The organism is Rhizobium sp. YAF28, assembly GCF_052113285.1.
GTDB lineage: Bacteria > Pseudomonadota > Alphaproteobacteria > Rhizobiales > Rhizobiaceae > Rhizobium.
Genome location: NZ_JBFRCX010000005.1, coordinates 335,916 through 442,499 on the forward strand (window position 1 = coordinate 335,916; position 106,584 = coordinate 442,499).

The 106,584-nt window shown below is 59.9% G+C and carries 111 protein-coding genes and 1 tRNA gene (1 of these 112 cut by a window edge); 30 read left to right on the top strand and 82 right to left on the bottom strand.

Features of this window, described 5'->3' with window-relative positions; genetic code table 11:
- From AB4Z13_RS14015 to AB4Z13_RS14025, 3 genes are all read right to left on the bottom strand, one after another.
- Positions 1-504: the beginning of a metalloregulator ArsR/SmtB family transcription factor gene (locus tag AB4Z13_RS14015; protein WP_113181102.1), read on the bottom strand. Its footprint begins 522 nt before the window's first position; only the first 504 of its 1,026 coding nucleotides appear in the window; the start codon lies at positions 502-504; its stop codon lies beyond the left edge, outside the window.
- Between the two features lie 158 nt (positions 505-662).
- On the bottom strand, positions 663-2,312 hold the full coding sequence (ettA, locus tag AB4Z13_RS14020; protein WP_442206188.1) for an energy-dependent translational throttle protein EttA: 1,650 nt from the start codon (positions 2,310-2,312) through the stop codon (positions 663-665).
- Positions 2,313-2,420: 108 nt separating this feature from the next.
- Positions 2,421-3,158, bottom strand: coding sequence for a ribonuclease T2 family protein (locus AB4Z13_RS14025; RefSeq protein ID WP_439015949.1), 738 nt, complete (start codon positions 3,156-3,158; stop codon positions 2,421-2,423).
- Positions 3,159-3,328: 170 nt separating this feature from the next.
- On the opposite strand from AB4Z13_RS14025, the gene AB4Z13_RS14030 reads away from it, so the two are divergent.
- Genes AB4Z13_RS14030 through AB4Z13_RS14045 form a run of 4 tightly spaced genes read left to right on the top strand, consistent with a single transcriptional unit; the run spans position 3,329 to position 8,145 of the window.
- On the top strand, positions 3,329-4,276 hold the full coding sequence (locus tag AB4Z13_RS14030; RefSeq protein ID WP_439015950.1) for an alpha/beta fold hydrolase: 948 nt from the start codon (positions 3,329-3,331) through the stop codon (positions 4,274-4,276).
- A complete protein-coding gene (locus AB4Z13_RS14035) occupies positions 4,273-5,229 on the top strand; it encodes a DMT family transporter (protein ID WP_113325781.1) in 957 nt (318 codons plus the stop codon). The genes AB4Z13_RS14030 and AB4Z13_RS14035 overlap by 4 nt, the downstream gene beginning before the upstream one ends.
- Positions 5,230-5,273: 44 nt before the next feature.
- Positions 5,274-6,473, top strand: a complete 1,200-nt coding sequence (locus AB4Z13_RS14040) for a CaiB/BaiF CoA transferase family protein (protein WP_439015951.1) — start codon at positions 5,274-5,276, stop codon at positions 6,471-6,473.
- A 13-nt stretch (positions 6,474-6,486) separates the two neighbouring features.
- Positions 6,487-8,145: a thiamine pyrophosphate-binding protein gene (locus AB4Z13_RS14045; RefSeq protein WP_439015952.1), complete on the top strand. Its 1,659-nt coding sequence runs from the start codon at positions 6,487-6,489 to the stop codon at positions 8,143-8,145.
- Positions 8,146-8,204: 59 nt separating this feature from the next.
- Here the strand turns inward: AB4Z13_RS14045 and AB4Z13_RS14050 are convergent, their stop codons facing one another.
- The 3 genes from AB4Z13_RS14050 to AB4Z13_RS14060 form a co-directional block, all read right to left on the bottom strand.
- Positions 8,205-8,549, bottom strand: coding sequence for a RidA family protein (locus AB4Z13_RS14050; RefSeq protein WP_113324538.1), 345 nt, complete (start codon positions 8,547-8,549; stop codon positions 8,205-8,207).
- A gap of 75 nt (positions 8,550-8,624) precedes the next feature.
- Entirely contained in the window at positions 8,625-8,963 is a 339-nt protein-coding gene (locus tag AB4Z13_RS14055) for a TIGR01244 family sulfur transferase (RefSeq protein ID WP_113324539.1), read from the bottom strand.
- An 86-nt stretch (positions 8,964-9,049) separates the two neighbouring features.
- Positions 9,050-9,886, bottom strand: coding sequence for a DUF4432 family protein (locus tag AB4Z13_RS14060; protein ID WP_439015953.1), 837 nt, complete (start codon positions 9,884-9,886; stop codon positions 9,050-9,052).
- Between the two features lie 255 nt (positions 9,887-10,141).
- On the opposite strand from AB4Z13_RS14060, the gene AB4Z13_RS14065 reads away from it, so the two are divergent.
- Positions 10,142-11,527, top strand: coding sequence for a L,D-transpeptidase family protein (locus AB4Z13_RS14065; RefSeq protein ID WP_439015954.1), 1,386 nt, complete (start codon positions 10,142-10,144; stop codon positions 11,525-11,527).
- 6 nt (positions 11,528-11,533) lie between these two features.
- On the opposite strand, the gene AB4Z13_RS14070 is transcribed toward AB4Z13_RS14065, so the two are convergent.
- From AB4Z13_RS14070 to AB4Z13_RS14100, 7 genes are all read right to left on the bottom strand, one after another.
- Entirely contained in the window at positions 11,534-12,649 is a 1,116-nt protein-coding gene (locus tag AB4Z13_RS14070) for a helix-turn-helix transcriptional regulator (RefSeq protein ID WP_439015955.1), read from the bottom strand.
- A 129-nt stretch (positions 12,650-12,778) separates the two neighbouring features.
- Positions 12,779-13,489, bottom strand: a complete 711-nt coding sequence (locus AB4Z13_RS14075; RefSeq protein ID WP_007824085.1) for a ParA family protein — start codon at positions 13,487-13,489, stop codon at positions 12,779-12,781.
- A gap of 236 nt (positions 13,490-13,725) precedes the next feature.
- Positions 13,726-14,880: an iron-containing alcohol dehydrogenase gene (locus AB4Z13_RS14080; protein ID WP_439015956.1), complete on the bottom strand. Its 1,155-nt coding sequence runs from the start codon at positions 14,878-14,880 to the stop codon at positions 13,726-13,728.
- Positions 14,877-16,262, bottom strand: coding sequence for an aldehyde dehydrogenase family protein (locus tag AB4Z13_RS14085; protein WP_439015957.1), 1,386 nt, complete (start codon positions 16,260-16,262; stop codon positions 14,877-14,879). Before AB4Z13_RS14085 ends, AB4Z13_RS14080 begins: the two co-directional genes overlap by 4 nt.
- Positions 16,263-16,358: 96 nt before the next feature.
- On the bottom strand, positions 16,359-17,723 hold the full coding sequence (locus AB4Z13_RS14090; RefSeq protein WP_439015958.1) for a glutamine synthetase family protein: 1,365 nt from the start codon (positions 17,721-17,723) through the stop codon (positions 16,359-16,361).
- A 146-nt stretch (positions 17,724-17,869) separates the two neighbouring features.
- Entirely contained in the window at positions 17,870-19,417 is a 1,548-nt protein-coding gene (locus AB4Z13_RS14095) for an amino acid permease (protein WP_310389261.1), read from the bottom strand.
- A gap of 121 nt (positions 19,418-19,538) precedes the next feature.
- Positions 19,539-20,309: an N-formylglutamate amidohydrolase gene (locus AB4Z13_RS14100; RefSeq protein ID WP_439015959.1), complete on the bottom strand. Its 771-nt coding sequence runs from the start codon at positions 20,307-20,309 to the stop codon at positions 19,539-19,541.
- Between the two features lie 176 nt (positions 20,310-20,485).
- Here AB4Z13_RS14100 and AB4Z13_RS14105 point away from each other — a divergent pair, with 176 nt between their 5' ends.
- The 7 genes from AB4Z13_RS14105 (at position 20,486) to AB4Z13_RS14135 (ending at position 27,070) form a co-directional block, all read left to right on the top strand.
- Positions 20,486-21,358, top strand: coding sequence for a MurR/RpiR family transcriptional regulator (locus tag AB4Z13_RS14105; protein ID WP_113324548.1), 873 nt, complete (start codon positions 20,486-20,488; stop codon positions 21,356-21,358).
- A gap of 188 nt (positions 21,359-21,546) precedes the next feature.
- Positions 21,547-22,650: an ABC transporter substrate-binding protein gene (locus AB4Z13_RS14110; protein WP_439015960.1), complete on the top strand. Its 1,104-nt coding sequence runs from the start codon at positions 21,547-21,549 to the stop codon at positions 22,648-22,650.
- A gap of 74 nt (positions 22,651-22,724) precedes the next feature.
- Entirely contained in the window at positions 22,725-23,618 is an 894-nt protein-coding gene (locus AB4Z13_RS14115) for an ABC transporter permease (protein WP_310389255.1), read from the top strand.
- Positions 23,615-24,403, top strand: coding sequence for an ABC transporter permease (locus tag AB4Z13_RS14120; RefSeq protein ID WP_113324551.1), 789 nt, complete (start codon positions 23,615-23,617; stop codon positions 24,401-24,403). The genes AB4Z13_RS14115 and AB4Z13_RS14120 overlap by 4 nt, the downstream gene beginning before the upstream one ends.
- A 12-nt stretch (positions 24,404-24,415) precedes the next feature.
- The gene (locus AB4Z13_RS14125) at positions 24,416-25,477 is read left to right on the top strand and encodes an ABC transporter ATP-binding protein (protein ID WP_439015961.1); all 1,062 of its coding nucleotides are present in this window, start codon (positions 24,416-24,418) and stop codon (positions 25,475-25,477) included.
- Positions 25,478-25,701: 224 nt separating this feature from the next.
- On the top strand, positions 25,702-26,007 hold the full coding sequence (locus tag AB4Z13_RS14130; RefSeq protein WP_439015962.1) for an NIPSNAP family protein: 306 nt from the start codon (positions 25,702-25,704) through the stop codon (positions 26,005-26,007).
- 184 nt (positions 26,008-26,191) lie between these two features.
- On the top strand, positions 26,192-27,070 hold the full coding sequence (locus tag AB4Z13_RS14135) for a DMT family transporter (protein ID WP_439015963.1): 879 nt from the start codon (positions 26,192-26,194) through the stop codon (positions 27,068-27,070).
- Between the two features lie 66 nt (positions 27,071-27,136).
- Here AB4Z13_RS14135 and AB4Z13_RS14140 read toward each other — a convergent pair whose 3' ends face one another.
- From AB4Z13_RS14140 to AB4Z13_RS14160, 5 genes are all read right to left on the bottom strand, one after another.
- The gene (locus tag AB4Z13_RS14140; protein WP_113324553.1) at positions 27,137-28,138 is read right to left on the bottom strand and encodes an ABC transporter ATP-binding protein; all 1,002 of its coding nucleotides are present in this window, start codon (positions 28,136-28,138) and stop codon (positions 27,137-27,139) included.
- A gap of 10 nt (positions 28,139-28,148) precedes the next feature.
- Positions 28,149-29,216: a Gfo/Idh/MocA family protein gene (locus AB4Z13_RS14145; protein ID WP_439015964.1), complete on the bottom strand. Its 1,068-nt coding sequence runs from the start codon at positions 29,214-29,216 to the stop codon at positions 28,149-28,151.
- Complete coding sequence (locus AB4Z13_RS14150) at positions 29,213-30,055, bottom strand: carbohydrate ABC transporter permease (RefSeq protein WP_439015965.1); 843 nt, start codon at positions 30,053-30,055, stop codon at positions 29,213-29,215. Before AB4Z13_RS14150 ends, AB4Z13_RS14145 begins: the two co-directional genes overlap by 4 nt.
- Before the next feature lie 14 nt (positions 30,056-30,069).
- Positions 30,070-31,014 (bottom strand): carbohydrate ABC transporter permease, encoded by a 945-nt coding sequence (locus AB4Z13_RS14155; RefSeq protein ID WP_439015966.1) that lies wholly within the window; start codon positions 31,012-31,014, stop codon positions 30,070-30,072.
- 201 nt (positions 31,015-31,215) lie between these two features.
- The gene (locus AB4Z13_RS14160) at positions 31,216-32,475 is read right to left on the bottom strand and encodes an ABC transporter substrate-binding protein (RefSeq protein WP_439015967.1); all 1,260 of its coding nucleotides are present in this window, start codon (positions 32,473-32,475) and stop codon (positions 31,216-31,218) included.
- Between the two features lie 532 nt (positions 32,476-33,007).
- Here AB4Z13_RS14160 and AB4Z13_RS14165 point away from each other — a divergent pair.
- Both AB4Z13_RS14165 and AB4Z13_RS14170 read left to right on the top strand, forming a co-directional pair.
- Entirely contained in the window at positions 33,008-33,892 is an 885-nt protein-coding gene (locus AB4Z13_RS14165; protein ID WP_439015968.1) for a BadF/BadG/BcrA/BcrD ATPase family protein, read from the top strand.
- On the top strand, positions 33,889-34,653 hold the full coding sequence (locus AB4Z13_RS14170) for a GntR family transcriptional regulator (protein ID WP_439015969.1): 765 nt from the start codon (positions 33,889-33,891) through the stop codon (positions 34,651-34,653). Before AB4Z13_RS14165 ends, AB4Z13_RS14170 begins: the two co-directional genes overlap by 4 nt.
- 3 nt (positions 34,654-34,656) lie before the next feature.
- Here AB4Z13_RS14170 and AB4Z13_RS14175 read toward each other — a convergent pair whose 3' ends face one another.
- The 3 genes from AB4Z13_RS14175 to metH form a co-directional block, all read right to left on the bottom strand.
- Positions 34,657-35,058: a type II toxin-antitoxin system VapC family toxin gene (locus AB4Z13_RS14175; protein ID WP_439015970.1), complete on the bottom strand. Its 402-nt coding sequence runs from the start codon at positions 35,056-35,058 to the stop codon at positions 34,657-34,659.
- Complete coding sequence (locus AB4Z13_RS14180; RefSeq protein ID WP_439015971.1) at positions 35,055-35,288, bottom strand: type II toxin-antitoxin system Phd/YefM family antitoxin; 234 nt, start codon at positions 35,286-35,288, stop codon at positions 35,055-35,057. Before AB4Z13_RS14180 ends, AB4Z13_RS14175 begins: the two co-directional genes overlap by 4 nt.
- A 198-nt stretch (positions 35,289-35,486) precedes the next feature.
- On the bottom strand, positions 35,487-39,260 hold the full coding sequence (gene metH / locus AB4Z13_RS14185) for a methionine synthase (protein ID WP_439015972.1): 3,774 nt from the start codon (positions 39,258-39,260) through the stop codon (positions 35,487-35,489).
- A gap of 181 nt (positions 39,261-39,441) precedes the next feature.
- Between metH and AB4Z13_RS14190 the strand changes: the two genes are divergently transcribed.
- A complete protein-coding gene (locus AB4Z13_RS14190) occupies positions 39,442-40,686 on the top strand; it encodes an AGE family epimerase/isomerase (protein WP_439015973.1) in 1,245 nt (414 codons plus the stop codon).
- Positions 40,687-40,696: 10 nt separating this feature from the next.
- Here the strand turns inward: AB4Z13_RS14190 and AB4Z13_RS14195 are convergent, their stop codons facing one another.
- From AB4Z13_RS14195 to AB4Z13_RS14225, 7 genes are all read right to left on the bottom strand, one after another.
- On the bottom strand, positions 40,697-41,320 hold the full coding sequence (locus tag AB4Z13_RS14195) for a DUF2799 domain-containing protein (RefSeq protein ID WP_007824115.1): 624 nt from the start codon (positions 41,318-41,320) through the stop codon (positions 40,697-40,699).
- Between the two features lie 123 nt (positions 41,321-41,443).
- Positions 41,444-41,932, bottom strand: a complete 489-nt coding sequence (locus tag AB4Z13_RS14200) for a heme-degrading domain-containing protein (protein WP_007824116.1) — start codon at positions 41,930-41,932, stop codon at positions 41,444-41,446.
- A gap of 110 nt (positions 41,933-42,042) precedes the next feature.
- A complete protein-coding gene (locus tag AB4Z13_RS14205; protein ID WP_442206189.1) occupies positions 42,043-42,786 on the bottom strand; it encodes an aspartate/glutamate racemase family protein in 744 nt (247 codons plus the stop codon).
- Between the two features lies 1 nt (position 42,787).
- On the bottom strand, positions 42,788-43,609 hold the full coding sequence (locus AB4Z13_RS14210) for an ABC transporter permease (protein ID WP_113324565.1): 822 nt from the start codon (positions 43,607-43,609) through the stop codon (positions 42,788-42,790).
- Position 43,610: 1 nt separating this feature from the next.
- On the bottom strand, positions 43,611-44,522 hold the full coding sequence (locus tag AB4Z13_RS14215) for an ABC transporter permease (protein ID WP_113324566.1): 912 nt from the start codon (positions 44,520-44,522) through the stop codon (positions 43,611-43,613).
- Between the two features lie 154 nt (positions 44,523-44,676).
- Positions 44,677-45,975 (bottom strand): ABC transporter substrate-binding protein, encoded by a 1,299-nt coding sequence (locus AB4Z13_RS14220; RefSeq protein WP_442206190.1) that lies wholly within the window; start codon positions 45,973-45,975, stop codon positions 44,677-44,679.
- 29 nt (positions 45,976-46,004) lie between these two features.
- Positions 46,005-47,093, bottom strand: a complete 1,089-nt coding sequence (locus AB4Z13_RS14225; RefSeq protein WP_113324528.1) for an ABC transporter ATP-binding protein — start codon at positions 47,091-47,093, stop codon at positions 46,005-46,007.
- 267 nt (positions 47,094-47,360) lie between these two features.
- On the opposite strand from AB4Z13_RS14225, the gene AB4Z13_RS14230 reads away from it, so the two are divergent.
- Positions 47,361-48,071: a GntR family transcriptional regulator gene (locus AB4Z13_RS14230; protein WP_007824129.1), complete on the top strand. Its 711-nt coding sequence runs from the start codon at positions 47,361-47,363 to the stop codon at positions 48,069-48,071.
- Positions 48,072-48,075: 4 nt separating this feature from the next.
- On the opposite strand, the gene AB4Z13_RS14235 is transcribed toward AB4Z13_RS14230, so the two are convergent.
- Entirely contained in the window at positions 48,076-48,483 is a 408-nt protein-coding gene (locus AB4Z13_RS14235; protein ID WP_113324532.1) for a DUF4174 domain-containing protein, read from the bottom strand.
- A 95-nt stretch (positions 48,484-48,578) separates the two neighbouring features.
- Positions 48,579-48,962: a hypothetical protein gene (locus AB4Z13_RS14240; protein WP_007824133.1), complete on the bottom strand. Its 384-nt coding sequence runs from the start codon at positions 48,960-48,962 to the stop codon at positions 48,579-48,581.
- 321 nt (positions 48,963-49,283) lie between these two features.
- Here AB4Z13_RS14240 and AB4Z13_RS14245 point away from each other — a divergent pair, with 321 nt between their 5' ends.
- Positions 49,284-49,490 carry a hypothetical protein gene (locus tag AB4Z13_RS14245; RefSeq protein ID WP_007824135.1) on the top strand — a complete coding sequence of 69 codons (207 nt, stop codon included), beginning with the start codon at positions 49,284-49,286 and terminating at the stop codon, positions 49,488-49,490.
- Positions 49,491-49,728: 238 nt separating this feature from the next.
- Complete coding sequence (locus AB4Z13_RS14250) at positions 49,729-49,974, top strand: DUF2934 domain-containing protein (RefSeq protein ID WP_113324527.1); 246 nt, start codon at positions 49,729-49,731, stop codon at positions 49,972-49,974.
- On the opposite strand, the gene AB4Z13_RS14255 is transcribed toward AB4Z13_RS14250, so the two are convergent.
- Positions 49,971-51,899, bottom strand: a complete 1,929-nt coding sequence (locus AB4Z13_RS14255; protein ID WP_007824142.1) for a DUF5054 domain-containing protein — start codon at positions 51,897-51,899, stop codon at positions 49,971-49,973. The two genes, AB4Z13_RS14250 and AB4Z13_RS14255, sit on opposite strands and share 4 nt — an antisense overlap.
- Before the next feature lie 376 nt (positions 51,900-52,275).
- On the opposite strand from AB4Z13_RS14255, the gene AB4Z13_RS14260 reads away from it, so the two are divergent.
- Entirely contained in the window at positions 52,276-52,482 is a 207-nt protein-coding gene (locus tag AB4Z13_RS14260; RefSeq protein WP_007824144.1) for a hypothetical protein, read from the top strand.
- Between the two features lie 19 nt (positions 52,483-52,501).
- Here the strand turns inward: AB4Z13_RS14260 and AB4Z13_RS14265 are convergent, their stop codons facing one another.
- Positions 52,502-52,687 (bottom strand): hypothetical protein, encoded by a 186-nt coding sequence (locus tag AB4Z13_RS14265; protein WP_007824145.1) that lies wholly within the window; start codon positions 52,685-52,687, stop codon positions 52,502-52,504.
- Between the two features lie 126 nt (positions 52,688-52,813).
- Between AB4Z13_RS14265 and AB4Z13_RS14270 the strand changes: the two genes are divergently transcribed.
- From AB4Z13_RS14270 to AB4Z13_RS14285, 4 genes are all read left to right on the top strand, one after another.
- On the top strand, positions 52,814-53,539 hold the full coding sequence (locus AB4Z13_RS14270; RefSeq protein WP_007824148.1) for a LuxR family transcriptional regulator: 726 nt from the start codon (positions 52,814-52,816) through the stop codon (positions 53,537-53,539).
- Positions 53,540-53,757: 218 nt separating this feature from the next.
- On the top strand, positions 53,758-54,423 hold the full coding sequence (locus AB4Z13_RS14275) for an acyl-homoserine-lactone synthase (protein ID WP_113324525.1): 666 nt from the start codon (positions 53,758-53,760) through the stop codon (positions 54,421-54,423).
- Positions 54,420-54,611: a hypothetical protein gene (locus AB4Z13_RS14280; RefSeq protein WP_007824152.1), complete on the top strand. Its 192-nt coding sequence runs from the start codon at positions 54,420-54,422 to the stop codon at positions 54,609-54,611. Before AB4Z13_RS14275 ends, AB4Z13_RS14280 begins: the two co-directional genes overlap by 4 nt.
- A gap of 142 nt (positions 54,612-54,753) precedes the next feature.
- Positions 54,754-54,984: a DUF2934 domain-containing protein gene (locus AB4Z13_RS14285; RefSeq protein ID WP_162748101.1), complete on the top strand. Its 231-nt coding sequence runs from the start codon at positions 54,754-54,756 to the stop codon at positions 54,982-54,984.
- Positions 54,985-54,999: 15 nt separating this feature from the next.
- On the opposite strand, the gene AB4Z13_RS14290 is transcribed toward AB4Z13_RS14285, so the two are convergent.
- Entirely contained in the window at positions 55,000-55,368 is a 369-nt protein-coding gene (locus AB4Z13_RS14290) for a response regulator (RefSeq protein ID WP_113324523.1), read from the bottom strand.
- A gap of 192 nt (positions 55,369-55,560) precedes the next feature.
- On the opposite strand from AB4Z13_RS14290, the gene AB4Z13_RS14295 reads away from it, so the two are divergent.
- Positions 55,561-55,636, top strand: a tRNA-Ile gene (locus AB4Z13_RS14295).
- Positions 55,637-56,191: 555 nt separating this feature from the next.
- On the opposite strand, the gene AB4Z13_RS14300 is transcribed toward AB4Z13_RS14295, so the two are convergent.
- From AB4Z13_RS14300 to AB4Z13_RS14470, 35 genes are all read right to left on the bottom strand, one after another.
- The gene (locus AB4Z13_RS14300) at positions 56,192-57,049 is read right to left on the bottom strand and encodes a hypothetical protein (protein ID WP_442206191.1); all 858 of its coding nucleotides are present in this window, start codon (positions 57,047-57,049) and stop codon (positions 56,192-56,194) included.
- 184 nt (positions 57,050-57,233) lie between these two features.
- Positions 57,234-57,701: a hypothetical protein gene (locus tag AB4Z13_RS14305; RefSeq protein WP_442206192.1), complete on the bottom strand. Its 468-nt coding sequence runs from the start codon at positions 57,699-57,701 to the stop codon at positions 57,234-57,236.
- Between the two features lie 375 nt (positions 57,702-58,076).
- Positions 58,077-58,880, bottom strand: a complete 804-nt coding sequence (locus AB4Z13_RS14310; protein ID WP_442206193.1) for a DNA adenine methylase — start codon at positions 58,878-58,880, stop codon at positions 58,077-58,079.
- Positions 58,881-59,221: 341 nt separating this feature from the next.
- Positions 59,222-60,664 (bottom strand): SGNH/GDSL hydrolase family protein, encoded by a 1,443-nt coding sequence (locus AB4Z13_RS14315; RefSeq protein ID WP_442206194.1) that lies wholly within the window; start codon positions 60,662-60,664, stop codon positions 59,222-59,224.
- On the bottom strand, positions 60,664-60,936 hold the full coding sequence (locus AB4Z13_RS14320; RefSeq protein ID WP_442206195.1) for a hypothetical protein: 273 nt from the start codon (positions 60,934-60,936) through the stop codon (positions 60,664-60,666). Before AB4Z13_RS14320 ends, AB4Z13_RS14315 begins: the two co-directional genes overlap by 1 nt.
- 20 nt (positions 60,937-60,956) lie before the next feature.
- Positions 60,957-61,817: a hypothetical protein gene (locus tag AB4Z13_RS14325; RefSeq protein WP_442206196.1), complete on the bottom strand. Its 861-nt coding sequence runs from the start codon at positions 61,815-61,817 to the stop codon at positions 60,957-60,959.
- A 9-nt stretch (positions 61,818-61,826) separates the two neighbouring features.
- On the bottom strand, positions 61,827-63,560 hold the full coding sequence (locus AB4Z13_RS14330) for an SGNH/GDSL hydrolase family protein (RefSeq protein WP_442206197.1): 1,734 nt from the start codon (positions 63,558-63,560) through the stop codon (positions 61,827-61,829).
- Positions 63,557-66,925, bottom strand: a complete 3,369-nt coding sequence (gene gpJ / locus AB4Z13_RS14335) for a TipJ family phage tail tip protein (protein WP_442206198.1) — start codon at positions 66,923-66,925, stop codon at positions 63,557-63,559. Before gpJ ends, AB4Z13_RS14330 begins: the two co-directional genes overlap by 4 nt.
- Positions 66,925-67,341, bottom strand: coding sequence for a C40 family peptidase (locus tag AB4Z13_RS14340; protein WP_442206199.1), 417 nt, complete (start codon positions 67,339-67,341; stop codon positions 66,925-66,927). The genes gpJ and AB4Z13_RS14340 overlap by 1 nt, the downstream gene beginning before the upstream one ends.
- Complete coding sequence (locus AB4Z13_RS14345) at positions 67,338-67,862, bottom strand: DUF1833 family protein (protein ID WP_442206200.1); 525 nt, start codon at positions 67,860-67,862, stop codon at positions 67,338-67,340. Before AB4Z13_RS14345 ends, AB4Z13_RS14340 begins: the two co-directional genes overlap by 4 nt.
- Positions 67,859-68,281 carry a hypothetical protein gene (locus AB4Z13_RS14350; RefSeq protein ID WP_442206201.1) on the bottom strand — a complete coding sequence of 141 codons (423 nt, stop codon included), beginning with the start codon at positions 68,279-68,281 and terminating at the stop codon, positions 67,859-67,861. Before AB4Z13_RS14350 ends, AB4Z13_RS14345 begins: the two co-directional genes overlap by 4 nt.
- Positions 68,278-71,628, bottom strand: coding sequence for a phage tail length tape measure family protein (locus AB4Z13_RS14355; protein WP_442206202.1), 3,351 nt, complete (start codon positions 71,626-71,628; stop codon positions 68,278-68,280). The genes AB4Z13_RS14350 and AB4Z13_RS14355 overlap by 4 nt, the downstream gene beginning before the upstream one ends.
- Complete coding sequence (locus AB4Z13_RS14360) at positions 71,628-71,849, bottom strand: DUF1799 domain-containing protein (RefSeq protein ID WP_442206203.1); 222 nt, start codon at positions 71,847-71,849, stop codon at positions 71,628-71,630. The genes AB4Z13_RS14355 and AB4Z13_RS14360 overlap by 1 nt, the downstream gene beginning before the upstream one ends.
- A 146-nt stretch (positions 71,850-71,995) precedes the next feature.
- The gene (locus AB4Z13_RS14365; protein WP_442206204.1) at positions 71,996-72,409 is read right to left on the bottom strand and encodes a hypothetical protein; all 414 of its coding nucleotides are present in this window, start codon (positions 72,407-72,409) and stop codon (positions 71,996-71,998) included.
- A gap of 35 nt (positions 72,410-72,444) precedes the next feature.
- The gene (locus AB4Z13_RS14370) at positions 72,445-73,377 is read right to left on the bottom strand and encodes a phage tail tube protein (RefSeq protein ID WP_442206205.1); all 933 of its coding nucleotides are present in this window, start codon (positions 73,375-73,377) and stop codon (positions 72,445-72,447) included.
- Positions 73,378-73,551 (bottom strand): hypothetical protein, encoded by a 174-nt coding sequence (locus AB4Z13_RS14375; protein ID WP_442206206.1) that lies wholly within the window; start codon positions 73,549-73,551, stop codon positions 73,378-73,380.
- Complete coding sequence (locus AB4Z13_RS14380; protein ID WP_442206207.1) at positions 73,551-73,970, bottom strand: phage tail terminator protein; 420 nt, start codon at positions 73,968-73,970, stop codon at positions 73,551-73,553. The genes AB4Z13_RS14375 and AB4Z13_RS14380 overlap by 1 nt, the downstream gene beginning before the upstream one ends.
- Positions 73,967-74,536, bottom strand: a complete 570-nt coding sequence (locus AB4Z13_RS14385) for a phage virion morphogenesis protein (RefSeq protein ID WP_442206208.1) — start codon at positions 74,534-74,536, stop codon at positions 73,967-73,969. The genes AB4Z13_RS14380 and AB4Z13_RS14385 overlap by 4 nt, the downstream gene beginning before the upstream one ends.
- Positions 74,536-74,967, bottom strand: coding sequence for a gp436 family protein (locus AB4Z13_RS14390; protein WP_442206209.1), 432 nt, complete (start codon positions 74,965-74,967; stop codon positions 74,536-74,538). The genes AB4Z13_RS14385 and AB4Z13_RS14390 overlap by 1 nt, the downstream gene beginning before the upstream one ends.
- Positions 74,967-75,611, bottom strand: a complete 645-nt coding sequence (locus AB4Z13_RS14395; RefSeq protein WP_442206210.1) for a hypothetical protein — start codon at positions 75,609-75,611, stop codon at positions 74,967-74,969. Before AB4Z13_RS14395 ends, AB4Z13_RS14390 begins: the two co-directional genes overlap by 1 nt.
- Positions 75,612-75,711: 100 nt before the next feature.
- Positions 75,712-76,608, bottom strand: coding sequence for a Mu-like prophage major head subunit gpT family protein (locus tag AB4Z13_RS14400; RefSeq protein WP_442206211.1), 897 nt, complete (start codon positions 76,606-76,608; stop codon positions 75,712-75,714).
- Positions 76,609-76,620: 12 nt separating this feature from the next.
- Complete coding sequence (locus AB4Z13_RS14405; RefSeq protein WP_442206212.1) at positions 76,621-77,031, bottom strand: hypothetical protein; 411 nt, start codon at positions 77,029-77,031, stop codon at positions 76,621-76,623.
- The gene (locus AB4Z13_RS14410) at positions 77,028-78,179 is read right to left on the bottom strand and encodes a phage protease (RefSeq protein WP_442206213.1); all 1,152 of its coding nucleotides are present in this window, start codon (positions 78,177-78,179) and stop codon (positions 77,028-77,030) included. Before AB4Z13_RS14410 ends, AB4Z13_RS14405 begins: the two co-directional genes overlap by 4 nt.
- 355 nt (positions 78,180-78,534) lie before the next feature.
- A complete protein-coding gene (locus tag AB4Z13_RS14415; RefSeq protein ID WP_442206214.1) occupies positions 78,535-79,752 on the bottom strand; it encodes a phage head morphogenesis protein in 1,218 nt (405 codons plus the stop codon).
- Positions 79,753-79,754: 2 nt separating this feature from the next.
- Complete coding sequence (locus AB4Z13_RS14420; RefSeq protein WP_442206215.1) at positions 79,755-81,350, bottom strand: DUF935 domain-containing protein; 1,596 nt, start codon at positions 81,348-81,350, stop codon at positions 79,755-79,757.
- Entirely contained in the window at positions 81,350-83,002 is a 1,653-nt protein-coding gene (locus tag AB4Z13_RS14425) for a terminase large subunit domain-containing protein (protein ID WP_442206216.1), read from the bottom strand. The genes AB4Z13_RS14420 and AB4Z13_RS14425 overlap by 1 nt, the downstream gene beginning before the upstream one ends.
- Positions 82,999-83,580 carry a DUF3486 family protein gene (locus AB4Z13_RS14430; protein ID WP_442206217.1) on the bottom strand — a complete coding sequence of 194 codons (582 nt, stop codon included), beginning with the start codon at positions 83,578-83,580 and terminating at the stop codon, positions 82,999-83,001. The genes AB4Z13_RS14425 and AB4Z13_RS14430 overlap by 4 nt, the downstream gene beginning before the upstream one ends.
- Before the next feature lies 1 nt (position 83,581).
- Entirely contained in the window at positions 83,582-83,881 is a 300-nt protein-coding gene (locus tag AB4Z13_RS14435; protein WP_442206218.1) for a VpaChn25_0724 family phage protein, read from the bottom strand.
- A complete protein-coding gene (locus AB4Z13_RS14440) occupies positions 83,881-84,225 on the bottom strand; it encodes a DUF2730 family protein (RefSeq protein ID WP_442206219.1) in 345 nt (114 codons plus the stop codon). Before AB4Z13_RS14440 ends, AB4Z13_RS14435 begins: the two co-directional genes overlap by 1 nt.
- Before the next feature lie 237 nt (positions 84,226-84,462).
- Positions 84,463-84,825, bottom strand: coding sequence for a hypothetical protein (locus AB4Z13_RS14445; protein WP_442206220.1), 363 nt, complete (start codon positions 84,823-84,825; stop codon positions 84,463-84,465).
- On the bottom strand, positions 84,822-85,127 hold the full coding sequence (locus tag AB4Z13_RS14450; protein ID WP_442206221.1) for an NAD(P)+ transhydrogenase beta chain: 306 nt from the start codon (positions 85,125-85,127) through the stop codon (positions 84,822-84,824). The genes AB4Z13_RS14445 and AB4Z13_RS14450 overlap by 4 nt, the downstream gene beginning before the upstream one ends.
- Entirely contained in the window at positions 85,117-85,842 is a 726-nt protein-coding gene (locus AB4Z13_RS14455) for a TIGR02594 family protein (protein WP_442206222.1), read from the bottom strand. The genes AB4Z13_RS14450 and AB4Z13_RS14455 overlap by 11 nt, the downstream gene beginning before the upstream one ends.
- Before the next feature lie 76 nt (positions 85,843-85,918).
- Positions 85,919-86,275 (bottom strand): hypothetical protein, encoded by a 357-nt coding sequence (locus AB4Z13_RS14460; protein WP_442206223.1) that lies wholly within the window; start codon positions 86,273-86,275, stop codon positions 85,919-85,921.
- Between the two features lie 4 nt (positions 86,276-86,279).
- A complete protein-coding gene (locus AB4Z13_RS14465) occupies positions 86,280-86,483 on the bottom strand; it encodes a hypothetical protein (RefSeq protein ID WP_442206224.1) in 204 nt (67 codons plus the stop codon).
- A complete protein-coding gene (locus AB4Z13_RS14470) occupies positions 86,483-87,136 on the bottom strand; it encodes a regulatory protein GemA (RefSeq protein WP_442206249.1) in 654 nt (217 codons plus the stop codon). Before AB4Z13_RS14470 ends, AB4Z13_RS14465 begins: the two co-directional genes overlap by 1 nt.
- Positions 87,137-87,209: 73 nt before the next feature.
- Here AB4Z13_RS14470 and AB4Z13_RS14475 point away from each other — a divergent pair, with 73 nt between their 5' ends.
- Entirely contained in the window at positions 87,210-88,073 is an 864-nt protein-coding gene (locus tag AB4Z13_RS14475) for a hypothetical protein (RefSeq protein WP_442206225.1), read from the top strand.
- Here the strand turns inward: AB4Z13_RS14475 and AB4Z13_RS14480 are convergent.
- The 9 genes from AB4Z13_RS14480 to AB4Z13_RS14520 all read right to left on the bottom strand — a co-directional run bounded on the left by AB4Z13_RS14480 (position 88,048) and on the right by AB4Z13_RS14520 (position 94,543).
- The gene (locus tag AB4Z13_RS14480) at positions 88,048-88,713 is read right to left on the bottom strand and encodes a DUF3164 family protein (protein WP_442206226.1); all 666 of its coding nucleotides are present in this window, start codon (positions 88,711-88,713) and stop codon (positions 88,048-88,050) included. The two genes, AB4Z13_RS14475 and AB4Z13_RS14480, sit on opposite strands and share 26 nt — an antisense overlap.
- Before the next feature lie 47 nt (positions 88,714-88,760).
- A complete protein-coding gene (locus AB4Z13_RS14485; RefSeq protein WP_442206227.1) occupies positions 88,761-89,033 on the bottom strand; it encodes a hypothetical protein in 273 nt (90 codons plus the stop codon).
- The gene (locus AB4Z13_RS14490; protein ID WP_442206228.1) at positions 89,030-89,323 is read right to left on the bottom strand and encodes a hypothetical protein; all 294 of its coding nucleotides are present in this window, start codon (positions 89,321-89,323) and stop codon (positions 89,030-89,032) included. The genes AB4Z13_RS14485 and AB4Z13_RS14490 overlap by 4 nt, the downstream gene beginning before the upstream one ends.
- Positions 89,320-90,339, bottom strand: coding sequence for an AAA family ATPase (locus AB4Z13_RS14495; protein WP_442206229.1), 1,020 nt, complete (start codon positions 90,337-90,339; stop codon positions 89,320-89,322). The genes AB4Z13_RS14490 and AB4Z13_RS14495 overlap by 4 nt, the downstream gene beginning before the upstream one ends.
- A 121-nt stretch (positions 90,340-90,460) precedes the next feature.
- A complete protein-coding gene (locus tag AB4Z13_RS14500; protein ID WP_442206230.1) occupies positions 90,461-92,419 on the bottom strand; it encodes a transposase domain-containing protein in 1,959 nt (652 codons plus the stop codon).
- Positions 92,420-92,421: 2 nt separating this feature from the next.
- Positions 92,422-92,880: a hypothetical protein gene (locus tag AB4Z13_RS14505; RefSeq protein ID WP_442206231.1), complete on the bottom strand. Its 459-nt coding sequence runs from the start codon at positions 92,878-92,880 to the stop codon at positions 92,422-92,424.
- Complete coding sequence (locus AB4Z13_RS14510; protein ID WP_442206232.1) at positions 92,873-93,721, bottom strand: ParB N-terminal domain-containing protein; 849 nt, start codon at positions 93,719-93,721, stop codon at positions 92,873-92,875. Before AB4Z13_RS14510 ends, AB4Z13_RS14505 begins: the two co-directional genes overlap by 8 nt.
- Positions 93,721-94,083 carry a hypothetical protein gene (locus tag AB4Z13_RS14515; protein WP_183825583.1) on the bottom strand — a complete coding sequence of 121 codons (363 nt, stop codon included), beginning with the start codon at positions 94,081-94,083 and terminating at the stop codon, positions 93,721-93,723. Before AB4Z13_RS14515 ends, AB4Z13_RS14510 begins: the two co-directional genes overlap by 1 nt.
- A gap of 127 nt (positions 94,084-94,210) precedes the next feature.
- The gene (locus AB4Z13_RS14520; RefSeq protein WP_442206233.1) at positions 94,211-94,543 is read right to left on the bottom strand and encodes a helix-turn-helix domain-containing protein; all 333 of its coding nucleotides are present in this window, start codon (positions 94,541-94,543) and stop codon (positions 94,211-94,213) included.
- Positions 94,544-94,686: 143 nt separating this feature from the next.
- On the opposite strand from AB4Z13_RS14520, the gene AB4Z13_RS14525 reads away from it, so the two are divergent.
- The 3 genes from AB4Z13_RS14525 to AB4Z13_RS14535 all read left to right on the top strand — a co-directional run bounded on the left by AB4Z13_RS14525 (position 94,687) and on the right by AB4Z13_RS14535 (position 98,595).
- Complete coding sequence (locus AB4Z13_RS14525) at positions 94,687-95,364, top strand: XRE family transcriptional regulator (RefSeq protein ID WP_442206234.1); 678 nt, start codon at positions 94,687-94,689, stop codon at positions 95,362-95,364.
- A gap of 165 nt (positions 95,365-95,529) precedes the next feature.
- A complete protein-coding gene (locus AB4Z13_RS14530; protein ID WP_442206250.1) occupies positions 95,530-95,766 on the top strand; it encodes a hypothetical protein in 237 nt (78 codons plus the stop codon).
- Positions 95,767-96,207: 441 nt separating this feature from the next.
- Positions 96,208-98,595 (top strand): hypothetical protein, encoded by a 2,388-nt coding sequence (locus tag AB4Z13_RS14535; RefSeq protein WP_442206235.1) that lies wholly within the window; start codon positions 96,208-96,210, stop codon positions 98,593-98,595.
- 489 nt (positions 98,596-99,084) lie between these two features.
- Here the strand turns inward: AB4Z13_RS14535 and AB4Z13_RS14540 are convergent, their stop codons facing one another.
- Positions 99,085-100,344 (bottom strand): adenylate/guanylate cyclase domain-containing protein, encoded by a 1,260-nt coding sequence (locus AB4Z13_RS14540; RefSeq protein WP_442206236.1) that lies wholly within the window; start codon positions 100,342-100,344, stop codon positions 99,085-99,087.
- A gap of 8 nt (positions 100,345-100,352) precedes the next feature.
- Complete coding sequence (locus tag AB4Z13_RS14545) at positions 100,353-101,126, bottom strand: polysaccharide lyase (protein ID WP_442206237.1); 774 nt, start codon at positions 101,124-101,126, stop codon at positions 100,353-100,355.
- 537 nt (positions 101,127-101,663) lie between these two features.
- Here AB4Z13_RS14545 and AB4Z13_RS14550 point away from each other — a divergent pair.
- Entirely contained in the window at positions 101,664-102,254 is a 591-nt protein-coding gene (locus AB4Z13_RS14550; protein WP_442206238.1) for an ankyrin repeat domain-containing protein, read from the top strand.
- Between the two features lie 30 nt (positions 102,255-102,284).
- Positions 102,285-102,797, top strand: coding sequence for a YHS domain-containing (seleno)protein (locus tag AB4Z13_RS14555; RefSeq protein ID WP_439015985.1), 513 nt, complete (start codon positions 102,285-102,287; stop codon positions 102,795-102,797).
- Between the two features lie 7 nt (positions 102,798-102,804).
- Here AB4Z13_RS14555 and AB4Z13_RS14560 read toward each other — a convergent pair whose 3' ends face one another.
- The 3 genes from AB4Z13_RS14560 to AB4Z13_RS14570 all read right to left on the bottom strand — a co-directional run.
- Entirely contained in the window at positions 102,805-105,027 is a 2,223-nt protein-coding gene (locus AB4Z13_RS14560) for an adenylate/guanylate cyclase domain-containing protein (protein WP_442206239.1), read from the bottom strand.
- 199 nt (positions 105,028-105,226) lie between these two features.
- The gene (locus AB4Z13_RS14565; RefSeq protein ID WP_162748099.1) at positions 105,227-105,406 is read right to left on the bottom strand and encodes a hypothetical protein; all 180 of its coding nucleotides are present in this window, start codon (positions 105,404-105,406) and stop codon (positions 105,227-105,229) included.
- Between the two features lie 62 nt (positions 105,407-105,468).
- Positions 105,469-106,584, bottom strand: a 1,116-nt coding sequence (locus AB4Z13_RS14570; RefSeq protein WP_442206240.1) for an O-antigen ligase family protein, incomplete at its 5' end; no start/stop codon positions are given.

Sequence of the window (106,584 nt, forward strand, 5' to 3'; positions counted from 1 at the left end):
GCCGGTGCCGGTGCCGAGGTCGAGCAGGGAATCGATCGGATTGGCCCCGAGCAGCTTGATGACGGCCGCATCCACCTCCTCGTCAGCAGCATGCAGACGGCGAAGCTCGTCCCATTCGGCGGCGTTGCGGCTGAAATAGGCCTGCGCCCGCTCGGCACGCTGGCGCTTGACGGACGCCAGACGCTCGCCGTCACGCTGGACGACAGGATCGTTTTCGGAGACATGCTTCAGCAAGGCCCGTACCAGGGCAGCGGCCTTGCCCTCCTGCGCCAGCCGGAAATAGGCCCAGGCGCCTTCCTGATAGCGGTCTATCAATTCCGCTTCGCCAAGCAGCTTCAGGTGCCGGGAGATACGGGGCTGGGATTGGCCGAGAATTTCCGTAAGATCTGTCACGGTGAGATCGCCCGCCGCCAGCAGCGCCAGCAGCCGCAGGCGCGTCGGTTCGCCGGCCGCCTTCAAGACGTCCACCAGCGCATCCAGTCCAAGCCTTAGGGGTTCGCTCATATTCTACCCAATCAAGATATAAAGATATCTTTATGTGATTTGGATAGCCGAGGCAAGCGGCATTTTACCGATTTGCGAACTTGCCTGTGGTGATAACGACAGCAGACATCAAAAAAGCCCCGGACCAGCCGGGGCTTTCGAAAAGCGCAAAGAGCCGATCAGCGCGTCAGGCGCTTGTGGGCCTGGCTGCCCGGGTTCAAGGCGTCGGGGCCGAGGCGGCGGACCTTGTCCTGCTCATAGTCCTCGAAGTTGCCTTCGAACCATTCGACATGGCCCTCGCCTTCGAAAGCGAGGATGTGCGTGGCCAGACGGTCGAGGAACATGCGATCGTGGCTGATGATGATGGCGCAGCCGGCAAATGCTTCCAGCGCGCTTTCCAGAGCACCCAGCGTTTCCGTATCGAGGTCGTTGGTCGGTTCGTCGAGCAGCAGAACGTTGCCGCCGGCCTTCAGCATCTTGGCAAGGTGAACGCGGTTGCGCTGACCACCCGAGAGATTGCCGACCTTCTGCTGCTGGTCGCCGCCCTTGAAGTTGAAGGCGCCGCAATAGGCACGGGAATTCATGTCGAACTTGCCGAGCTTGATAATTTCGGCGCCGCCGGAGATTTCCTCCCAGACGGTCTTGTTACCGTCGAGAGCATCGCGGCTCTGGTCGACATAACCGAGATGCACGGTTTCGCCGATGCGGACCGATCCAGCATCCGGCTTTTCCTGGCCGGTGATCATCTTGAACAGCGTCGTCTTGCCGGCGCCGTTCGGGCCGATGATGCCGACGATGCCGCCCGGCGGCAGCTTGATCGACAGGTCGTTGATCAGCGTGCGGCCCTCGAAGCCCTTGGTGATGCCTTCCATTTCGATGACAATCTGGCCGAGACGCTCGCTGACCGGGATGATGATCTGCGCGTCGCCGGGACGCTGCTTCTCGGCGGCCTCCACCAGTTGCTCGTAGGACTTGATACGCGCCTTGGACTTGGCCTGGCGGGCCTTCGGGCTGGAAGCAATCCATTCCTGTTCGCGGCTGATCGCCTTCTGGCGGCCTGCCTCTTCGCGGTTTTCCTGCAGCATGCGCTTGGCCTTGGCGAGCAGGTAAGCCGAGTAGTTGCCTTCGTAGGGGATGCCACGGCCGCGATCGAGTTCCAGGATCCAGCCGGTGACGTTGTCCAGGAAGTAGCGATCGTGGGTGATCATCATCACGGCGCCCGGATAATCGCGCAGATGCTTTTCGAGCCAGGCGATGGTTTCGGCGTCCAGATGGTTGGTCGGTTCGTCGAGCAGAAGCAGATCCGGCTGCGACAGCAGCAGGCGGCAAAGTGCGATACGGCGACGCTCACCACCCGAAAGGCTGGTGACTTCGGCGTCGCGCGGTGGGCAGCGCAGGGCTTCCATTGCCATCTCGACCTGGCTTTCCAGATCCCAGAGGTTCTGGCTGTCGATGATGTCCTGGAGCTTTGCACCCTCGTCCGCCGTCTCGTCGGAATAGTTCATCATCAATTCGTTGTAGCGCTCGAGCACAGCCGTCTTGGAGGCAACGCCTTCCATGACATTCTCAAACACTGTCTTGTTCGGATCGAGTTTCGGTTCCTGTTCCAGGTATCCGACCGTCGCGCCTTCGGCGAGCCAGGCTTCACCGGTATATTCCTTGTCCTGACCGGCGATGATGCGCAGCACGGTGGACTTACCGGCGCCGTTCGGACCCAGGATACCAATCTTGGCATCGGGATAGAAGGAAAGGTGGATATTCTCGAGGATCTTCTTATTGCCATAGGCCTTGTTGAGGCCGGACATATGATAGATGAACTGGCGTGCCATGCTGGGATGCTCCGGGCGGAAACTTGAAATCGTGGCCGCTATGTAGGCGAAACCACGCCGTCGGGCAACGCCGAAACCCCGTTTCGTCGGGATTTCGGCATGTTTCCGTCAGAAGCCGGCTGCATCCACAATGCCTTCGTCACAGCCGAAGGAAGTCTGCCCTGCCCCCTGGATGAGGCCACCGAGGCCCTTCTCCTTCGCTTGAGCCGAAACGGTATCCTGCGAAAGCCCGATCGTCAGTTCGCTGATCACGCGCTTGTTGCCGACGCGCCGGCAGCTCATCTTCACCCGGTCGCTGGCACCTGCGCCGAAGCTCTTGTCGAAGGCCGCCTTGATTGCATCGGCCTTCAGCGTCTTGCCGACATTGGCGGCAAAGAGATCACGCACGGCCGAAGCATTGAGATCGCCCATCAGATGAATGGCGGTGGCGAAATAATCGTCGGCACTCATTTTCGTGCAGGTGCCGTGCTTGATCCATTCATGCCGCTCGAGCGCCGATTGCGTGCCGGGCATCGCCTTGTCGAGCGCACTCTTCGTCTCGGCCGAAAGGTTCACCGCCGGCAGGCTCATCCACTGGCCGTCCTTGTCGGCGGCTTTCTGGTCGGCGGATACGTCACAATAGTCCTTCCGCATCGGCCACAGACCATGGAGAGAAAAGTTGGTGGCGTCATAGCGGTCGCCGCTCTGGCTGGCGCATTCAGCCTTCTTCTGGTTGGTCTGGCAGAATGCCGGCTGCCAGCTTGCCGCAAGGATGAACCGTGTGCGCCCGCTTTCCTGTGCGGATACGGAAACGACTGACGACAGCGAAAGGAACAGGATGGAAACCGAGAGTAGAAACTTGCCCATTATTAGCCCCGAAATAGCTCCGACAAAGAACAATACAGGAACAAACAAGCATGAAGCCGAAGTTTGCGCAACCCTGAATCGCAGGGGCAAGCATGCTTTTCTTATGTATGAGCGAAACCGCAATATTGCATTTGCCTTGATATCTGGTCTTTTGGGCGTGGGAGGAATGCATGTTTTCCGAGACATTGCGGCTGCAAAACGCCGCGGCTTCGCTTGCCTATCATCACCAGCCCGCCGTGGGGCAAGCGCGCGCCATCCTGATGATTTCACACGGTCTTACCGAACATTCCCGCCGTTACCGCCGCTTTGCCGGGGCCATGGCGGCAAGCGGCTACCATGTCTATGCGCATGACCATCGCGGCCACGGCGAGACAACGGCCGATGATGCGCCGCTCGGTCGCTTTGCGAGACGCAACGGTGTTGAGAGTGTCATCAGCGATATCGCCGCCATGCACACCTTTGCCACGGGCCGTCACCCGGGCCTGCCCGTCATTCTGCTCGGTCACTCCATGGGCGGCCTGATCGCGCTGAATGCAGCCGCCGATCTTCCCCGCCGTTTCGCAGCCCTTGCCGTCTGGAATTCGATTTTCGCCGTCGGTCTCTCCGGCCGCGCTGCACAGGCGATCCTCCTTGCCGAACGCATGCTGAAAGGCTCGGACGTGCCGAGTGACATGCTGCCGAGGCTGACATTTTCCGCCTGGGGCAAATCCGTTCCCGATCACCGTACGGAATTCGACTGGCTGTCGCGCGATCCGGCCGAGGTCGACGCCTATATTGCCGATCCGCTTTGCGGCTTCGATGCTTCGGTGTCGCTCTGGCTCGATGTCTTCGCCCTCACCTTCCGCGGCATCGAAAAGGAACGGCTCGAGACCCTGCCGAAGAACATGCCGATCCATCTGGTCGGCGGCGGCAAGGACCCGGCAACCAACAATGGAAAAGCCGTGCTCTGGTTGTCAAAGCGTTTGAAAAGCCGAGGCTTCTCCCGTATCAGCACTGAGATATATCAGGACATGCGACATGAAACGCTGAACGAGATCGGCGCGGAAACGGCAATTGCGGATTTCGCCGGTTGGTGCGACGAGGCAATCCGCGGTCCCGAGCGAAAGGACCTGAGATGACGAGCCTGAGTTCCACCCGCCATCCCGCCTCATCCGAGGTGACGTTCGGCTTGCTTTTCATGCTGCTCTCGGTGCTGATCTCGCCGCTGATCGACATCTTCTCGAAGCTGGCGACGACAACCATCTCCTCCACTGAAGTGGCCGGCTTCCGCTTCGTCATCCAGGCGCTCACAATGCTGCCTTTCATCTTCCTGCGCGGCGCAAAGATCCAGTTCTCGCTGAAGCAGAGCTGGTATCATGCCATCCGCGGCGCGATGGTCACCATCTCGATGATCTGCTTCGTCACAACGCTGAAGGTCATGGCGGTTGCCGATGCCATCGCTATCTTCTTCGTCGAGCCGATCATCCTGACGATCCTCGGCAGCATCTTCCTGAAGGAAACCATCGGCTGGCGCCGCTACAGCGCCTGCGCCGTCGGTTTCCTGGGCGCCATGCTGATCATCCAGCCGAGCTTCGAGCAGGTGGGCTATATCGCCCTGCTGCCCGTCGTCAGCGCCTTCTGCATCGCCGTCTTCGCGCTGATGACACGCGTGCTGTCACACCGGGAAGATCCCTGGGCCATGCAGTTCCAAACCGGCCTCTGGGGCATCTTCTTCTGCACCGTCATCCTGTTCTTCGGTTATGGCAGCGGCTCCGACATTTTCGACACGACCATGCCCGATCTTCCCGCCTTCGGCTACTTGCTGGGTACGGGCATTGCCGCAGCGATAACGGGCATTCTCGCGGCTTACGCTTATCGCGCCGCCCCGGCCTCCACGCTTGCGCCGCTGCAATATCTGGAAATCGTCTCGGCCACGGTCTTTGCCTGGCTGGTATTCGCCGATTTCCCGGACGCGCTGAAATGGCTCGGCATCCTCATCGTCATCGCGTCGGGCCTCTACATCATCTGGCGCGAGCGGCGCTTTGCTTCCAAACCCGTATCCGATACATCTGAGGCAACGAGGGCGCCCTGAAATCCGCCGCCCATAGGAGGAATTGGGAGGAATTTGGGAGGAACATGACGGAAGACGTGAAGAAGAAGCCGCCGCTTGCGGGCATTAGGGTGATCGAGCTTGCGCGTGTGTTGGCCGGCCCCTGGGCGGGGCAGATGCTGGCCGATCTCGGCGCCGATGTCATCAAGGTGGAAAACCCTGATGGCGGCGACGACACCAGGCATTGGGGGCCGCCCTTCGTCGAAGGCGCGGATGGCGAAAATCTCTCCGCCGCCTATTATCATTCCGCCAATCGCGGCAAGCGCTCCGTCACCGCAGACCTGAAAAGCGAGGAAGGCCAGTCGCTGGTGCGCCGCCTCGTCGCCACCGCCGACGTGCTGATCGAAAACTTCAAGCTCGGCGGCCTCGTCAAATACGGGCTCGACTATGAGAGCCTGAAAGCGATCAATCCGCGCCTTGTCTATTGCTCCATCACCGGCTTCGGCCAGACCGGCCCCTACGCCAGTCTCGCCGGCTACGACTATATCGTCCAGGGCATGTCGGGTTTCATGTCGATAACGGGCGAACCAGATGGACAGCCGATGAAAGCGGGTGTCGCGATTGCAGATATCTTCACCGGCATCTATGCGGTCTCGGCGATCGAAGCTGCCCTCATCCATGCCCTGAAGGCGGGCGAAGGCCAGCTGATCGACATGGCGCTGCTCGATGTGCAATCGGCAATTCTTGCCAACCAGAACATGAATTATCTGGTTTCCGGCCGCGCGCCAGTGCGCCTCGGCAATGCACATCCGAATATCTCGCCCTATGAGGTCGTGCCGACGGCTGACGGCTATCTCATTCTCGCCGTCGGCAATGACGGCCAGTTTCGCCGGCTCTGCACGATCCTCGGCCTCGTCATCGCCGATGACGAGAACTTCGCGACCAACAAGGCACGTGTCGCCAACAGAGATGCAGTGCGCCGGATGGTCTCCACCGAAACGCTGAAATGGCAAAAAGCCGACCTCCTGAAGGCTTGCGAGGACAACGCCGTCCCGGCCGGCGCCATCAACACGATCGAAGAAATGTTTGCCGATCCGCAGATTGTCGCGCGCGGCCTGCGCATCGATCTGCCGGATGCCGCAGGCACGATGATCCCGGGTGTGCGCACGCCGGTCGTGCTATCGGAAACGCCGCTGCGTTACGAACGGCCGAGCCCGCGCCTTGGCGAGCACAATGAAGAGGTTCTGACCGAACTGGTAGAATGGGAGAGGAAGACATCGCCATGAGAAGGAAGGGGCCATGAAGAGGACAGGCGGGCAATTGATCGTCGAGGCGCTGAAGGCAAACGGCGTGAAACGCCTCTCCTGCGTGCCGGGAGAGAGCTTCCTCGCCGTGCTCGACGCCCTGCATGACAGCGATATCGACGTTATCGTCTGCCGCCAGGAGGGTGGTGCTGCCATGATGGCGGATTGCTGGGGCCGGCTGACCGGCGAACCCGGCATCTGCATGGTCACCCGTGGCCCCGGCGCCACCAATGCCTCCGCCGGCCTGCACATTGCCCGGCAGGATTCGATCCCGATGATCCTCTTCATCGGCCAGGTGCAGCGGGAGGCGCGCGAGCGCGAAGCCTTCCAGGAAGTCGAGTTCCGCCGCGCTTTCACCGAATTTTCCAAATGGGTCGGTGAGATCGACGATGCCGCCCGTATCCCGGAATTCGTCACCCGCGCCTTTGCGATCGCCACATCGGGCCGTCCGGGTCCGGTGGTACTGACGCTGCCCGAGGATATGCTGCGCGACGAGGTCGAAGCGCCTCGCGCCAAGCGCCATACGCGCGTCGAAGCCCATCCGGGCCGCAGCCAGATCGATGATCTCTACCTGCGCCTCTTGAAGGCCGAGCGGCCGATGGTCATCCTCGGCGGCACCCGCTGGGATGCCGACGCGGTCGCCGATTTCCAGACCTTCGCCGAGCGCTTCAACCTGCCGGTCGGCTGCTCCTTCCGCCGCCAGATGCTGTTCGATCATCTGCATCCCTCCTATGCCGGCGATGTCGGTATCGGAATCAATCCGGCGCTGGCGAAAGAGATCAAGGAAAGCGACCTGCTGATCCTGCTCGGCAGCCGCATGTCGGAAATGCCCTCATCGAGCTACACGCTGCTCGATATCCCCTACCCGGCTCAGTCACTCGTCCATATCCATCCGGATCCGTCCGAGCTCGGTCGTGTCTACCGCCCGGATCTGGCGATTTGCGCCAGTCCCGCCGATTTCGTCGAAGCGCTCGCCGATCTGGAAGCCCCGGCTGAACCGCGCTGGGCCGAACGAACCGAGCGGATGCATCAGGCCTATCTCTCCTGGTCGAAGCCGCCGGCGACGGGTCCGGGCGCCGTCCAAATGGGACCGATCATGGAATGGCTGGAAGCCAATACCAAGCCGGACACGATCTTCACCAACGGCGCCGGTAACTATGCCACCTGGGTGCATCGCTTCCACCGCTTCCGCCGCTTCAATACGCAGGCAGCGCCAACCTCAGGCTCCATGGGCTACGGCCTGCCGGCCGCCGTTGCCGCCAAGCGGCTCTTTCCCGACAGGCAAGTCATCTGCTTTGCCGGCGACGGCTGTTTCCTGATGCACGGACAGGAATTTGCGACCGCCGTGCGCTACGACCTGCCGATCATAGCGGTCGTGGTCAACAACGGCATCTACGGCACGATCCGCATGCATCAGGAGCGCGACTATCCGGGCCGGGTCAGCGCCACCGACCTCACCAATCCGGATTTTGCAGCCCTTGCCCGCGCCTATGGCGGCCATGGCGAGACGGTGGAAAAGACCGAGGATTTTGCACCGGCCTTCGAGCGGGCGCGCGACAGCGGAAAGCCGGCGATCATCGAAATCAAGCTTGATCCCGAAGCGATCACGCCGACCCGCACTCTCTCGGAAATCGCCCAAACAAAAAGCCGGTGAGGCCGTGAACCAATCTGGTTCACACTTCACCGGCTTTGATTGGTCGCTCTTGAGCGCTCTTAGTCGAGAGCAGCCGTGACGATGAACTCGACCTTGTACTTCGGCGCAGCGAGCTTGGCTTCGCTGGTGGCGCGGGCCGGCGGGTTTGCGGGGTCGATCCAGCCTTCCCAGACGGCGTTCATCTCTGCGAAGTAAGCGATATCGGAGAGATAGATGATCGTCTGCAGGATCTTCGACTTGCTGCTGCCGGCAGCGGCGAGCAGACGGTCGACTTCGCCGAGTGCCGACTTGCACTGATCGGAAACGCTTTCGCCTTCGCCGACCTGGCCTGCGAGATAGACGGTGTTGCCGTGGATGACGGCACCGCTCATGCGGGCGCCGATGTCGATACGCTTGATGCTCATCGTGTTCTCCTGTTCATCAAATGAAAGACGCCGCCTTCAGGCGGCATCGGAATATTCAGCCTTCCAAACTGAAGACTAAGCGCGAATGTGGTGCGTCTTCTGATAGATCGCCGTCGAGCGTGCGCCGGAGCGGCAGTAACCGAGCATCGGGCGCTCGAATTCGTCGAGTGCGTCGACCATGCCCTGCACAGCTTCCTCGGTCACGCCCATCGGGCCGACCGGCACATGGGTGACCTGCAGGCCAAGCTCCTTGGCACGGGCTTCGATGACGGCAAAAGGCGTCTGGTCCGGGCTTTCGCCGTCCGGACGATGGCAGACGATGGATTTGAAGCCGAGCGCCTTGATCTGGTCGAGTTCGTCAACCGTGATCTGGCCGGAAACGGAGTATTCATCGTCGATCTGGCGGATATCCATCGTCTCAATCTCCTCGAAAATGGTGGGCTGAAGGTCTACGACGCACTCCCGTAGGCGTCAACACGTCTTCGCCGAACGCCCCTTCATTAGACGAAAGCGAAACGCAGGCCGTAGCTGCGGCTTTCACCCGGCTTCAGCCAGTTGAACTCACCGGCCGCTTCCAGCTCATGGCGCAGCACCCACCGGTGCGACACCGGTTCGATACCGATAATATGCGCCGGCGCCTTCTGGTTCCGCCAGATCTGCAGATGCGGCAACGTATCGGCGCGGAAACGCACCCTCAGCGTCTTGCCGCGGATCGCAGCAATCGGCCCGAGCCGGACTTCGGCGAAACCATCTTCAGTGGCCGGAGCCTCGACGCAGAAAATGCCGCCCGGCTCCTCGCCGAAGGTCCAGGGAAAGCCACCGCCTTCCAGCATCCGGCCTTCGAGCCGTGTCGCCGCGTCGAGCCATTTGCCGCCGGTATTCATATGGTACATCAGGAAGGTCGGCACCGTCTCGCTGCTCGTATTGACGACGCGATCTTCGAGCGAGACCTCGCCGGTCGCCCCGTCGATCCGCCACAGCCGCTCGATGCGCTGCGGCAGGCCCTCGACCGTAGTGATGTCGATATCGGCGCGGCATTCGGCATCGCCGTTTTCCAACCTCGTCCACAGCACCTTGGCCGGATGGCCGGAGGCAGAGCCGTGCAGCGGATAGATCTTACCATCAGTGCCGGGAATGGGCTGCCGGTGGCGGATATGATCAGGACCGCAGGTGAAGAGGAAGCCTTCCAGCGAGTGATCGATTCGCGGGTCGCCATCGTCGGGAATGGCCCGCTTGGGCGCGATATCCACGCCCTCGATAATGCAGCCGGCGATATCCAGCACCGATGTTTCGTCCAGCATCAGGCGCGGCCCGCTTGCGGCGGCAAATTCGATCATCGGCTGTCCTCCCGGGGAATCTTGGTTGCGGTAGGGTTAGGTCGTGCGATCACCCTCGTCAATCGACACCGGTGAAATGGTCAGGGAGCACCGCAACCGGCGACTTCACAGGAACGTCATCTTCGCGCAAGCGTTTATGAGTAAACGCAAAACACCGTTGTTTTTATGTTTTGTTCAGCACGGCTTAAGAAATTCCACACTAGCGTCAAAATTCGCAGGTGTGTGTCTGCCGAGCCACTGATCGAGGTGTGAGACGTGAATCGCTTTATGAAATCGGCCTTTTCTTTTTCGGCCATGCTGTTGGCGCTCGCTGCCGTCGCGCCACAGGCCGATGCCCAGCAATATGGCCGAAACCGGAGCGATATCGTGCTGGTGACGCCAGGCGGCGAAATTCTCGACTATGTCCCGCCCGGCCGCGGCTTCGTCTATGCCCGTGACTACAGCGGCAATCGCGTACTGGTCGACCGCTACGGCAACATCATCGCCACCGAGATGCGCGCCCGCGGCTATTATTCACCGCGCACAAATCGCGAAGTCTATAACGACGCCTACAATAACGATCCCTATTATCCTGACGATAACCGCCATGGCGACACGCGCTATTCCGAGCGCGGCCCGGTAACCGGTTCCATTCCGCAGGATGCTGCCATAGAGCGCCGGCCACTCGAGGATCAGCCTTACCCCGGCGACCAACAGGGTCAGGACGACTATGCCGCAATCGAGCCCGATCAGCAGATTCCACCCGCCGATGAGCCGCGTCAGGTACCGCAGGAACCTGTGATCACCCTCAAGGACAAGTCGAAGCCCGAGATCGTGGCCCTTCAGGTCTTTCTGGATCGCTCAGGCGTTTCGCCCGGTGTCATCGACGGCCATATGGGCTCCAATGTCACCAAGGCGGTCTACGCCTATGAACAGATGACCGGCACCAAGCTCGATCCAAACAATACGGATGCGATCCTCGAAGAACTGCGCATGAATGGCGGCCTGCCGGTCGTCAACTACACGATCACGGATGCGGATGCGGCCGGTCCCTATGTCGCACAGATCCCGGAAGATTATTCACAGAAGGCGCTCCTGCCGTCCCTCGCCTACACATCCGTAACCGAAGCGCTCGCCGAACGTTTCCACATGGACGAGAACTTCCTGAAGGAAATGAACCCCGGCGCGGATTTCACAATTCCAGGCACCGTCATCAAGGTCGTCAATCCCGGCGAGAACAAGAAGGGCGCAGTCGCGAAGATCCTCGCCGACAAGGGCCGCAAGCAGGTCTTTGCCTATGACGACGCCGGCAACCTCGTTGCCGCCTACCCCGCCTCGATCGGCTCCACCGACACGCCATCTCCATCAGGCATCGTCACCGTCGAGCGCGTCGCCTTCAATCCAGGCTATACCTACAATCCCAAGATCAATTTCCAGCAAGGCGCCAATGACAGGATCCTCGATATCCCGCCCGGTCCAAACGGCCCGGTTGGTACGGTCTGGATGGCGCTTTCCAAGCCCACCTATGGCATTCACGGCACGCCCGACCCCTCCAGGATCGGCCGCACCCAGAGCCATGGCTGTATTCGCCTGACGAACTGGGATGCGACGGAGCTTGCCAAGATGGTCAAGCCTGGCGTGACGGTCGAATTCGTCGATTGAGGAAATCTATTCGCCCGGCGCCTCGGCCGGGCGCTCGCCGAACTGGATGAGACGCAAGAGCTCTACCTGCTTCCTGGCACCCGTCTTCATGTAGACGGACCGCACCTGCGAGCGGATCGTCTCTCGTGAACGGCTGGTTTCGGCAGCCAGGCCCGCAACCGAGCCTCCCGAAACCAGCGCCCTGACGACCCTGATTTCAGCCTGCGTGAGACCGAAATCGTTGCGCAGTTTCTCATCACTCAGCCCCGCGGGCCTTTGTTTCGGCTCGATCAGGACGGCGACAACAGGCCTTTCGAAGAAGCGTGGCTGGAGGCTCTTTTCAAGCTTGAGCAAGGTGATCTTCCGGCCGTCGGTCAGAACCGTCTGCTGACGCTCCGCCTCCTCTCCATGCCGCAGCATCAGTGTGAGGCGGTCGTCGGCATCCTTGTCGGCAAGATGCACCGTTCCGAGCGGTGAAAGCCAAACACCTGTTCCCTGTTCGAGCACCGCCTCTCCCAAGCCAGAGGTGGACATCAGTCGTCGCTCTGAATTCAGGAGGAGCACACCGACCCCAATGGCATCGAACAGTCGTCCGTTGATCTCCGAATGGCTCTTTTGCCGGCCACCGGATTCCAGCGCGATGAAGGCCCGCCTCAGATGCGGCCCGATCCGTGTCAGAAGCCCAGCACAGGCCCGGCTCTCATTCGGGTCGGTCCAGCGGGTCGTGGTGATCGAAAGATTGAACGACCGGCTGCCCTCGCGCAGGATCGCCATGCCGACGGCGCCGTGACCTTCATGCCGATGCCAGAAGTCATTGAAGAACTCGGTCCTGGAAAGCTCCGCATAGGATATGAAATCCTCGCCGATTGCCCCCTGCCCCGTGGGTGTCCTATCCAGACCGGATATCCACGGGTTCAGCCGGCAGTAATAGCGCGTGTAGGTGTCGATCCACGACTGATCCATGTTGATGTGGAATTGCGACGAACCTTCCGCCCGCGCAGCGTCGTGATAGAAAAGGCTGGTTCCCGCCCCCGGCAACAGCCCGTTCAACTCCGTCAGAAACGTATCCCATCGCGCTTCGCCAAAAACGATTCCGTAGATGGAATCGATAAGCTTGTCGTCGACTTGCCGGGTGATGCTCATGCGTTGCTTCGCGCGTGAAGGGATTTTTACAACCTGATAACCATTACACCAGTGAGCAAATGTAATTTCAAATGGAAAATGCCCCGGTCGAAGCCGAGGCATCAATTTCCCTACCCCCCGCTAGTCTGATCAGGCAGCACGGCCCATGGCGTTTGCTAGGCGAATGGCAACCGGCAGCCGGCCCGGCACCTTGCGGATGATTTCCTCGGCGAAACAGAGGGCGTTTTCACGAGCCTTGTCGAGATTGCTGACGCGCATCGGATCCATCGTATGCAGCGTGCCGCCGCAATCGAAGATGTCGCGGAAGGCCGAGCGTTCGATGATCGCCGTATCGAGAACCGGCACGTGGCGCTCGTTCAGCAGCGCCTTGACGAGTTGCAGCGCGCGGGTAGTGACCATGGAGTTGACCCGGGTCAGCACGACCGAATGGCCGATCTTGATGCCTGCCTTCTCCTCCAGATACTGGAGCAGTTCGAGAACCTGGGCGCCGCCGCGTGCATCCATGGCGCAGCCCTGGATCGGGATCAGCACGTGGTCGGAGAGGCCGACGGCTGTTGCCAGCAGCGGATTGCGCGCGCCCGGCAGGTCGATGATGAAGTAATCGGTATTCTGCTTGTTTTCGCTGATGTGCTGCGGCAGCGAGGCGGTCGTTACGAAATCGATGACGCTGATGTTTGCCACATGGCCGGAAATTTCGTGCCAGCGCGAAATCCAGTGCTGCGGATCGGCATCGAGGATGGTGACGCGGTAGCCCTGACGGGCAAGTTCGGTAGCAAGCAGCAATACGGCTGTGGTCTTGCCGGCACCGCCCTTGGTATTTGCGAATGTGATGACTGGCATATTCTTAGTCCTCGAAGGGAAATGGCGCGAGCCGGCATCGCTCGTTGTTAATCGCACTGTCGGAGCATCGTGCGGTTAACTCATCCTTGCCAATCGTGGTTAACAAACCGTTAAACGGACCCGCTGAAATTGCGGCCTGCATTTTTCGCATCATCAGAAATAAGCATGCGCTAAAAACAAAAAAGCCCGGAAAACCAAGGTTTTCCGGGCCAGTTGATAGGTCCGCCTTTATCTGATCAGAAGCAATCCGCAAACAGGGTCTTGGTATTTTCAAGCGTCAATGCAACCGGATTACCGCCGGCGCTCGGGTCTTCGATCGCCATCGCCGCCAGTTCGTCGAGCCGGTCGGGGGTGATTCCCATCGCCGTCAGATTGTCAGGGACGTTGAGTTCGGAACGCAGCTTCAGCACGTAATCATAGAAACCGTCGAAGCCGCCCGAAATTCCGAGATAGGCTGCCGCACGTGCGATCTTCTCTTCAATAGCCGAGCGGTTGAAGCGCAGCACTGCAGGCATGACGACGGCATTGGTCATGCCGTGATGGGTGTTGTAGACGGCGCCAATCGGATGCGAGAGCGCATGGATGGCGCCGAGACCCTTCTGGAAGGCGACAGCGCCCATAGCGGCTGCCGACATCATGTTGGCGCGGGCTTCCAGATCCGTGCCTTCCTTATAGGCGCGCGGCAGGAATTCCTTGACGAGCCGCATGCCCTCCAGCGCGATGCCGGCCGACATCGGATGGTAGAAGGGCGAGGAATAGGCTTCCAGGCAATGGGCGAAGGCATCCATGCCGGTGCCGGCCGTGATGATCTTCGGCATGCCGACCGTCAGTTCCGGATCGGCGATGACGACGCCCGGCAGGAACTTCGGATGGAAGATGATCTTCTTCACATGCGTCACGGAATTGGTGATGACGCTGGCGCGACCGACTTCCGAGCCGGTGCCCGCCGTGGTCGGTACGGCAACGATCGGCGCGATACCTTCGACGCTCGCCCGTGTCCACCAGTCGCCGATATCCTCGAAATCCCAGACCGGGCGCGTCTGGCCGACCATGAAGGCCACGCACTTGCCAAGATCGAGGCCCGAACCGCCGCCGAAGGCAACAACGCCGTCATGGCCGCCGTCGCGGAAGGCCTTGATGCCGGCTTCGAGGTTCTTCTCGTTCGGGTTCGGATCGACATCGGCGAAGATCGCGCGGCCGAGGCCGGCATCTTCGAGAATGTCGAGCGCGTTCTTGGTGATCGCCATCGAGGCGAGGCCGCGGTCAGTGACGAGCAGCGGCTTCTTCATGCCGAGGCTCTTGCAGGCGTCGGCCAGTTCCTTGATGCGGCCGCGGCCGAGCTTGACTGATGTCGGATAGCTCCAGTTTGCGGTGATGTTGGCGCTGCTCATGCTGTAACCTTCTTGAGATGGTAAGATTTCGGGCGCGTCAGATTGTGGAAGCCGATGATCGACAGCGAGCCGCCGCGGCCGGTTTCCTTGACGCCGGTCCAGCACAGAGCCGGATCGAGATAATCGGCGCGGTTCATGAAGACAGTGCCTGTTTCGATTTCACGGCCGAGCCGTCCTGCCCGCTCCGCATCCTTGGTCCAGAGCGAAGCAGTCAGCCCGTACTGGCTGTCATTCATCAGCGCCAATGCCTCGTCGTCATTCCTAACCTTCATAATGCCGACGGCTGGGCCGAAGGTCTCTTCGCGCATGAAGGCCATGGAATGGTCGACATTGACGAGGATCTGCGGTGCCAGATAGGCGCCGCCGTCATCGGCCGGGAAAAGCTTCGGATCGACCAGCGCCTTGGCGCCTTTGGCAACAGCATCGGCGATCTGCTCGCGCACCACCTTGGCAAAGCGCTTGTGCGCCATCGGGCCGAGCGAGGTCTCCGGATCGAGCGGGTTGCCAAGCTTGTAGTTCGAAACCCAGGCGACCGACTTCTCGACGAACGCGTCATAGAGCGATTCATGCACATAGATGCGCTCGATACCGCAGCAGCACTGGCCGGAATTATAGGTCGCGCCATCCATCAGCGTGTCGACGGCGGCGTCGAGATCGGCATCCTCCATCACATAGCCCGGATCCTTGCCGCCGAGCTCGAGGCCAAGACCGGTAAAGGTGCCGGCCGCAGCGCGTTCCATCGAGCGACCGCCTTCGACCGAACCGGTGAAATTGACGAAGTTGAAGCTGCCGGCGGCGATCAGCGCCGAGGTCGTCTCATGGTCTAGGAAGACGTTCTGGAACACATCCTCTGGAATACCGGCCTCAACAAAGGCCTGCACCAGCCGCTCGCCGACGAGCAGCGTCTGCGAGGCATGCTTCAACACGACGGTATTGCCCGCCATCAGCGCCGGCGCGATCGTGTTGATCGCCGTCATGTAGGGGTAGTTCCAGGGCGCCACGACGAAGACGACGCCATGGGCTTCGCGCTCGATACGGCGCTCGAACTTGTCGCTTTCTTCGACGACGAGCGGAGCCAGAGCATCGGCTGCGATCGAGGCGACATAGTTGGAGCGCTCGTTGAAGCCGCGATATTCGCCGCCATACTTGATCGGCCGGCCCATCTGCCATGCAAGCTCGGGCACGACGACATCGGACATCTCGTTGAGACGGGCGACGCCCTTCAGCACCAGTTGGACGCGATCTTCGAGCGGGCGTTTGGCCCAGGCTTTCTGCGCTTTGCGCGCACGCGCCACGGCTTCCTTTGCCGCTTCAAGCGAAAGCGCCGGACGCTCCGCGTAAACAGAGCCGTCAATCGGCGAAATGCATTGGATCATCGTCATGATCTAAATCCTGTTTTCTTGGCCGCAGGGAAAGACACCACGACTTGTTCTCCGTAGGAGAATCCGGTCGGGCGGCTTTCCGCTTCGGATATGTTCTTAAGCTCTCTCGAAGCCGCGCGCCACTTCCCAATCCGTGATGCGGCGGTCGTATTCTTCCTGCTCCCATTCGGCAGCGCGGGTATAGTGGTCGATGACGTCGTCACCGAAGGCTGCGCGCAGCATCTCCGATTCCGTCATCGCCTTGGTGGCAGCCCGCAGCGTGCGCGGGATCTCGCGAATGTCCTTGCCGAAATAGGCGTCCCCCACATAGGGCGCCTCCAGTTCCAGCTTCCTTTCGATACCGTCGATGCCGGCGGCAAGCAGGGCCGCGAAGGCGAGATAGGGATTGAGATCGGAGCCGCCGACGCGGCATTCGATACGGATCGCCTTGGTCTCCTCGCCGCAGAGGCGGTAGCCCGCCGTTCGGTTGTCCTTGCTCCAGACGGCCTTGGTCGGCGCGAAGGTGCCGGCCATGAAGCGCTTGTAGGAATTGATGTAAGGCGCCAGGAAATAGGTGATCTCGCTCGCGTGGCTGAGCAGGCCGGCAATATAGTTCTGCATCAGCGGTGTCATGCCGTGATGGCCGGCATGGTCGAAGAAGAGCGGCTTTTCTTCGAGACTCCAGAGCGACTGATGGATATGCGAGGAACTGCCGGCGGCATTGTAATGCCACTTGGCAAGGAAGGTGATTGCCTTGCCCTTCGACCAGGCGATCTCCTTGCAGCCGTTCTTGATGATCGCATGCCGGTCGGCCATGGTGAGCGCATCGGCATAACGCACATTGATTTCTTCCTGGCCGGCGGAAGCCTCGCCCTTGGAATTTTCGACCGGGATGCCCGCACCCTGCAGGCCCTTGCGGATCGCCCGCATTACCTCTTCTTCCTTGGTCGTCTGGAAGATGTGGTAGTCCTCATTATAGGCGCTGGCGAGCTTCAGGTTTCGGTATCCGGACGCCTGTGCCGCCTCGTAGGTCTGGTCGAACAGGAAGAATTCGAGTTCGGAGGCCATATAGGCCTTCATGCCCATGTCCTCCAGGCGCTTGACCTGCTTCTTCAGGATCGCGCGCGGCGAATGGGCCACTTCCTCATGCGTATGGTGGTCGAGCACGTCGCAGAGAACGAGGGCCGTTCCTTCGAGCCAGGGGATGACCCGCAGCGTCGAAAGGTCCGGCTTCATCGTATAGTCGCCGTAGCCCTTCTCCCAGCTGGTCGCCTTGTAGCCGGAGACGGTTTCCATCTCCATGTCGGTGGCCTGTAGGTAGTTGCAGCTATGCGTTTCCTTCCACGCGCTTTCGAGGAAGAATTCCGCCTGGAAACGCTTGCCCATCAGGCGCCCCTGCATGTCCACCTGGCAGGCCAGCACCGTATCGATGCGCCCGTCGGCAACGTCCTGTCTGAGATCGTCGAGAGTATAGCTGCTCATGATGTATCCGCCTGAAATTGAACCTGAGAAATCGGGAAAACGAAACGGCATGCGACCGCCGGGATCAACCCGCCCGATGCCTTTTCGTTGAACCGTGAGGGGGCCGCGTGATGCGGCCCCGCCATGTGAGAGGGAAGCCTCAGTTCTTAGCTTTCGCCGACGGCCTTTTCGGCCGCTGCGATCTCGGCCTGGCGTTTTGCCACTTCGTCGCCGATCGGCGGGCCCTTGAAGCGGCGGCTTTCGAAGCCGAACCAGACGATGCCCGTCAGCACCAGGAACCCTACCGTGACGTAGAGCGCCGGCCTGTTCGGCGGCTGAATGCCGAGAACGAAGATCAGGATCATCGCGAGGATCGAGAGGACCGCGAAGAGCTTGAACATGCCTTCGCCGAGGTTCCACGGACCCATCTTGTCCCACTTCGAGGTTCCCCAGGCAAAGAGGCCGAGTGCGATCGGGATCGCGAAGGAGAAGAACAGGAAGATGACCGTGCAGGATACGACGATCGTGTAAACCGGCGTGTCGCCGATCGAGACGAGCGACGAGCCCCAGACGAAGAGCACCGAGAGGATCGAGCCCGTCCAGATCGCAGCAACCGGCGTGCGGTAGTTCGGGCTGACCTTCGACAGCGCCTTGGAGGCCGGCAGGCCGCCGTCACGCGAGAAGGCGAAGATCATGCGCGAGACCGAGGTGACGGTCGCAAGGCCGCACAACCACTGGCTGACGAAGATCGCGAGATACAGGATATCCTTGACGATCGGGTTCACCTGGCTGTCCATCGCCCAGAAAAACACGTTCCAGCCCTGCTTTGCCGCGTCGTCCATGTTCGGCAGCATGAGCACGAAGGCGCACAGCATGATGTAGCCGAAAAGCGCCGACCACAGGACCGACGCGACCATGCCGCGCGGAACGGAATGCGCCGCCTTGACGGTTTCTTCCGAAGTATGCGCGGAAGCGTCATAACCGGTGATGGTGTAGATCGGCAGCAGAAGGCCGAGCAGGAACACCCAGGCGCCCGATGTCGTGGGCCATACATTGCCGCCGACTTCGCCGGAATAGTTGGCAAAGGTGAAGAGCCGGCCGAACTCATAAGACGGTGCGGCAAGCAGGCACACGGCTGCGAGCACGATCGCGGTTGCAAAGATCAGGTAGCCGGAGAAGTCCGTGAGCTTTGCGGTGAGCCCGATGCCCATATGGTTCACAAGCGCCTGTGCGCCGGTGATGATCACCAGGAAGACGATCCGCACCAGCGTCGTGTCCGTCAGGCCGAGATAGCTCGTGCCGAAGGCGCCCATGAAGAAGTAATAGGTGCCGACATTGATGGCGCCGAGAACCGTGACGAGGCCAAGCAGGTTGAACCAGGCTGTCAGCCAGCCGGTGAAACGGTTGCCGAGGATCGAACCCCAGTGATAGAGCCCGCCTGCCGTCGGATAGGCGGAGCTGATCTGCGCCATGGCGACGGCAAAAACGAGCGAAACAAAGCAGCCGATCGGCCAGCCGATGCCGATGGCGGCACCGCCCGCGCCCGAGGTCGCCTGCGCCAGCGAGTTGATACCGCCGGAGAGGATGCAGATGATCGAAAAGGAAACGGCGAAATTCGAAAACGAGCTCATCCGCCGTTCGAGTTCCTGGGCATAGCCCATGGAATGCAGGATATGCACATCCTGCTTTTTATCACTTTCGGTATAGTCCGACATGACTTCCCCCTGTTGACAATCGCCCGCGGAATTGCGGCCAATCCAGTGCCAATAGTGCCCGTGGCTTTTCGCCTTGCGGGCTGTTCGCAGTTAAACTGCTCCCCGGGGTCTTATGTTTTATTCAGGCGTCCAGACTTTCCTGGATGAGCCTTGCGAGATAGTCGGCCACGACCCCTTGGCCGGTATCGTCTGCGATGAGGTCGTTTCGGACCTCGATCATGACATTGCGAAGCCCGTTGGAAATGCCGTGCAGGATCAGCGTGTGCGTCACGCCGTCCTCCGGCCCGTAGGGCTCGTTGCGTTCGGTGCGGTAGAGCGGCGCCTCGGCCGCTGATACCAGCATGCGGTCGGCAAGGCGGCTGTCCTCGTCATGGAGGATGCCGAGCTCGACGGCGCGTTGCTGGCCATTATAGACCGGTGTGAAACTGTGAATCGTCACAATGACGCTATCCTGCCCCCTCGCCTGGCGGTCACGGATCAAGGCGCGAACAGCATCGTGGAACGGCTGGTAAAGCGCTTCGGTGCGCGCAAGGCGCTCTTCCCCGGTCAAATCCTTGTTACCGGGGATCGTGTAGATCTCGCTGACCTCGGGCATGGCGCCCGGCGAACTCGGCGGCCGGTTGCAGTCATAGATCAGCCGGGAGAAGCGCTGGTAGATGAGCGCCGCATCGAGAGCAGCCGAAATGCCGCGGGCAACGGCAAGCGCGCCCGGATCCCAGGCGATGTGGCTTAAAAGCGCTTCTTCGGAGAGGCCGAGATTACCGAAATGTTCAGGAAGCGTGCGGGATGCGTGCTCGCAGATGATGAGCACGGGACTCTTGCCGCGGACGCGTTCGATTGCGACGCAATCGCCGTCCGCTTCGCTGAGAATTCGGGGCTGAGCCAGCACCAACAGCACCTCTCCATCGCTTAATAAAATCTTTACAAGAAAAGAATTCTTCAGGTTCTCGACAGTGTCAAGCGCGTTCTGAAAATTTCTTTTCATGACACTTGTTGACATGGATTGTGACAGCGTTGTTAACTTTCAGTGGGAAAGTGGCATCAGACCATCCCGGGGAGCAAAATCACGTGAGTGTCGCGGCTAAGACCGTTTCGGACGTCATTCATTCACATCTCGGCGTGCTCACACGCGCCGAAAAGCAGTTGGCCGAAAGCCTGCTCGACAACTACCCCGTCTCCGGCCTCGGCAGCATCACCACGATTGCTGAAAATGCCGGCGTCTCTACGCCGACGGTCGTGCGCATGGTCCAGAAGCTTGGCTACAAGGGCTATCCAGACTTCCAGCAGCATCTGCATCAGGAAGTCGAGGCGACGATTTCCAATCCGATCGCCAAGCACGACCGCTGGGCCCAGAACGCGCCGGGCACCCATATATTGAACCGCTTCGCCGATGCCATCATGGGCAATCTGCGCCAGACGCTCTCCGATCTCGATACGGCTACCTTTGATAACGCCGCAGCCTTGCTCTCGGACCGCAAGCGCACGCTCTATTTCGTCGGCGGACGCATCACCGGCGCACTTGCCGAATATTTCTTCACCCATATGCAGGTCATCCGCCCGAACACGGCGCTGCTTTCTTCCAATTCGTCGAGCTGGCCGCAATACGTCCTCAATATGAATCCGGGTGACCTGCTCATCATCTTCGATATCCGCCGCTACGAGCAGGAAATGGTGAGCCTCGCCACTGCCGCCCGTAAGCGCGGAGCCGAAATCATCGTCTTCACCGACCAGTGGGCTTCGCCCGCTGCCAAGCTCGCCCGTCACGCCTTTCGCGTGCAGATCGAGGCGCCGTCGGCCTGGGATTCCTCCGTTGTCACACTCTTTATCGTCGAGGCGCTCATCGAGGCGGTGCAGAACTCGACCTGGGACGAAACGAAGGAGCGCATGAAAACGCTGGAAGGCCTGTTCGAACAGACCCGGCTTTTCCGCAAACCCGGTTAGGAGGGACAACTAAAAAAAGGGCAAAAACAATGACGGATTTCGCGGAAACAGGACAGCCTGTCGCAAATGAAACATTGGCGCAAGCACCTGCTATTCATGAGAAAATTAACGTCATTCAACTGTCATACAAGCTTCATCTAACGCCAGTAACAGCACATCGGACACTGAAAACCCGAAGGAGAACAACAGTGATCTCTAACATTTCTCGACTGCTCTCGCTTTCTACTGCGATGATCGTTGCTTCGACTGCGATCGCAGCAGCTGAGCCGAGCGCTGATCTTATCGCTGCCGCCAAAAAGGAAGGCACGCTGACCACGATCGCTCTCCCGCATAACTGGTGCGGCTACGGCGACGTCATCGCAGGCTTCAAGGCCAAGTACGGCCTCGAAATCAACGAACTGAACCCGGATGCAGGTTCGGGCGACGAAGTCGAAGCAATCAAGGCCAACAAGGGCAACACCGGCCCGCAGGCGCCTGACGTCATCGACGTCGGCCTCTCCTTCGGTCCGTCTGCCAAGAAGGACGGCCTGATCCAGCCTTACAAGGTCTCCACCTGGGATTCCATTCCGGACAGCGCCAAGGATGCCGAAGGCTACTGGTACGGCGATTACTACGGCGTTCTCTCCTTCGTCGTGAACACCGATATCGTCAAGAACGTCCCGAAGGACTGGGCTGACCTCAAGAAGCCGGAATATGCCAACACGGTTTCGCTCGCCGGCGACCCGCGCGCTTCGAACCAGGCTGTTCAGGCCGTTTACGCTGCCGGTCTTGCAACCGGTGAAAAGGACGCAACGAAGGCTGGTGAAGCTGGTCTCGCTTACTTCGCAGAGCTGAACAAGGCCGGCGCGCTCGTTCCGGTTATCGGCAAGTCCGCTTCGCTCGCTCAGGGCTCGACCCCGATCGTCGTCGCATGGGACTACAACGGCCTCGCATGGCGCGACAGCCTTGCCGGCAACCCGCCGGTTGAAGTCGTCGTTCCGTCGACCGGCGTTGTCGCAGGCGTTTACGTTCAGGCGATCTCCGCTTTCGCTCCGCACCCGAACGCTGCCAAGCTCTGGATGGAATATCTCTATTCGGACGAAGGCCAGCTCGCTTGGCTGAAGGGCTACTGCCACCCGATCCGCTTCAACGACCTCGCTCAGAAGGGCAAGGTTCCGAAGGAACTGCTCGACAAGCTGCCGCCGGCTGAAGGCTATGCAAAGGCCGTCTTCCCGACGCTCGACGAGCAGGACAAGGGCAAGACCGCAATCACCACCAAGTGGGATAGCGTCGTCGGCGCCAACGTTCAGTAATATCTGACCTCGCCTCCCCGCCTACCAAGGCGGGGAGGCTTTTCTCACTCCGACGCCCCAGGATGAGCTTTTCCATGAGCACCGTTTCAACGCCTATGGTAAGCACTGCCCCCTTGATCAACAAAGATCGTGTGATCGACTGGCTGGGCATTGCACCCTTTATTATTTTTTCTCTGCTATTCCTGATCATCCCCACTCTGTATCTTGTGGCGGGCGCGTTTTTGACGCCCGATGGCGATTTAACGCTGAAAAATATCAGCGATCTTTTCACCCCATCCATTATGAGCGCCTACTGGATTAGTATCCGCGTCTCGGTCGCATCCGCTCTTGGTGGCGCGCTGATCGGCTTCTTTCTCGCCTGGGCCGTCGTGCTCGGCGGGCTGCCGAGCGGGGTCCGCGCAACGCTGCTGACATTCTCGGGCGTCGCCTCGAACTTTGCCGGTGTGCCGCTCGCCTTCGCCTTCCTGGCAACGCTTGGCCGCACCGGCCTTGTGACCCTCTTCCTGCGCGACTGGTTCGGCTTCAACCTTTACGGCACCGGCTTCAACCTTCTCTCCTTCTTCGGCCTCACCATCACCTACATGTATTTCCAGATCCCGCTGATGGTGCTGATCCTGACGCCGGCGCTCGACGGCATGAAGAAGGAATGGCGCGAAGCTTCACAAATCCTCGGCGCCACCAACCGCCAGTATTGGACAATGGTTGCGCTGCCGATCCTCTGGCCAAGCCTGCTCGGTACCACGCTGCTTCTGTTTGCGAACGCTTTCGGCGCTATTGCAACGGCCTATGCGCTGACCGGCTCGTCGCTCAACATCGTCCCGATCCTGCTCTACGCACAGATCCAGGGCGACGTGCTTCACAACGCCAATCTCGGCTACGCGATCGCGCTCGGCATGATCGTCATCACCGGCGTTTCGAATGTTCTCTATCTCATGCTGCGCATGCGCGCTGAACGGTGGCAAAAATGAAGGGACAACGTATCGGCGCCTGGATCGCCATCATCATCGGTGCAACCTATTTCATCGTCCCGCTTCTCGGTACGCTGGAATTCTCCCTGCGCAAGCGTCGTGACGCCTATTCGTTCGACGCCTATCAGTCTGTCTTTTCCGATGCCAGTTTCCGCGAGACGTTCGGCTACTCCATGATGATGGCCGCGCTGACCATCGTCTTCGGCATGCTGCTCGTCGTACCCACCGCATATTGGGTACGCCTGCGCCTGCCGCAGATGCGTCAGGTCGTCGAATTCATCACGCTGCTGCCGCTCGTCATCCCGGCGATCGTCATCGTCTTCGGCTATATTCAAATGTACAAGTCCTCCTCGTACCTGCCGCTGACCGGCTCCACGACGGGCACCAACATCCTGCTGATGTTCTCCTACATCACGCTCTCGCTGCCCTACATGTACCGCGCCGTCGATACCGCCATGCGCGCCATCGACGTCCGCACGCTGACGGAAGCAGCCGAAAGCCTTGGTGCGAGGTGGACGACGATCATGTTCAAGTGCATTTTTCCGAACGTCATGAGCGGCGTGCTTTCGGGCGCCTTCATCACGCTCGCGATCGTCATGGGCGAATTCACCATGGCAGCCTTGCTCGGCCGCCCTGCTTTCGGCCCCTACCTGCAGCGTGTCGGCGCCAACCAGGCCTATGAGCCTTCGGCGCTCGCCGTCATCGCATTTTCGATCACCTGGCTCAGCATGGGCCTGCTCAATCTCGTTTCCCGCTTTGGCAAAGCCCGCCCGGCTAGGGTATAAGGTATTTGGCTCATGTCTTTTCTTACGCTGACCAACATTCAGAAATCCTTCGGCCAGACGCAGGTCGTCAAAAACTTCAACATGAACATCGAGAAAGGGGAATTCGTCTCCTTCCTCGGACCATCGGGCTGTGGCAAGACGACCGTCCTGCGCATGATCGCTGGTTTTGAAACGCCGACCGGCGGCACGCTGACGATCAACGGCAAGGACCAGCGTGCGCTGAAGCCAAACCAGCGCAACATCGGCATGGTCTTCCAGGCCTACGCCCTGTTCCCGAACATGACGGTGCATGACAACGTCGCCTTCGGCATGAAGGTCGCGGGCGCTCCGAAGCCGGAGATCGACAGCAGAGTCAAGGAAATGCTCGGCCTCATCAAGCTCGATCATCTGGCAGATCGCTTCCCCTACCAGATGTCCGGCGGCCAGCAGCAGCGCGTCGCACTCGCCCGTGCGCTTGCCGTCAAGCCACAGGTGCTCCTGCTCGACGAACCGCTCTCGGCTCTCGATGCCAAGATCCGCGTGTCGCTGCGCGAAGAAATCCGCCAGATCCAGCAGTCGCTTGGCATCACCACGGTTTTCGTCACGCATGACCAGGAAGAAGCGCTTTCGATCTCCGACCGCATCGTCGTCATGAATGGCGGCAAGGCAGACCAGATCGGCACGCCCTTCGAGATCTACAACACGCCGGCAACGCGCTTCGTCGCCTCCTTCGTCGGCACGCTGAACCTCATCGAAGCCAAGGTAGTCGACCCGGATAGCAACCGTATCCAGATCGGCGATCAGGGTGTGACGCTGAAACAGTCCGTCCAGACTTACAAGGCTGGCGACACCGTTCAGCTAGCGCTCCGCCCGGAAGCCGGTTCGCTCGCCGAAGGCACCCAGAGCGACACTGCGCTGACCGGTCAGGTCGTCTCCGCCCACTTCCTGGGTTCGGTCATCCGCACCCGCATGAATGTCGGCGGCAACGTCATCTCCTTCGACATGTTCAATAGCCCCGGCGTCACCCCTCCGGCCGCTGGCGAAACCGTGACGCTCCGCTTCATGGCCGCCGACCTGCTCGTCATCCGCGACTGATAGAAACGGACTGAAATAAAACGAAGGCGCCGCCAACGCGGCGCCTTTTGTATGCCTGCTACCTAATTTTCATGAGCCCCTGCCCCTCTGAATATCCAGGCCAGGGAGATAGCATCGAAACGGAAGGCAGCGTAAAGGAACTGACCAACGGCTTGCCTCGAATCCGGGCAAGCAATACAGACCGGACGGCCATCCGCTCGGTCGCTCCACAACGGGGTCTTTCAATGATTACCTGCCATCTGCGATACGTCATCGACCCTTACAAACTTGCCGAATTCGAACAATACGCCCGGCTCTGGATCCCCATCGTCAACAGGATGGGCGGTGCCCATCACGGCTATTTCCTGCCGTCCGAGGGCGCAAACAACATTGCGGTTGCGCTGTTTTCCTTCCCGAGCCTTGCCGCCTATGAGGACTATCGCACCCGTATGGCAAGCGACCCGGAATGCCAGGCCGCCTTCGAGCTCGACAAGCGCAACCGCAGCATCATCAGCTATGAGCGCAGCTTCATGCGCCCGGTTCTCGGCTGATCCCCCTGGAATTCAGTCCAGACATATCAATCCGGCCGATCGGGATAAGACAGCACCAGATTCCATAGAATTCGGATATCCGGATTGTTCCGTTACTGTCGGCCGCCCCAGCCGGGGATAGAGTGCAAGGCATATCTCCATCTATTGGATGACGGCTTTGCGCACCGAAGCGATGACACAATCAATGTCGGCGAAGGATTGGGGCCAGCTCGCGCTCCTGGGCGCACTTTGGGGCGGGTCGTTCTTCTTCGCCCGCATAGCCGTATCCGAAATTCCGCCTTTGGCCCTCGTGCTTTATCGCGTGGCGATTGCCGCGCTGGTCCTGCATCTCTGGTTGAAGCTGCGCGGCATTTCCTTCGCGCCCGTTCTCGCCCGGCCCGGCTCTTTTCTGTGTCTCGCCCTGCTCAACAACGTCATTCCCTTCTCGTTGATCTTCACTGGCCAAACGGAAATCGGCGCCGGCCTCGCCTCGGTGTTCTACGCAACAACACCTCTTTGGACGATCCTCGTAGCAAACGCGCTGACACCGGATGAAAAGATCTCAACCGTGAAGATCGCAGGCGTCGCGATCGGCATCGCAGGCGCTGCCGTCATGATCGGCCCTGGACTTCTTTCCAATCTTGGCGGACCCACATGGGCAAAACTCGCAGTCATCGGAGCCGCTGTCTCCTATGCCTTCGCCGTTGTCTACGCCAAACGCTTCAAAAGCATAAGCCCGACGGTGGTCGCGACCGGCCAACTGACAGGCGCGACCATCCTCATGCTGCCGATCGTTTTCTTTTTCTACAGCCCGGCCGACATCGTCACGCCGTCTGTTCCGATATGGATGGCCGTACTGGTTCTCGCGATCCTGACAACCGCCTTCGCCTTCATTCTGTATTTCAACCTCATCGCCTCGGCCGGAGCGACCAATGCTTCCCTCGTGACGCTGCTGGTGCCCGTCAGCGCGATCCTGCTGGGCACGGTCTTTCTCGGCGAAAGACTGGAAACGTTCGAGTTCAGCGGGATGATCCTGATCATGACGAGCCTGATCATCATCGATGGACGGCTTTTTCGGCGTTGACCCATCTACCTGTTGCTCGAAAGAAAAAGCCCCGCTCGATGGCGGGGCTTTTCATTCAGGTGGCAATCAGCGGATCGCTTGGTCGTTCGCATCGAAGCGATGGACGTGGCCGCCATCGGGCGTCGCATAGACAATCTCATCGGGTTCATACTTATGTTCGCCGAAGAGACGCGCGGTCAGCAGGCCGCACTGGTCGGATTCCAGATAGACGATTGTGTCGGCGCCGAGATGCTCGACATGTACAGTCTTCGCCTTCCAGGTACCATTGTCGCGAGACAGCATCAGGTGCTCGGGGCGGATGCCGACCGTTTTTGCCTCCGCATCGCCGACCTTGTCGCCGGCAATGAAGTTCATCTGCGGCGAGCCGATGAAGCCGGCGACGAATGTATTGGCCGGGCGGTTATAGAGTTCCATCGGCGAACCGATCTGCTCGATTGCACCGGCATTCAGCACCACGATCTTGTCGGCGAGCGTCATGGCTTCCACCTGGTCGTGGGTGACGTAGATCATCGTCGCCTTGAGGCTGCGGTGCAGGCGAGCGATTTCGAGGCGCGTCTGCACGCGCAGCGCCGCGTCGAGGTTGGAGAGTGGCTCGTCGAACAGGAAGAGTTCCGGCTCGCGCACGATCGCACGGCCGATCGCCACGCGCTGGCGCTGACCACCAGAAAGCTCGGCCGGGCGACGCGCCAGATATTGTTCGAGCGACAGCATCGACGACGCCTTGCTCACCCGCTTCTCGATCTCGTCCTTGGCCGTACCGGCTTGCTTGAGACCGAGGCCCATGTTGTCCTTGACCGTCAGGTGCGGATAGAGCGCGTAGGACTGGAACACCATGGCGATACCGCGTTTGGCCGGCGGTGTCAGCGTCTCATCGCGGCCGTTGATGATGACGGCGCCCGAGGTCACGTCTTCCAGGCCGGCAATGCTGCGAAGCAGGGTTGATTTTCCGCAGCCGGAAGGGCCGACGAAAATGACGAATTCGCCGTCTTTGACCTCGAGGTCGATGCCCTTCAGCACATCATGCGTGCCATAGGCCTTGCGGATGGATTTGAGTTGAAGCGATCCCACTAGTCTTTCCTTATAGTCTAACCGGTCGGCCGGTGCGCACGCTTTCGTCAGCGGCAAGGCAGATGCGCAGCGAGGCCACGGCGTCATCCATATGGCGGGTAAGGTCCAGATCTTCGCTGACAGCGCGCAGCACGAAGGCCTGTTCAAGGTCGCAAAGCGCCTGATGGCCGGGCTCGCCTTCCATCGTCATGTCCTGATCGGGACGGATGAATTTGCCGTCCGGGCCGGTCTCTGCCGTATGCAGCCGGATGACGGATGTCTTGGTATGCGTGTCGATATCGTCGGACTTCGCCTTCGGATCCATGACGATCGAAACCGCGCCGTTCGGCGACATGACATCCTTCACGAAGAAGGCGGTCTCGGAGATCATCGGCCCCCAGCCGGCCTCGTACCAGCCGACGGAACCGTCTTCATAGAGCACCTGCAGGTGGCCGTAATTATACATGTCGGGCGCAATCTCGTTCGACAGCCGCAGACCCATACCGCGCACCTCGACCGCCTTCGCATCAGTGATCTGGCACATGACGTCGACATAGTGGACACCGCAATCAACGATCGGCGAAGTCGTCTGCATCAGCGACTTGTGCGTCGCCCAGGTCGGGCCGCTGGACTGCTGATTGAGATTCATGCGGAAGACATAGGGACCACCGAGCTTCCTTGCCTCCTCGATCAGCTTCTTCCACGACGGATGGTGGCGGAGGATATAGCCGATGACCAGCTTCTTGCCGGCCCTCTTCGCCGCAGCCACGACACGCTCCGCATCGGCAACCGTCGTTGCCAGCGGCTTTTCGACGAAAACGTCACAGCCGGCCTCGAAGGCAGCCACGGCATAATCGGCATGGCTGTCGGAATAGGTGTTGATCGAGCAGAGATCCGGCTCCAGCTCGGCAAGCGCCGTCATGAAGTCCGGATGGATCGTGTATTGATCCAGCTCGGGCGCGAGCTGCGACGGCTTGGAGCGGTTGACGAGGCCGACGATCTCGAAGCCCGGATTGTTGTTATAGGCGAGCGCATGGCTGCGGCCCATATTGCCGAGGCCGGCAACGAGAACGCGGATCGGCTTTTCGGATTGGCTCACTTGACGGCTCCCGAGGTAATGCCGCGGATCAGCTGCCGCGAGAAGATGACATAGAGGACGAGGATCGGCAGGATCGCGAGCGACAGTGCTGCCAGAACCGCATTCCAGTTCGTGACGAACTGGCCGATGAAGATCTGCGAACCGAGCGTCACGGTCTTGGTGGCTTCGGATGGCGCCAGGATCAGCGGGAACCACAGGTCGTTCCAGATCGGGATCATCGTGAAGACGGCGACCGTCGCCATAGCCGGCCGCACCAGCGGCAGCACGAGGCGGAAGAAAATCGAATATTCCGAGAGCCCGTCGATGCGGCCGGCATTCTTCAGGTCGTCGGAGACGGTGCGCATGAATTCCGACAGGATGAAGATCGCAAGCGGTATGCCCTGCGCCGTATAGACAAGGATCAGCGCCGTCAGCGTATTGACGAGGCCACTCGCGACCATGCCCTGCAGGATGGCGACCGTGCCGAGGCGGATCGGGATCATGATGCCGATCGCCATGTAGAGGCCCATCACCGTATTGCCGCGGAAACGGTATTCCGACAGCGCAAAGGCGGCCATCGCCCCGAACAGCAGCACAAGGAAGATCGCAACGATCGTCACGATGAAGCTGTTCTGGAAATAGGTGGCAAAGTCACCCTGCCCCAACACCGTCTGATAGCCGACGAGGCTGAAGGTGGAAGGCGTCGGCACCTGCAGCGGCGACCGGAAGATCGCGTTGCGGTCCTTGAGCGAATTGATGATCGTCAGGAACACCGGGAAGATGGCGATCAGCGTGTAACCGATCAGCGCCAGATGCACGAGGCCGGTGCGGATGGGGGATGTGCGCGCTCTGTTCGACATGGGGCTCACACTCCTCAGAACTGGTAGCGGCGCATGCGCCGCTGAATGGCGAAAAGATAGAAGGAGACGCCGGCAAGGATGATGAGGAACATCACCGTTGCGATCGTCGCGCCCATGGAGCGGTCGCCGAGCTGCAGCTGGAAGCCGAAAAAGGTGCGGTAGAGCAGCGTGCCGAGAATATCCGTGGACATGTCGGGGCCGGCAAGCGCGCCCTGCACGGTATAGATCAGGTCGAAGGCGTTGAAATTGCCGACGAAGGTCAGGATCGAGATGATGCCGATCGCCGGCAGGATCAGCGGCAGCTTGATCTTCCAGAACTGCGCCCAGCCGGTGATGCCGTCGCATTCGGCAGCCTCGATCACCTCCTCGGGGATGCTCAGAAGTGCAGCATAGATCAGCATCATCGGGATGCCGATATATTGCCAGTTGGAGATCAGCGACACAGCCACCAGCGCCGGACCGGACTGGCCGAGCCAGGGCGCAAAAAGCCACTTCGCACCGACAAGGCTCATCAGCCAGGGAGCAACGCCCCAGATCGGCGAGAGGATCAGCTTCCAGATGAAACCGACGATAACGAAGGAAAGCAGCGTCGGCAGGAAGATCGCCGTACGATAGAAGGCGACGAAGCGCAGCTTCGGCGTCGAAAGAAGCGCGGCAAGCGCAATCCCGATCGGATTCTGCACACACATATGAATGGCGAAGAAGATCAGGTTGTTGACGAGCGCGTTCCAGAAGTCGTGCGCCCAGCGCTGGTCGCCGAACAGAACCTTGTAATTGGCGAAGCCGACAAACGTCGGTGCGCCATCGACCGTGTTGTAGAAGGAAAGCCGGAGCGTTTCGATCAGCGGCAGGACCATGATCGCCGAATAGACGATCAATGCCGGGAGAAGGAAGATACCGATATGCCAGCGTATGGGACGCTTGATCGGTTCAGGAATTGCCGATGTCTGATCGGTCATCGCTTGGCTCGCTTTTGGCTTCGTTCTCTCCCTCATCCCTACTTGTCACAGGGATCGAGCAGCGCCGCCTCGGCGGCGCGGGAGACTCTTTCACGCGAAAGACTTTGCGTGGCTAGATTCCTATGACATCCCTCGGGCTAGCCCGAGGAGACAGGAATGAGGGCGGCAATCGGACTGCCGCCCTCCTCTCATGCTTTCAGCTTACTTGGCCGGCTTGTACCAGCTGTCGAGGCCCTTCTGGAGCTTTTCGGCAGCAACGGCCGGAGTGTCCGTGCCATTGATGACGTTAGCCGATTCAACCCAGGTCTCGTTTTCGAGGTTCGGCGTGCCGCGCGACAGGATCTGGTAGGTCGAGCGGACGGTCGACTTGTACGGGCCGCGCCAGGAAACGAATTCCTGAGCGAGCGGGTCCGTCATCTTGACCGGGTTGGAGTTCAGGCTGAAGAAGCCCGGCAGCGCATTGGCGTAGATATCCGCAAACTCGGGCGAAGCGACCCAGGCAAGGAACTTCTTGGCTTCTTCCTGGTGCTTGCTCTTGGCGTTCAGGGCAACGCCGATATCCGGATGGTCGGAGATGTAGCCCTGGTCGCCGGCCTTCGGAACCGGCGGCGGGAAGGCGCCCATCTTGAATTGCGCCTGCGTGTTGAAGAGCGAGATTTCCCAAGAGCCGGCCGGATAGATGGCGGCGCGGCCGAGCGTGAAGAGGTTCTGGCTGTCCGAATAGGTCTGGGCTTCGAAACCGTCGCCGAGATAGGGCTTCCACTTGGCAAGCTCTTCATAAGGCTTGACCCAGTCGGCGTCGGTCAGCTTCTGCTTGCCCGCGATCAGGGCTTCACGGCCGTCCTCGCCCTTCCAGTAGTTCGGGCCGATGTTCTGGTAGCCCATGGTTGCGGCTTCCCAGAGATCCTTTGTGCCCATGGCGAGCGGGATGTAGGTGCCGTCAGCCTTGATCTTGTCGAGGGCTGCGAAGAACTCGTCTTCTGTCTTCGGAATGGCGATGCCGAGCTTGTCGAAGGCATCCTTGTTATAGATGAAGCCGTGGATGACCGAAGCCATCGGCACGCAGAAGGTCGACTTGCCGTCGTCGGTCGTCCAGGCGGCCTTCGCCACCGGCGAAAAGTTCTCCATTCCCGGCAGATCGTTCAAGCTCGTCAAATTACCGTTCTTAAACAGCGCCAGTGACTTGTCGAAGGGGCGGCAGGTGATGATGTCACCGGCGCTGCCGGCATCGATCTTGGCAGAGGTTGCAGCATCGTATTCTGTCGGCGCGGTCGGCGAGAAGACGAGCTTGATGCCCGGGTTCTTGGCTTCGAAAGCCGGGATGATCTTTTCCTGCCAGATCTGCAGGTCATCGTTACGCCAGCTTTCGATCGTCAGCGTGACATCGGCGGCATGAACGAGACCAGCTGACGACAGCAGGCTGGAGGCAAGCAGCAGGCTTTTCAGAGCAGTGTTTTTCATTTCCCTCTCCTGTTTTGAGCGCCGCTAGGCGCTGTTTTCGATCTGAAACAAGCAGTTGGCGTGTCTGAGGAAACACCCAACGCCCCTTTTAGAGCCGCCAAGATTGCCGGCCCCGAAGCTCTGTCGACACGGAAGACGATAGCCTCCGGCCGGACGGTGCGCCCTCCCGATACACTGAACCGGGCGCCAGAAAATAAGGGAAAACTTGGAAGGATGCCGCGCGCTTCCGCGAGCCATGTCGGCTCCTGCGGATCATTGCCTGCACCTTTCTCGAAACCTGGCCGGCGCTGTTTTTCTTTGCCGGTTTTCACATGCCTCGATACGCTGTTCCCTTTTGCGGAATTAAGGCCAAAAAAATACCAATTGTCCAGCCGAAATTAACTTCTGGACCTGAGAAAATTCATAAAAAAATTTTATTGTTTAAAATCAATATGTTAAAAACAAAGAATTTCCCGGTCATTTCTGCTTGGTAAATGGTATTTTTTTGGTATTGTATTAAAAAACACAAGGGAACGGCGTATCCGGAGGTCCGATGACGGAACTTGCAATCGGTATAGATGGTGGTGGAACAAGCTGCCGGGCCGCAGTTGCGGACAGAATGGGCAATGTCATCGGCCGCGGCAAGGCCGGCCCTGCCAACATCCTTTCCGATCTGGAAAACTCTCTCGTCAATATTGTCGAATCCGCTCGTCAGGCTCTGCGTGATGCAGGATTTAAAAATGAAACCGTTTCCACCGCCACTGCGGTCATCGGTGTCGCCGGTGCCAATGTCGGCGATTACGGCAAGCGCATCGAAAAGGCTCTTCCCTTCAGAAACGGCCAGGTCGTCACCGACGCGCTGATTTCGCTGCAGGGCGCGCTCGGAGACGGCGACGGCATTATCGGCGCTCTCGGAACCGGCTCCGTTTATAATGCCCGCCGGGACGGCAACCTGCACGGGATCGGCGGCTGGGGTTCGATCGTCGGCGATCAGGCAAGCGGCGCCCGGCTTGGCCGCGATCTCCTGGAAAAATCCCTGCTTGCCTATGATAGAGTTCGCGCTGCCTCACCGTTGACGGAAAAGGTCATGGCCGAATACGGCAACGATCCGGAACGCGTCGTCGAATTTGCCCACACAGCCCGGCCGACGGACTTCGCGCGTTTTGCGCCGATGGTCTTCGAAGGCGCTCAGGCCGGCGATGTCACCGCAATCGAGATCGTCAAGGATGCAGCGCGCGCCATCGGTGAAAGCCTCGATGCACTCTCATGGGCGGAATGCCCGTCCATCTGCCTGCTTGGCGGACTGGCCAAAGCCTACCATCCGTGGCTTGCCGATCGGCACAAGGCCCTTCTCGTAGAACCAAAGGCCGATGCGCTGCAGGGCGCCGTCGACCTTGCCGTAAAGCTTCGGAACGAACGGCAGAGAGGTGTGGCATGACCGACGATCTCGCCTCCATCCTTTCACCCGAACGCTTGCAGGCCGGCGGCACCGGCCCACTTTACGTGAAGCTGCGCCGCACACTCGAAGATGCCGTGCGTACCGGCACGCTCGCCCATGGCGATGCCCTGCCCCCCGAACGCGACATCGCCGAATTTGCCGCCGTCAGCCGCGTGACCGTACGCAAGGCAATCGACGAGCTCGTGGCCGACGGCCTGCTCGTGCGCCGCCACGGCTCCGGCACCTTTGTCGCAAAGCCGGTTTCGAAAGTCGAACAGCGCCTGTCGCAGCTCACCTCCTTCACCGAGGACATGGCCCGGCGCGGCATGACCGCCCGCTCCGAATGGCTGCACAAGGGCATCCACACCCCCTCGCCCGACGAGATGATGATCCTCGGCCTCGGCACCGACATCAAGGTCTCGCGCCTCTCCCGCCTGCGCATAGCCGACGACGAGCCCTTGGCGATCGAACATGCGAGCGTATCAGGCGAATTCCTGCCCGATCCCTCTACTGTCACCAATTCGCTCTATGCCGAGCTGGAACGACGGGGCGTGCGCCCGGTGCGCGCCGTCCAGCGGATATCCGCCACCAACATGAAGGAAGCCGACGCCCACCTGCTCGGCGTCCCCGTCGGCCAGGCCGGGCTCTCCATCGAACGTATTTCCTATCTCGGCTCTGGCCGCGCGGTGGAATTCACCCGTTCGCTTTATCGTGGCGACGCCTATGACTTCGTCGCCGAGCTGACGATTGGCGCAACATAGGCCCTACCAGAAGCGAGCGATCCAACTCTCGTGCCCTCCGAGTTCATCGAAGACCGAGTCGGCGGAAATGATCGGGATTCCCTTCTGCATTGATGTCGCCGCGAGAAGCCGGTCGAAGGGATCGCGATGCTGCCAGTCCATGACAGCAGCAGACAGGCATATGTCCGGTGTTAACGCGGCGGTCATGCCACCCTGCTCCTGCAAGAGGTCCGCGAACCGATCGATGAAGGGCTCCATCTCAGGCCATTTGCCGAGGCGAACCTTCTGACCGATTTCGAACAGCGATATGGGACTAACGAGAATGGTCTCCGCCTTTTCGATCAAAGCGACCGCTTTGGCCGAAAGCCGATCGTCGCCGGTCAGCGACCATGCCCAGGCATGGGTGTCGAGAAGAAACGAATTCACTCGGCCCCTTCCCAGGATGCGAATTCCTCCTCATCCATAGGCTCGAAGAAATCCGGGCCTTTGCCGGCAACTTGCCCCTTCAGCAGGCCGATCTTGAAGGGCGACTGACCGATAGGGACGATCTTCACGACGGGTTTGCGCCCCTTGGCAATCACCACTTCCTCACCGGAAAGGGCGGCATCGATCAATTTCGATAGATTGGTTTTTGCGGCATGGATGGTCACTTGCATGGCAGTCCTCATTAGCTAACTTGGCTAAGCATACCATCTCATCACCAATTTCGCCATCAAATTCAAAGGAACAAAAATTCCGGGAATTATGAAGTACATCAAAAAGATAAAGCCGGGAGGTGAAACACTCCCCGGCTTTTTCATTCATTGAATCAATCGCTGAGCCCGCCGCCCTAAGCGACGGGAAACACTCCGCAATCAAGCCGCGTTTTCGATCTCTTCATTGATCTTGCGCGGCACGTAGTTGAGCACCGGTCCGAGCCAGCGCTCGACCTCGGTGACGTCCATGCCCTTGCGCTTGGCATAGTCTTCCACCTGGTCACGCTCGACCTTGGCAACACCGAAATAGTAAGAGTCAGGATGACCGATATAGATGCCTGACACCGACGAACCGGGCCACATCGCATAGCTCTCGGTCAGCTTCACGCCAGCGGTATTTTCCGCGTCGAGAAGAGAAAACAGCGTCTTCTTCTCGGTGTGGTCGGGCTGGGCCGGATAGCCGGGCGCCGGGCGGATGCCGGCATAGGCTTCGGTGATGAGATCCTCGTTGGAGAACGTCTCGTCCTTGGCATAACCCCAATATTCGCGGCGCACGCGCTCATGCATGCGTTCGGCGAAGGCCTCGGCGAAGCGGTCGGCGAGCGCCTTGACGAGGATCGAGGAATAGTCGTCGTTCGAACGCTCGAAACGTTCTGCAATGGCAATCTCCTCGAAGCCGGCCGTCACGACGAAGCCGCCGACATAGTCCTGCACACCGCTATCGACCGGCGCCACGAAATCCGACAGCGCCACGTTCGGGCGGCCGTCGCGCTTCGAAAGCTGCTGGCGAAGCGTGTAGAACGTCGCCAACTCCTCCTTGCGCGCATCGTCCTTGAAGAGGCGGATATCGTCGCCGACGGTACCAGCCGGCCAGAAGCCGATGACGGCGCGCGGCCGGAACCACTTCTCGTCGATGATCTTCTTCAGCATCGCCTGGGCGTCGTTCCAGAGCGCCCGTGCAGCTTCACCCTGCTTCTCATCCTCGAGGATCGCCGGGTAGCGGCCACGCAGTTCCCAGGTCTGGAAGAACGGTGTCCAGTCGATGTACTTTGCAAGCTCGGCCAGATCGTAGTCTTCGAACACCTTGGTGCCGAGGAAGCTCGGCTTGCTCGGCTTATAGGCCGCCCAATCGACCTTCTGCGCATTTTCGCGGGCACGCGAAAGCGGCAGGCGCACCTTTTCGGCTTCGCTGCGCGCATGGGCGGCAGCAACCTTGGCATATTCGGTCCTGATATCGTCGATATAGCCCTGACGGTTTTCAGGCGAGAGCAGCGAGGACACGACGCCGACGGCGCGGCTGGCATCCGTCACGTAAATCGACTGGCCCTTGTTGTAGCCCGGATGGATCTTGACGGCCGTATGCACGCGGCTGGTCGTCGCCCCGCCGATCAGAAGCGGAATGTCGAAGCCCTGCCGCTCCATTTCGGCCGCCACATGCACCATCTCGTCGAGTGACGGTGTGATCAGTCCGGAGAGACCGATGATATCGACCTTCTCGGCTATAGCCGTTTCGAGGATTTTCGTTGCCGGCACCATGACGCCGAGATCGATGATCTCATAATTGTTGCAGGCGAGCACGACGCCGACGATGTTCTTGCCGATATCGTGCACGTCACCCTTGACGGTCGCCATCAGGATCTTGCCGGCAGACTTGCGTTCTTCACCGCCATTCTGGCGCTTCTCCTCCTCCATGTAGGGGAGAAGCACGGCAACGGCCTGCTTCATGACGCGGGCGGACTTCACCACCTGCGGCAGGAACATCTTGCCCGAGCCGAAGAGATCGCCGACCACATTCATGCCGGCCATCAACGGGCCTTCGATGACGTGTAGCGGACGAGCCGCCTCCTGGCGGGCTTCCTCGGTATCGGCCTCGATATATTCGGTAATGCCGTTGACCAGCGCATGTTCGAGACGCTTCGCCACAGTCCATTCGCGCCAGGAGAGATCCTGCACCTTGCCTTCCTTGCCGGCAGCTCCGCGGAAACGCTCGGCCACTTCCAGCAACCGCTCGGTTCCGTCAGGACGACGATTCAGCACCACGTCTTCGCAGGCTTCGCGCAGGTCTGGATCGATCTGGTCATAGACGGCCAGCTGGCCGGCATTGACGATACCCATGTCCATACCCGCCTGAATGGCGTGGTAGAGGAACACGGCGTGCATCGCCTCACGCACCGGCTCATTGCCGCGGAAGGAGAAGGAAAGGTTCGACACACCGCCGGAGATATGGACGAGCGGCATGGTCTTGCGGATCGTGCGCGTCGCCTCGATGAAATCAACACCGTAGTTGTTGTGCTCCTCGATGCCGGTCGCGACAGCGAAGATGTTCGGGTCGAAGATGATGTCTTCGGGCGGGAAGCCGACCTTCTCCGTCAAAAGCTTGTAGGCGCGCGTGCAGATGTCCACCTTGCGCTGGTAGCTGTCCGCCTGCCCCGTCTCGTCGAAAGCCATGACGACCACGGCCGCACCGTAATTGTGCAGCAGACGTGCCTGGGCTAGGAAATTTTCTTCGCCTTCCTTCAGAGAGATCGAGTTGACGATCGGCTTGCCCTGAACGCGCTTCAGGCCGGATTCGATGATCGAGAACTTCGAGCTATCGATCATGACGGGCACGCGGGCAATATCGGGCTCGGCAGCAATCAGGTTCAGGAACTCGACCATCGCCTTTTCGGAATCGATCAGCCCTTCGTCCATGTTGATGTCGATCACCTGCGCGCCATTCTCGACCTGGTCGCGGGCGACATCGAGCGCTGCCGTGAAATCGGCATTGGTGATCAGCTTGCGGAAGCGGGCCGAACCGGTGACGTTGGTGCGCTCGCCGACATTGACGAAGGGAATGTCCTTGGTCAGCTCGAAGGGCTCAAGACCCGACAGCGACATGAAGGGGCGATGTTCGGGAATCGGGCGCGGCTTGTACTTGGCCACCGTCTCCGCAATCATCCTGATATGCTCGGGCGTGGAGCCGCAGCAGCCGCCGACGATGTTGACGAGGCCTTCGCGTGCGAAGCTGTCGATCTGCGCGGCCATCAGTTCCGGCGTCTCGTCATACTGGCCGAATTCATTCGGCAGGCCGGCATTCGGATAGGCGCAGATGAAGGTATCGGCAACGCCCGAAAGCTCCTGCAGATGCGGGCGCATTGCATTGGCGCCCAGCGCGCAGTTGAGGCCGATGGTGAACGGGTTGGCATGGCGCACCGAGTTCCAGAAGGCGCTCGGCGTCTGGCCGGACAGTGTACGGCCCGAGAGATCCGTGATCGTGCCAGAGATCATGACCGGCAGGCGGATACCCTTGGCCTCGAAGCGCTCCTCGCAGGCAAAGATCGCAGCCTTGGCATTCAGCGTATCGAAGATCGTCTCGATCAGGATGATGTCGGCGCCGCCATCGATCAGGCCGTCGATCTGTTCTGCATAGGCATCGCGCAGGTCGTCGAAAGTGACGGCGCGGAAACCGGGATTGTTGACGTCGGGCGAAATCGAGGCCGTTCGGTTGGTTGGGCCGATGGCGCCGGCAACAAAGCGGCGCTTACCGTCTTCGCGTTCGGCACGCTGGGCGGCGCGTCGAACGATCTCCGCGCCTTCCTTGTTCAGCGCATAGACCTCGCCTTCCATCTGATAATCGGCCTGCGCGATGCGGGTCGAGGAGAAGGTATTGGTTTCGAGGATGTCGGCGCCGGCCTTGGCATACTTATAATGGATCTCCTCGATCGCGTCCGGCTGGGACAGGATCAGCAGGTCGTTATTGCCCTTCTGATGGCACGCGCAGCCGATGAAACGCGAGCCTCGGAAATGGTCTTCATCATAGCCCAGCCCCTGGATCTGCGTGCCCATGGCGCCGTCAAGAACGAGGATGCGCTCGCTGGCAGCTTGTCTCAGCGCCGCAAACACTTCACTGCCATCACGCTTGCCCCCTTCGGGACCAAAGAGATTATCGAACACGGGAAGGCTCCTTGACATCATAGGATCATAAGATCGGAAACGACAAATCACATAAAGATATCTTTATGTCAACATATGCCTATCGGTTTAGGCCATTGCAAGCCTTGGCGGATGACAGACTCGCCCGACCTCTATATAGGCGTTTTCCTAAAGGCATTGTGCACGAATTCGGAGGAGTATCATGGCACCTGCACTCGGCAACTGGTCCACCCGCGCCTATCATCGCGGCTGGCTGCTTTCGCAGGCCAACGGCCTCTTTGATTTCTTCCAGCATAACTCCATCAATCCCAAAGGCGGCTTCTACGATCTCGACGACGCTGGCAAGCCGCTTAATGCCGGGGGACAGGTGCGTCCGATCCATATCGCATCGCGCGCCGTCCACTGCTTCTCGATCGGCACCTTGCTCGGCCGCCCCGGTGCCGCCGATGTCGTCGACCACGGCATGGATTATCTCTGGAACCACCACCGCGACCGCAAGAATGGCGGTTACTTCTGGTCGCTGAACAATGACGGCCCGGTTGATTCCAACAAGCAGGGTTACGGCCACGCCTTCGTGCTGCTCGCAGCCTCCTCGGCAAAGACGATCGGCCATCCCCTGGCAGACGGCATGCTCGCCGATATCACCGAGGTCCTGAACACGAAGTTCTGGGAAGCCAAGCACGGTGCCATCGCCGAGGAATTCACCGCCGACTGGCAGCCACTCGATGGCGGCGCCTATCGTGGCCAGAACTCCAACATGCACCTCACCGAAGCGCTGATGGCCGCATTCGAAGCGACTGGCGATCGGGATTACCTCACCAAGGCCGAAAGCATCGCCGACCTCGTCATCCGCCGCTCGGCTGGCTCCGTCGGCTGGCGCGTCGCCGAACATTTCGATGCCGAATGGAGTCTCGACAAGGATTACTATCATCCGAACGAAATGTTCCGCCCGGCCGGCACGACACCCGGCCACTGGCTGGAATGGACCCGCCTGATCCTGCAGCTCTGGGCGCTCGGCGGCAAGCGCATAGAATGGATGCCGGATGCGGCAAAGGCCCTCTTCGAGCAATCCATGGTGCTCGGCTGGGACAACCACAAGGGCGGCTTCTTCTATACGCTCGACTGGGCCGATAAACCGGCCAAGCGCAACAAGCTCTGGTGGCCGGCCTGCGAGGGTGCGGCTGCCGCGCACTTCCTCAACGAACACCTGCCGAGCGATTATCACGAAGAATGCTACCGCAAGATCTGGAACGTGATCGAGCGCAGCTTCATCGACCACAAGAACGGCGGCTGGCACGAGGAACTGACGGAAGACCTCGTGCCCTCACACTCGCTTTTCCCCGGCAAGGGCGACATCTACCACGCCCTGCAGGCCTGCCTCATCCCGCTCTTCCCGGCAACGGGCAGTCTGACCAAGGGCATCAGCGAAGCCGGCGGCAAGCTCTGAGGCGAAAGCCTCAATAGCCGGGCGCGACCGGCGGCGCTGCGTTCGGGTTCTGCTGGAACCACTGCACCTCAGCGCTCGCGTCATCGAGTTCGTCCTCAACGTCGCGCTGCTCTCTGCGAATGCGGCGCATATCGTCTTCGAGATCATCCATCCGCCGGCGGATATCATGCCGGTCCGCATCAGGCGCATCCTTGAGCTTGCGCGACAGGTCGTCGATCTCGGCTTCCTTCGATCCGTAGTCGCCCTGCAGCGAGCTTAGCCGTGATTGTAGCGAATGCTGGCGATTCCCGAGCGTATAGCCGCGCAGGAAGCCTGCTGCCGTCTCCGGCGGGCAGACATTGGAGTAGCCGTGACCCGCCTGCCCGTGCATCAGGCCGCTCATTGGCGTGCAATAGCGCACGAGACCCGCCTGATAACCCTGATACCAGATCGTCTGATCGGGCACGATCTTCACCCGCTCGCAGGATTTGGCATGCGCTGCAAAACGCTCCTGCGGTTCGTATCCGGCAGCCCCGTCGGATTCACCGATCACCCGCCAGTCGGCGGCGACGCATTCTTCCTTCGAAAGCGTATTGCAGGAGGCGAGGAAAAGGCTGAAACCAATGGCAGCAAAGGCAAAGAGAAAACGTAACATGATGTCCCGGCAGCAAGTCACAAAACCGGGCGCACCTTATCGTCACGAAATACGACCGTCACCGGGAACGGATCGCGATCTTGCAGTTTCCGTGGCTTTTATTTGTCAAAAATGCGGCAGGCTTCACGCAAGCCGCAGGCTTTCGAGATCCTTCGCCAGGATCAGCGCCAGGGCCTCGACCGCGAGATTGTGGTCGTCGCGCTGCGGCAGGCCGGATACGGTGACGGCGCCGATGCAGCCCGTGCCCCTGACATTGATCGGGAAGCTGCCGCCATGCGGGGCATAATCAGCGGGAGGAAGCCCGTTGTCCTCAACCGTCTTGCCTTCCTTCTGGAGCTTGAGGCCGGAGGCATAGCTGCTGCGGAAATAGCGGAACACCATGTTGCGCTTGCGGCGGACCCAATTGACATTGTCAGGGGTCACACCCGGCAGGGCCGCATAGAAGACCGGCATGGAATGCAGCGTGATATCGATGGCAATGCCGAGGCCGCGCTCGGTAGCGAGTTCCTGCAAGAGCTTGCCAAGCTGCCATGCAGTCGTCAGATCGAAGGCATCGAAGCTCAGTGCCTTTTCCTGTTCCGCGATACGGATCAGATCTTCGTCGATCGACATGGCAAGGCTCTCCTCTCAGCGTGATGATCGGCTGTGACAATTCTCACGCAAGGGGGAAAAGTAAAGCAGAAACTTGGCACTATGCATCGTCAAGAGCATCGGTGCGATGCTCAGCCGACCGCCCGGATCGGCGCAAAACCGCTCATTGCGCCGGTGAAATGTTTCGGCAGCGGCGAGGCATAGGAGCCGCGCTTGCTGGTCGAAAGACCGAGCGACACAAGCGCTTCCGCCTGCTTGACGGCGGCCGCGACCCCATCGATGACGGGCACGCCGTAGATATCCTGCAACTCGCGCGCCAGATCCGTCATGCCGGCGCAGCCGAGCACGATCGCCTCCGCACCGTCTTCGGAAAGCGCCCGTTCGATTTCCGCTCTCAGCTTGCCGATCGCGCCAGACGCAGCATCTTCCAGCTCCAGCACCGGAATATCCGATGCCCTCACCTTCGCACGACTGCCCATACCATAGCGGCGCACGAGATTCTCGATCAGCACCCGGGACCGCTCCAGCGTCGTCACCACCGTAAAGCGCTGGGCAAGGAAGCCTGCGGTAGCGACAGCGGATTCGCAGAGCCCGAGAACAGGCACATCAGCGAAGGTGCGCGCGGCGTCGAGCCCCGTATCGTCGAAGCAGGCGACGATCGCCGCATCGTAACCGGCCTCCTCCCGTTCTTTCAGCTCCGTCAGCAGACCCGGGATGGCAAGCGCCCCGTCATAATGCCCCTCGATGGAAACCGGCCCCATGCGCGAGGTCGCGGCGATGATCTCGGTGCCGACAGCGGCGACCGCACGCGCGGCGGTCGCTGCCTTCTCGGTCATGGAAGCAGTCGTATTGGGATTAACGATCAATATGCGCATGTCAGCGGGTCTTTGCCTGCCGCCGGCCAAGCATCGTCATGATGCCGAGTGCGACGAGAATGATGGTGAAGGAGAAGAGCGTCGTGACCGTGCCGAGCGCATAGAGCACCGGCGTCGTGACGTTCGTGGTCATGCCGTAGATTTCGAGCGGCAGCGTATTGTAGGTGCCGGACGTCATCAGCGTGCGGGCGAATTCGTCATAGGAGAGCGTAAAGCCGAACAGGCCGACGCCGATCAGGCTCGGCGCGATCATCGGCAACACGACATGGCGAAAGGTCTGCCAGGAGGTCGCTCCGAGATCGCGCGCGGCCTCCTCATAGGCTGGAGAAAAGCGATTGAAGACGGCAAACATGATCAGAACGCCGAACGGCAGCGTCCAGGTCAGATGCGCGCCAAAGGCCGAGGAATACCAGGCGGGCCGTATTCCACCCTGCTGGAAAACCACGCCGATGCCGAGCGAGATGATAATCGATGGCACGACGAGGCTTGCAACCGTCGCGTAAAACAATACCGACGAGCCGCGAAAACGCCGCCGAAATGCAAGGCCCGCCATCAGCGAGACGACGACGGTTACCACCATCACCATCAGGCCGAGAATGAAGGATCGCTGGAAGGAGGCACCGAAATCGCCGACCGCCTGCTTTTCGAAGAGATTGAAGAACCAGTGCGTCGAAACGCCGTTTAGCGGGAAGGTCAAACCGCCATCTGGCCCCTGAAAGGAGAGGATGACGATCGCCGAAAGCGGCCCGTAGAGAAAGAGCACGAAAAGGCCGAAGAAGGCGGCAAGTACGTAGAATTCGAGGGAGCGTTTTTCTCGGTTCATCTCAGAGCTCCTTGCGGATATCGACGACGCGCAGGATCGCAGCGACCATCATCAGCACGACCACCAGGAGCACGACCGCGTTGGCGGCAGCGGCCGGATATTGCAGCAGCGACATCTGGTTCTTCATCATCAGCGCCACGGAGGCGCTTTGCCCGCCGGACATGACCTGCACGGTGGAGAAGTCAGCCATGACGAGTGTGACGACGAAGATCGTGCCGATCGCCATGCCGGGCTTGGCAAGCGGGATCACCACATTCCACAGCACCTGCCAGCCGGAAGCACCGGCATCACGCGCCGCTTCGAACAGCGAGCGGTCAATGCGCATCAGCGTGTTGAAGATCGGCGTGACCATAAAGAGCGTGTAGAGATGCACCATGGCGAGCACTACGGCGAAATCGGAATAGAGCAGCCATTCCACCGGCTGCGGCACGATGCCCATCTCCACCAGCGCCGAATTGACGAGGCCGTTGCGCCCGAGCACAGGAATCCAGGAGATCATGCGGATGATGTTCGACGTCATGAAGGGCACGGTGCAGACGAGGAAAAGGATCATCTGCGTCGAAGTCTTGCGGATATGGAAGGCCAGGAAATAGGCGACCCAGAAGCCGATGCAGAGCGTTAGCCCCCAGACGATGACCGTGAATTTCAGCGTGTTGAGATAGGTCTTCCACGTCACCCATGAACCGAGCGTGTCGGTATAATTCATGGTCAGGAAGTCGGGATAGATACCGGCAAAATCATAGTCCCAGAAGCTGACGACCGCGATCATCAGGATCGGCAGGATGAAGAAGAAGCCCAGAATGGCGATCAGCGGCGTCGCCTGCAGATAGGAGATCACCCATGGCGCAAGCCGGAAGGAGCGTTTGGGCGCCTCCGCTGCCGGTATCGTCTGCTCTGAAGCGATCGTGGCCATTCTTCCCCCTTCGGAAATCTGTCCTGTCCGAATGAGAGGGATCGAAAGACCCCTCTCCAGCCCTCCCCACAAGGGGGAGGGAGAACGGTGCCGCACCCTCGACAAGTTCCCTCCCCCTTGTGGGGAGGGTTAGGGAGGGGAAAGCGGCAGACGCTTACGCCGCGATGAACTCGTTCCAGCGGCGGACCATGTAGCGGTCTTCGTCCATGACGGAGTTCCAGCAGGCGATGTGGCCGATACGGTCTTCGAAGGAGCCGCCGTCGCGAACCGAGCCGGCCTTCTCCATGACCTTGCCTTCCGGCGAGAGGATGTCGCCCTGTGCCGGCTTGCCTTCCATCCAGTAGCCCCACTCGTCGGCGGTCATGAAACCCTTGGCGGTTTCAAGGCAGGCCGAGTAATAGCCCTGGCGGTTGAGATAGGCGCCGACCCAGCCGGACGTGTACCAGTTGATGTACTCATAGGCGGCATCGAGCTGCGCGCCCTTGAGGTGCGCAGCAAGGCCGAGACCGCCGCCCCATGCGCGGTAGCCTTCCTTGAGCGGCTGGAAGGTGCAGGCAATGCCCTTCGAGCGGACGGCAGCAACGGCCGGCGACCACATGGACTGGATGACGACCTCGCCCGAAGCCATCAGGTTGACCGACTCGTCGAAGCTCTTCCAGAAGGCGCGGAACTGGCCATCGCTCTTGGTCTTGATCAGGAATTCGATCGTCTTGTCGATCTCTTCCTTGGTCATGTTGCCCTTGTCGGCATATTTGATCTTGCCGGAGGCTTCAGCGATCATTGCCGCATCCATGATGCCGATCGACGGCACGTTGATGATGGCCGTCTTGCCCTTATAGGCCGGATCGAGAATGTCGGCCCAGGAGGTGATTTCGCGGCCGGTCAGGTCAGGGCGAATGCCGAGCGTATCGGCATTGTAGATCGTCGGCATCATCGTGAACCACTGGGTCTGCTCCTTGGCGAACTTCTTGGAGTCCTGCGCCTCGACGAAGCCGACGGTGTGCGGCGCCGTGCCCTGGGCAATCGTGCTGTCCGCCTTCAGCTTGCCGGTCGTGAAGATCGGCACGACCTTGTCGAAATACTTGAGCTTCTTGACGTCCATCGGCTGCAGAACGCCGGTCGGGAACACCTTCTTGCAGATCCAGTATTCGATATCGGCAATGTCGTAGCTGTCAGGCTGGGTGACGGCGCGCTGGGCAGCAGCGTCGGAATCCGTCGCAGTCATTTCCAGCGTGATGCCGAGGTCCTGCTTGCACTTCTCGGCGATCGCATTGATGTTCGAAACGCCGGTACCGAACTGGCGAAGCGTGATGTTGGACTGCGCCCAGATGGTCGGGAAGCCGGTGATGGCGCCCGAACCGGCGATAGCGCCGACGGCGGCAGCACCCGTCTTCAGAAGCGAGCGGCGGGAAATTCCCTTTTCCGCCTTGGTGGTTTTCGTTTCAGTCGTCATGGCAGTTCCCCTTTTCTTGATACTGAAGTTCATGCGGAAACGCGGCCAAGGAGGACGGCATCCTCCAAAGCCCAACTCAAAGACACCGCATCGCCGACCGAGACCGGGTTGGCGAAGTAATCGCTGTCGCTTGCGATGACGGTGAAATCGTCGCTGCCAGCCCCAAAGACGGTGATCTTCACCGAGGAGCCGCGATATTCGATATTGGAGACGATGCCGTTGAAGCCGAGGGTCCACTCGGTCGCCACCTGAAGGCGTACGCGGTCGGTGCGGATGCCGATATCAACAGGCTCGCCGACCTCCCTGCCCGTCCCGCGTACGGAAAAGCTCTGCCCTTCCGGCACCGTCATCACGATCACGCCATTCTCGCTCGATGTGACGCGGCCAGAGAGCACGTTGTGATCGCCCATGAAGCGGGCGACGAAGGCGGTTGCCGGTTTTTCGAATACTTGCCGCGGTGACGCCGCCTGTTCGATCTTGCCGTCATTCATGATGACGATGATATCGGCGAGCGCCATCGCCTCTTCCTGGCTGTGCGTCACATGCACGAAGGTGATGCCGAGCGTCTTCTGCAGCTTCTTCAGTTCCGCCCGCATGCGGATCTTCAGGAACGGGTCGAGTGCGGAAAGCGGCTCATCGAGCAGCAGCGCCTCCGGATCGGTGATCAGTGCGCGCGCCAATGCGACACGCTGCTGCTGGCCGCCGGAAAGCTGCGCCGGCCGCCTGCTGGCATAGGCCTCCATCTGCATCAGCTTCAGCATCTCCAGCGCCTTGGCGCGGCGCTCATCCTTGTCGACACCCTTCATCTTCAGGCTGAAGGCGACGTTGTCGATGAGGTCGAGATGCGGAAACAGCGCATAGGACTGGAACATCATCGCCGTGCCGCGTTTTGCCGGCGGGAAATCGGTGACAACGACATTGCCGAGACGGATATCGCCCGATGAAATGCTCTCGTGACCCGCGATCATGCGCAGCGTCGAGGTCTTGCCGCAGCCTGACGGACCCAGGAAGCAGCAATAAGAACCGGCCGGGATTTTCAGGCTGATGGCATGGACCGCCGTGGTCGCGCCATAGACCTTGGAAACGGATGCTATATCGATCTCTGCCGCTTTCGACATCGTGTCTTCCCCTGTTCGAGAAAGACGATGCATCTGCCGTGCCAATTTGATCACCGCATCTCAAACCCTTGCAAATCATGAACTTTTCATGACAGCATGCCGATCGGCGAAATCTCGGGCACTTTTCGCACTGCACACAAAATGGGCTTTCGTCCTCAATTCGTGCAGAAAATCGTATACAATTTGACCTCTGTTATGAGAACAAATTCTATTTAACTTTTGAGACGAAGGCGGCTATGGTTTGCTGACATCAAGGAAACCGATTTCATGAAATCCGCCGCCAGCGCCATGAGCCACGACGACACCCAGGAAACGGGCGTCCCGCAGATCCGCGATGCAATCAGGGAGGCTATCGTCGAGCGGCGCCTGTCACCCGGCACGAAACTGTCGGAAAGCGATGTCGGCAATCTCTTCAATGTTAGCCGCACGCTGGCGCGCGCCGCCTTGCAGGCACTTGCCTACGAAGGTCTCGTCAGCGTGGAGAAAAACCGCGGTGCCTTCGTTGCCTATCCCTCACCGGAAGAGGCCCGGCAGATTTTTGCAGCCCGCCGTCTGGTCGAGCCCGGCATCCTGCGGGACGCGGCCGCCCGCATCACTCCCTCGGATATCCAGCATCTCAAGCAATTGCTTCTGGAAGAGGGCCGGCTGATGAGCGAGCGCGGCCAGACCGCCAGACGGGCCGAAATCAAGGCATCAGGCGATTTCCACCTGACACTCGCCGCGATCTCCGGCAACGCCATCATGCAGCGCTTCATGGAAGAACTGGTCGCCCGCTCGTCGCTGGTCATTGCCCTCTACGGCCAGTCGACGGTCTCGAGCTGCGGCCATTCCGAACACGGCGATATCATCGACGCGATCGAGAGCAAGGAGCTCGACCGTGCCTGCCATCTGATGCTTCACCATATTGCTCATATCGAGGCGGACCTCGATCTGCGCGAACGCAAGAGCCTCGGCCTCAAGGAAGCATTCGAACTCTGATAGCTCAGTGGCTCGGCGGCGAGATATCAGCTGCGCGGCTGATATCCTCCACGCTCATCGGCTCGCTGGAGCGCATCTTCACTTTGCCGTCAATGCCGACCAGCACGAGCCCGAATTCGCCGCTGAGCGGCCCCTGAAGCTCATCGCGCAGCTCGTCGGCATCAAGGTCGCCCCCATCCTCGAAAAACGAGAATGCGCCGCCGCCGGCGATCGTGAAAACCTCGATATCATCTTCGATTAGCCGCATCTGTGATTTGCGCAGCAATTCGTCTTGAACGATCGGCCTGTCGTCCTCGGCATCCGCAAAGACGATCAGAACTTTCTTTTCACCGAGAAACTGTTCCAGCGATCGCGGCAGATGCGCCTCGCGAACGCCCGTTCCCATAATTTCGTGTAGAATGGATCTCAACATGGTGCTCATTCCTTCTCTGCCTGTTTCAACGGCTGGAAATGAGCAGGGTTCCCCGCGAGGAATAGGATCGCGGCCAATGCCGCGATCCCGAATGCCTATTCGCGGGGTTCCGCTTCGGATGCGCGCGCCGAAAGCGCGACGATATCAGGCGTGCCATTGGCAAGAAGGCGCTTGCGCACCAGAACGCGCATGACGCGCGCCGCCGTGGAGAAGGTCATCTGGTCCAGTGGTCCCTCGCCTTCCCAGGGCTTGGTCAGCCGTTCCGTGACGGCGCTGACGATATTGGCTGGGACGATATCGGTGCATTCGCGCATGGCTTCGAAAACGAAGCTGATAGGGATGACCCTACCTTCATAGGTGACGATCGGCTCCGTCAATTCGCTGTCCCATTCCTCATAGGCGTAAAGCGCCTCACGGAAGAGCTGCTGCAGGGTAAACGGTGCATGTCCGTTGTGAAGTGGCGGCAGTGCATTCATCATGTCTGTCTCCTCTGATGGATTTAGCCAGCTTCCTCAAGATCCGGTCCGGATCGACGCGGAAACAACGCTCGGCTCCTCCTTCGGACCGGATACACGATTCATTTTATAGAGTAACACACGTGTGATAAAGCCATTTCTGCCCACCCCACCCGGCCGCAACATCTAACCGATTGAAATTCATTGAGACTTACAGTCATTTTTTTGCAGTCGCAGCGCGCAAAACCGGCATTTTCAGCTCTAGGCTCCTACCGGAAGGCCAAATCTGGAACCTTTAACGTGCTGGTCGGTTTTACCTCGGCAATCAGCCTGGGGAGAAATGCAATGACGCAAATTCGCCAACCCGAACGACGCAGCCGGACGCTGCGCGGACGTCCCTACAGTCTTAACGAATTCGCCGCCAAATATGGCTTGAGAAACGAGCAGGCAGAAAGCCTGTACACCCGCTTCGGCCCCTCCTCGGTCGAACTGGACCTGCTGATGGCCGCCAAACGCCGTCCACCAATGTTACCAGATCGCATCAGCGAATGAGGCAAGGCCCAGACAATCGTCTCCGCGCTCTGCGACAAAATTTCACAAAATGTGTCGGGAACACATGTCAGGTGAAATCGTTCTTCCGGTAGGCATGGCAAAACGCCATGCCGCCCCCATCGAAAATGCCGGCAGATTGCCGACCCCTTCTACAAGATGAGCTTGAGGTACCGCTTCGGCGGAGGCCATCCGTGTGGAATCGATTGGAGGGAAAAGATCGGCCAAGAAGGACGGAACGATGAGCAACACCTCCCGGCATGAGTGGATATGCAAGCGAGCCTACGCAATCTGGGAAATGGAAGGCAGGCCGTATGGCCGCGATGCCGAACATTGGCTCCAGGCAACAGCCGAACGCGAACGGCTGGAACGTACGCGTGCCTCGACGGATGGCAATGAAGTCCTCGTCAAATTCCCGAAAACGCCCCAAGCACCCAGGCCGGCAGTTACCGCCACCCCACGCCAGAGGCTGTCGCGCACCGGTTAATCCAGAGTGATCCTGAACCGAGCGGAGAAATCACCTTCCCACCACATCGGGAAGTTGGTTCCCCACTTGTTGTTATGCAGGTTGAAGCGGATTCCATCGTCGAAATCCGGCAAGCCTTTGCAAAAGGACATGAAATCCCAGCTCTGCGGCGCAACCAGCGGCGTATCGAGGGGCTCGATGACGAGCGCTCCTGCATCCCCAAATTCGCCGCTGACAGCATTGACCGCCTGTAGCTGCGCGCCGCCGGACCCGGCGAAATTGCCGGACCGGTGCCACAGCCCCATCTTCCTGAAGGCCCAGTCCTTTGCGCCATCAGGCGTGAACGACAGGAAACTCGCCTCCGGCATGCGATTGGCCGGCTTGTCGCGCAGTGAGAGACGCAGTTGCAGGGCACTGTCATCAGCCGAAAATTCCACGGCGATCTGGCGTGGCGCCCCGAACCGCTCGACCGCTTCGGCCGGCATGGACAAGAGAACTCCGCCCTCGCCCGCACCTTCCAGGCTCGGCACAAAAACCTTCGAAAGCGCAGCATCCGAACGGCCAAGCCCAGGCTTGTCGTGATCGAGCACTGCCCATTCCTGCCGATGTGTCAGATAGCTATCCATATGCCTGTTGACGTCGGCAGCGTCGTAGCTCTCATAGCGATAGGCGATCAGCGAGCCGTTGCGTCCGGCAATCCGTCGCCCCCGTGGTGATGTGAGCGCCATGACATCGCCCGTCACCTCATCAAGCTCGATCGACCAGCCGCCGGCAATCAGGCGGGTCTCGCGGTTCGTACTGCCGACGAGCGTCGGCGCGAAGAGTTCTGCGAGCACGGCCTGCGCCTGCTGCTGGTCATCGGCATCGAGTTCGGCGACGGCCTGATCAATATAGCCGCGCTGCTCATCCCATGACGCCTCGGTATAGGCGAAACGGTAATCCGTTTTGCGCGCGGCGTTGAAATCGGCTTTTGCCCAAGCCTTGTCGTCGCGCAGATAGGATTTAATATCCACCCCGCACGTATGCTCCGCCACCATGGCAAGCCCGCGGCCGAAGGCGAGCCTGCGCGAATTGAGCCCCTCGCCCGCAAAGCGGTCATAAAGCCGCTGCAGGGCCAGAAATTTCGCTGTCTTCAAGGGGTCGGCGGCGCTGCCATGGATCCAGCTATCGCCCAACTCCAGCTCCAGCACCGGGAAACGCTCGCGCTTTTCCCAGAGGATCGCGCCATAATCCTCCAGCGTCGCCGCGCGGATGACCGCGTCAGGCTGCAGGCGACGCATATCGCGATACGCTTCTGCCGTCTGCGGCACGCTCTGCGGGCCGATATTGTCCTGCGTATGCGCAAAGCTGAGCCCGTCGTCGAAATCTTCGGGGAAATAGGTCTCGCCGTACGAGCGCTGATACATGACGACGACTTCGGCACCATCAGGCGCGCGCCAGCGAAAGATGTCAGGCACGTCTGGCGGCGGTGAAGCCGTGTTGACGCCGAGATGCAGGAAGCGGATGCCAGCCTCGGCAAGCAACGGCACCATGCCGAGTGTGTGGCCGGGAACGTCGGTCATCTTCGCCGCTATCGTCTGCTTGCCGAAACGGCGGTCGAGCTCCTGCGAATAGGAAAGGCCTGCTCGGAACAGGTCTGACGACATCAGCTCCGTATGGGTGGTGAACGGCAGCCCGTGCCAGCGGATGAGCCCGCGCTCGATCGCCTGCTCCAGTGCTGCGACCTCGGCAGGCGAGCGCGAATTCAGATGATCCCAGATCAGCCAGGCGCCTGTCGTCCAGATGAACTTCGGCTCCTCGGGGTTTTCGGCATAGAAATGCGCCCCGGTCTCGATCGCCTGCGGAATGAAGCGCTCGTGATATTGACGGCGAACCTTCTCGGCATGGTCGGTGAAACCGATATCGAGATGGGTCTTGAAGACCAGGTGCACGCGCTTTTCCGTCATCTGCATTCCGCTAGATCAGTCCTGCCGTCGTCAAGCAGCTCTCATGAGACGCAACGCAAATGATTTTGCGTTCGACACGCAATCCCGATGCCCTCCCAATATGGCACAATGGCATTTTGTGTAATCGTTTCCACAAAAACCTTTGCGCTTTGTGGTAACGATCCGTCAAGCATATTTGCTTGAGAAGCCCCGAATATGCTGGATATTTCATCAAGCTGGACTCTGCCCACCTTGCTTCCGGCAGGCAACGCAAATTAAGTGGCTACAAAATGTGAAAACGTGTTCATAGGCCATTAACCTGACTGACCAAGGCGTTGAACTCGCGATACACTTGTCATCTTGCTGCCTTACACGACATAGCCCGGACCTCTTGCCAATGGCCTCCATGATCGAAATCACCGTCCATGTCCCGCGTTCCGATCAGGCGCACGAATTCCTTCTCCCGCGCGAGATTGCGCTGGGAGATTCCAACACGGCCTTATCCGGGCGGGCCGATTTTCTGGCAGTTGCGCGGCGTCAAAATGGCGCCGCGACCTGTCCGGCAAGCACTTGCCGATCCCGTCTCGAAGAAATGCGTGACTGATGTAGCGATAAAGGAGCGATTATTTCTCTTCGCAGAGCGTCCGGTGAACCTCTGTCCAGAACAAGGCGAGCAACGTATCGCCGTTGCGTTCGGCGACGAGCGCGCGGATCAGCGCCTCGGAGCCAGCCATGTCCTGCCAGCTCGATCTCAGCCCTTTGGCTGCCTGATGGCACTCGGCGATATCGAACGTTCTCTTACTGTCCATCTGGAGCCTCCCCGAAAAAGGCGCTAACAGACGGATCTGGAAAAGTCATTCCCCGCATATGTGGGGATGCCTTGTATTTTTGACATTCCTCGCGGTAGGATTGAACGGTTTGAGACAGGCGGCACGATGACGGAAAATAGTTATTCCCAAAAGTTCGAAACCGTTTTCGAACAAATCAAGGCTGCAATCAATGTCGATGCTTCCATCCGCATTTTCCAGGCGGAGTATGCCGTTGACTATGTCACCTATCACCTCGCTCAGACCATTGCGGCAAAGATCGACGCCCCTTTCGTGCGCACCACCTATCCGGATGCCTGGGTGTCACGCTATCTGCTCAACAGCTATGTGAAGGTCGATCCGATCGTCAAACAGGGCTTCGAGCGTCAGTTGCCCTTCGACTGGAGCGAGGTGGAGCCGACGCCGGAAGCCTATGCCATGCTCGTCGACGCCCAGAAGCACGGGATCGGCGGCAACGGCTATTCGATCCCCGTTGCCGACAAGGCGCAGCGTCGCGCGCTGCTTTCGATCAATGCCCGCATTCCGCTCGATGATTGGACCGCCATGGTCAAGCTCTATCGCAATGAGTGGATCGAGATCGCCCATGTCATCCATCGGAAGGCCATCTACGAGCTTCACGGCGAGAATGACCCGGTGCCGGCTCTTTCCCCGCGCGAAATCGAATGTCTGCATTGGACGGCGCTCGGCAAGGACTACAAGGACATCGCCGTCATCCTCGGCATTTCCGAGCATACGACTCGCGACTACCTGAAAACCGCCCGCTTCAAGCTCGGCTGCGCCACGATTTCCGCTGCCGCCTCGCGGGCCGTGCAGCTGCGCATCATCAACCCCTAGGCTTTTCCCAACCAGATTGAAGCATTCTGTTAGCTGAAACGGGCCGGCCGATCAGGCAGCCCGTTTCAGCCAATGGAATGATTCAAGCTGACCAGAAAGACCCTCAAACGACCCCCTCATATGCGGGGGCTCATCTGTAGGCACCCATATGAGGGAATTTCCGATCCCGCCGTCCTGAACCATTCTGCCCTCACGAACCCAACACGCTGGAGGGAAAAATGTTCGTTATCATTCAGGCACATGAGTATCAGAAATACGCTTTCATACTCGACCAGATGTTCCGCCTGCGCAAGAAAGTCTTTGCGGACACCCTTGGCTGGAACGTTCCGGTAATCGGCCCCTTCGAGCGCGACAGCTATGACTCGCTCTGCCCGGCCTATCTCGTCTGGTGCGACGAAACCCGCACCCGCCTTTATGGCGGCATGCGCTTGATGCCGACGACCGGACCGACCCTCCTCTATGACGTCTTCCGCGCAACCTTCCCGCAGGCAGCCAATCTCGTCGCCCCCGGCATCTGGGAAGGCACCCGCATGTGTATTGACGAGGAAGCAATCGCCGACGATTTTCCCGATGTCGATGCCGGCCGCGCCTTCTCCATGCTGCTGCTGGCGCTCTGCGAATGCGCCCTCGATCACGGCATCCACACCATGATCTCCAACTACGAACCCCACCTGAAACGCGTCTACAAGCGCGCCGGCGCCGAGGTCGATGAACTCGGTCGCGCCGACGGCTACGGCAAATATCCGGTCTGCTGCGGCGCCTTCGAAGTTTCCGAACGCGTGCTGGACAGGATGCGTGCATCCCTCGGCATCGATACCCCCCTCTACACCCGCTACGTCCCGACGCGTTCCGTCGTGACGCAATTCCTGGAGATGGCAGCATGAACCGCTTGAGTGAAACCACCGTACAAAAAGATATCGGTGCGTTGGAACGACATATCCTCGCATCCCGCGATATCGCCACGCAGATGGGAGACCCCTTCCTCTCCTATCTCCTCTCGATGGCCCTCTTCACGATCTATGAGAAGAAGGCGCATCAGGAAAACGACCTGCTGAAAAGCAGCTACAATTAACGGCTCCCCCGGGGGCCAGCGGCCGGGCTTGAAGCAGACCTCCCCTTCAGGCTCGGCTGCGCCTCTCGATCTCAGGCGCCTTGTCAGAACATTCGGCTCCCCGGCCGGTTTTACGATGATCGAAAAACCAGGGGAGATCGCCATGACGGACCGGAATGAGGACCGTGTGCGCAAGCACGCCTACGCAATCTGGGAAAAGCAAGGCAGGCCGGATGGCGAAGATTTGCGCCATCGCAGCGATGCGGAAGCCGAACTGCGTGGCGAACCCACAAAGGCCAACGAACAGGCTCGCGAGCAGATCGAAGAAATCGAAACCGCGACCGGGGCAACGGGCGTCCCCTTCCCGCCGCCGTCGATGGCGAGCCCCGATTGATCGCTCTGGCCTGAGCTACCGCGTCATGGAAGCGATCGCTGAGATCAAGGCCTCGTGCTGATAGGGTTTCGGCAGGAAAGCCGTGTTGGCCGGCAGCGACATGGGATCGAGCCGCACCAGGCCCGAGGTGATGATGATGCCGATATTCGGCCGCATCGCCCTCACCCGCTTGGCGAGCTGGATGCCATCCATCGAACCGGCCATGTTGACGTCGGTGAAGAGGACATCGACATCGTCGCGGGTCTTCAGAAGCACCATTGCCTCATCCGCGCTCCCAGCCTCGAGCGCCACGTGCCCCACTTCTTCAAGCACATCCAGAATATTAAATCTGATCAGCGGCTCATCCTCGACGATGAGCACCACGGCACCCTGGGAAGCCACCATTCTGCGATTGCCCTCTTCAGATCTAGTCTGACAGGAGTAAATGTAGCCCGCGTGCGAAGGTTCCAGAGGGCAAACCGGAAATATGCATCGTCCACAGATGCTTGCGCTCATGGCTTGTGACTGTCCCGGATTTGCGTTAAGCGGACAAAAGCCGCGGGTGCCATTGCCCCGGCTGACCGCACCCTGGGTGCCGGGCCTGTAGCTCAATGGTTAGAGCCGGCGGCTCATAACCGCTTGGTTGGGGGTTCGAGTCCCTCCGGGCCCACCATTTTTTGTCCATTGTGCGATCAATTTACGGCAACCGAAGCGGGAACCTCGATAATCACGGAATCCTGACTGTAGCCGGACGCGAGAAATCGGAATTTTGACACTAGGTTCCGGAATTTTCAAAAAATTCCCTCGACTGTTTGAAGGCCGCTCAAAGCCCTTTTGAAGTCGCGTTAAAATCACCTTATTTCGAAGGCGCCAACAAGGTGCTTGGAATCGCCGCGTCGCTGCGTCCACCCCTGAAGCGAAGAGGCTATCGTGACTGAAAGGTATCGACCCAGATACAAGTGGCAGGAAACATGGCCGGGTGAGAGTAAGCAGGACTTCATAGGCTACGACGGCGAAGACGTTGTCGGCCGCATCCAGCTCGATCAGACTACCTCAAATCGAACGGGCCTATGGCGATGGAATGGCGGCTTCCAGTCATGGGTTCGCAAAAGGATCATGCCCCAGCAGGGTTGGGAAGAGACGGCACGAGAGGCTTCGCGCAGGGCAGAGAAACATCACAACAAGCTGAAGGCTATCCACGGAAGATAGGAGTTAGTACCCGTAGAACCTAAGGACGCGGACTCGCGTTGTCATGACGACCGGCCCCGACGTTCTTGTCAGCAAATCGAGCCCAGGCTTCAGCTTCGAGTTCGTTGCTCCGTTTTCGCCAATCGGTCGCGTCGAGTATGCCAACAATTTGGTCGTACTTGTCCAATCGGATGCAAAACTGGTCGGGATCGGGCGGATCGCGTCTTTCCACGGCGTTAGGGAACAGCTCCCCAAGTAACAATAACTGCATCTCGACCTTGAAATCGCCAATCCAAGCTGAAAGCCGTTCCACCTGATATCGTTCAGCCTGGATCCTGCTTTCAATGCTAACCAGCCGTTCTTCGGTAGGCATTTCCCAAGCAAATCCGTCCACAGGGAGGGCGTAGATCAGGGGATCTCCACCGGCGAATGCTACCTTTCGATGTTCATCGAGCCCGAGCCCAATTGCTAGTCTGAAGACATCCAGTTTCGGTTCTATGATCAGCCACGACTCGATTAGGAAAACCAGCTCGATCACTGCATCGAGCGCGGCTGATCGTCGATCGGAATATTCTGGGTAACGCTCTGCCGGAACTATCCGCCGCTCGCCCTCAAATACCCGCGCTAGCATGAAGCTCGTTTCGATCTTGCCTAAGTAACTCGTCAAACTCTGGATAGCTTCTTGAGCGCCTTGGGTGATCTTGAGGGTTTTCTCGTAGATCTCGACCTTGCGCTTTAGCTTCTCATTCTGAGTGTTGGCCTTGATGGCGTTCCTGCCCTGGCGTCCGATCTGAATGAAGACGGCGGTGAACCCGATCAATGCCGCCAGACATGTAGCACTCCCTGTTATAAGAGCTGCTTGGACCGGCGCCTGAAGAGTCCAAAACTCATTCAACATTTCGATCTCCAAGTTGAAACGCGGAATGATCTCCGAATTCGCTACAGCCGCCAATCCGAGTCAGGACTAATCCAAGGAAATCGTGCGGTCGTCACTGTAAGATAATCAGCTCTTTTGCCTCGCTGCCGGGCGCCCATCAATATCCTTCTTGGGCAATCCGGTGAATGAGGCAGAACAATACCCGTTACCTACCGGCACCATCTTCAGCATTTGATGTATCGGCCTTCGGAAGTCCCGCTGTCTTGATCACCGTCCAAACGCCGAAAATCAGCCCAACGAGCGTAGGAACGCCCAAAAGAACACCGCAATAAATATACAACGGCAGGTCATGAACTCCGAAAAACAATTCCTGCGCAGCACACTTATTCGCCATGTACCCCGTGAAATGGTTACACTTGCCGGCGTTGGGGAATAAATAGAAAGCCCCGTCCATAACGAGCAGGAAGCCAAGGCAGATGGCCATGCCGCGAAGCAGTTTTCCGTCTGCTCGCCTCCTAAGCGGCCGCTCCGGTTTCTTTCTTTTGACCAACCAGAGTAAGTTGCCTGCCAGCAAGCACACAGCCGTTCCGATAAACTGGGCAAGCATAATCACCCAAATCTGATCAATAGCCGGTCTAACCATGTGGGCAATGGCTGCGGCCAGAAATGCCACCAGCCCCAGTACTGAAACCGCGGACACCGACGTAAGCCCGTCTCGCGTCACAACTGCACGGTAGAGCCCGCACCACGCCCAGGCGGTCAGGGCTATAGGGACGGGCCCAATGGGCCAAGGCAACGACAGATCAAGCATGCTGCGACTATGCCTGATCAAACGTGTTACTCAACCGACTAACTCCCCTTTGCCCGCTTTGGAGGGCTTCTTTTTTGCAAAATCCCCGTCTTTTTAGGGATATATATCAGTCACCGGATGCTGCAAACTTGAAGTGCGCCGAGCATGGTTGGTTACCACGGCGCAGGCGCTGGCGGTTTGCTTGGAAACGGACCGTCAGCTCCGCACTAACCAGCGTCCGAGCGCGGCGGAAATCTTTCATGCGGTTATGATCAACTCTCTCGCTGGAACACCCTCACCGCCCGCCACAGAGTAGGTCAATTCGGCTTCGAGATGCTCGAAAGAAGCGAACGCCTCGCGGATCTCTGGGCGATCGTTTATCGAGAGGATTGATCGGCCTTTAAGTCGGCTTAAACGCTCCGCCATAAGCGAGAACTGCTCGCGACCGAACAGGCTTTTCCCGTAGTCGCCCTCGCTGCCGAAATATGGCGGATCAAGGTAGAACAGCGTTCCCGGCCGATCATACCGATCGATAAAATCCAGCCAGTCCAGGTTCTCAATGACGACGCCCGAAAGACGCTCGTGGACATCTTCCAGGAGCGGAGCCAGCCGCGTCAGGTTGAATCTTGCTCCACCATCGGTCACCACCCCGAAATTCTGCCCCGCCACCTTCCCACCGAAGGCAAGCTTCTGCAGGTAGATGAAGCGCGCTGCCCGCTCCAGGTCGGTCAGCGTGCCGGGATCGCAAGCCTTCAGCCGTTCGAACTCCCGCCGGCTGGTGACCTGGAATTTGAGCGTGTCCATGAACTGCGGATAGTGCCGCTGCAGAATGCGGAACAGGTTCACAACCTCGCCGTTCCGGTCATTGATCACTTCTGCCCGGGGGACGTTGCGTCGCCTAAAGAAGACGCCGCCCATCCCCACGAAAGGCTCTGCGTAAAGCGTGTGCGGGATCTCCGCGATCATCTTTACGAGGCGCGGTGCGAGCGCCCTTTTGCCGCCGATCCATGCTGCCGGCGGCTGCGTGTTGGGGACTTCCCGCCACGTTTCATTATTCGCCATTTCAAAAACCTATCGACTCAGTCACAGGAGTCCGGCCCTGCAGGGTACGGGTGTGACGGTTATCGAAAGCTGCTGTCGGACGGGTCTGGTCGCCAAACTAAGGCCCGTCGTTATGGTGCTTCCTGGCACCGTAGCCACCCGGTCAGGCGGCCGAACTTTTTGAGCCGTGGGCCGTTAACTTAGCCAGAGTTTTTTCTCCCGAAACCTCTGGAAAAACTCCGCTCGTTCCTTAAATCACGCTCTGCTGAAGAGCCCTCAGCTTTCAGCTGGGGAGCAGCGACTCGCGAACCCTACTAGCTGCTCTCCTGAAACCCGCCGTGACCTCCGGCGGGTTTCGCATTTCAAGCCGATAACTGCCACGCCGCGCGCGGGCTCGCGATCTTCCGAATAATTGGCGCCCCAATCTTTGCGACGCCGGTGCCACCCGTGTTGCAGAGGTGTCTCAGGACCAACAGGTTATCGAGGCGGATGTTCGTCATGGTCAGCCCAGGGGGAAGCCAGAGCTTCGAGCCACAGATAAGCGACCGACCGCGTCCGCCGACATAGTTGCCCGCCGTCCAGCCGCCGCCGGTGACTGTGACGGTGTTCGCGATCTGGACCGGCCCACGGATGGAACTGTCCAGATAGTCCCAGCCAGCCCAGTCGTTCAGCTCGACCGGGACTTCGATCTCAAGCCAGTCGCCGGCGACCAGGCCAAGGGTTGGGAGGCTGAGATTCGCGGGCAGGCCATAGGTGACGGTATGAACGGCGGCAGCGTCATTGACCGGCGTAATCGTGATCACCTGCTTTTCATTTCCGGACGCCACCACTTCCTTGCTGGCGACATAGGTCGACGTGCCGGTGCCGCGAACCAGGCGCATGCCATCGGCAACGTCGCCGGTGACATTGGTCTTTGCGCCAGCAATTCCGGGCGTGCCCTTCGGCGGGAAGATGTTGTAGGCGGCAAGCGGATCGAGCGATCGCGTTTCTCCAGCCGAAACCATCGCCTGCAGGATCGGAAGGAGAATGTCGGCGCGCTTTGCCATGAGCGGCGGAAGAGGATGAAGCCCGCCGGCATCAAAGAGAGCTGGCGAAACGCCGGAAAGAGGCCCATCGAGTGCAAGCGTATTGCAGAGGCGGACACCCTTGCGCCCTGCCTGCGCGAGGATCCACGTATTGATGCCATCGAGGATGCCAGGCCAGGCCGGATCGTCAGAGCCTGGTTGATCGTTGAGCGTGCTGGTCCAGCTCAGCGTCTGCAGGATGACATAGACGCCCGCCTTGGTGATCCTTCGGACCTGTGTCTCGAAGTCCGCCAGGATATCGGCAAGGCTCCGGTTGCGGACGATGTCGTTGTAGCCGATGTCGATATAGATGATGTCAGGCTTTTGGCTCAGAGCGTAATCTGTACGGGCAAGCGTGCCGGGGAATTGCGCTTCCAGGCCGGCGACAGGGTTTAGGCAGTCCCCAGACTTGCCGCCCATGGCGCCGGAGAAGGCCGCGAAGGAAACCGGGGCAAAGAACGGATGGTTCAGCTCGGCAAACATGTCGATGTTGAACCGCCCGTCTGCCGCCTTGATCCACGACAGAACTGTTCGGCCGTTCTCGTAGAAGCCCGTATGGCCGTTGGTTGCCGTCTGTCCGGCCGTGTAGGTCTGCGCGGCGCCGAGGCCGATGAAGCTATGGCCGAGCCCCATGATCTTAGCGCCAAGCGCCAAGGGCAACGCAGGAAGCGGAACGCCGTCCCGCACGACAGGCGAACCGAATGAGCGGGCGAGCGTCTTTCTGACTACGGGCTTGGCCATCAGACGCTCCACGCCTTCAGGGCATCGCCGGCCTTGTTGGTGGTCCAGACAAGCTTTGCTTCCGCAAGAGCGACATCGATGACCAAGAAAGTCTGGCTGGCAATTGCGATCGAGCCGATGGAAGCCCATGGCGCGGCGTTCTCTATCCGGCCTTGAAGTTCGACGACCGCTTTCGATCCGGTCGCTCCGGCCACCTGGATAACGGTGCCGGCAGCGACCGCGAAAGTCCCAGTTTCGCCGTTAGCGTCCGTTGTGTTGAGGCGTTCAGTCATTGTTTGTTCCTTTGGTTAGCTTAGGCGAAGACGGCGCGATCGATCTGGCGCTGCCAGTCGTCATCGAGGACGTCCTGGGGATCTCGGCCGCTGCGTTCGAGGTTTTCGATAAAGGCGCGATGGAGGCGGTAGTTGTTGGCCTTCAGCTCTGTCGTATCGAGCCCGTTAAAGGTCCAAAAACCGAGCGGGAGGCCGAAGCCACCGAGCGCGGCCGAGAAGTCGGCCGTGTTGTTTGCGCCGGCGGCTCCGCTGGTCACCGTTTGGCCGCTTGGCGTCTTCATGCGGGCGCCGAACTCGGCCGCCGTGCGCCACATTGCGATCTGGGTGAACTGGCCGAAGCCAGGGCCAGAGGGGCTGATCGTGAGGCTTGCGGCGGCGCCGACTGCCGTCTGCCGGCGGAACGAGATCGACTTCGCGGCCGCACCGAACCCGATGAATGCCATGTCCGGAGCGGAAACGAAGGAATTGGAGTTGCTCGACCCCTGGAAAAGCGCCTTCGCTGACGCCGCCGCCGGCCAGTCATCCGACGAGGGCAGCGTCATATACATGCAGATCAGAAAGTGCTGATCGGCATAGACATCGGCCATAACGCTCGCGGGGATCTCGACATAGCTTCCCGGCAGTGTTGTTCCAGAGAAGTCCAACCCGTTGCCGACGAGCGGGATCGACTGCGTTGCGCGGACAAGAAGCGAGGTATCCTTGCGCTCTGCGACGTCGCGAACGGCCTTGTTGGCATTGGCCGTGCCATCGGCATAGCACCAGCGAAACGCCGCATCGAAGAGGAAGCGGATGCCGTCATTGTCGAACTTGCAGAGCGGATCGCGCTTGCGGAGCGGCTTGGAAAGGTCGGCGCTGACGCCAGGAATCGTGATCGAAAGCATGGGAAGCCCTTATTGCTGGGTGAGAAGATGAAGGACCGCGTCGGCGATCGCTCGCCCACCGGTCGCCGGATCTGGGTGGATAAGGTCGGATGCGAACCACGGCCTGGCGCTGCCGAAGGCGTAATCAGCCGCGTCGTCGCCGAAGACGTATTGAAGATTGAGGAACGCACATTTGCGCTCGACGGCCGCCTCGCGCATCACGCGGGCATACTCAGACATCGGTCGTGGATTGGTCGTGCGCTGGTTTTCGCAAGGCGCCACCAGGAGGACGTCCGACATCGGATTAACGGCGCGGTGGCGGTCAATCATCGTCAGCAGGTTGGTCTTATAGTCCGCCGGCGGAATGAAGGGCTGATCGTTGGTGCCCCACATCATAATCGCGAGCTGGACAGGACCAAGCGCGCCATAGCCGGCCTTCCACTTGGTTTCGTCCTGGCTTGCCCAATTGAAGGTCTGAGAGCCGGTGCCAGCAAGCTTATGGACAATCACGCCGTTGCCGGAACGCGAGGCGACCAGGCCGCAGAGCTTGACAGTACCGGAGACGACCTCGACATCGAGCGCCCAGGCGCCAGCGGGTTTGCCGGTCAATGCCACTGCCGTCTGGACGTCGGCGCCCTGGACGTTGAGATTGCCGCTCCAGGCTCCGCCGTTCCAGCGATAGCGCACCACGCCGTCAGCCGTGCCGACATAGTGAAGCGCAAAGGTCGTGTCTTCGGTCGGCCCTGAGGCACTGACGCGCGAGCCGGCCGTCGAAGACGTGAGGTAGCCGAGATCTGCAGTCGGCGCGGTGTTGTAGGTTCCGACCCATGTTCCCGATGCGGCCGAGATCGGATAGACGGCCGGCCGGACATTGCCGTTGCGAAGGAAGGACGAACCTTCCGGATAGGCCCAACCGATCCAGCCGGAGCCATAGGTGCCATAGTCGGCAACGAGAGCGTCGGCGACTGGTCCACTCCATCGGGCGGCGGCCTGGCTCCAGCTATCGCCGAAGATGGCGATCGCGAACTGAGACGCCTCGGCACGCTTCAGCTGGCGAAGCCGCATGCGGGTTTCGCGCAAGTTCCAGGCGCCCCAGATATAGTCGATCGGAAAGCCGTCGCTGTCTGTCGAGACGTCCAGACGCGCTTGCAAACTTGCCTTATTACCTCTGGCGGCAACGATCTCTTCCGATGCGCTCTTGCCGCCGATCGAGGCGATGATACGGCCGGTTTCGTCGATGAAGATCACGTCGGCCGAGATATCGGTGGTCTCGTAGATCTCTCCCCTGGCGCCGGCATTCTTGAGATCCGAGCTGGTGAAGAGCACGCGGCCGATCTCGTCGGTAAACACCCACTCGTCGCTTTCGTCGGTGGTCTCATAAACCCCGCCCGAAACCTTGCTATCCAGTGCCGCAATGACCGAGGCGAGTCCGGAGGAGCCAATACGGACCCAGCGCGCCCAGGCAGACGAGTAGATGTAGCGGCCGGCATTCGGGACGACGGCGCCGTTGTAGCCGTTTGCCGTGGCGTCCTGGTGCATGCCGGTGTCGGTCTCGATCACCTCGCCGCCAGCGCCGTTGCGGGCTCCAGCCATCGACATGAGCGTCAACCAGGTCTGCGCATAGACCATCTCGCCGGGAATGAAGCCGCTGCCGGCGAGCTGAAGGGCAAGCTTATCCTTCTCGATCTGGACCGTTGTGCCATTCCGGTTGCCGAGGAGCGTGTCAATGAGAGATGAAGTGGGCTGTTGTGCAGTCGTAGTCATCGGATGGTCACCGCAAATGGACCGACAGCCGTTCCAGGCACGCCGATCGAGTTAAGGGGGGAAAGCCAGTAATAATGAGTGCCCGCCGGCAGGCAGGTGCTCGTCTCGGCGAAGACAACGACATCGTCGATCGCGCCGGCGAAGTCCGACGAGGCGGAGAAGCGGATCTGCGCGCTGGTGGCGCCTGCGACGATGCGATCGGAGAAATTACCGTTGTCGGCTGCCGCAATGCCGTTGACGAGATTGCCGCCGGCGCTGTCGCTCAGAACCGGCCGAACGTTTCCGCCAGTGCGGCTGCTGACCGTGTAGAACATCCGGTAGGCCTTGCCGGAAGCGAGGCTGGCGATCGTCTGCGCGAGGTTGCCAGGCAGGCCCGTCGCATGGACGGCCTTGCCGCTCGAAAGCGACCAGTTGTTGCCATAGGCCCAAGTGCCGGCGGCGGAGAAATCGCCAAGAGCGATGATGGTCGAGCGGGTGGCATCACCATCGGTGACGGTATAGGGCCGCGATCGTTCGACCGGGATGGCAGCGGCCACAGGTGCCGCGTCCATGAAGTTGGTGGTCGTTGCCCGCGAGATCTGCACGGCTGCGATCGAGGCGTCATCCGTGGTTTGAAAGGCGATGCTGGTCGCGCCGAGCAAGGCAGTCACATTGACGTTCGTGATCGCAGCGCCTGGAATGTCGCCGTCCTCGGCACCAATAACGACGCTAGCGGTCGTGGTGTATCCGCTCGATATGTTGCCCGCCGCAATGGCCTTGGCGCGCAGCTCGACCGCATCGCCGCGCACGTAGCCGCTGATCGGCGTTCCACCTGCAGCCGCATCGATCGGAAGGATCGACCAGACAGAGGCACCGACAAGCCGATGCTCGATCTGGATCAACTGAGTTTCCGTGGCACTCGACGTTCCCGGTGCCAAAGTCACAATGAGGCCATTCGAGCTTCCGGTTCCGGTGAAGCCGGTATCGATCGAAACCCAGACGGGCACGGCAGGCGGAGTGGTTGGCGGATCGATCTCGCCACCGACACGGCCGTTCCAAGGCGGCGCCACTTCCGCGTCGGTCAGTTGGTCGATGATCGGCGACGCGTCGATGAGCTTGTAGTGGCTGGAAAAGTCCTCGCCCGCCTCGACGCCGGCGACGATCAGCGGCAGGCTCTCGGAAGCCATCAGCCCAAAATGGACGATGTCATCGAGCGCCGGCCGCTCGTCTGTGTCAGCCAGGAGAAGCACGTCTGTCCGACCGGCAACGGTCACGACGCGATGAAGGACGCTGATGCCGATCGTGTCGCCAGGTGTGGGAAACGTCCGCCAGCGCAAGCCATAGCTTTCGCCCGCGACCATTTCGACTTCATCGTCGAGCTGGATAATCTCGCCCTCGATCGCCTTGACGCGGGCGGCGCGCTGGGTCGAACTCAGAACATCGAACGAGCCCATGACCAGGTCACCGCGCGTTGCGACGCGGATCGGTCCGTCCTGGGTGAGCGTGTAGATATCGGGCCGATAGATCGCCTCGTACATGCGCCGGCGGGCTTCGATCCAGATCTCGTCGGGATCGGTCTTGCCGGGCATTTCCAGCTGCTCGGTGAGCGTGATCGAGCCGGTATATCCCGGCCACCGGACGATACGCTCTGAGGGTTGGTGGTCTTTCGTCTGGTCGATGAACGGAACGCGGAAGGCGTGCGGCTTGCGGGAATAGATGCGCGTCGCCTTGAAGTTATAGGAGTTTCGGGAGCTGATGTGGTCGACGACAAGGTCTTGCGGCCGATCGATGACGACGCCCCAGCGCACGCCGTCATGCCTCGGCCGAGCCCGGCCGGCAGCGGCAATTTCCTTCAGCACCTCGTCGAGCGTCATCTCGGTATCGATGACGCGGTCGTACTTCAGGCCGTGGATGCGGCAATAATTGTGGAAGTCTACCAGGTTGGGCAGATCGATGCCGGCGCCGGCAACCGGGCGTGCGAAGGCGCCGGACTGCAGGGCGTAGCGGAAATGGCTTGCCGGGTTCCGGCTCTGCCGCTGGATCCACGTATTGGTTGCAACGTCATAGTCGAAGAAGAAGCTGCTCTGCTTGAGATTGAAGCTGTCTAGCGTGCCCTGGAGCTGATAGCTGCCCTGGGCGCGCACGCCGACCAGCGCTAGGCTCTGGTTCATGTTGATTGGATATTCGGGCCGGATCGTCTGCAGCGCCGCCAGAACCGAGCGGCTCTGGATCTGTGAGGAGATGTGTTCGTCCGTCAGACGGTCGAATTCGATTTCCCATCGGCCGCGACTGGGCAGCGTCCAGGTCACCTGCCGAAAGAAGCCCTCGGCCTTCTTGTTGCTGAAGGTGAAGGTGTTGACCATCTGCCAGTCGGTCGTTCCAGCGGGCCTCTGACGAACGCGGATCTGGACGCTGATCGACTGTGGCTTGCCATTGTCGTCGAACCGGATCAGCCCGCCCGGGAAGGAAAAAATCGCCGATACCTGCCATGCATCGAGCCCTGTCGCGCGCTTGACGGGGGTGTCCTTCGAGCCGCCCGTTGGGTCGCCGGCAGCGTTGCGGAAGAGCGGGCGCGTCAGCTCGACATTGATGTTTTCCTCGACCACCTGTCGCGGATAGAGCGATATCGGAGTGTCATTGCTCCAGCCGTTGCGAGGCTCGATCTGGACGTTCGTGTACTCGGAGATCGCGGTCTCGCCGATCCTCATATCTTCAAGGATCTGCGGCCCATACCCGCAATTGAAGATCGCTCGAACGAAGACCAGGTCGCCGACGATTTCGCTGTAGGGCGGCGCCGCATAAGGCGGGGCATAGCGGTGCGTGCCGAACACGAAAGGAATGACGCCGTCCGGCCGTGCCTCGTTGCGCCAGCCGTTGAGGGCATAGGTCGAGCGCCCCTTCTTGCTGTCCGACTTGCCGGGGGCATCCACCGATGGCGGCGGGACCAACGCATTCAGCAGCATGTTGCCGAGGACAGTAACGCCGAGGCCGATGACGGCGGCGGCAAGCCCGGTCGAGATCCCGATCGCGCCCGCCAACGCCGGCGCCCAGAGCACGCCGAGGGCGATCGCCGCGATGCCGATGAAGATCGACAGCACAGACCGCAAGAAGTTCTTTCCCGGTACGATCCTGACGATGACCTGCGTTCCCGCATGCGGGCGGACACGGTGCCAGTAGGCGCGCGGCACGCGTGCCATCTTTCTTCCGTCAGGAGAAACGAGCGTCACGCGAACCAGCTCACGCGTTCTCTCGCCGACTGCCGGCAAGACGATGTCGATGATCTCGGCGACCGTCAGCCCCTCGGGCATCTCCATCCGAATGCGGTTGCTCTCCTGGGCGACGATCGGCGCCATGAGGACCGGGACAATCGGGGTTTGAACGGTCATTAAACGCCCCTCGAAGCCAGTTCGACGTGGCGATAAATGCGCGTCAAACGCGGTTGCCATTGGCCGGATGTGTAAGGCTCAAGCTTGGCGTGATCGAAGGGGACGTGGAGCATGGTTCCCGGCCGCACAACGATGCCGACGTGGCTTGCATGCGGACCACGGCGGAAGAAGGCGACATCGAACTCGCGAGGCTCTTCGACTTCGAACCACGGGCCGATCTGCTGGCGATCCTGGATAAGCTCGGCGATCTCGCCGCGCTCATCGGTCGAGATATAATCGTCGGCATAGCTCGGCAGCTTGATGCCAAGGACGTCCTGGTAGACCAGGACCGCAAGACCCCAGCAGTCGACGCCGGCGCGATCGCGGCCGTGATCCTTATAGGGCGTGCCGATATAGGAGGCAGACCAATGCATCATCTGTGCAATCCTGGAAAGCGGTCGCGTGTCATGCGACCAGAGGGGAAATATTCGTCGGTGATGTCTTCGCGGCTGAAGGAGAGCATGACCTCGCCGGCATCGATGTCGGCCGTGAGGATGTTCAGGTCGGTCCACTGCGCCTCGATCAGGTTCGGGGAATCAGCGAGGACGACGGCCATGTTGATGGTGGCGAGATCCGAGAAGGACCGCAGCAGCTTGGCGATGTCGTTGTCCAAGTTCTCGATGATGATGTTGCCGGCCGGCGGCGCGTCTTCGACGTCGGAAGGAAGAAGCGTCGAGGCGGCAACGAAAAGGAACGGCTGGGTGGCTGGATTGCTGCCCATCCAGGTCGAGCGCGTGCCGTAGAGCAGCGGCTCCACCGACAGGCGCTCGGTATTGTCGGTCGAGATCCGGATCGGCTCTTCAAGGTCCGGATGCGAGATGTAAAACAGCGCGACATAGATCTCGTCGGCCGATGTGGCATCCTGCGCCAGGCGGGCATTGAGCGAAACGCGTCTCATGGCAGAACCACCAATGAGAACGTCTTACGGAACTCGATGCCCTGGACGGTCTCGGTCGGGTTGCCGTCTCCGAACATGCAGAGCCAGGTGCCGGCCATGCGGATCGGGTTCCCACTGCCGTCAAACAGCGGATTGCCGTCAGTGTCTGTCATCGCCCAGCCGTCCGTGGTCGGATCTGGCATCCAGAACGGCAAGGTGCCCCACCGGGTCGTGTCCTCATGAAACAAGTCAAAAACGGATTTGCCCGCACGCGTGAGGAGGAGCGACATGTTGACGAGGTACGGGACGCCACTGAAGCGAAGGCGATAGCCAGGCGTGCCGGCATCGATGCGCCGCTTCAGCCTGGCTTCCAGAGCGACCTTCTGGAACGTGTTGCGCTCCGGACGAGGCAATGAGGCCGGCCAGGTTGGAACGGTCATCGTGCGATACCTCTAGGCTTGGCCCCGAACTCTCGGGTCATGGTGCGGCGGAAATCTCCGCCCTTCTTCTGCGCCGCGACGCCCATCTGGTCGGACAGGGTCAACTGCCACTGACGCCGGCCGCTTTCGTCCTGCCTCTCCTCGACCTGGCCAGTGATCGGCGTCGAAGTCTGGTTGATGATTTGGAAGGTCGGGCGATCGGCGCCACGCCCATTAGCCGGGCTGACGCTGCCATCAACAACGCCGCCACTGAGATAGCCTCGGCGGCCAAGGCGCATGGCCTCGACGGTTTCCGGACCGCCATGTCGAGCGATGTCCTTCTGGCTCCAGACGATCTCGCCGCGATGAACGACGCCGGCAGGCTCATCGACGGCGCCGGGTCCGGTCCAGCCGCCGCGATCGAAAAGTCCTATGCCGCCGGCACCCCACGCGCCCGCGAACTGTGAGGAGCTGCCGAGAACGGAATTGCCGTAGGCGTTCAGGCCACCGCCACCGAAGAGCCCGCCGAACAGGTTGGAAAACCAGTTCCCGCCGCCTGACGGGGCGGCCGGAAACGAATTGGCGAGGTTCTGGCCGAACTGTCCGAGACCACTGCCGAAGCTTCCGAGGCTATTGGTCGCCCCGACCGCCGTCGTGTCGAGCTTGCCAAGAGCAGAATTGAACTTATCGACATATTGCGTGCTGGTCGTACCGAGAATGTCGGATGCATTGCGAGCTGAAGCTTGCGGCCGGCCGGTAAACCAAACCGAAGCCGCGTCTTGCGGGTTGCCATACTTGCCGACACTCTTTCCGAAAAACCGATCGAAAACGCTGTCCTGAGCGCTGGGGTCGGCAAGAAACTGGTTTGGCGTCAGGCGCCGGCCGAGCGCCTCTTGTGTCCAGCTCGGGATATTTGAGCCCATGACCTGATAGGCGCCATAGGCACGGTCGCCGTTCGCAGTGAGCGGGCCGAGCGCATTATAGTTGCCGCTGCTCTCGATCGACTTGATCGCTGCCCGATACGCGGCCATGTCGGTGCCGGCGCCGGGAAACGGAACGACGTTGGAATTGTCGTTGGCGCCGAAGATCTTGGAGAGGATACCGCCGCCTGTTCCCGAGGAGCCGAGGGCGCCCAGTCCAGAAACGCCGCCATTGATCATCACGGTACCGGCGTTGACCGACATAGAGCCGACCGACTTGCCGAGACCGGGAATTGCCGTCGTGTCCCCACCACCAAACAGCCGGCCGAAAATACCGCCAAGGCCGCCGACGTCGCTCAATGTGCCGTAATCGGTACCGAGCAGCGAGTTTTTCAACGGGTTCTTGATGGCGAGATCGGTGAACGTGCCCGCGATGTCCTTCGCAATGTCACCAAGCGCATCGCTGATATTGCCACTCGTCAAACCGTCAACGAGACTGTCGATCGTGTTTTCGCCGGACTGGCGGACCTTGTCCCATGCCTCGTTTTGCTTCCGCAGCTGATTGGTCATGTCCGAGATCGCCAAGGCGTTCTTGCGGAAGCTCTCGGCATAGGACGAATTGAGATCGATGCCGCGCGAGATAAGCGTCTGCTCGGCTTCAAGGCTGGCAAGCCCGCGCCGGCGCGCTTCATCGGTCGCACCGACGAGGTTGGCCTCAGCCTTCAGGCGGTCGATCTGCTGGCCTTGATCGCGAAGGAGGTTTGTCGCGGCGATCTGTTCGGCGAGCTGACCATAGGCCGCTGCCTTTTCCTTGATGGCGGCGATTTCTTTCGGATCGACGGTCGTATGGTTCTTGGCGGCCTCGGCTTCCAGCTGGCTGATCAGCTGTTGCTCCATCCGCAGCCGTTCAGTCTCGCTGACGGTTTGCCCGATGAGGGAGAGCTCAAGCTGCTTTGACTTCAACGAAGCTTCGAGCGATCGGGCGCGCTCGTCTTGGGCATCCTTCAGCTGCTTTTCTGCTTGGACGCGAGCAAGGGTCGCGGCGTTCTCGATACGCTGGTTTCGAAGGTCGATGCCTTCGCCGTCGATGTTGTTTGCGGCCGCTTCGCGACGTGCTGCCTCTGCGCGCTCCGCAGGGCTACGGGCATCAAGCGAGAAGATCGAGTTGTCAAAATCACGCTGGCCTTCGATAAGCGCCTTTCGTTGGCGATCGGTGTATTCGAAATAGGCATCCTGGCCGGGAGAGTTGACCAGGAAGCCGCGCTGCGATGCGCCGATCTGATTTAGAAGATCCTGAGACCGTTTGATTTCGGTGTTGACGTTAAGGAACTGATTGGCGGCTTTGAGGATCTTATTGGCAAACTCCTCATAGGCGGGATTTGCCTTTGAGATCTGCTGCACTGTCTCGATGAACTTCTCGCCTTCAACTCGACCGCTCCGGATACCACGATCGAGATCGTCGAAGGCGGCTTGAAACGGCTTAAAATCCGGCTTCAGGTTGAAGAACGTCTGTGCAGTTCGGCCAGGTGTGACAATGCTGCCGAATTCCGATCGAAGCTGCCGCGCGGACTCGACCTGCTTCTTGACGAGATCGTCCAGGCTACCTTCGGTCGAGGCTCGCGCGACGGCTCGGTTTGCCTGCGACGAATAAGAACGCGCCCCTTCCTCGGCAATGCCATACGCTGTCCCGAGCGCTTTGATGTTCTCTCTGTGCTTCTCAAGGACCTCATCGACCGACTTCGCGGACGTTCCGGCCAGGTTGAAATAGGCAACGGCGGCCGTGCCGGCGACAGCGAGCGCAAGCGGCAAGGCGCCGACCGTGCTGATCGCAGTCCCGGCAATAGCGGCTACGTCCCCGAGCGCTGTCTTAAGTCCGCCGTTGCCCGCGTAAATCTGGGCGATCTGCGGCAGCTGCTGAGCGGCGATCATGCCAACGGGAGCGCCAAGGAAACCGGATTGAGCGATATCCGTCAGCTGGTAGCCGAGGTTCTGCCTTCGAAAGCCCGCGTTGTTGTCGTTCTGGCCGGATCGCAGGGCATTGCTCCGGCCCTTGATCGCGTCGATCGAGGCGAGCGTAGCCTGGCGCTCACGGCCAATGGCTGCGGCCATCTCATTTGTGGAAAGGACGCCCTGGGCATGCAGCGTCCGGATCTCGGTTAAGCTGGACTTGTATTCCCTGATGACGGCGAACAGCGGATTGTATTTGGCCCTGAGATCGTCGATCGTCTTGCCCTGGGCGGCAAGCGCCCCGGTCCACTCACGAACATTCTGGTTGGCCGCACCGGTATTGAGACCGACCGAGGTGTTGATGAGTTGTTGCAGCTTTGTCGCTGTAAGCTGCGCCTCGGTACCGATCGCCGCGACGGCCGATTGCGCAGCGGCACCGCCGGCCTTGGCGCCGGCGGGATCGATGGTGACGCCGATCGCGAGCTTGTACGGTTGCGCCATCAGTCCACTCCCCCATTCAGGATCGCCAGTGCCGCGTCTTCCATGATGGCCATGTCTGCGAAGATCGCCTCGCTCGAAGGCCGATGTGCGAGCCGAGCGGTGCATCCGGCCCAGTCCAGGCCAATCCACATGAAACCGACCATCGAGCCGACGACACGCCACTGTGTGTCGCAGGCAAGGAACGCCATTAGCGAAGGCCAATTTGCGGACGCGATCGACATGAATTCATCTTCGGTTTCGGTGGTTTCGGCCTCGAACGCGACGCCCCATTGCTTGAACTGGGCGGCTGTCTCCTCGGCGATCGGCGTGGCCTTCGCCCGATCGGAGCGGCCGAGGCGTTGGTTTGCCCATGCCTCGGCCGCCTGTCTCAGTTTCCCAGGCGAGCCTTGTCTTGGTCGATCGCATCTTGATAGGCGCGGTTGAGAGCCACGCGGATACGCTCCAGCTTCAGCGCGGCCGCGAAGCTCTCGTTGCTGAAGGGAATGACTTCGTCCTTCTCACCGATCACACCGCGCCAGTTCTTCACGACGCGGGTGAACGACGCCGTATCGAATGCATCCAGCTCGCCCTGGACGCGCTTGAGGTTCTCCTCGCTCGGATCTGCCTCGGCCGCCTTCAGCAGCTCCACGCGCATCGCGTCACGGTTCTTGGAATAGTCGCGATCGAGAATTTCGAGCTCGACCTCAAAGCTATGCTCGACAAAGGAGCCCGGCTTTTCCGGATCGGGCTCGATGACCTTCACCGGCCACCACACAGTCAGATTTTGAACAAGCTTAAACATGTGCCCTCTTCAAACGGCCTTCAAAGCCGCCTCGGTTACTTCACGGTGATGGTGAACTCGTCGTTGCCGGTCGGCGGCGTGAACATCAGCGGAAGGGTGTTGTTGACGATCTTCTGGCTTTCCCCATACGTCGGGCGGCCGATCTGCACTGCCGGCGCATCGAACTTGAAGATGTTGCCGGCGACCGTGCCGTGTTGAAGCGCCAGCGCTCCGGTCTGATGGGTCCGGGAGATGGTGAACCAGTCCTTCGTGGCGAGCAGAACAGCTTCCATGGTGGCCGACCCGGTCATCAGGCGATCGACGTGCTCGATGCTTTCCGAGCCGATCAGGAAGCGCGGCTCGATCTGGTTCGCCAGGTCGAACGTCACGCCCTCGCAGGCGCCCGTGAGAGCAAACAGCGACAATGTCGAGTTGGCCTTGTTGACCGGCAGAGGCTTCTTGAACGCGGTCAGCGTCAGTGGTGCCGGGATTGCGGCATCGGCGATCGTGCCGAGCAGACCCGTCATGGTGAACTGGAGGCGCGGGATCTGCGCCGGGCTGAAGCCGAACTGCAGCGTGCCGCGCGCACCGAGCAGAATGTGATTCACGCCGTCGACGTTGAAATAGATGCTCGCCGACTCCTGGGCCGAGGAGATCGGCTTGTACTGAACGTCGGTACCGGCCGTGACGACTTCCGCCATGGCGCAGGCGCGCAAGAGCGGGCCATAGGCCGGCGCGGTGCCTGCTACGCCAGAGCCGGCGATTTCGACATCGAACGCAATCGTTGCATAGGTCGTTGTCAGGATGACGCCCTGATGGCCCATGTAAGGCAGCACCAGGTCGCGGGAAACTTCACTGCCGACCGAGGGCGTGAAGTTGACGTTCGTCGCCTGGATGGCATTGGCGGCGCCGGTGGGAATGGCATCCGTCCCGTAGACGGTTTCCGGCTTCACCAGAAGCGCACGGTTTCGGAAAAAACGCTTTGCCATTTACTTGCTTCCCTTGCCCTTAGCGGTGCCCTCGGGCTGCGGTGCCGGAGCGTCCTCGGTTGTTTCGGCCGGTACGGGATAGACCGTGTCCGGATGGTCGGTGCGCTGGCTGAGCTTCAGCGAGCCGTCCGCCTGGCGGACGTAGGAGCCGCCTTTCCCTTCATGCTTTTCCATTAGTCCTGTTCCTCCAGGTAACGAGCTGAGCTGTAGACGTCCTCGAACCAGATCGTGCCGCTGATCGCCTGTTGAAGTTCGCCGGTGACGTGTTCCAGTGGATCGTCCAGGCCATCGGCCATGAAGCCGATCAGTTTGCGACGCACGTAGGCTTTGAGGTTTTCGATATCTTCCGCCGCCTCGAAATCGTCGGTACCGGAAAGGTTTTCGGTGATGATGACGACACTGATGTCGACGCCGCTGCGCTGCAGGACGCCGGTGATCCGATCGTTGGCGGCGGATCGCTCGGATGCGATGTAGACAAAGACAGCGGGGACCTGCAGCGGCCGGTCTTTCACGGCCGCCAGGCTACCGGCGCCGCCAGCAATCGCGAATGGCGTTCCGGACTCGAGGAGGCGATCGATGATGCTCTTAATCACTGAGGCTGCTCCTCAAGATAGTCCTGGCCGATCTGAAGGATCTCGCGGACGTCCTCGTTCGAAAATCCAAGATACGGGCGAGCGGGAATGGTGATCGTGTGCTCGCCGATGGTGATGTTGCGTGCGATCCCGCCCTTGGTGCCGGCTTTAACGAAGCGCTGCCGGCCGCCACGAACCTTCTTCAGCGTGGTGCGCTGGCTACGGGCGAAGTGCTGGATTTCTCCACCGAGCTGATGGACGGCCGCATAGAGAAGATTGGTCCCGACCTCGGCCGACAATTCGTCGGATCGCTCGCTGATGCTGCGATAGAGAGCCGTCGTGACGCGCAGAATGTTCAAGGCTCCGCGCTTGCGGCCGCGAGCAACCAGACGGTTCTGTGTACGTCGAGAGAGCGGCTTCCAGCGTGAGCCGTCTGGGCCGCTTTCCGTCTCGAAGCGCCTCTGGGTGCTGGAAAGCATATAGGCCGCGATGAACGACATCAGCTTTCCGGGATGGGTGGCCCGAAAGACAATGTTCTCGACTGCGGCCGAGGCCGTGTCGTCCAGGATGATCGGTGCGATCGCCATCAGAGGTGCCTCAGGCTATCGCGCGTAAAAACCCTGTTCGGAGCGACAGCACGCACGGAACCGCCACCGCTCTGAGGCGTGGGGACACCTTCGGCGTCCAGCGTGACGAGACCCTTCGAAACGTCCGCAAGCCACGTTTGAGCTTCATTGAAGCCGCGCGTGACAGCGTCGTCCTTCTCCGCCGCCTTGCCATGAAGGTAATACCGGGCGATGTCGCAGGTATATTTGACCAGGATCGCCGGAACGGCCGAGATCGGCAGGCGGTAGAGCTTCCCGACATAGCTGTCGATCAGAGCCGTCGCGTCGGTGAGAGCGCGCGCGATCGGCGTCGGGTCGATCGTCGAAGCCGGCCGGTTGACCTTGTCGGTCAACTGCACCAGCTCCTGCTCGCCGAAGCGATCGACCAGGTCCTGTTGGGAAGCGTAGGGCATCAAACGATCTCGACAGTCAGCATGGGCTCGGCGAGGAAGGCTTCGATCAGGTCAGGCGTCAGCTCGCCGGGATTGAAGTCCGTTCCAGTCGCAGAATGCGCCATGCCGCCGCGCCGGAAGCCGGCGCCCTTGGAAGTGACGCGAAGGCTCGAGGCGGAGCTGGCGACGTCAGTTTCGATATTGGACAGAAACGCGAAGGTGAGCGGATAGGCCACCTTGAATTCGTCCTTCGAGAGCCGCGCCCAGGCTGGAGCCGCAGCGGGGCTGGCCATATCGCCAGCCCCGACTTCCGCGGCCTCAGTGCCCTCGCTGGTATCGGTGGAATTGGTCCCGGAAGCCGATGCTTCCGCTTCCGGGAGAATGCTGGAGACGGTCGGTGTTGCCGCCTCGGCCGGATTGGCCTGGGTCGGTTCCGCGCCCTCCAACGGTTTCACCAGATCGACCGAGGTCGCGCCGGCAGCATCGCCGCTCTCTTCGCTGCGGGTATTGGTCCCGCCGGGCTCGCTCGTACCCGGCGGGGACACTGCAACGCCGCCGGCGTCAGCAGTGTCGTGCTCCGAATGAACATCAGCTTCCGTCGTGGTGGACGGTGCCGACGCATTGGCCGGAGCCTTGGAATTGGATCTATTCTTTGAAGAAGCCATGGAAGTGTCCTTCGGGAGTTGCGGAGAGGATCGCCATCGATCCCCTTCGAAATTCCCGCCCGGCGGGAGGATGCCGGGCGGAAGCTGGGTGGCGTCTGCCCTACGCCAGCCAGGGAACCATCAGCACCTCGGCCGTGCCGGCCCATGGGTTGCTCTCGCCGCCATTGACAAGGACGCTCTGGACGATGCGCTTGGCGGCGCCTTCGAGGCTCGGGCCTACGACCAGGAGCGTCGGGTTGATTGCCAGCGGCTGACCGTAATCGCCCTTCATTCCGGTCAGAGCGGCACGAGCTGCTTCGTAGTGCGCGACGTCGAGCGTCTGCTTGGAGCCCCAGGCCATCTGCCAGAAGCCGAAGCCGACCTCGCAGCGGCCATCGACGCCGTAAACGAATTCCTTCTTGAAGAAGTTGTTATCGTCCTCTTCCTTGTCCTTGCGGATGAGGTTCGTGAACGGCTTGCGGCTCTGGTAGATCAGCGGCTTCAGCGGGCGGGATACGTCCATCAGGAACCAGGGCGCACCATTGCCGCCGTCCGTGTTGGCAACCGAAATGGTGTTGCCCTTCTCGTCGAGAACCGGATGATCGGTGTCGAAGAAATACTGGCCGTCGTAGCACTTCGACGTGAAGGCGGCCTTCAGCAGTGCAAAGACGAGCGTGTTCGGGAACATCCGGGCATTCTGGCCGAGCGTCTCGAACAGCGGGCCATAGATGCCGAGATTGTCGTCCTCGATGTTTTCGCGCTTCACGCCCACGGTGCTCTCGAAGGAGCGGTTCTTCAGCGTGTAGGAGCTGTTGCCGATCGACTGGATGACGCGGTCGCCGATCCATTCGCGGAAGCCGGGGATTTCGCCCAGCCAGCCGTATTCGTTGGAAGCGGTCGAGGACGTAACAGTGGTGGCGATGCGCTCAAAGATCGGCTGCGCTGCACCGAGACCGCGCTGGAAGGCGGCATTGAAACCAACGCCGGCCGCGCGGAGATTGATTGAATTGATGTCCATCGTGGGAGCCCTTTAAGAGTACATGACCCAGACGCCCAGATCGTCGACATCATAGATTTTGCCGACGACGGACCTGGTGTTGCTGGCGGAAGTCTTGGCCACCGTCTGATCGTCGACGCCGTAAGCGTCGGAGCCGATATCGGCCTTTGTGATCAGATCGCCGCCCGCCGAGTTGTTGAAGCGGAAGGTGCCGATGGCGACCTCGACATTGATGGCTCCGGCGGCGCCACCCGTATTGTCGGCACGCTTCTCGACGCGGCCGGCGCCCTTGAGGCCGAGCGCAGTGGTGACGGGCACGGCATTGCCGGCGGCATTAATCGCGGCCTGGGCGCCGTAAAAGAGAACGGCGCCTGCAGCGACGGGGAAGACGCGGACGCCGCGCTCAACGCGTGGCGTGTTGCGATCTGCGGAAAGAGCGCTCACTGGCCTGCCTCCATGCTGGCTTTGGACTTCTTCATGTCCTCTTCGGAAAGACCCATCTGGCGCATGATGGCGACTTCGGCCTCACCGAGAGACGTGGTCTTGTCGCCGCCAGGATCCTTGGCGGTCGCGCGCTGCGCCGACGTGAGCACCGGCGCCTTGCCGGTGAACTCCTCAAACTTTTTCGGGTCCGACTTGTGAAGGGAGATCGCCCATCCCTTCAGCGCCGGCGCCAGCTTGCCGTCGCGGATCGCTTCGGCCACGGCGGTTTCAGCGTCGGCATCGGCATTCCGGGAGATGAGCGATTTGAGATCGGCCTGCATGGCCTGGACCTCGGCGATCGGCACATATTTGGTCGGATCGACGGCGCCGGCGGCATGGGCCGACTGGAAAGCCGAGACGATCTGGTCTGTCGTCGCGTCTTCCTTCTGGCCGGCGGCGATCGCAATCTTCTTGCGGTCGGCAATGGCGGACTGGACGGCCGTGGCGATCGCCTCGGACTTTGCGTCCTTTGTCAGACCGGCAGCAACGGCAATTGCCGTCGAGCTGGTCAGCAGCGAGTTGATGGCAACGAGCACATCATTCTCGCTGGCGCCATCGGCAAGACCGAGGGCGGCGAGTATCTGTTTCATGGATACCTCTGTTTGGTTGGCTGCTGAAAAAATCGAATGGGCAGAGACTTCACCCAGGTCGAGGTTCGGCGAGTTGGTGAGCGCTACGTTCTGAAGCGCGAGGATCTCGCCTTCCTTGGTGTGGAAGTAGACGGGCGAGAGATAGCGGTACTCTTTGGCGCCGATCGCGGCGGCAGCGGCAGCCGTCCATTCGACGCGGCCATAGAGACCATCGGCGCGGCCTTGCACTTCTTTGATCCAGCCCGAGGCCGGCGCGGGTTTGCCGTTCTCCTGCGACTTAATGCTCTGGTGCTCGTAGTCGACGAGGATATCCGTCTGACCGTGATAGCGGCGCGTCATCTCGGCAATGCGCTGCAGGCTCTTCTCATCGCCAGCCTTGAACGGGCCGCGACCGTCGCGGCCGCTGAAGGTGCCGGCGGGGATAAGCTTGATCCAGATGCCGTCAGCGGTCGCCGCCGAAATGTCGACGACGTGAGCGGACAGCAGGGAGGCTGCGAGGAGAGCGAGAGCGTTTTGCATGGTCCGACAATGCCAGTCGGCCATAGCCCATAGAATTCCCTGGGACGTGGGAGTGAAGTCAGATCAAATGCGAGAGGGGATGGGTTCAAAGGTAACGTGCGCCAAACCGATCGGCAATGCCGGAGGGGATCGAAATTTGAAGCCGATTTGAAGCCCGTGGACGCGTTTTGAAGGTCTGGCGGCCACAACCGGCTATCGGAGGGGGTGAAAGCGCGTCTACGGGCAGAATTTGAAGGAGAGGTTTGAGCGTGCTATATACGGCTTGTGCGCGTGACACGGTGATACTCTCGCGGCCGTGGCACCATCTTCGGATGGGAGCATCATGTAGGGTTCGAGCGAGGCCCTACCGCGCACGTCACTCCTTCCTTCGATCATAAATGACCCTCGCGCCTGGTCGCGACACGATCGCCGGAATTCTGTCTTCCGTCGTGAACCTGAAGCTCGTCAGAAACGCGGCCTTCCTGCTCTTGGTGGATTTGATCACGGCATGCAGCCAGCGGCCGTTCGCCAAGCGAAGGAAGACGATCGACAACGCTCCATCTTGGACAGCGACAGTCGCCGCCGAGAAGAGGCTCGGCAACAGCCGATAGTCGTCGACAGTCAGCTCGGGATGACGCGCCAGTTGCTTGGCCATCGTATCGGCCGACAGGAGGGCCACGCGGGAATCGAGTGAAAGGGCCTCAGCGATCTCGGGCGCGATCGCCATGACCGGCATGCTGCCCTGCGGACGATTGATGAACCGCTCGAACGCGCTGCTCGCCACCCGCTCCTGGACTGCGGTGTCCACCAGCTCGGGCGCCGCGTCGGCGATCTTCTCGGCAATGGTCTGGTTGACGCGCGCCTCATAACCGGCGCGGCCCGGATTGTATGCCCAGCCCGGATCGATGCCATCCGGCACGCGCATCACTTCGCCGGTGCGCTTGTTCACAAAGTTGCGGAACGTGTCTTGCGGCGGTTCGAACTTGAGATCCTCGCCCTGGCGCTGCAGTCGATCGACGTCACGCTGGGAAAGGCTCTGCAGCGTGCAACGGCAATTCCAACCGCAAGGCGGTGCCCACATATCCCAATAAGGATCGTCCACGGGCAGCACCAGATTGTGCCTGGCGCGGTGAGCCGGCCGGGTCCGATCGTCCAGGAGCGCGACATAGCGCAGATATGGCCGCGCTGCCTTGTTGCGCTCAAAGCTCGCCCAGTGCCCGGCTGCGTAAGAGACACGCATATTCGTGTCGAAGATCCGCTTCAGCCGGCTCGTGCTGCCGAGCTGCGCCGCGACCAGGTCGCCGGTTGCCGGATCTTCAACGAGCTGCTTGCCCCACCATCCTTTTGCCTGGAGCACCGGCTTCAGGTCACGCGAGAAGTCGCGGACGGTTCGACCTTCCTTCAAAGCCTTTTCAAGCGCGTCGGAAATGTCGCTCAAAATGTCGAAGCCGGCCGACTTCGCGACTGTGAACATCGTCGCGTGATCTTCCTGCCAGGCGTCCTGCCAAGAGAAGGAAGCGACGAGGTTTGGCTTGCGCTGCGCAAAGGCGGCGATCGCCTCTGCAGGAGGGACCGACTTCAGCTCGACAACCAAGATCAGGCCTCATCGCTCAAGGGATCGTCACCGAACCCGGCAAGCCGCGCCGCGAAGACCGCCCGGGCAAGTCTCTCGGCCAGGGCGTCGACGTCCATCTGCCGGAAGTGGTCGGCGAGGATACGGCGGGCATCGTCGAGGCCGCCCGCGTTCGCGAGCTTCTCCTCCAGTCCGTCGATCATCGGTGCGACGGCCCAGCCGTCATCTTCGATCATGCTGTCGATCGAGCGGTCGATCGCGTCAGCGGGAGGCGTGACTGCCCCTGCTCGATGCGCCGTGATGCCGATCGGCTTCCGCTTGCCCTGCGGCGGCTCGATCTCGTCTCCACCTTCGTCGGCCTGCGCTGCTGGCGCGCGACTGGCGGCAACGAGCAGCTCCTCGTCGGACTTCGGCTCGGCAAGGCCAAGCTTGTTGCGGACGACGCCCTGCCCGACCTTGCCGCCCATGTCGACGAAGGTCTTGACGTTGCCCATCCACTTGTCGAGGTCGACCGCCTCGGGGCGGCCGATCTTGATCAGCGGATACTTCTTCTGCGGTCCCTTGTTGAGGTCGATGTAGGGCTTGACCAGGTCGCGATTGAGCGAGGCCGCGAGTTGCTTGGCATCCGACCGCTCGATGTCGGCCTTGACGCCATCGTGGACCTTCGCCTGGGCATAGCCGCTGGAACCGCTCATATCCGTGGTGCCGGTTTGGCCGAGGACCACCTTCGACACCTGTCGATCGAGCCAGTCCGAACGCTTTTCGTAAAGCTCGTGCGATCCGGAAATATCGGCCTTTACGAACTCCACGGCCATGCTCGCCGGAACGATCGCGGAATAGTCGACGCCGATGTTGGCCACCGCCTGCAGGAGGATCGCCTTGTCCGCCTCGCTGGCACCCGGTCCAAACTTTCCAAGGCGAAGCGGCTGGCCGTAGGCCTCGCAGAAGATCGCCCAATCTTTGCCCGCAAAGCTCTTGAACAGGAAAGTCCAGCAGACAGCCCGCGCGAGACCGCCACGGATCGGCAGGCCAGATTTAGCCTTCGCCTGGTGAAAGATCCATTTGAACGGCGCGAGCAGCTGGTCGCCGGCCGGATCGCGCAGCAATGGCGTCTCGCCATCCTCATCGGCAAATCGGAACCAGCGCGGATCGCGCCACTTCAGGGCAGAGGGTTGCCACTGCTTTTCCGAAGTGTCCCAGATAATCTCGGTGCAGGAGAAGCCCTTGCCGATGGCGTCGAGGATATCGACAAGCTCGGTCTCGAAGGCGTCCCGCTTGATATATTGCCGGATCATCTCGGCGTTCTCGATGTCTTCCGGCGTCTCGCCAGCCTCTTCGACGGTGATCTCCAGTCCGGACACCTGAAGCTTACGGCTCCCTAGCACGCCGGCATAATGCAGGTCGCGCTCCTCCATGTCCTCGGCAAGCGCAAGATAGGCTTCCGGATCTCCGTTGACGCTCGACCGCAACAGCCGGGCGAGCTTCCCAGGCGTCAGGCCGCTTGCCTGGTGTTCCGTGTTCGGCCGTCGCACGCCGGCCATTGTCGGCGCGGCCTGCTCCTTCTTCAACGCTGCGGTGCTGATCGGATTGCCGTACTGGTCGAGGAGCTGCGGAGCCATCAATAAAGTCCTCTCGATCGGCGCATGGACGCAAGCCGATATGGCGCTCCATCGTCACGATCGGTGTTGGGAGTGTCGAATTTCGAAGGGGCCGGCGGCGCGGGAACATAGGAGAATTCCGTCCACTGCATTCGGCTGGCGTAGTAGGCGAGCGCCAGGGCAACCGCATAGTCCCCGTGGCGCTTCTTGCTTTCGCCACCGGTCCTGACATCGGGAATGCGCGGGATGCCTCGGATGACCTTCACCAGGCGAAGGTCCGACATATGGTCGGCGTTCTTCGAGATCGAGATCGCGCCGTCCTCGAATGCCACTTTGAGCGGCGGCATTTCGGTGCGGTACCAATCCGAATTAGAGGTGAACTTGATTGCCTCGACGAGGCCGGCCGGCTGTTCCGCAGTGCGCAGCCCGAAGTCGCGCCCCATGTCTTCGGCGACGGTCCATCCCATCCCGGTCGCATCGAAGGCAGCACCGACGAGGCGTTTTGCCGATTGTAGAATGGTGCGCGTGACGAGCTTTTGTTCGTCGCCCGGAACGTTGCGCATTTCGACGGTTAGCGCGCTCCGGCGCTGCATATCGAGCGTGATCGCCAGCAGCGTGGCAACCGAGAGGTCGGAGACGCGGGCGAAGTCGAAACCGAAGGCATGAAGGTGCAACGGATTGAGCGCCGCCAGTGCCTCATGAAGCTGTTCCAGGAACGGCCCCATCAGCGCCTGTTGCGCGAGCTTGTCGAGCTGCAGATAATTCGCCGGCAGCTCCAGCGTCAGGACCGGCGCATCCGAGGTCATGCGCGCCTCGATGAGCGGTCCCGTCAACCAGGCGCCGTTACCCATCGTCGGGATGCAGAACAGTTCCTCATCGGCACCGTCGCCGTAGAACTTGATGATCTCCTGCCGCCACTCGGCTTCCGCTTCCGGCGTCCACTGCTTGCCGGTCACGAGGCAGATGCGCTCGTAAAGGCCCTCCTGCAGCGCCTGGTCGAAATCGATGCGCAGATGCTGATAGTTCGATCGGCCGCCAAGGATGTCCTGGATCTGCAGATTGAACTCGTTTTCGGTCCCGTTGTGGGTCGAGCAGACAACCACCTGGCCGCCCCACATCAGGAATGCCAGGGCAGCTTTCAAAAGCTCCTTGAGATTGTCGACGAAGGCGGCCTCGTCGATCATGACGACGCCCTGCTTACCGCGTAGCGATCGCGGCGCCGAAGACAAGCCGATAATTTCGAAGCCGGAGGCAAACCGGATGCGGAACGCCTGGATCGACCGCTGCCCCTCGTCGTCGCCATCGTCGAAGAGGAACTCTTCCATCTCGAAGGCGGCGCTGGAGAAAGCCCGCGCCCACATCGCGCATGCGTCGATGAACTCGCGCGTCATCTCCTGCGAATAGGAGATATACATCACGTCCATGCCGCCGGCCTGCTTGGCACGGCCGGCGCGCAGAACGGCATAGGAGGCAAAGCCCCAGGTCAGGCCGATACGTCGGCTCTTCTCGATGAAGAGAACGCGACACCCGGCACTTTCAAGAAGGGCGATCGTGCGCCGCTGATAGCCCAGCAGAGCGCGCCGTTCGCCGTGCTGCTGGACGAGATCGAGGACCGTGTCGCTCGACAGCCGCCGCAGCTCGGCCCATTCCTCTTTTGTCGGGAGCGCCGTCATTTCGTAACGCCCAGGATGCGATCGAGGATCTCGTTGGCGCCGTCTTCGGTGAGCCCCTTGACTTTGGCAACGGCCTGGACGGCTTCCTTGGCCCTGTCGGCAAATTCAGCCTCAGCCTTCTGCCGGGTGGCAAGGGAAACACCCTGTGCCTGGGTGGCAGATCGCAACGCGTTCGCGAGAGACATGGCACCCTTAGGATCGAGCCCGGCCTCACCGGCATTGGTGAGCAGCTCGAAGACAAGCGTCTTGATGGCCTCGGCCGCGATCAAGGTGAGGTTGTCAGAAGCCTTGGCATCGAACTTTTCGGCAATCGTGGCGGCAATCTCGCGCGTCTGGTTGAGGCGGCTGGAGAGTGTCGCAAGCTTGATGCTGTAGCGGTTGAAGGCCGAAAAGCTCGGAATACGGAACTCCAGCTCACCGCGGAACTCCCGCTGAAGCGCTTCCATCTTGCCGACGAACTCGGAGTAGATATCCGTCTGCGTACGGTCGCGGTCCTGCAGCTCGCGCGCTGCCCAGGCGACGATTTCAGAGCACTCTTCCGGCAGAAGCTCGATACCAGACAGGCGGCTGCGTCCCATCTCACACCTCCGGCGAAGGGCGGGCGATGCCTTCGATGACCGATCGGCGCTCGACGTGGTCGATGCCGGCGCGCGTAATGCTGGCGATCATCACCGTGCCCGCCAGGACGACAGTGACGGCGTCCAGCTCCCTCAGCTTGTTGAGCTGGGTTCGGACATATTCGCGGCTGCGGTTGTGACCGAAGGTGAGTAACAGCTGCGTCAGAAGCGCTTCGTTCATGCGGCCGTCGGTCTGATCGTTCAGGCCGCGAAGGATGATGAGGCGAGCGTCCCGCGCCGAATGTTCTTCAAAGGAGACCATTATCCAACCTTGCTATCTTCTCTCAGCCAGTCGTCGATGCGGTGCACCGTCCGTTGAACGCTGGCCACTGTTTCCTTCATGGTGCCGACAGCACCGCCAAGTTCACTGATCGCCAGCTTCAGGTCGTTGACCTGGTCTTTTGTGGGCAGATGCTTCAGCTCGCCCTCGATGGACTGGATGCGGCGATCATGGTCGATCAGTTTCGCTTCCTGCGACGCCTGTTTCGTCCGAAGCGCTTCTTCCCCCGAGGAAGCCCAGCGATTGAGGTGACCGACGATCGCAATGACCGACAGGATCGGTGAGCTGATGATCGATGCCCACATGAAGAGATCCTTCAGCTCCATCAGGGTGCCACTCCATCGGCGGCATCGATCGCAGCCACTGCGGCGGCACGGCGCCGATCACAGGACCGGATCTCGAAGCGATCGGCTGAACTCATGTCAAAAACCTTGTCTTCAGGTGCGTTGCCAGTGGCCGGATCGACCTCGGGCCTTGGAGCGGTCACGCAAGTGCGCCGCCATTCATCGGGAACGGGAATTTTGGCAGGGCTTGCCGCGATCGTAACGACGGGCCGCTCGCAATCAGTCGGGGAGCAAGCCGACACGATCGCCGCTAAGGCCACAAGCGTTGCCATGTGGAAGAAGCGCATTCTGTTCCCTCAATTTGTGGAGCGCGATTTGATCGGCACGGTTTTTGTCGGCCATGTCCGATTGGATCCTGATGATTGCAGCGGCCTGGTCGGCAGCTCGCTTGTTGAGGTCAGCGTTCGACTTCTCGATTTTGGCAGTCCAAAAACTGTCTCGTTCCCTGCCCTTCAGCGCGACCGCATCGTCGATCATGCCTCGCAGCTCGCGCAGGCCCAGCACGACCAAGATCAGTACGGCGATCGCGAGGACCGCCGCTCCGATGAACCGAGCCGCCGGCTTCGAAAACAACTCGATCATTGCACTTCTCCGGACGCGCTCGGCTCGTCCCTCGGATTGTAGGGCGCTGCGGTCGAAGCCATTTCTGCGGCGGCGCGGAAGTCTTGTGCGCCGGTGATGCGATGGATGCCGAGCATGCCGGCAATGAGGAGGAAGGTGCTCGGTGTTATGACTGGCGCCAAGGCGACAGCCTCCGAGGAGTGGTAGACGATCGCGCCGATCAGGATGAATGTGTTTGCGAGCCATGCCAGCCAGAAGGACGCCCAGAGCTGCCGGCGCGTGAGCGTATAGCTCGGCTTCAAAGAGCGGTGATCAGGCTTCATTGTGGGAGACCTCGCCGTTCGGCTGAAGACGGATGCGGCCAGCAACTGCGCTCTCGCCGGTCTTCGGCCAGCGGATCCCGACACAACGAGCCTTTGCGACCCGCGTGATCGAAACGGAATTGCTCTGGTTCCCGCCGAGGACGTGATAGCTCTCGGCGTCTTCCCCGACATAAAGGCCGACATGACCGCCACCCTCGCGGCTGAAGACGAGAAGCGCGCCGAGCGCCGGCTCACGCAGCCCCTGGCCAAACTGTGCCCATGCCAGGGCGGAAAGCGGGTTGGACGGAAGTGGTTCGCCCGGCAGGGTCAGGCCGAAGCAATGCGCCATGAACAGGCCGCACCATGCCGTATCGTCATCCTTGTAGAAGGAAGCGACCCAGCCGCCGAGAGCCTTTGCCCAGGACAGGATGACGGGATTGGATTTCGGGCCAGAAACTTCTCGAATGCCGAGGAGACGGCGGGCTTCACGCATCCAAGAAGGTTCGGCCGGAATAGAAGGCGCTGTGGGATCATTACCGAACAGGTCGCGCGAGTTTCCGGTCTGGCGGAGGACTGCGACGGTTTCGTCGTCAGCCAGGCCAGTCACCTTTAGTCCCTCGGCCTGCTGAACCCTTTTGATCGCCTCGATTACGGCGCGTCCATAGGCACCGTCAGAAACGCCCGAATACGCTCCGTGAGCGCGGAGGCGGCTTATCAGCCACGCGTCGAAATTCATGATTTGCCCCTGTGTCAGTCAGGGGCAAATTGACCTACTTCTGCTGGGAAAACCGGTCTAGCGAACGTGGGGAGGATCAGAAGGGGAAAGAAGTCTGCCGATCGCGGCCGTCGCGATCATTCAAAATGCGACGGACGGTTTCGTCGGCTACGCGTAGCTCGCGGGCAATGGCAAGGGTAGACAAGCCTTGCGCCTTGAGCTTTCGAACCGTCCACTCACGGCCGATCGGAACGCGGCCAATCTGACCACGTCCAAGGGACTTGGCAAGAGCCCTCATCCCGTCGACGCCCACGACCTCGACTACATCGCCACCGCTCCGGGGATCGGCCGACAGGTAAACGGGGGAACCGCCGAAGCGCATGACGAACTTCAGCGTCAAGTCCTCGCCAATCGCATCGACGTAAGGCTGGAGATTTTCGGGGATCTCGATCATCGGCTTAGCGCCTCGTCCGATCGTGCAACTCGTTTTCGAGTTCCATCTGCCGAAGTGTGATCTGCCGGACGCGCTCCTCCAGGGCGAGGCGCTTGTGCGCGTGCGGTCTCAGTCTCGAAATTCGGACGAGCAGCTCCTCACGCGTCTCCTGGAGGCGGAAATGTTCCGCCTGCTTTTCCCAGGTGAGGAGTGGGAGCTGCGCGTCCATCAGGTTTCGCGCTCCGCGCGATGCTGGCGGATCTGCTGTCCGAAATGGTTCATAACGGCTTGCCAGCCGGAGCCCGTCACCTCCTGAAGCATTGCCGCCCCGGTCAAACGTAAGGCCTCCTGATCGAATCCCTTGCGCGCCATCAGGTTTGCCTCGGGTGCCAGTATCCTCCATTGCGCCCAGGCAACCTTGGCGCCATCAGCAGAGAGCCAATCATATCCGTTGGCGTTGCCGTACGAGACGCCCGCTTCGCGGCGGATCCAACTTTTCAAGGCTTCAATCGCCCGATTGGCATCGTCGGCATGGACGAGAAAGCGCGTATGGTCGATGCCTGTCTGACGTTTTACAAAGGCAACAAGAGCAGCGTCGTCACGCTCGCGGACAATGCCAAGGTTCCAGGCGGCGATCCAGAGCGCCTGGAGCTTCTTCGAGTATCTTCCGGTAAGCTTCCCTCGCCCGCCGGCGCGCCGAGCCGCCGGAGCAGGCGCGAAACCTTCATTGCGGAAAACCGTGAGCACTTTTTGACGCTCGACTTCGGTCATGTCCTTAGCCGATTGCTTGCCCGTGATAAGAGCCAGCTTGGCGCGATAGGTATCGTCATCGAGACCCAAATGTTTCTTCGCGATATGCATCGCAGCGATTGAAGAGGTCATTCGCTCACACCCGACTACCGAATCGCGGAGAGCTGCTCCATGCTCCGGGCAGGCAAGCGGGAGCCGGAGCCATATGAAAAGCAATCGAACGAAGATCGGATGGACCATTGCCGCGGCGGTCGCGGCAGGGGTCATTTTTCCAGCTCTCCTGGGTGAACCTAGAAACGTGTCGGGCCAGATTGGCGGCGACTATTGGCGGAACTTCATCTATGATTTCCAGACGCTTATTGCTGGCGTCGCAGCCATCGTCGCGGCCTATGCAACCGTCAGGCAAATGCAGGCGACTGATGTTGCCGCGCAGGATCGGCATGACCAACTTCTTGCCAGCGCGAGAGAAAATGAGCGAGAAAACCGTGAGAGGCACAATCAACTTGTCGAGATGTCTGTTCGGAAGGACAGGCTTATCGTTGAGCGTTTGATCGTCCCTCACCTTTTCGAACTCGTGAGGGCCAAAGACAAACTCCGCACGTGCATCATCGAAATTCCACAGATCAACGACGTTTCCGATCCAGCACTTCAGGACACTAAGAGCCGTGCGCGCACCGCAGTTACATTTGGATCCAAGGCCTTCGAGTTGAAGTCTCGTCAAGCTTGGATTGAGGCAGCCCCTCTGCTTGACGGATTGACAACATTTCACGCCGAGGGAATGCAGCGATACAGCAGTATGTTGGTTGAAACGGCGAAAGCGGTTGAATCTTATATTGTTAACCCGCTGGTTGATGACGGAAAACTTGGCATAGCGCCTATTGCGTATTCGAGTCAGATGACTGGCAAAACCGTTGAGGTCCTTCAGGATTGGGCAAGCGCATACAACAGCGCTCTCACACATTCCCTGCGCGAGATCGATGACGTTATTTGCGGTCTGGAGAGGCTCCGAAGCGAGTACGGATTGGGAGGTAATGCGCATCTCGCTAAACCTTCGCCAGATCAATCGTAATGTTCTGCCACTTTTTCTCGATTGAGCCGCGCTTGTAGAAGCGAACATACTCCTTAGAGCCGGTGACCCGCATGGCTTCGCGGATCGCTCGCATGGCGTCCTGCCAACGCGGGTCGTCAATATCGAGCCGCAGCAGCATGAAGATCTCGGAGCGATTCACCTGCCCTTCCTTCTCGGTATTGAAGGCCTTGGTGATGACTGCGCGTATCTCTGGCCGACTGTCTGCTGACCATTCCATAAGGCACTCGTCGAGGAGCTTCTTGGCGACCTGCAGCTGCGGGCCGAAGTCGATATAATCGGATATCGCCACCTGCACTTTCATTAAGCCATCGAAGGTTTGGTAAGTTCGGTTGCCCTTGGCGCCCCCGATCTTCGAGGCGTATTCCTGGGCAAGGAGAGCGTCGAACTCTCCGAGATCTGTCATGGTATGGCCCCGGAAACGTTCAATCTGTGCTGATAGCTGCATTGCGAAAGCGATTATCTTGCGGACGACTTCGTCCTCAAGCTTGTGCTCGGCCTTCACGTTCTCCAAGGGCACTAAACTGCCCTTGGCATCCGACATGTAGTTTCTGCCGTTGACGACGGTGATGCCGGCAGCGGCCTCTGCACGGGTTTGCTGTTCGATAATAACGCTTTCCATTCGATTGATCCTTGGCTTGATGCATGCTTGCTGCGGAGTGGAGGCCGCTACGCGCGGCCACCAGGGGTGGTCGGACTACCTGGGAAAGCGACAACGTTTGGCCCAACCAAGGCGGGACGGCTGTGCCCGGTGAAAAGCCGCTCCCGTCGTTCAAGCGAGGCCTTCTCCTCTTCGATCTCCTCAGCGAGCGAAATCGCTGTATTGAGGCGGCGAATGAGATTGCCGACGTCTTCGCTCGTGAAAAATCGCCCGCCATGAAGGCACGGCTTCAGCTCTTCACGGATTTCGATCAGGCAGGTGGATGCCAATAAGCAGCTCATGATTTTCTCCCGAAATCCGGTCTGATGACGTTTCCGTCGCTTTTCAAAATGAAGGCGGCAGCTGCCTCTGCGGCGAGTTGCTCGACGACCTCGCGGCCAGTCTTGCCGGCTTCGCAAAGGCGGTAGATCTGCACTTCGCGTTCAAGGCTCTGAGCGAGTTTGCCGAGGATCTGGAGATGCTTGCGAAACGCGATGACGTCGGCATCTTTGGAGCGGTCAGGAGAGACCAGTCCGTCAAAGCGCGTCCGCGCGTTGGCAATCTCGGTGCTAAGGACCAGGGCGGCGCTCATCCCAAATCCTCCACGTCGCGGTTCTTCCAGGCATCCTGGATATCCTTGACGGTGACGGAACGATCGTCGGCGAGCGCGATCATGCTGGCGAGCTTCATCGTCTTGTCGATCTGACCGAGCGCGCCGCCCTTCATACCAATCCCGGTGAGCAGCCTTACGCTGTCCAGGTCGGTGACGTCCCAAGCCCGGATATATGCGGCGACGTCTTCAGCATACGGCTTCTGCCGCTTCAGGTGCTTGCCGATACGGCGCTTCAGCTGAGCGTAGGACTTGCCCGCTGCCTGTTTGGCAAAGCGGGAATAGACCTCCTCGTTGCCGACGAGCGCGATGCCGCACTGGTAAATGTCGGAGAAGTGTCGGAGCTGGTTGATGGCGTCATCGACGAGGTTCTGCGCCTCGTCGATGATGAGCAGCGATCCGCCTCCAATGCGCTGGAGCCTTGCGCCGATCGCGCGGGTGAGCTTTGCCGGATTGTTTTCGTGAACTTCCAGCTCGGCCGCCAGCTCGACGAGCATCCCGTGAACCGTCCGAGTATGCGGGCTCACGGTCGCATGGAAGACATGCGGATGAGTGGCGCGGTAGTGCCGGCAGGTGGCGGTCTTGCCGAAGCCTGCGCCGACCGTGATCATCACGAGATCGGCTGTCATTTGCGCCCACTGGAGCGTCTGGGCAATTTCCGCTGCAATGCGCGTTTTGACGAACGCCGGGGATGTCGGAATGGCAGGCATGCCAGCGGCTTCCACCACTGCATCGACCCACTGGCGCAATTGCCGATTCATGTTTTCGAGGCGACCGAGATAGGTTCCGGAGAACCACTGGCTGAAGGTCCCCTCCTTCATGGCGCTACGGCGGGTAACTTCCGCCTTGCTCCAGGAGTTGGCGATCGCCAGCTCCGCGACCTGCTCGCGGATCGCTCGCCAGTCGTCGATGTCGTCGACGTGCTTGGAAAGAAAGTCGATCGAGGGTTCGGGCTGTTCCCAGCCTGTCATCCTACTTGTGTCGACGTGTTTGTTCATACTATGGTTCCTTTGGTTCGCCCTTTGTGGGCTGATTTGGCGGGCGGGGTTGAACCCCGCCCTATTTTTTTGTCGGAACCGGACGCACTACATTTCGGCTCTGCTATTCCGGTCGGACGCACTACTCTCCCGACCGATCCCCCTTCGGGAATTGGATGACCGCGTACTCGCCCGACACTCGGGACAAGGCGCGGGAAAAACTGTCTTCGAAGGCACCGTTATCGCTCGCCGGCTGCTGCTTCAGCGCCAGATTGCCCCTCGACAGGCGTGTGACTTTTGGACGGATCGGCTCAGGTGCCGGCGGCGGCGCGCGCTCGCCCTTGGAGAGAAGGTCGGCAAGCTGGGCGGCCGTAAGCGCTGCGGTCGCGGCTTTCTCGGCGGCGACTGCCTTCTGATAATCGCGACGCCTACGTGCGTGCTGTCGCGCCGCTTCTTGATCGTCGAAGCCGGCATCGGCAATGCAAGGCGCTTCGCAGATCAGCGTGTTCTTAAGGTCGTAGACGCGGATCGAGCCGTGCAGATTGTCGGGATCAAAGCGGATCGTCACCTTCTGACCGGCATACTGGTTCAGCTCACGGCTCCAGTAGCGGTTGCCGTGATAGTGGATCTCCCCACTGCCCTTTTGCGCCCGGATGACTTCCGATGCGAGGAGCCAAAGCGAACGCTGTGCCGCAGTCGGCCAGCGCACGATTGCGCCCGCCTCGATGCTCGCCTGAAACGTCTCGTCGAAGCTTCGGCCCTTGCAGGTCTGCGACTTGCGGCCGGACCGGGCATTGTGCTCGTCGATTTCGCGGGCGACATGAGCGCGGAAGCCTTCGAGAGGAACGGCACGGCTTCCGTAGTTTTCTGGCTTTGCCTCCGGCTTGTTGCCCGTATAGGCGCCGGCACAATAAGGGTGCTTGGCGATGTTCTCCGCCAGATCTCCCCAGGCGCGCTCGATTGGCTTCGACTGACCCGAATAAGGATTTGTCCAGCGCGGCTCGATGCCGAGCGTGACGAGCAGACCTTCCGGATCCTCTTCCCGAACCTTGAAGCGATAGCGGGTCGCCGCGCCTCCCGAAATCCATTTCGAGGCGAAGGATCGGCCGTTATCGAGGTAAATACGGTCGGGAATGCCGAAGCGCTCGACCATATCGCCGATAACCAGGCGCACCGTTTCCTTGTTTTCGCTGTCGGAGATGCGCCATGCGACGATCTTGCCGGAATAGAGGTCCTGGATGCCCAGCAGGAACATACGAACCGGCTGTTCCGACCAAGGCACCGACACGAAGACGTCCAGCTTGTGACCATCCATGTTGACCATCTGCATCGCATGCAGGTGCGAACGCGTGCGCCGCTGGGCCGGATAAAGCCCCTTCGTCCTTTCCTTGCCTTTACGCGCGAGTTGCTGGACTGCTGCGGATACTTCCGCGTCAAGGCGACGGCGAAGGGACCGCTCATGCGGTATCGGGGACCATCCCTGCTTCTCGGCGACCTTGAGCATGCGGCGATAGCAGGTGGAGAATTTTGGCGCCTCGGCGCGGAGATAGTCCGACGTCAGATATTGCCATGCCTTCGGATGGCAGACGGACCGGCTTCGCTCATTGGTGTAATTCGGAGCCAGCGCAGCAAGCCAGTCCTGGCGGTCGACGCCCTCGACCATACTGCGCCACTCGTAGAGCGCCGACTTTTCGACACCGCCCTTGTTGCAGGCCATGAGGACCGCAGCCTTGGCAGACATGCCGGCGCGCTCAAGCTCATCGGCCATTTGAAGCGTCTTCAAACGGGCTTCACAGATCGTTTTCTGGTGTGCTGGCAACGCTTCGTAACGCTGCCAGAGGGCCTTCTTTTCTTGCGCTTTCAGATCCTTGTCGTCATTTGCTGGAGCGGAATGGACGATCAACAAGCGCGTTTGCGCCGCCTGCGGCAGAAGCGAAACGTGATATTCCCATACCGGCTTCGTCTTGCCCTTCACCCGCCGGGCGGTCGCCTCGTTCCCGCGCCACTTCGCGCGGGCCAAATTGTCGAGGCTCTTCTCCGTGCGCGGAAGGTCCGGCAGGTTGGCCGCAATCAACTCGGCTATGGTGTAGAACTGCTTCACGCTTATCGTCCGCGTCGCTTGATGTTGATGGGAGTGGACCGGAGAGCCTTCAGCTCCTGGGCGAGCGCCCGCTGCTCCTGTTGAAGTCGTGCGATTTCGGCGAGACGTGCTTCGTCGCCCTCAAGCATGATCAGTCCGTCCTCCGAGACGATCAGATCCCAAAGCCAGAGAGCGCCCGTCGCGCGTACGAAAGCCTTGAAGCGGACGAGGCTGATGTCGTGGGACGCCTTGCTTTCCGCTGTGTAGGCATCGAGCGTCGTCTTGGAGAGGTTCGGCAGGCCGAGATATTGCGCCATGCGAGCCGCGACGACTTCGCGGCTGTGCGGGCATTCCCTAATCGCCTGCGCCATCGCCCGTTTCAGCTTTGCGCGAAAGCGCTCGATGTCGATGGTGACCGCAGCCTGACGAACGGGAAAGAGCGGCTGCAGGAAGAAGTCCAGTTGGGCGGGATGCTTACTCATCACCGGCCTCGCTACGGATTTCTGCCATCAGCGCGTCGGGCTCGTCGCCCAGGCCGATATGGCTCAGGAACTGGTTGCGCGTCTCCTCACTGGCGTCTTCCCAGGCTGTGACAAGGCGAGACAAAAGGGTCGCCTGCTCGATCTGAGCCTTCGAGAGCTTCGGGGCAGGCTCGACCAGCGCAAGCGCCTTTTTCAGATCCTGCTCGGTGCGGAAGGCAATCGCGGTCTGTCGCTGCTTTTGCGGCTCCATCTTGGCGATCTTGAGCAAAGCAGACTGATTGTCAGCGATGGGCGTCCCGCGCACGGCGGCTCGAATGTCCGGATGCAGGTTCTGCGCGATCGTGTTCAGGCGCTTAACTGCCGCGACGGACACACCCATGCGATCCGCGACGTGCTTGGAGAAGCCACCAGCGCTCTCGTCTTCAAGTAATTGGATCAAGTTGATCCTATTTCCTGGCCGACCCTTTTCGATCTTGCCGTGCTTTTGCTCCCAGATGTCACGGTAGGACTGGACGAACACCGCACGGTCGATGACCGACAGCTCATTGCGAAAGAGGTTTTCCGTGATCTCGATGAGCTGGGCTTCGGCCTTGTCGCCCTCGACGATCATCGCGTCGATTTCTGGCTCTTCATTGATCTGCTCTGCCCGGATGCGATGGGCACCAGCCACAAGGGTGTACTTGCCACCCTTGGCGTTGGGCGTGCTGCGAACGGTGATGGGGTTGATCAGGCCATGCTCGACGATGCTCTGAGCAATCGCGATCGCATGCTCTTCTTCGACAGCGCGCAGCCGCTCTGGAATGACGATGTCTGAAATCAGGATGCGTTTGAACTCGGCCATTATGCCACTTCTTCTTCTGCTGTCGTTTGGAGGGTGATGAGCGCGCGAGCGCGTAGGGCCATCGTCTTGTAGTGAGCGGCGAAACGCAGACTGCCGAGGCGAGCATCGACCGTGCGGAGCGCTCGGTTGATCGCTTCCCGAGAACGGTTCTCGGCCTCAACGACGCGCCGCTTCGGCCACTTTAATTCCGTGACCATAAGGTGCATCACGACCTGGCGTGCGAGGGCCGCATCGAACCAGTCGTGTGGCGGGTCGACGATTTCGCCAACCGCAAGATGCGGAAAGCCCTCGCGGACTGCCGCAAAGCAGGCGTGAAGGTGCGCGTCGTAGAGCGCGTTCTGGTCGAATACGTTCAAGCTCATGGCATCACACTCGCGACCAGGGCTGCTGCTGCCGCCACAATGCCTGCGACGGTCACGCCGAAAATCAGGACCAGATTTGCAGCCTCGCAAACCGGGGAACGTGAGGGAATGAAGGGGTTGCGCATGTCTAAGCCGCCGGGCCGTTTTGGCGTTGTGCCATCGTGGCCGGACGCTCATAGTTCTCGCGGGGTTGAGGGGATTTCCGCAGACCGGAGGCGTGGTAACGCGACCGCCACAGCAGATGTGGCCTTGTACCGAGAGCTGCAGCGATCGCCCTCTCCCCAGCCGCATTCGGTTCCCGGAGCGTCGTTCCAGCCGTTCCACGCGGGAGCTGATACGTGCGATCGATATCGAGAAGAGCAAGGCCGGCGGTGAAAAGCCGAGCTTTGATCGCTGTCATCTCAGCAATCTTGTCGATCGCCTTTCGGGTCTTCTTGTCCGCCTGCTGGGGCCGGTGCATAGTGGATCCTCGTTTTGATGAGGGAGGCCCTGGCCGGCCTCCCTTTTCATGGGTGATTTGGTCCGTATTTATGGAGAGGATAGCGATTTTCTGCTATGTGACAAGCAGATTTCTGCCTGTCTTGCAGAAAACTGCGATTAAGCATGGGCGATTTAGGCGCGAGGATCCGCGAAGCAGCTGGATTGATTGGCGGTTTGGATAAACTGGAAGCGGAGCTGTCGGGGGTAAGCAGACGAACGCTGTCCGACTATGTTTCGGGAAAGAGCGAGCCCAAGGCCTCGACGCTAGTCGAAATTGGGCAAGCCACAGGCGTTTCCATCGCCTGGTTGATGGGCGAGGACAGCCGAGGTGATGCATCTGGCAGAAATCTGCCCGCCGGTATGAACGAAAACATCGTGCGGCTGCCCAGGTTTGATGCGCGAGCCTCTGCAGGCAGGGGCTTGGTTCCGATAAATGAGATGCCAGTCGGAGAAGTCGCCTTCGCCCGCGACTTCCTGCGCAACCTCGGCGCAAACCCTGACTATTGCTACATTCTGGAAGCTCGCGGCGATTCAATGTGGCCAACGATACCCGACGGCGCGCTTTTAATTGCCGACGCGTCGAAGACTGAGGTCGACGACGGACGCATTTACCACTTCAATGTGATGGACCGAGCCCTAGTGAAGCGCGCTCGATGGTCTTTAGACGGAAAGCTCTTCCTTACCTCTGATAACATCGCAGCTGGGTATCCACCGGAAGAATTTACCGCCGATCGCATCGATGAGTTGCGCGTCGTTGGGCGGATCATGTTTACCGGGCACGCTCCCATGCCCGTTCGATAATCCACCGCTTGTCCACAGGTCGCATAGGTGTCGATTCTGGCGCGCCACAAGGCGAGGCGACAACCAATATCCACACTCCCGCCCCGACGCCGGAAATCTCTGATTGACTTTACAACCTATGAGAACAAAATAGGAACATCGGTTTTGAGAACGAAAGGATTGCCGATGTCATTGTGCGAGAAATTTATCGTTATGCCATTTAAGAAAGTGCGCGGGAACGTTGCTCCCGGTGAAATGCGTCAAGCTTCCAACCCCGCCGCTGCAGAACGCCTCGCCGGTGCGATGGCAGATAGGTTCGTTGGCGTCGCGGCTTATGCTGTAATGGTTGACATGGAAAGCGGCGATATGAGCAGCCCGCGTGTCCTATGCCAATACGGCGAGATTGCAGATATCGCGGCCTGAACCAGTAGGCAAACAAGCGCCGATCATCGAAAAAACCGAGGGCGTAAAGACGCCCTTGGGCAATGCGATGAATTGTGTAGCAAACACAATCGACTGCTCAACCGCACCAGCTGCCGATCCCGCCATTTCACTCAACGGCCGCTATCAGCCCTAAGCGGACAATTCGGTCTGAAGCGCTGAAGCCAGCTATGCGCCTTCAAATCGGCCTTCTAAGTCAGTCCGCGGAATTGTCGAAAGCTGCCGGTCTCTTTTGCGCACTGCGATGTCCGTGAAGGGTGGAAAGCCGACAAGTCCGCTGTTGGACGGCGGCCAAGATAAGCAGACATTCGGCGCGACTGCATCCGGCCGATAGCAGACTGTCCGCTTTGGCGTAGCGAATCACCGGAAAAGCCATATAACGCCAGTATTGGTATGAATGAACGAGCGGGAGCGACGCATTTTATGACACTGGCACAGACGCTCGCCAAGGCTCGCACCGAGGAAGACGTCAAGGACGCCTATATATCGGCCTTGGGGCTCAAGGGTGTTTCCAAGAACCTCGTCGATATTCAAACGCAGGAAGTCTGGTTCGAAGCAAAGGCGGTTTCGACACCGCCGATCGTTATGTTCGCGCAACTGATGTTTTATATCCGTGCCGCGAAGAAGCGGGGCGAGCCGATTCCAGCTTTCCTGGCTGTGATCGACCGCGAAAAGGCCGCGATCATGCCGACCGAGAAGGCACTGCCGTTGCTCGACGACAAGAGCATTGTCTGGCCAAAATCGGGGTCGGGCGCCGGCAAAGAGTTGGGCGCGCAGATCGCGCCATACGTCCAGACGCACATTGTCGAATATGAGATCGCGCACGACGAGGCCGCTTTCATCATGGCGGTGAAGGACGCGATCAAGAAACGCCGCATTATCCGCACACCGATCACGCCCGATAATCTGCGGCAGGTTTTCGACCGCTGGGTGTCGATGATCGGTGAGGAACTGGGCGTGAAAGCGCAGGCGGATTACGCCGTGCTGTTTTTCGCCGATATTATGCATGACGGACAGCGTGAGGCGATAAACAACCTGCCCGCGCGTCTGTTGATGACCGCTGCCGGGCCGACCTTCCTGCTCGACGGCCAAACCTACGAACTGGCCAACGATCGCGGCTATCGCAATTTCTGGGCGATCTATCACCGCCCGCCCGAGCAGAAGCACCGCCACTATCTGCTTGAAAGGCGCGACAGCCTTCTCCCCATTGACGAGCAGAAGTTCAAGGGTGCGTATTACACTCCGCTGCACATAGTTGACAAAGCCTATGATCAGCTCCGTGCGACGCTGGGCGAGAAATGGCAGGACCGCTATATAGTGTGGGACATGTGTGCGGGGGTGGGCAATCTCGAGGCGAAGCATAGCAACCTGCGCAATGTGTTCATGTCAACGCTCGACCAGGCCGACGTGACGATCATGAGATCCAACCCGGCTTTCGCAGGGGCGGAGATTTTCCAGTATGACTATCTCAATGACGACGTCAGCGACTTCGGCGAGATCGATTACAGCTTGTCGAACAAGCTACCTAAGGCGTTGAAGCAGGCGATTGCAGATGCCCGCACGGGGAAAAAGGGCGCGAAGCCGATCCTGGTCCTGATCAATCCGCCTTATGCGGAGAGCGGGTCGGGGATCGGCAAGGGTGACGAGAACAAGATCGGTGTGGAGAAAACGCGCATCAACGGATGGATGCGCGAAATGAACTTGGGCTACGCTAGCAAAGAATTGTTCGTGCACTTCCTAATCCGCGTCCGACAGGAACTGCCCGACGCGACACTCGCAATGTTCAGCAAGCTGAAATACGTTAATGCTCCCAATTTCGAAGCGTTTCGAAGGGTTTGGGAAGCGAAGTATCTAGGCGGCTTTGTTGTCCACAGCCGCGCCTTCGAACTAAAGGGCGAATTCCCGATCGGCTTTTTGATATGGGACCAAAGCAAAAAAGACCTGATCAGCGACATTACAGCAAATGCGCTCGATAGGGCGGGAACGCTAATAGCTGAGAAGACTTTTGCCGTTCATCCCGCGTCTTCATTCTTAAATGCGTGGATCGTAGCTCCCAAGGCTCGGGGGGAATTAGCACTCCCGCTTTCGAACGCGTTCACGCCGTCAAGAAATCCCCGCAGGAAGCTCTGGTGCGAGGGCGCGCTAGGATATCTTTTTGCGGGTAACAACGATCTGCAGAACGCCTCGACCGGGACAGTTCTTACCTCGTCCATCTACACCGGCAGGAATGGCGGAGGCACTTTCGTCACACCCGACAATTTGTGGCAAGCCGCCATCGTTTTCAGCGTCCGTCGCCTCATCAAACCGACCTGGCTCAACGATCGCGATCAGTTCCTGCAACCAAGTAAGCCGCTGACCGACGAGTTCAAGTCGGACTGCCTCGTCTGGATGTTGTTCAACGGCAGTAATTTGACCGCCGGGACTGACGGCATCCATTGGAACGATCAAGACTGGAGCCTCGTCAATCACTTCATCCCCTTCAGCGAAGCCGAGGTAGGCGTGAAAGGGCGATTCGAGAGCAACTTTATGGTGCGCCACGTGAAAGGCATGGCCTTCTCGCCGGAGGGGCAAGCGGTGCTCAACGAAGGCCGCAAGCTCTGGACGCGCTTCCATGCCACCAGCTTCCCGCGTAAAATTCGCGACGAATACAAGCTCGGGCGGCCAGACGCCGGATGGTATCAGATTCGACGCGCGCTCGAAGCTTATGCTGACACCGAGCTGACCGACTTCGATCCATTTAAGGCCGCCTATGCAGCGCTGACCGCGAAGCTGCGCCCGCAGGTTTATGCGTTCGGCTTTCTGCCTGGCTGATATTCTTTTCGCGCGAAAATAGACGGATCACGGCGTTGCACAACGTGAGCATGCAGCCGGTGATTCGTCCGCTTTCAGGCGGAACGGAGCTTCCTCCGAACACAGGCCGCATGGCAGCCGTTGGCGATAAGCCATCAAGTTCCAGCGGCACCTGCATCTACCTACGTTGAGGGCCTTATTATGATAGGAAGCAATGTGGAAATCTCCTAAACCTATAAACCGGGCCATTCGTTTGATTTCTTTGCATAAATTTGAGTGCGAGGGGATTTCCGCGTTTATGTGGAAATCTTTTTTCGCAGGAGAGGCCAAAAGCGGCTAGGTCGCGGTTACTCACTACGCCAGGCATAACTTCAAAAGCCTTATTTCGTCGGCTCGAAGGGTACTTAAAGGCTGTTCGAGGTTTTCTCGAAGGCATTTTGAGAAGAACGTCCAGTTCAGGCAGGTTCTCGACAAGTTGCCCTTTTTGCGAATGGAACTGTCAAAGATAACTCACGGGGACTCCCGCTCCGCCTCAGTCAAGAGCCTAGTTTCAGGCGTCTTTGCACACGTTCCCGGACAATCCCGGAGATTCCCACATTTTCCGGATACTGGTGTCAGACAACACTGACAGTCATCGATATCGTCCCAATAGGGCACCGGCGTCATTCCGTTGGCCCGGAATTGCGCAAGATTCTGATGTCCTTTTGAATTCTCCGGGCCTCCCTGCTTCCAGTTGGTGAAGGTAACCGTTTGTCCGTCGAGCCAGTGCCACCCCTGACCGGGTTCCACAGAACCCGGTGTTTGAACCAAACCGATCATCGGTCCACTGACTTGCTTTGAGCCATCGCTGATGTCTTGCACCATCCAGTGACCAGGCTGTTGAAGAGACAGGTCAAAGAGGAACATGTTCTCGGCAGCCGAATTGATCGTCACGACATGCCCGCCAAGCGCATCAGCCAATTCTTCAAGTACGTCCATGGTGAGACCGCCCCAGTAGCGGATGATGTAGTAGTCGGAATTCTGAAAATGCCCTGTTGTAACGAGATCAAACTTCGCAAGAATTTGCTGCTTTGTCAGGCCATTGAACTGCCCCTGCTCATCGCCGCGAGTGGCCCAGTCAGGCGTCCGAATATTCAGGAGCAGGTAACCAGACAACATGGTTGCGACTAATGCAAGGCTAACGATTGCCAGTTGCATCGAAGGGCGCTTCACAGCCCTGGTGAGAGACGTCTGGAGCGCATGGCCAAAGCTATTGCTGGTGGGGCCTATTGCATAGACCTTGATCGGCTTTTCCAGATTTTTGACATATTGCTCGCCAAGCTTGGTAAGTGTCGTCGGTAGCTTGCAGTCAACCTGCTCATAAACGTTCTCAGAGACGCAGATGCCGCCTGGCACCGCTACCGATTCCAGGCGAGCAGCGATGTTTACGCCGCCACCAAGCACATCCCCGTTCGGCTGGATAGTGACATCACCGATATTGATACCGATGCGGTAAAGGAGCCTTTCTCGCTCCTTGACCCCAGCGTTGTAGGCCTTGTGCGCTTCCTGTATCTCTAGGGCCGCTTCAACGGCTTCAACCGGGCTCTCGAAGATGGCGATGATGCTGTCGCCCGCGGTATTGGCGATACGTCCGTTATATTTTGCAATCAACGGATCCATCCGACTACGAAGTTCCGCAAGATGAGACAATGTCGCAGCCTCGTGCTCCTCCATATGACTGCTATACTGCGCGACATCGGCGGCCAGTATTGTCGCGAGGGTGCGCCTCATGATGCCCCCTACTGGGTACCGTCCACCATCTCTTGACTGGAACCTCGCCGGATACTGCTGTACCAGACCACCAGAGGGGCATCAGACTTGAGACGGCTTACGAAGCTTCGATAAACGCCGTACTTGAAATAGACAGGCACGTCTCGATCGACATTAGGACCCTTTACTCCTACCTTCTTTGCGCCGTTGACCCACACATCAATAAAGCCCGCCTGGGTCCTGGACCAAATCGCGTGGACAGTTATGCTCGTCCAGTGGCCTTTCATTGCATTCGCGGAACCGAGTCCAACCTGCCGTAAGGGGGGAAGTGGGCGCATGGGGTCCGCTTGCCTCACAGAAGGATTTGACAGCTCGAAGATATATCGGCCGTTTTGAATTTGGAAAAGAACCGGCGGTTTGCCGTCGCCGAACTGATGAAATTGACCCAGCTTGGTATTGATCGAGCCACTGGCTGGCCAGTCTTTAGGAATGAACACCGAGAAGTGGTACCAATACTCGTGATCCAGCCGTGAAGCTGGCTTATTTTCCCACTTCTCAACCCTTTCCCTGTCCTTTTGGCAGTCACCAGTGGAGGCGGGGCAGTCACCCGAGCGTAATTCGAAGCGCTCTGCTCTCGTCCCGTCCGGGGCAGCACCTCGCTGATACGAATAACCTCTCGCGGATTGAAGGGAAAAACTGCCAAAACTGTCCGCAGCTTGCGCCTTTGGCCCGAGACCGAGGGAGACGGAAGATAGAATGATCGCAGACGCTAAAATGCCATGCCGAGAACTAAATCCGCGCATCCATCCTCCTCTGGGGCGGCAATGCTTTGGCTGGTCCTTGGCTACCTCTGGCCGCCTTCCTGAGAACGAAGAAGACCACATCCAACCGTGACCTGCAACAAGCTGGCCTAAGCAATTTGCAGGATAGGCGGCTGCAAGGAGAGCAATACCGATCACATTCGTTGTCGTCGGATTGCGAACCCTGCAAGGACTTTTCGCTGAACGCTGTCAAAATCCAGATTGCTCAGAGAAAATATGGAGCCCGAACGGCCATGCTAAAGACGCTATTCTCTGGCTTTAATAGATCGCCTAGTGGAGTTTCAAATCTCTCGCCGGAGCAGCCCATTGAGGTCTCCTCCGGTCTTTCCGGACCTACCATTCTCCCATTGCTCACAACTATCCAGCTTTCGGGGCGCAGAGGGTTAGCACCTGAATAGGTCGGTCGGCACCAGCAATCCCCCACATACCGTCGCCATTTATTGCCCACCTATTATATTCATGATAGCTTAACCACGCTTTCGCGCTTGTAAGCCAGGGATGGCAAGACGGGGGTGCGCGATGAATGTCTTTTGGATCAGCTTCATCTGTTTCGGCCTTGGGATTTCCGCAGCGTCCGCGGGCCCACTGCACGATGCGGCGCGCGAGGGCAATGTCGAGCGTGTCAAGCAGCTTGCCGATCAGGGAGCAAACCTCGCTGAACTGGATGATACGGGCGAGCCGGCGCTGCTGATTGCGGCCCTGTCCGGCAAGGCCGATGTCGTCACTCTTCTTCTTGATCGCGGTTGCGACATCGAAATCCGCAACAAGGGCGGGCTGACGGCGCTGCATGCGGCGGCCTATGGCGGCCATCTCGATATCGTGGAACTGCTGGTGGCGAGAGGCGCCTCCGTCAACGATCACAAGAACTTCTACAGCATGACGCCGCTGCATGCGGCAGCCGAGGAAGGCCATGCCGATGTCGTTGCTTTCCTGCTTGCGCAAAAGGCCGATATCGAGCCGAAGGAAAGAAACGGCTACACGCCGGTGACCCAGGCCGGATGGCGATCGCACTGGGACGCCGTCACTCTATTGTTGAAAGCGGGCGCCGCCTGTCAGGGAGCGGACCTCACGGGTCAGTGGCTCTATGACGAATGCACGAAGCGAAAATGAGCGTGCGCGCCTGAAAACGGGAGCATTGAAATGTCTCACTGGAATGGATTTGTGAAGGCCGCAGCGATAGGCGGCATCGCCGTCCTGCTGCTGGCAAACGAGGCCACAGCGGAAGATTTCGTCAATACGGGCTATTTCGGGGATGTGGCCATCAAGGGTTATGACCCGGTCGCCTATTTCACGGATGATAAAGCTGTGGAAGGGTCGCCGCAATATTCCCATCACTGGCTGGGCGCGACCTGGTATTTCGCCAGCGCCGAGCATCGTGACATGTTCGTCAAGGATCCCGGCAAATATGCCCCGCAATATGGCGGCTACTGCGCCGATGGCGTGTCCTTCGGAACGGTAACCACCAATATCGATCCGAATGCCTGGCGGATCATCGAAGGCAAGCTCTATATCAGCTATGATCCGGGCGCGGCCGATGGACTGGTGAAGAACCCGACGAAAGTGGTCGACTCCCAGAAGCACTGGTCGGAAGTGCAGAACATTCTGATCTCGGAGAAGGCGCAGAAAGACTGGCAGCATCCATCTGCTCAGTAGGTGACAATCACCGGTCAGCGTCGATCGAAAAGAATTTCAGCGCCTGCGGCGTGACATGCACGTATGTCGCGCCGGGCTCCTCGGGAGCGTGATTGCGATAGACATTGCCGCAGACCATCCTGTCCAGGAAATAGCCCGCGAATTTCTCGCAGAGCCAGTCTCCACTGATCTCGACGGTGCCGGTGATATTCGTGTTGGCGCTGCGATAGGCGGTATTGCCGGCCTTGTCGAAGAACTGGACGAATTGCGTGCCGTTGCGGTGTTTGCCGTTCCAGGTCTTGTCACTGATGAGATCGCGCAACTGCTCGCCGGTGACCTGATCAGCCTTCTCGCCCTGAAATCCAAAAGGCCATTCGGGAATTCCCGCTTTCTGCAGCCTGCTCAAATGCAGGTTCAGATCCTCCTTGCGCCAGTAGTCGTAGAGATAGCTGTAATAGGTCAGATTGCTTTCTGGAAAGAGCTCCAGCAGCTTCGTCTTCTCCTGCAGGCTGCGTTTCTTATCGCCGTCCTCGATATAGGCTGCAGCCAGGAATTCGCGCGCAGCCTCCGCATTGGGAAGCGCGTCGCGGGCCGCCTCCATCAGTGAGATCGCCCGGTCGTCATCACCGACGATGTAGAAGACGATACCCGCAAGCAATTGGAAGCCGGGAGATGGCGAAGGATCGAAGCGCAGCGCCTTTTCCATTTCGCTGATCGCCTGCTCGCGATTGCCGATGTGAGCGAGCACGAGGGCCAGATTGCCATTGGCTTCAGCATCACTCGGCTGCGCCTGCACGGCACGGTTCGCCGATATCAGCGCCTCCGTCTGGCGACCATCCACCAATTGCAGGAGGGCAAGGACCGTATGCGCCCGCGCATTGTTCGGATCGATCTTCAATGCCTGCCCTGCCGCGTCATAGGCGATCTTGCGGGCCACGGCCGCCGACCAGAGGATATTGTAGTCGTTGCGCCAGACATCGACGGCGATGCGCGCGATACCCGCATGTGCATCGGCAAAATTCGGATCGAGGTCGATCGCCTTCTGATAATAGGACAGCGCCTCGCGGTAGGTCGCGACGTCTCCATAGGTGAGACCCGCCTGCTCGGCGCGCATATAATAGTCGTAGGCCTCGAGATTCTCCGTGGGGATCTGCGCCAGTTGCGTGCGCTCGCCCTCGCTGAGCCTGATGGCAAGTGCTGCGATGATCTTGCTGATGACATCATCCTGGACCGCGAAAAGGTCGGCATATTCGCGGTCGTAGCGCTCGGCCCAGAGGGAAAGGCCGGTCAGCGCATCGATCAGTTTGACATTGATGCGCAATCGCGAGCCCGCGCGCTGCAGCGTGCCTTCAAGGACATAATGGACGCCGAGCTCGGCCGCCACATCCTGTATCTTGCCGCTGTTGTCGCGCACGGCGAAAACGGAGTGTCGCGCGATGACGAAGAGCCCGGAGACTTTCGACAGTTCCGTAATCAGATCATCGGTCAGGCCTTCGGCAAGATGATCGTGCTCGACGTCGCCGCTGACATTGATGAATGGCAACACGGCCACGGAGGGCTTGTCCGGCAAAGGATAGGCAAAGCGCTGGGTCAACGACGGATTTTCGAGCAGCGCCCATGGCTGCCACCACAGCGCCGCTCCGGCCAGAATGAGCAGGACGGCAGCAGCAACCATTGCCGCGATGCGCCGGCGGCTGAGATATTTTCGCAGATTGCTGAACTTCTTGGCTGCCGCCGGATCGAACACGACGCGGTAGACGCGCACGGGTTCGGGGATGCTTTTGACCCTTTGCTCGCCAAGCGAAATGAAACTGACATCGAGCTTCGATTTCACCTGGTCGTAGGCTGGCCCGGAGATCGCGATCCCGCCGGGCTCGGCGAGCACCTGCATACGGTCGGCGAGATTGACGCCATCGCCGTGGATATCGCTCCCCTCGACGATGATGTCACCCAGATTGATGCCGATGCGGAAATCCAGGCGAAAATCGGCCGGAATCTCCGCATTGTGCTTCGCCTTCAGCTTCTGCACGTCCACCGCGCAGCGCATGGCCTCGACCACACTGTGAAATTCGACCAGCAGCCCGTCGCCCATGGTTTTGACCAGCCGCCCGCTATGCTCGGCTATCAGGGGCTCGACAACCTCCCTCATGTCTGCCTGGAAACGCAGACGCGTCCCCTCCTCGTCGACCTGGCTTAAACGGCCATAGCCCACGACATCGGCAATCAGGACGGCTGCAAGGCGGCGCTCCATGTCAGTCTCTTCCCCCGAAAGGACGACAGCGGCATCTTACAGCACCGCTATGGCCGATACCATCGCGGCCATTGACCGTATCTCGGATGCCTTAGGCGGACCGCGATCCCTTCCATGTCATATCACTGTCATATTCTGCATAGGTGGCATGCCAAAATGCCCATTGCCGCGCCACGTTGCGCAAATTATATGCTGCCGGCTAACAAAAATAAGAAAAAGCGAGCTTGCTATGCACTTGATTTTCAAACGCCGCAAAAGCGGCCTTATACGACGGATCGTTAACAGCTTCGATTCTGCCCAGCAGCGCTATCGTGATGCGCGCGAGGCAAGGAAGACCGCGATCCATCCCTCGTTTCTGGACGATTTCGGTATCTGACAACGCGGGCGCTCCATCCTAGGAGCGCTCTGCAATCCCTTTTTGGGCTAGGTTCCATCGCCCTCTCAGGCAGCCTTCTGATCCCGAGATACCATGCCGGTATTCTGCCTGATCTCTCCCTTCTTCAACATGATCCCGCAGGCAAACGCGACGGCGGAGAACACGAAGAAGAACGATTCGCCGATTGCCAGCCGGTTGTTGGAGTTGGACAGGATCGTTCCAAGGAAGAATAGCGTCACCGTGCTATAGGCGAGTAGCGCGCTGAGGCTGATCAACTTGGCTCTCCACGCAGCTAAAACGCGGCTGTACATGGCCGTTGCCAATATGGCGAAAACGATAATGCCGAACAGCCCGTGACGGACAAGCATTTCGAAATAGCCGTTATGAAGCAGCGTATAGGGCACGCTGGCATAGGTGGTCGAGTTCCAGAGCGTCAGCCAGTGGTTGCCGGCACCAAAGAGAGGCGCCTGGGCAATCACTTCCGAAGCATTTGCCCAGAGCTGCAGCCGTTCACTCATCGACTCCGGCGTATCTTTTGACGCGATCGCAGCAGCGACAGCATTCCATGCGCCATGCGCAGAGATTTCGGTCTCGATCCGTGCGGTGGCCTCGTAGGTCGGGCCGGCAAACCTCCAGATATCATCACCACCGACAAAAAGCGCTGCTGCGATAAGGGCGACGACAACAGCCCCTACCAAGGCGGCCCGGCGTTTATTTGCGTAAAGCAGCAGCGAGGCCAGCATGAGCGGCCCGACGAGGACGAGGCTCAGCCAGACGCCTTTCGCCTTGGAGCCGTAAATATTGAAAAGGCAGAGCGCGATGACGAGTGTCGCGACGGCAACAATCCAGTTGCCGGAACGGCGCGCGAGCTTGCCAGTCTCCCAGGCGTGCAACAGCCAGTAGAAGGCGCCGATCATCAGGAAGCCGCAGCCGATCGCGCCGTGGATCAGATTGTTATGGAAGAGCGGCGAAATACGGTCATCGCCTTCCAGAATCTGCCGGTAGTCGGTGGAGATCAGCAGGGCGGCAAGTGCGATCGGGAAATAGATCGCAAAGACCGTTTCGACATGTTTCCGGCTGGAATAAAGCGCGATGCCAACAGCCGGGAAAAACAGCGGAAAGGCGTAGAGCCAGTCGGACGCGCCCTTTTCACCGTCGACGATCAGGCCGAAGAGGAAGCG

Excerpts from the sequence above, each read along its gene's own strand:
- ettA (WP_442206188.1), bottom strand. The coding sequence starts at position 2,312 with ATGGCACGCCAGTTCATCTATCATATGTCCGGCCTCAACAAGGCCTAT.
- AB4Z13_RS14025 (WP_439015949.1), bottom strand. The coding sequence starts at position 3,158 with ATGGGCAAGTTTCTACTCTCGGTTTCCATCCTGTTCCTTTCGCTGTCG.
- AB4Z13_RS14030 (WP_439015950.1), top strand. The coding sequence starts at position 3,329 with ATGTTTTCCGAGACATTGCGGCTGCAAAACGCCGCGGCTTCGCTTGCC.
- AB4Z13_RS14035 (WP_113325781.1), top strand. The coding sequence starts at position 4,273 with ATGACGAGCCTGAGTTCCACCCGCCATCCCGCCTCATCCGAGGTGACG.
- AB4Z13_RS14040 (WP_439015951.1), top strand. The coding sequence starts at position 5,274 with ATGACGGAAGACGTGAAGAAGAAGCCGCCGCTTGCGGGCATTAGGGTG.
- AB4Z13_RS14045 (WP_439015952.1), top strand. The coding sequence starts at position 6,487 with ATGAAGAGGACAGGCGGGCAATTGATCGTCGAGGCGCTGAAGGCAAAC.
- AB4Z13_RS14050 (WP_113324538.1), bottom strand. The coding sequence starts at position 8,549 with ATGAGCATCAAGCGTATCGACATCGGCGCCCGCATGAGCGGTGCCGTC.
- AB4Z13_RS14055 (WP_113324539.1), bottom strand. The coding sequence starts at position 8,963 with ATGGATATCCGCCAGATCGACGATGAATACTCCGTTTCCGGCCAGATC.
- AB4Z13_RS14060 (WP_439015953.1), bottom strand. The coding sequence starts at position 9,886 with ATGATCGAATTTGCCGCCGCAAGCGGGCCGCGCCTGATGCTGGACGAA.
- AB4Z13_RS14070 (WP_439015955.1), bottom strand. The coding sequence starts at position 12,649 with ATGAGCATCACCCGGCAAGTCGACGACAAGCTTATCGATTCCATCTAC.
- AB4Z13_RS14075 (WP_007824085.1), bottom strand. The coding sequence starts at position 13,489 with ATGCCAGTCATCACATTCGCAAATACCAAGGGCGGTGCCGGCAAGACC.
- AB4Z13_RS14080 (WP_439015956.1), bottom strand. The coding sequence starts at position 14,880 with ATGAGCAGCGCCAACATCACCGCAAACTGGAGCTATCCGACATCAGTC.
- AB4Z13_RS14085 (WP_439015957.1), bottom strand. The coding sequence starts at position 16,262 with ATGACGATGATCCAATGCATTTCGCCGATTGACGGCTCTGTTTACGCG.
- AB4Z13_RS14090 (WP_439015958.1), bottom strand. The coding sequence starts at position 17,723 with ATGAGCAGCTATACTCTCGACGATCTCAGACAGGACGTTGCCGACGGG.
- AB4Z13_RS14095 (WP_310389261.1), bottom strand. The coding sequence starts at position 19,417 with ATGTCGGACTATACCGAAAGTGATAAAAAGCAGGATGTGCATATCCTG.
- AB4Z13_RS14115 (WP_310389255.1), top strand. The coding sequence starts at position 22,725 with ATGAGCACCGTTTCAACGCCTATGGTAAGCACTGCCCCCTTGATCAAC.
- AB4Z13_RS14120 (WP_113324551.1), top strand. The coding sequence starts at position 23,615 with ATGAAGGGACAACGTATCGGCGCCTGGATCGCCATCATCATCGGTGCA.
- AB4Z13_RS14125 (WP_439015961.1), top strand. The coding sequence starts at position 24,416 with ATGTCTTTTCTTACGCTGACCAACATTCAGAAATCCTTCGGCCAGACG.
- AB4Z13_RS14130 (WP_439015962.1), top strand. The coding sequence starts at position 25,702 with ATGATTACCTGCCATCTGCGATACGTCATCGACCCTTACAAACTTGCC.
- AB4Z13_RS14135 (WP_439015963.1), top strand. The coding sequence starts at position 26,192 with ATGTCGGCGAAGGATTGGGGCCAGCTCGCGCTCCTGGGCGCACTTTGG.
- AB4Z13_RS14150 (WP_439015965.1), bottom strand. The coding sequence starts at position 30,055 with ATGTCGAACAGAGCGCGCACATCCCCCATCCGCACCGGCCTCGTGCAT.
- AB4Z13_RS14155 (WP_439015966.1), bottom strand. The coding sequence starts at position 31,014 with ATGACCGATCAGACATCGGCAATTCCTGAACCGATCAAGCGTCCCATA.
- AB4Z13_RS14160 (WP_439015967.1), bottom strand. The coding sequence starts at position 32,475 with ATGAAAAACACTGCTCTGAAAAGCCTGCTGCTTGCCTCCAGCCTGCTG.
- AB4Z13_RS14165 (WP_439015968.1), top strand. The coding sequence starts at position 33,008 with ATGACGGAACTTGCAATCGGTATAGATGGTGGTGGAACAAGCTGCCGG.
- AB4Z13_RS14170 (WP_439015969.1), top strand. The coding sequence starts at position 33,889 with ATGACCGACGATCTCGCCTCCATCCTTTCACCCGAACGCTTGCAGGCC.
- AB4Z13_RS14180 (WP_439015971.1), bottom strand. The coding sequence starts at position 35,288 with ATGCAAGTGACCATCCATGCCGCAAAAACCAATCTATCGAAATTGATC.
- AB4Z13_RS14190 (WP_439015973.1), top strand. The coding sequence starts at position 39,442 with ATGGCACCTGCACTCGGCAACTGGTCCACCCGCGCCTATCATCGCGGC.
- AB4Z13_RS14195 (WP_007824115.1), bottom strand. The coding sequence starts at position 41,320 with ATGTTACGTTTTCTCTTTGCCTTTGCTGCCATTGGTTTCAGCCTTTTC.
- AB4Z13_RS14200 (WP_007824116.1), bottom strand. The coding sequence starts at position 41,932 with ATGTCGATCGACGAAGATCTGATCCGTATCGCGGAACAGGAAAAGGCA.
- AB4Z13_RS14205 (WP_442206189.1), bottom strand. The coding sequence starts at position 42,786 with ATGCGCATATTGATCGTTAATCCCAATACGACTGCTTCCATGACCGAG.
- AB4Z13_RS14210 (WP_113324565.1), bottom strand. The coding sequence starts at position 43,609 with ATGAACCGAGAAAAACGCTCCCTCGAATTCTACGTACTTGCCGCCTTC.
- AB4Z13_RS14215 (WP_113324566.1), bottom strand. The coding sequence starts at position 44,522 with ATGGCCACGATCGCTTCAGAGCAGACGATACCGGCAGCGGAGGCGCCC.
- AB4Z13_RS14220 (WP_442206190.1), bottom strand. The coding sequence starts at position 45,975 with ATGACGACTGAAACGAAAACCACCAAGGCGGAAAAGGGAATTTCCCGC.
- AB4Z13_RS14225 (WP_113324528.1), bottom strand. The coding sequence starts at position 47,093 with ATGTCGAAAGCGGCAGAGATCGATATAGCATCCGTTTCCAAGGTCTAT.
- AB4Z13_RS14230 (WP_007824129.1), top strand. The coding sequence starts at position 47,361 with ATGAAATCCGCCGCCAGCGCCATGAGCCACGACGACACCCAGGAAACG.
- AB4Z13_RS14235 (WP_113324532.1), bottom strand. The coding sequence starts at position 48,483 with ATGTTGAGATCCATTCTACACGAAATTATGGGAACGGGCGTTCGCGAG.
- AB4Z13_RS14240 (WP_007824133.1), bottom strand. The coding sequence starts at position 48,962 with ATGATGAATGCACTGCCGCCACTTCACAACGGACATGCACCGTTTACC.
- AB4Z13_RS14245 (WP_007824135.1), top strand. The coding sequence starts at position 49,284 with ATGACGCAAATTCGCCAACCCGAACGACGCAGCCGGACGCTGCGCGGA.
- AB4Z13_RS14250 (WP_113324527.1), top strand. The coding sequence starts at position 49,729 with ATGAGCAACACCTCCCGGCATGAGTGGATATGCAAGCGAGCCTACGCA.
- AB4Z13_RS14255 (WP_007824142.1), bottom strand. The coding sequence starts at position 51,899 with ATGACGGAAAAGCGCGTGCACCTGGTCTTCAAGACCCATCTCGATATC.
- AB4Z13_RS14260 (WP_007824144.1), top strand. The coding sequence starts at position 52,276 with ATGGCCTCCATGATCGAAATCACCGTCCATGTCCCGCGTTCCGATCAG.
- AB4Z13_RS14265 (WP_007824145.1), bottom strand. The coding sequence starts at position 52,687 with ATGGACAGTAAGAGAACGTTCGATATCGCCGAGTGCCATCAGGCAGCC.
- AB4Z13_RS14270 (WP_007824148.1), top strand. The coding sequence starts at position 52,814 with ATGACGGAAAATAGTTATTCCCAAAAGTTCGAAACCGTTTTCGAACAA.
- AB4Z13_RS14275 (WP_113324525.1), top strand. The coding sequence starts at position 53,758 with ATGTTCGTTATCATTCAGGCACATGAGTATCAGAAATACGCTTTCATA.
- AB4Z13_RS14280 (WP_007824152.1), top strand. The coding sequence starts at position 54,420 with ATGAACCGCTTGAGTGAAACCACCGTACAAAAAGATATCGGTGCGTTG.
- AB4Z13_RS14285 (WP_162748101.1), top strand. The coding sequence starts at position 54,754 with ATGACGGACCGGAATGAGGACCGTGTGCGCAAGCACGCCTACGCAATC.
- AB4Z13_RS14290 (WP_113324523.1), bottom strand. The coding sequence starts at position 55,368 with ATGGTGGCTTCCCAGGGTGCCGTGGTGCTCATCGTCGAGGATGAGCCG.
- AB4Z13_RS14300 (WP_442206191.1), bottom strand. The coding sequence starts at position 57,049 with ATGTTGAATGAGTTTTGGACTCTTCAGGCGCCGGTCCAAGCAGCTCTT.
- AB4Z13_RS14310 (WP_442206193.1), bottom strand. The coding sequence starts at position 58,880 with ATGGCGAATAATGAAACGTGGCGGGAAGTCCCCAACACGCAGCCGCCG.
- AB4Z13_RS14315 (WP_442206194.1), bottom strand. The coding sequence starts at position 60,664 with ATGGCCAAGCCCGTAGTCAGAAAGACGCTCGCCCGCTCATTCGGTTCG.
- AB4Z13_RS14320 (WP_442206195.1), bottom strand. The coding sequence starts at position 60,936 with ATGACTGAACGCCTCAACACAACGGACGCTAACGGCGAAACTGGGACT.
- AB4Z13_RS14325 (WP_442206196.1), bottom strand. The coding sequence starts at position 61,817 with ATGCTTTCGATCACGATTCCTGGCGTCAGCGCCGACCTTTCCAAGCCG.
- AB4Z13_RS14330 (WP_442206197.1), bottom strand. The coding sequence starts at position 63,560 with ATGACTACGACTGCACAACAGCCCACTTCATCTCTCATTGACACGCTC.
- gpJ (WP_442206198.1), bottom strand. The coding sequence starts at position 66,925 with ATGACCGTTCAAACCCCGATTGTCCCGGTCCTCATGGCGCCGATCGTC.
- AB4Z13_RS14340 (WP_442206199.1), bottom strand. The coding sequence starts at position 67,341 with ATGATGCATTGGTCTGCCTCCTATATCGGCACGCCCTATAAGGATCAC.
- AB4Z13_RS14345 (WP_442206200.1), bottom strand. The coding sequence starts at position 67,862 with ATGAGACGCGTTTCGCTCAATGCCCGCCTGGCGCAGGATGCCACATCG.
- AB4Z13_RS14350 (WP_442206201.1), bottom strand. The coding sequence starts at position 68,281 with ATGACCGTTCCAACCTGGCCGGCCTCATTGCCTCGTCCGGAGCGCAAC.
- AB4Z13_RS14355 (WP_442206202.1), bottom strand. The coding sequence starts at position 71,628 with ATGGCGCAACCGTACAAGCTCGCGATCGGCGTCACCATCGATCCCGCC.
- AB4Z13_RS14360 (WP_442206203.1), bottom strand. The coding sequence starts at position 71,849 with ATGTCGATCGCGTCCGCAAATTGGCCTTCGCTAATGGCGTTCCTTGCC.
- AB4Z13_RS14365 (WP_442206204.1), bottom strand. The coding sequence starts at position 72,409 with ATGTTTAAGCTTGTTCAAAATCTGACTGTGTGGTGGCCGGTGAAGGTC.
- AB4Z13_RS14370 (WP_442206205.1), bottom strand. The coding sequence starts at position 73,377 with ATGGCAAAGCGTTTTTTCCGAAACCGTGCGCTTCTGGTGAAGCCGGAA.
- AB4Z13_RS14375 (WP_442206206.1), bottom strand. The coding sequence starts at position 73,551 with ATGGAAAAGCATGAAGGGAAAGGCGGCTCCTACGTCCGCCAGGCGGAC.
- AB4Z13_RS14385 (WP_442206208.1), bottom strand. The coding sequence starts at position 74,536 with ATGGCGATCGCACCGATCATCCTGGACGACACGGCCTCGGCCGCAGTC.
- AB4Z13_RS14390 (WP_442206209.1), bottom strand. The coding sequence starts at position 74,967 with ATGCCCTACGCTTCCCAACAGGACCTGGTCGATCGCTTCGGCGAGCAG.
- AB4Z13_RS14395 (WP_442206210.1), bottom strand. The coding sequence starts at position 75,611 with ATGGCTTCTTCAAAGAATAGATCCAATTCCAAGGCTCCGGCCAATGCG.
- AB4Z13_RS14400 (WP_442206211.1), bottom strand. The coding sequence starts at position 76,608 with ATGGACATCAATTCAATCAATCTCCGCGCGGCCGGCGTTGGTTTCAAT.
- AB4Z13_RS14410 (WP_442206213.1), bottom strand. The coding sequence starts at position 78,179 with ATGCAAAACGCTCTCGCTCTCCTCGCAGCCTCCCTGCTGTCCGCTCAC.
- AB4Z13_RS14420 (WP_442206215.1), bottom strand. The coding sequence starts at position 81,350 with ATGGCTCCGCAGCTCCTCGACCAGTACGGCAATCCGATCAGCACCGCA.
- AB4Z13_RS14425 (WP_442206216.1), bottom strand. The coding sequence starts at position 83,002 with ATGACGGCGCTCCCGACAAAAGAGGAATGGGCCGAGCTGCGGCGGCTG.
- AB4Z13_RS14430 (WP_442206217.1), bottom strand. The coding sequence starts at position 83,580 with ATGGGACGCAGCCGCCTGTCTGGTATCGAGCTTCTGCCGGAAGAGTGC.
- AB4Z13_RS14435 (WP_442206218.1), bottom strand. The coding sequence starts at position 83,881 with ATGGTCTCCTTTGAAGAACATTCGGCGCGGGACGCTCGCCTCATCATC.
- AB4Z13_RS14440 (WP_442206219.1), bottom strand. The coding sequence starts at position 84,225 with ATGGAGCTGAAGGATCTCTTCATGTGGGCATCGATCATCAGCTCACCG.
- AB4Z13_RS14445 (WP_442206220.1), bottom strand. The coding sequence starts at position 84,825 with ATGATCGAGTTGTTTTCGAAGCCGGCGGCTCGGTTCATCGGAGCGGCG.
- AB4Z13_RS14450 (WP_442206221.1), bottom strand. The coding sequence starts at position 85,127 with ATGAAGCCTGATCACCGCTCTTTGAAGCCGAGCTATACGCTCACGCGC.
- AB4Z13_RS14455 (WP_442206222.1), bottom strand. The coding sequence starts at position 85,842 with ATGAATTTCGACGCGTGGCTGATAAGCCGCCTCCGCGCTCACGGAGCG.
- AB4Z13_RS14460 (WP_442206223.1), bottom strand. The coding sequence starts at position 86,275 with ATGATCGAGATCCCCGAAAATCTCCAGCCTTACGTCGATGCGATTGGC.
- AB4Z13_RS14465 (WP_442206224.1), bottom strand. The coding sequence starts at position 86,483 with ATGGACGCGCAGCTCCCACTCCTCACCTGGGAAAAGCAGGCGGAACAT.
- AB4Z13_RS14470 (WP_442206249.1), bottom strand. The coding sequence starts at position 87,136 with ATGACCTCTTCAATCGCTGCGATGCATATCGCGAAGAAACATTTGGGT.
- AB4Z13_RS14475 (WP_442206225.1), top strand. The coding sequence starts at position 87,210 with ATGAAAAGCAATCGAACGAAGATCGGATGGACCATTGCCGCGGCGGTC.
- AB4Z13_RS14480 (WP_442206226.1), bottom strand. The coding sequence starts at position 88,713 with ATGGAAAGCGTTATTATCGAACAGCAAACCCGTGCAGAGGCCGCTGCC.
- AB4Z13_RS14485 (WP_442206227.1), bottom strand. The coding sequence starts at position 89,033 with ATGAGCTGCTTATTGGCATCCACCTGCCTGATCGAAATCCGTGAAGAG.
- AB4Z13_RS14490 (WP_442206228.1), bottom strand. The coding sequence starts at position 89,323 with ATGAGCGCCGCCCTGGTCCTTAGCACCGAGATTGCCAACGCGCGGACG.
- AB4Z13_RS14495 (WP_442206229.1), bottom strand. The coding sequence starts at position 90,339 with ATGAACAAACACGTCGACACAAGTAGGATGACAGGCTGGGAACAGCCC.
- AB4Z13_RS14505 (WP_442206231.1), bottom strand. The coding sequence starts at position 92,880 with ATGAGTAAGCATCCCGCCCAACTGGACTTCTTCCTGCAGCCGCTCTTT.
- AB4Z13_RS14510 (WP_442206232.1), bottom strand. The coding sequence starts at position 93,721 with ATGGCCGAGTTCAAACGCATCCTGATTTCAGACATCGTCATTCCAGAG.
- AB4Z13_RS14515 (WP_183825583.1), bottom strand. The coding sequence starts at position 94,083 with ATGAGCTTGAACGTATTCGACCAGAACGCGCTCTACGACGCGCACCTT.
- AB4Z13_RS14520 (WP_442206233.1), bottom strand. The coding sequence starts at position 94,543 with ATGCACCGGCCCCAGCAGGCGGACAAGAAGACCCGAAAGGCGATCGAC.
- AB4Z13_RS14525 (WP_442206234.1), top strand. The coding sequence starts at position 94,687 with ATGGGCGATTTAGGCGCGAGGATCCGCGAAGCAGCTGGATTGATTGGC.
- AB4Z13_RS14530 (WP_442206250.1), top strand. The coding sequence starts at position 95,530 with ATGTCATTGTGCGAGAAATTTATCGTTATGCCATTTAAGAAAGTGCGC.
- AB4Z13_RS14535 (WP_442206235.1), top strand. The coding sequence starts at position 96,208 with ATGACACTGGCACAGACGCTCGCCAAGGCTCGCACCGAGGAAGACGTC.
- AB4Z13_RS14540 (WP_442206236.1), bottom strand. The coding sequence starts at position 100,344 with ATGAGGCGCACCCTCGCGACAATACTGGCCGCCGATGTCGCGCAGTAT.
- AB4Z13_RS14545 (WP_442206237.1), bottom strand. The coding sequence starts at position 101,126 with ATGCGCGGATTTAGTTCTCGGCATGGCATTTTAGCGTCTGCGATCATT.
- AB4Z13_RS14550 (WP_442206238.1), top strand. The coding sequence starts at position 101,664 with ATGAATGTCTTTTGGATCAGCTTCATCTGTTTCGGCCTTGGGATTTCC.
- AB4Z13_RS14555 (WP_439015985.1), top strand. The coding sequence starts at position 102,285 with ATGTCTCACTGGAATGGATTTGTGAAGGCCGCAGCGATAGGCGGCATC.
- AB4Z13_RS14560 (WP_442206239.1), bottom strand. The coding sequence starts at position 105,027 with ATGGAGCGCCGCCTTGCAGCCGTCCTGATTGCCGATGTCGTGGGCTAT.